The sequence below is a fragment of the Actinomadura rugatobispora genome (genome assembly GCF_055379765.1).
This window is the reverse complement of record NZ_AP029191.1, coordinates 2,915,759-3,030,604: the sequence shown is the minus strand read 5'-3', so window position 1 is coordinate 3,030,604 and position 114,846 is coordinate 2,915,759. Positions and strand designations below refer to the sequence as shown.

104 protein-coding genes (2 of these 104 only partly in view) are annotated in these 114,846 nt (G+C 72.7%); 59 read left to right on the top strand and 45 right to left on the bottom strand.

Annotated elements, in window-relative coordinates:
- Window positions 1-56, top strand: partial view of a hypothetical protein gene (locus ACZ466_RS12520; protein ID WP_378289783.1) — the 3' portion only. Its footprint begins 364 nt before the window's first position; 56 of the gene's 420 nt are visible here — the last part of the coding sequence; its start codon lies beyond the left edge, outside the window; it ends in the stop codon at window positions 54-56.
- 69 nt (window positions 57-125) lie between these two features.
- Window positions 126-254, top strand: a complete 129-nt coding sequence (locus ACZ466_RS12515) for a hypothetical protein (protein WP_378289781.1) — start codon at window positions 126-128, stop codon at window positions 252-254.
- A gap of 95 nt (window positions 255-349) precedes the next feature.
- On the opposite strand, the gene ACZ466_RS12510 is transcribed toward ACZ466_RS12515, so the two are convergent.
- Window positions 350-1,351, bottom strand: a complete 1,002-nt coding sequence (locus ACZ466_RS12510; RefSeq protein WP_378289779.1) for an alpha/beta hydrolase — start codon at window positions 1,349-1,351, stop codon at window positions 350-352.
- Window positions 1,352-1,483: 132 nt separating this feature from the next.
- On the opposite strand from ACZ466_RS12510, the gene ACZ466_RS12505 reads away from it, so the two are divergent.
- The 4 genes from ACZ466_RS12505 (at window position 1,484) to ACZ466_RS12490 (ending at window position 6,557) form a co-directional block, all read left to right on the top strand.
- Window positions 1,484-3,367, top strand: coding sequence for a helix-turn-helix domain-containing protein (locus ACZ466_RS12505; RefSeq protein WP_378289777.1), 1,884 nt, complete (start codon window positions 1,484-1,486; stop codon window positions 3,365-3,367).
- A 105-nt stretch (window positions 3,368-3,472) separates the two neighbouring features.
- Window positions 3,473-4,750, top strand: coding sequence for a hydroxymethylglutaryl-CoA reductase, degradative (locus ACZ466_RS12500; protein WP_378289775.1), 1,278 nt, complete (start codon window positions 3,473-3,475; stop codon window positions 4,748-4,750).
- Complete coding sequence (locus ACZ466_RS12495) at window positions 4,747-5,193, top strand: hypothetical protein (protein ID WP_378289773.1); 447 nt, start codon at window positions 4,747-4,749, stop codon at window positions 5,191-5,193. The genes ACZ466_RS12500 and ACZ466_RS12495 overlap by 4 nt, the downstream gene beginning before the upstream one ends.
- The gene (locus tag ACZ466_RS12490) at window positions 5,190-6,557 is read left to right on the top strand and encodes a tripartite tricarboxylate transporter permease (protein WP_378289771.1); all 1,368 of its coding nucleotides are present in this window, start codon (window positions 5,190-5,192) and stop codon (window positions 6,555-6,557) included. Before ACZ466_RS12495 ends, ACZ466_RS12490 begins: the two co-directional genes overlap by 4 nt.
- Before the next feature lie 8 nt (window positions 6,558-6,565).
- Here ACZ466_RS12490 and ACZ466_RS12485 read toward each other — a convergent pair whose 3' ends face one another.
- The 6 genes from ACZ466_RS12485 to ACZ466_RS12460 are packed head-to-tail and all read right to left on the bottom strand — an operon-like array spanning window position 6,566 to window position 11,977.
- Window positions 6,566-9,481, bottom strand: coding sequence for a hypothetical protein (locus ACZ466_RS12485; RefSeq protein WP_378289769.1), 2,916 nt, complete (start codon window positions 9,479-9,481; stop codon window positions 6,566-6,568).
- A 59-nt stretch (window positions 9,482-9,540) separates the two neighbouring features.
- Window positions 9,541-9,897 carry a VOC family protein gene (locus ACZ466_RS12480; protein ID WP_378289767.1) on the bottom strand — a complete coding sequence of 119 codons (357 nt, stop codon included), beginning with the start codon at window positions 9,895-9,897 and terminating at the stop codon, window positions 9,541-9,543.
- Window positions 9,898-9,940: 43 nt separating this feature from the next.
- A complete protein-coding gene (locus tag ACZ466_RS12475; RefSeq protein ID WP_378289765.1) occupies window positions 9,941-10,756 on the bottom strand; it encodes a MerR family transcriptional regulator in 816 nt (271 codons plus the stop codon).
- Between the two features lie 53 nt (window positions 10,757-10,809).
- Window positions 10,810-11,175, bottom strand: coding sequence for a fluoride efflux transporter FluC (locus ACZ466_RS12470; RefSeq protein WP_378289762.1), 366 nt, complete (start codon window positions 11,173-11,175; stop codon window positions 10,810-10,812).
- A complete protein-coding gene (locus ACZ466_RS12465) occupies window positions 11,172-11,540 on the bottom strand; it encodes a DUF190 domain-containing protein (protein WP_378289760.1) in 369 nt (122 codons plus the stop codon). Before ACZ466_RS12465 ends, ACZ466_RS12470 begins: the two co-directional genes overlap by 4 nt.
- Window positions 11,537-11,977, bottom strand: coding sequence for a fluoride efflux transporter FluC (locus ACZ466_RS12460; protein WP_378289758.1), 441 nt, complete (start codon window positions 11,975-11,977; stop codon window positions 11,537-11,539). The genes ACZ466_RS12465 and ACZ466_RS12460 overlap by 4 nt, the downstream gene beginning before the upstream one ends.
- Before the next feature lie 128 nt (window positions 11,978-12,105).
- Here ACZ466_RS12460 and ACZ466_RS12455 point away from each other — a divergent pair, with 128 nt between their 5' ends.
- Complete coding sequence (locus ACZ466_RS12455) at window positions 12,106-13,386, top strand: erythromycin esterase family protein (RefSeq protein WP_378289756.1); 1,281 nt, start codon at window positions 12,106-12,108, stop codon at window positions 13,384-13,386.
- Between the two features lie 4 nt (window positions 13,387-13,390).
- Here the strand turns inward: ACZ466_RS12455 and ACZ466_RS12450 are convergent, their stop codons facing one another.
- Together ACZ466_RS12450 and ACZ466_RS12445 are read right to left on the bottom strand one after the other, a co-directional pair.
- A complete protein-coding gene (locus ACZ466_RS12450; protein ID WP_378289754.1) occupies window positions 13,391-13,849 on the bottom strand; it encodes a protein-tyrosine phosphatase family protein in 459 nt (152 codons plus the stop codon).
- 46 nt (window positions 13,850-13,895) lie between these two features.
- On the bottom strand, window positions 13,896-14,744 hold the full coding sequence (locus ACZ466_RS12445) for an NAD(P)H-binding protein (protein ID WP_378289752.1): 849 nt from the start codon (window positions 14,742-14,744) through the stop codon (window positions 13,896-13,898).
- A gap of 81 nt (window positions 14,745-14,825) precedes the next feature.
- Between ACZ466_RS12445 and ACZ466_RS12440 the strand changes: the two genes are divergently transcribed.
- The gene (locus ACZ466_RS12440; RefSeq protein WP_378289750.1) at window positions 14,826-15,797 is read left to right on the top strand and encodes an AraC family transcriptional regulator; all 972 of its coding nucleotides are present in this window, start codon (window positions 14,826-14,828) and stop codon (window positions 15,795-15,797) included.
- 12 nt (window positions 15,798-15,809) lie between these two features.
- On the opposite strand, the gene ACZ466_RS12435 is transcribed toward ACZ466_RS12440, so the two are convergent.
- Window positions 15,810-19,307, bottom strand: coding sequence for a phosphodiester glycosidase family protein (locus ACZ466_RS12435; RefSeq protein WP_378289748.1), 3,498 nt, complete (start codon window positions 19,305-19,307; stop codon window positions 15,810-15,812).
- A 257-nt stretch (window positions 19,308-19,564) separates the two neighbouring features.
- Between ACZ466_RS12435 and ACZ466_RS12430 the strand changes: the two genes are divergently transcribed.
- From ACZ466_RS12430 to ACZ466_RS12365, 14 genes are all read left to right on the top strand, one after another.
- Entirely contained in the window at window positions 19,565-20,353 is a 789-nt protein-coding gene (locus ACZ466_RS12430) for a DeoR/GlpR family DNA-binding transcription regulator (protein WP_378289746.1), read from the top strand.
- A gap of 168 nt (window positions 20,354-20,521) precedes the next feature.
- On the top strand, window positions 20,522-23,227 hold the full coding sequence (locus ACZ466_RS12425; RefSeq protein WP_378289744.1) for an alpha-L-rhamnosidase: 2,706 nt from the start codon (window positions 20,522-20,524) through the stop codon (window positions 23,225-23,227).
- A 61-nt stretch (window positions 23,228-23,288) separates the two neighbouring features.
- Window positions 23,289-24,572, top strand: a complete 1,284-nt coding sequence (locus ACZ466_RS12420) for an ABC transporter substrate-binding protein (protein ID WP_378289742.1) — start codon at window positions 23,289-23,291, stop codon at window positions 24,570-24,572.
- 3 nt (window positions 24,573-24,575) lie between these two features.
- The gene (locus ACZ466_RS12415) at window positions 24,576-25,514 is read left to right on the top strand and encodes a carbohydrate ABC transporter permease (protein ID WP_378289740.1); all 939 of its coding nucleotides are present in this window, start codon (window positions 24,576-24,578) and stop codon (window positions 25,512-25,514) included.
- Window positions 25,511-26,338 (top strand): carbohydrate ABC transporter permease, encoded by an 828-nt coding sequence (locus tag ACZ466_RS12410; protein ID WP_378289738.1) that lies wholly within the window; start codon window positions 25,511-25,513, stop codon window positions 26,336-26,338. The genes ACZ466_RS12415 and ACZ466_RS12410 overlap by 4 nt, the downstream gene beginning before the upstream one ends.
- Window positions 26,339-26,342: 4 nt before the next feature.
- The gene (locus ACZ466_RS12405; protein WP_378289736.1) at window positions 26,343-29,996 is read left to right on the top strand and encodes a glycosyl hydrolase; all 3,654 of its coding nucleotides are present in this window, start codon (window positions 26,343-26,345) and stop codon (window positions 29,994-29,996) included.
- A gap of 37 nt (window positions 29,997-30,033) precedes the next feature.
- On the top strand, window positions 30,034-31,626 hold the full coding sequence (locus ACZ466_RS12400) for an alkaline phosphatase D family protein (protein WP_378289734.1): 1,593 nt from the start codon (window positions 30,034-30,036) through the stop codon (window positions 31,624-31,626).
- 46 nt (window positions 31,627-31,672) lie between these two features.
- The gene (locus ACZ466_RS12395; protein WP_464043489.1) at window positions 31,673-33,283 is read left to right on the top strand and encodes an alkaline phosphatase D family protein; all 1,611 of its coding nucleotides are present in this window, start codon (window positions 31,673-31,675) and stop codon (window positions 33,281-33,283) included.
- A 232-nt stretch (window positions 33,284-33,515) separates the two neighbouring features.
- Window positions 33,516-34,352, top strand: coding sequence for a hypothetical protein (locus ACZ466_RS12390; protein ID WP_464043487.1), 837 nt, complete (start codon window positions 33,516-33,518; stop codon window positions 34,350-34,352).
- On the top strand, window positions 34,349-35,374 hold the full coding sequence (locus ACZ466_RS12385; protein ID WP_378279946.1) for a hypothetical protein: 1,026 nt from the start codon (window positions 34,349-34,351) through the stop codon (window positions 35,372-35,374). The genes ACZ466_RS12390 and ACZ466_RS12385 overlap by 4 nt, the downstream gene beginning before the upstream one ends.
- A gap of 86 nt (window positions 35,375-35,460) precedes the next feature.
- Entirely contained in the window at window positions 35,461-39,087 is a 3,627-nt protein-coding gene (locus tag ACZ466_RS12380; protein WP_378279944.1) for a CHAT domain-containing protein, read from the top strand.
- Between the two features lie 7 nt (window positions 39,088-39,094).
- Entirely contained in the window at window positions 39,095-39,787 is a 693-nt protein-coding gene (locus ACZ466_RS12375) for a hypothetical protein (protein WP_378279943.1), read from the top strand.
- Window positions 39,787-40,434 (top strand): RES family NAD+ phosphorylase, encoded by a 648-nt coding sequence (locus tag ACZ466_RS12370; RefSeq protein ID WP_378279941.1) that lies wholly within the window; start codon window positions 39,787-39,789, stop codon window positions 40,432-40,434. The genes ACZ466_RS12375 and ACZ466_RS12370 overlap by 1 nt, the downstream gene beginning before the upstream one ends.
- A 337-nt stretch (window positions 40,435-40,771) precedes the next feature.
- Window positions 40,772-41,494, top strand: coding sequence for an NPCBM/NEW2 domain-containing protein (locus tag ACZ466_RS12365; protein ID WP_378279939.1), 723 nt, complete (start codon window positions 40,772-40,774; stop codon window positions 41,492-41,494).
- Window positions 41,495-41,500: 6 nt separating this feature from the next.
- Here the strand turns inward: ACZ466_RS12365 and ACZ466_RS12360 are convergent, their stop codons facing one another.
- From ACZ466_RS12360 to ACZ466_RS12330, 7 genes are all read right to left on the bottom strand, one after another.
- Window positions 41,501-42,256: a hypothetical protein gene (locus ACZ466_RS12360; protein WP_378279938.1), complete on the bottom strand. Its 756-nt coding sequence runs from the start codon at window positions 42,254-42,256 to the stop codon at window positions 41,501-41,503.
- A 360-nt stretch (window positions 42,257-42,616) separates the two neighbouring features.
- Entirely contained in the window at window positions 42,617-43,447 is an 831-nt protein-coding gene (locus tag ACZ466_RS12355) for a hypothetical protein (RefSeq protein WP_378279936.1), read from the bottom strand.
- 144 nt (window positions 43,448-43,591) lie between these two features.
- Window positions 43,592-44,080, bottom strand: a complete 489-nt coding sequence (locus tag ACZ466_RS12350) for a hypothetical protein (RefSeq protein WP_378279934.1) — start codon at window positions 44,078-44,080, stop codon at window positions 43,592-43,594.
- Between the two features lie 90 nt (window positions 44,081-44,170).
- Complete coding sequence (locus ACZ466_RS12345; RefSeq protein ID WP_378279932.1) at window positions 44,171-45,154, bottom strand: ABC transporter ATP-binding protein; 984 nt, start codon at window positions 45,152-45,154, stop codon at window positions 44,171-44,173.
- A complete protein-coding gene (locus ACZ466_RS12340; RefSeq protein ID WP_378279931.1) occupies window positions 45,144-47,066 on the bottom strand; it encodes a dipeptide/oligopeptide/nickel ABC transporter permease/ATP-binding protein in 1,923 nt (640 codons plus the stop codon). The genes ACZ466_RS12345 and ACZ466_RS12340 overlap by 11 nt, the downstream gene beginning before the upstream one ends.
- Window positions 47,056-48,003 carry an ABC transporter permease gene (locus ACZ466_RS12335; RefSeq protein ID WP_378279929.1) on the bottom strand — a complete coding sequence of 316 codons (948 nt, stop codon included), beginning with the start codon at window positions 48,001-48,003 and terminating at the stop codon, window positions 47,056-47,058. The genes ACZ466_RS12340 and ACZ466_RS12335 overlap by 11 nt, the downstream gene beginning before the upstream one ends.
- Before the next feature lie 6 nt (window positions 48,004-48,009).
- A complete protein-coding gene (locus ACZ466_RS12330) occupies window positions 48,010-49,647 on the bottom strand; it encodes an ABC transporter substrate-binding protein (RefSeq protein ID WP_378279927.1) in 1,638 nt (545 codons plus the stop codon).
- A gap of 162 nt (window positions 49,648-49,809) precedes the next feature.
- Between ACZ466_RS12330 and ACZ466_RS12325 the strand changes: the two genes are divergently transcribed.
- Together ACZ466_RS12325 and ACZ466_RS12320 are read left to right on the top strand one after the other, a co-directional pair.
- Complete coding sequence (locus tag ACZ466_RS12325) at window positions 49,810-50,454, top strand: TetR/AcrR family transcriptional regulator (protein WP_378279925.1); 645 nt, start codon at window positions 49,810-49,812, stop codon at window positions 50,452-50,454.
- Between the two features lie 73 nt (window positions 50,455-50,527).
- A complete protein-coding gene (locus ACZ466_RS12320; RefSeq protein ID WP_378279924.1) occupies window positions 50,528-51,406 on the top strand; it encodes a septum formation family protein in 879 nt (292 codons plus the stop codon).
- Window positions 51,407-51,430: 24 nt separating this feature from the next.
- On the opposite strand, the gene ACZ466_RS12315 is transcribed toward ACZ466_RS12320, so the two are convergent.
- From ACZ466_RS12315 to ACZ466_RS12300, 4 genes are read right to left on the bottom strand one after another with little or no spacing between them, the layout of a single operon-like run.
- Entirely contained in the window at window positions 51,431-51,979 is a 549-nt protein-coding gene (locus tag ACZ466_RS12315; protein ID WP_378279922.1) for a hypothetical protein, read from the bottom strand.
- A complete protein-coding gene (locus ACZ466_RS12310) occupies window positions 51,976-53,244 on the bottom strand; it encodes a hypothetical protein (protein WP_378279920.1) in 1,269 nt (422 codons plus the stop codon). The genes ACZ466_RS12315 and ACZ466_RS12310 overlap by 4 nt, the downstream gene beginning before the upstream one ends.
- Window positions 53,241-54,722, bottom strand: coding sequence for a PrsW family intramembrane metalloprotease (locus ACZ466_RS12305; protein ID WP_378279918.1), 1,482 nt, complete (start codon window positions 54,720-54,722; stop codon window positions 53,241-53,243). The genes ACZ466_RS12310 and ACZ466_RS12305 overlap by 4 nt, the downstream gene beginning before the upstream one ends.
- Complete coding sequence (locus ACZ466_RS12300; protein WP_378279916.1) at window positions 54,719-55,219, bottom strand: hypothetical protein; 501 nt, start codon at window positions 55,217-55,219, stop codon at window positions 54,719-54,721. The genes ACZ466_RS12305 and ACZ466_RS12300 overlap by 4 nt, the downstream gene beginning before the upstream one ends.
- Before the next feature lie 203 nt (window positions 55,220-55,422).
- Here ACZ466_RS12300 and ACZ466_RS12295 point away from each other — a divergent pair, with 203 nt between their 5' ends.
- The 5 genes from ACZ466_RS12295 (at window position 55,423) to ACZ466_RS12275 (ending at window position 62,133) form a co-directional block, all read left to right on the top strand.
- Window positions 55,423-58,515, top strand: coding sequence for an NACHT domain-containing protein (locus tag ACZ466_RS12295; RefSeq protein ID WP_378279914.1), 3,093 nt, complete (start codon window positions 55,423-55,425; stop codon window positions 58,513-58,515).
- Between the two features lie 286 nt (window positions 58,516-58,801).
- Window positions 58,802-59,248, top strand: coding sequence for a hypothetical protein (locus ACZ466_RS12290; RefSeq protein WP_378279912.1), 447 nt, complete (start codon window positions 58,802-58,804; stop codon window positions 59,246-59,248).
- 113 nt (window positions 59,249-59,361) lie between these two features.
- Window positions 59,362-60,006, top strand: coding sequence for a CatB-related O-acetyltransferase (locus tag ACZ466_RS12285; RefSeq protein ID WP_378279910.1), 645 nt, complete (start codon window positions 59,362-59,364; stop codon window positions 60,004-60,006).
- A gap of 32 nt (window positions 60,007-60,038) precedes the next feature.
- On the top strand, window positions 60,039-60,164 hold the full coding sequence (locus ACZ466_RS12280; protein ID WP_378279908.1) for a hypothetical protein: 126 nt from the start codon (window positions 60,039-60,041) through the stop codon (window positions 60,162-60,164).
- Between the two features lie 73 nt (window positions 60,165-60,237).
- Complete coding sequence (locus ACZ466_RS12275) at window positions 60,238-62,133, top strand: glycosyltransferase family 2 protein (protein ID WP_378279907.1); 1,896 nt, start codon at window positions 60,238-60,240, stop codon at window positions 62,131-62,133.
- On the opposite strand, the gene ACZ466_RS12270 is transcribed toward ACZ466_RS12275, so the two are convergent.
- The 7 genes from ACZ466_RS12270 to ACZ466_RS12240 form a co-directional block, all read right to left on the bottom strand.
- Window positions 62,120-62,659, bottom strand: a complete 540-nt coding sequence (locus ACZ466_RS12270; protein ID WP_378279905.1) for a DinB family protein — start codon at window positions 62,657-62,659, stop codon at window positions 62,120-62,122. The two genes, ACZ466_RS12275 and ACZ466_RS12270, sit on opposite strands and share 14 nt — an antisense overlap.
- A gap of 538 nt (window positions 62,660-63,197) precedes the next feature.
- Entirely contained in the window at window positions 63,198-63,992 is a 795-nt protein-coding gene (locus tag ACZ466_RS12265) for an ABC transporter permease (protein WP_378279903.1), read from the bottom strand.
- The gene (locus ACZ466_RS12260; RefSeq protein WP_378279902.1) at window positions 63,989-64,927 is read right to left on the bottom strand and encodes an ATP-binding cassette domain-containing protein; all 939 of its coding nucleotides are present in this window, start codon (window positions 64,925-64,927) and stop codon (window positions 63,989-63,991) included. Before ACZ466_RS12260 ends, ACZ466_RS12265 begins: the two co-directional genes overlap by 4 nt.
- A gap of 423 nt (window positions 64,928-65,350) precedes the next feature.
- Window positions 65,351-65,677 (bottom strand): DUF1048 domain-containing protein, encoded by a 327-nt coding sequence (locus ACZ466_RS12255; protein ID WP_378279900.1) that lies wholly within the window; start codon window positions 65,675-65,677, stop codon window positions 65,351-65,353.
- A gap of 1 nt (window position 65,678) precedes the next feature.
- A complete protein-coding gene (locus ACZ466_RS12250; protein WP_378279898.1) occupies window positions 65,679-66,035 on the bottom strand; it encodes a DUF1048 domain-containing protein in 357 nt (118 codons plus the stop codon).
- Window positions 66,032-66,358: a PadR family transcriptional regulator gene (locus ACZ466_RS12245; protein WP_160826263.1), complete on the bottom strand. Its 327-nt coding sequence runs from the start codon at window positions 66,356-66,358 to the stop codon at window positions 66,032-66,034. The genes ACZ466_RS12250 and ACZ466_RS12245 overlap by 4 nt, the downstream gene beginning before the upstream one ends.
- Window positions 66,359-67,380: 1,022 nt before the next feature.
- Window positions 67,381-67,566 carry a hypothetical protein gene (locus ACZ466_RS12240; protein WP_378279896.1) on the bottom strand — a complete coding sequence of 62 codons (186 nt, stop codon included), beginning with the start codon at window positions 67,564-67,566 and terminating at the stop codon, window positions 67,381-67,383.
- Window positions 67,567-68,567: 1,001 nt separating this feature from the next.
- Between ACZ466_RS12240 and ACZ466_RS12235 the strand changes: the two genes are divergently transcribed.
- Complete coding sequence (locus ACZ466_RS12235) at window positions 68,568-69,230, top strand: SEL1-like repeat protein (RefSeq protein ID WP_378279894.1); 663 nt, start codon at window positions 68,568-68,570, stop codon at window positions 69,228-69,230.
- Between the two features lie 543 nt (window positions 69,231-69,773).
- A complete protein-coding gene (locus ACZ466_RS12230) occupies window positions 69,774-69,911 on the top strand; it encodes a hypothetical protein (RefSeq protein ID WP_464043476.1) in 138 nt (45 codons plus the stop codon).
- A gap of 417 nt (window positions 69,912-70,328) precedes the next feature.
- Here ACZ466_RS12230 and ACZ466_RS12225 read toward each other — a convergent pair whose 3' ends face one another.
- On the bottom strand, window positions 70,329-71,132 hold the full coding sequence (locus ACZ466_RS12225; RefSeq protein WP_378279891.1) for an SDR family oxidoreductase: 804 nt from the start codon (window positions 71,130-71,132) through the stop codon (window positions 70,329-70,331).
- A gap of 95 nt (window positions 71,133-71,227) precedes the next feature.
- Here ACZ466_RS12225 and ACZ466_RS12220 point away from each other — a divergent pair, with 95 nt between their 5' ends.
- Complete coding sequence (locus ACZ466_RS12220) at window positions 71,228-72,025, top strand: helix-turn-helix transcriptional regulator (RefSeq protein WP_378279890.1); 798 nt, start codon at window positions 71,228-71,230, stop codon at window positions 72,023-72,025.
- A 205-nt stretch (window positions 72,026-72,230) separates the two neighbouring features.
- On the opposite strand, the gene ACZ466_RS12215 is transcribed toward ACZ466_RS12220, so the two are convergent.
- Window positions 72,231-73,112 (bottom strand): PP2C family protein-serine/threonine phosphatase, encoded by an 882-nt coding sequence (locus tag ACZ466_RS12215; protein WP_464043473.1) that lies wholly within the window; start codon window positions 73,110-73,112, stop codon window positions 72,231-72,233.
- A 51-nt stretch (window positions 73,113-73,163) separates the two neighbouring features.
- Between ACZ466_RS12215 and ACZ466_RS12210 the strand changes: the two genes are divergently transcribed.
- A complete protein-coding gene (locus ACZ466_RS12210; RefSeq protein ID WP_464043471.1) occupies window positions 73,164-73,301 on the top strand; it encodes a hypothetical protein in 138 nt (45 codons plus the stop codon).
- Window positions 73,302-73,905: 604 nt separating this feature from the next.
- Here the strand turns inward: ACZ466_RS12210 and ACZ466_RS12205 are convergent.
- Window positions 73,906-74,706: a MerR family transcriptional regulator gene (locus ACZ466_RS12205; protein WP_378279887.1), complete on the bottom strand. Its 801-nt coding sequence runs from the start codon at window positions 74,704-74,706 to the stop codon at window positions 73,906-73,908.
- Window positions 74,707-74,785: 79 nt separating this feature from the next.
- Here ACZ466_RS12205 and ACZ466_RS12200 point away from each other — a divergent pair, with 79 nt between their 5' ends.
- A complete protein-coding gene (locus tag ACZ466_RS12200) occupies window positions 74,786-75,544 on the top strand; it encodes an SDR family oxidoreductase (RefSeq protein ID WP_378279885.1) in 759 nt (252 codons plus the stop codon).
- 27 nt (window positions 75,545-75,571) lie between these two features.
- Entirely contained in the window at window positions 75,572-75,904 is a 333-nt protein-coding gene (locus tag ACZ466_RS12195) for a nuclear transport factor 2 family protein (protein ID WP_378279883.1), read from the top strand.
- A 69-nt stretch (window positions 75,905-75,973) separates the two neighbouring features.
- Here the strand turns inward: ACZ466_RS12195 and ACZ466_RS12190 are convergent, their stop codons facing one another.
- Together ACZ466_RS12190 and ACZ466_RS12185 are read right to left on the bottom strand one after the other, a co-directional pair.
- The gene (locus ACZ466_RS12190; protein WP_378279881.1) at window positions 75,974-76,189 is read right to left on the bottom strand and encodes a DUF397 domain-containing protein; all 216 of its coding nucleotides are present in this window, start codon (window positions 76,187-76,189) and stop codon (window positions 75,974-75,976) included.
- A gap of 122 nt (window positions 76,190-76,311) precedes the next feature.
- Window positions 76,312-77,169, bottom strand: a complete 858-nt coding sequence (locus ACZ466_RS12185; RefSeq protein WP_378279879.1) for a helix-turn-helix domain-containing protein — start codon at window positions 77,167-77,169, stop codon at window positions 76,312-76,314.
- Between the two features lie 153 nt (window positions 77,170-77,322).
- On the opposite strand from ACZ466_RS12185, the gene ACZ466_RS12180 reads away from it, so the two are divergent.
- The 5 genes from ACZ466_RS12180 (at window position 77,323) to ACZ466_RS12160 (ending at window position 81,909) form a co-directional block, all read left to right on the top strand.
- Window positions 77,323-77,646, top strand: coding sequence for a hypothetical protein (locus ACZ466_RS12180; protein ID WP_378279877.1), 324 nt, complete (start codon window positions 77,323-77,325; stop codon window positions 77,644-77,646).
- A complete protein-coding gene (locus ACZ466_RS12175; protein ID WP_378279875.1) occupies window positions 77,643-78,035 on the top strand; it encodes an ATP-binding protein in 393 nt (130 codons plus the stop codon). Before ACZ466_RS12180 ends, ACZ466_RS12175 begins: the two co-directional genes overlap by 4 nt.
- A gap of 52 nt (window positions 78,036-78,087) precedes the next feature.
- A complete protein-coding gene (locus tag ACZ466_RS12170; protein ID WP_378279874.1) occupies window positions 78,088-78,621 on the top strand; it encodes a DUF1707 SHOCT-like domain-containing protein in 534 nt (177 codons plus the stop codon).
- Between the two features lie 609 nt (window positions 78,622-79,230).
- Window positions 79,231-80,868 (top strand): restriction endonuclease, encoded by a 1,638-nt coding sequence (locus tag ACZ466_RS12165; RefSeq protein ID WP_378279872.1) that lies wholly within the window; start codon window positions 79,231-79,233, stop codon window positions 80,866-80,868.
- 225 nt (window positions 80,869-81,093) lie between these two features.
- Window positions 81,094-81,909 (top strand): phosphotransferase family protein, encoded by an 816-nt coding sequence (locus tag ACZ466_RS12160; protein ID WP_378279870.1) that lies wholly within the window; start codon window positions 81,094-81,096, stop codon window positions 81,907-81,909.
- Between the two features lie 23 nt (window positions 81,910-81,932).
- Here ACZ466_RS12160 and ACZ466_RS12155 read toward each other — a convergent pair whose 3' ends face one another.
- Window positions 81,933-82,700 (bottom strand): hypothetical protein, encoded by a 768-nt coding sequence (locus ACZ466_RS12155; RefSeq protein WP_378279868.1) that lies wholly within the window; start codon window positions 82,698-82,700, stop codon window positions 81,933-81,935.
- Window positions 82,701-82,890: 190 nt separating this feature from the next.
- On the opposite strand from ACZ466_RS12155, the gene ACZ466_RS12150 reads away from it, so the two are divergent.
- The 8 genes from ACZ466_RS12150 (at window position 82,891) to ACZ466_RS12115 (ending at window position 88,789) form a co-directional block, all read left to right on the top strand.
- The gene (locus ACZ466_RS12150; protein WP_378279867.1) at window positions 82,891-83,136 is read left to right on the top strand and encodes a hypothetical protein; all 246 of its coding nucleotides are present in this window, start codon (window positions 82,891-82,893) and stop codon (window positions 83,134-83,136) included.
- Window positions 83,137-83,302: 166 nt separating this feature from the next.
- Entirely contained in the window at window positions 83,303-83,833 is a 531-nt protein-coding gene (locus ACZ466_RS12145) for an RNA polymerase sigma factor (RefSeq protein WP_378279866.1), read from the top strand.
- Between the two features lie 4 nt (window positions 83,834-83,837).
- Window positions 83,838-84,752 (top strand): hypothetical protein, encoded by a 915-nt coding sequence (locus ACZ466_RS12140; RefSeq protein WP_378279864.1) that lies wholly within the window; start codon window positions 83,838-83,840, stop codon window positions 84,750-84,752.
- Between the two features lie 16 nt (window positions 84,753-84,768).
- Window positions 84,769-84,975, top strand: coding sequence for a DUF397 domain-containing protein (locus ACZ466_RS12135; protein WP_378279862.1), 207 nt, complete (start codon window positions 84,769-84,771; stop codon window positions 84,973-84,975).
- 188 nt (window positions 84,976-85,163) lie between these two features.
- Window positions 85,164-87,413 carry a sensor histidine kinase gene (locus ACZ466_RS12130; protein WP_378279860.1) on the top strand — a complete coding sequence of 750 codons (2,250 nt, stop codon included), beginning with the start codon at window positions 85,164-85,166 and terminating at the stop codon, window positions 87,411-87,413.
- Window positions 87,410-87,847 (top strand): roadblock/LC7 domain-containing protein, encoded by a 438-nt coding sequence (locus tag ACZ466_RS12125; protein ID WP_378279859.1) that lies wholly within the window; start codon window positions 87,410-87,412, stop codon window positions 87,845-87,847. The genes ACZ466_RS12130 and ACZ466_RS12125 overlap by 4 nt, the downstream gene beginning before the upstream one ends.
- Entirely contained in the window at window positions 87,844-88,224 is a 381-nt protein-coding gene (locus ACZ466_RS12120; RefSeq protein ID WP_378279857.1) for a DUF742 domain-containing protein, read from the top strand. Before ACZ466_RS12125 ends, ACZ466_RS12120 begins: the two co-directional genes overlap by 4 nt.
- A 16-nt stretch (window positions 88,225-88,240) precedes the next feature.
- Window positions 88,241-88,789 carry a GTP-binding protein gene (locus tag ACZ466_RS12115; RefSeq protein WP_378279952.1) on the top strand — a complete coding sequence of 183 codons (549 nt, stop codon included), beginning with the start codon at window positions 88,241-88,243 and terminating at the stop codon, window positions 88,787-88,789.
- On the opposite strand, the gene ACZ466_RS12110 is transcribed toward ACZ466_RS12115, so the two are convergent.
- Window positions 88,786-90,270 (bottom strand): alpha/beta hydrolase, encoded by a 1,485-nt coding sequence (locus ACZ466_RS12110; RefSeq protein ID WP_378279855.1) that lies wholly within the window; start codon window positions 90,268-90,270, stop codon window positions 88,786-88,788. The two genes, ACZ466_RS12115 and ACZ466_RS12110, sit on opposite strands and share 4 nt — an antisense overlap.
- A 148-nt stretch (window positions 90,271-90,418) precedes the next feature.
- On the opposite strand from ACZ466_RS12110, the gene ACZ466_RS12105 reads away from it, so the two are divergent.
- Complete coding sequence (locus tag ACZ466_RS12105; protein WP_378279853.1) at window positions 90,419-90,919, top strand: response regulator transcription factor; 501 nt, start codon at window positions 90,419-90,421, stop codon at window positions 90,917-90,919.
- Here ACZ466_RS12105 and ACZ466_RS12100 read toward each other — a convergent pair.
- Together ACZ466_RS12100 and ACZ466_RS12095 are read right to left on the bottom strand one after the other, a co-directional pair.
- A complete protein-coding gene (locus ACZ466_RS12100; protein ID WP_378279851.1) occupies window positions 90,906-91,793 on the bottom strand; it encodes an exonuclease/endonuclease/phosphatase family protein in 888 nt (295 codons plus the stop codon). The two genes, ACZ466_RS12105 and ACZ466_RS12100, sit on opposite strands and share 14 nt — an antisense overlap.
- A gap of 50 nt (window positions 91,794-91,843) precedes the next feature.
- Window positions 91,844-93,058 (bottom strand): MFS transporter, encoded by a 1,215-nt coding sequence (locus ACZ466_RS12095; RefSeq protein WP_378279849.1) that lies wholly within the window; start codon window positions 93,056-93,058, stop codon window positions 91,844-91,846.
- 97 nt (window positions 93,059-93,155) lie between these two features.
- On the opposite strand from ACZ466_RS12095, the gene ACZ466_RS12090 reads away from it, so the two are divergent.
- Both ACZ466_RS12090 and ACZ466_RS12085 read left to right on the top strand, forming a co-directional pair.
- Window positions 93,156-94,241 carry a LacI family DNA-binding transcriptional regulator gene (locus ACZ466_RS12090; protein ID WP_378279847.1) on the top strand — a complete coding sequence of 362 codons (1,086 nt, stop codon included), beginning with the start codon at window positions 93,156-93,158 and terminating at the stop codon, window positions 94,239-94,241.
- Between the two features lie 38 nt (window positions 94,242-94,279).
- Entirely contained in the window at window positions 94,280-97,531 is a 3,252-nt protein-coding gene (locus ACZ466_RS12085; RefSeq protein ID WP_378279846.1) for a DUF4132 domain-containing protein, read from the top strand.
- On the opposite strand, the gene ACZ466_RS12080 is transcribed toward ACZ466_RS12085, so the two are convergent.
- From ACZ466_RS12080 to ACZ466_RS12065, 4 genes are all read right to left on the bottom strand, one after another.
- A complete protein-coding gene (locus tag ACZ466_RS12080; RefSeq protein ID WP_378279844.1) occupies window positions 97,521-99,371 on the bottom strand; it encodes a choline/carnitine O-acyltransferase in 1,851 nt (616 codons plus the stop codon). The genes ACZ466_RS12085 and ACZ466_RS12080 overlap by 11 nt on opposite strands.
- A gap of 48 nt (window positions 99,372-99,419) precedes the next feature.
- Window positions 99,420-100,319 carry a class I SAM-dependent methyltransferase gene (locus ACZ466_RS12075; protein WP_464043460.1) on the bottom strand — a complete coding sequence of 300 codons (900 nt, stop codon included), beginning with the start codon at window positions 100,317-100,319 and terminating at the stop codon, window positions 99,420-99,422.
- Window positions 100,288-101,157, bottom strand: coding sequence for a HalD/BesD family halogenase (locus ACZ466_RS12070; RefSeq protein ID WP_378279840.1), 870 nt, complete (start codon window positions 101,155-101,157; stop codon window positions 100,288-100,290). Before ACZ466_RS12070 ends, ACZ466_RS12075 begins: the two co-directional genes overlap by 32 nt.
- Before the next feature lie 284 nt (window positions 101,158-101,441).
- Window positions 101,442-101,831, bottom strand: coding sequence for a hypothetical protein (locus ACZ466_RS12065; RefSeq protein ID WP_378279838.1), 390 nt, complete (start codon window positions 101,829-101,831; stop codon window positions 101,442-101,444).
- A gap of 170 nt (window positions 101,832-102,001) precedes the next feature.
- Here ACZ466_RS12065 and ACZ466_RS12060 point away from each other — a divergent pair, with 170 nt between their 5' ends.
- The 5 genes from ACZ466_RS12060 (at window position 102,002) to ACZ466_RS12040 (ending at window position 107,815) form a co-directional block, all read left to right on the top strand.
- Window positions 102,002-104,212 (top strand): protein kinase domain-containing protein, encoded by a 2,211-nt coding sequence (locus tag ACZ466_RS12060; RefSeq protein WP_378279836.1) that lies wholly within the window; start codon window positions 102,002-102,004, stop codon window positions 104,210-104,212.
- Window positions 104,199-105,575 (top strand): serine/threonine-protein kinase, encoded by a 1,377-nt coding sequence (locus tag ACZ466_RS12055; protein WP_378279835.1) that lies wholly within the window; start codon window positions 104,199-104,201, stop codon window positions 105,573-105,575. Before ACZ466_RS12060 ends, ACZ466_RS12055 begins: the two co-directional genes overlap by 14 nt.
- Window positions 105,576-105,661: 86 nt before the next feature.
- Complete coding sequence (locus ACZ466_RS12050; RefSeq protein WP_378279833.1) at window positions 105,662-106,474, top strand: FHA domain-containing protein; 813 nt, start codon at window positions 105,662-105,664, stop codon at window positions 106,472-106,474.
- Between the two features lie 142 nt (window positions 106,475-106,616).
- A complete protein-coding gene (locus ACZ466_RS12045) occupies window positions 106,617-106,847 on the top strand; it encodes a hypothetical protein (protein WP_378279831.1) in 231 nt (76 codons plus the stop codon).
- 26 nt (window positions 106,848-106,873) lie between these two features.
- Window positions 106,874-107,815 carry an SDR family NAD(P)-dependent oxidoreductase gene (locus tag ACZ466_RS12040; RefSeq protein ID WP_378279829.1) on the top strand — a complete coding sequence of 314 codons (942 nt, stop codon included), beginning with the start codon at window positions 106,874-106,876 and terminating at the stop codon, window positions 107,813-107,815.
- A 14-nt stretch (window positions 107,816-107,829) separates the two neighbouring features.
- On the opposite strand, the gene ACZ466_RS12035 is transcribed toward ACZ466_RS12040, so the two are convergent.
- Window positions 107,830-108,723: a LysR family transcriptional regulator gene (locus ACZ466_RS12035; protein WP_378279827.1), complete on the bottom strand. Its 894-nt coding sequence runs from the start codon at window positions 108,721-108,723 to the stop codon at window positions 107,830-107,832.
- Between the two features lie 128 nt (window positions 108,724-108,851).
- Between ACZ466_RS12035 and ACZ466_RS12030 the strand changes: the two genes are divergently transcribed.
- Window positions 108,852-109,964: an alpha/beta hydrolase gene (locus ACZ466_RS12030; RefSeq protein ID WP_378279825.1), complete on the top strand. Its 1,113-nt coding sequence runs from the start codon at window positions 108,852-108,854 to the stop codon at window positions 109,962-109,964.
- Between the two features lie 20 nt (window positions 109,965-109,984).
- On the opposite strand, the gene ACZ466_RS12025 is transcribed toward ACZ466_RS12030, so the two are convergent.
- The gene (locus ACZ466_RS12025) at window positions 109,985-111,187 is read right to left on the bottom strand and encodes an alpha/beta hydrolase (RefSeq protein WP_378279823.1); all 1,203 of its coding nucleotides are present in this window, start codon (window positions 111,185-111,187) and stop codon (window positions 109,985-109,987) included.
- 182 nt (window positions 111,188-111,369) lie between these two features.
- Window positions 111,370-111,540 (bottom strand): hypothetical protein, encoded by a 171-nt coding sequence (locus ACZ466_RS12020; RefSeq protein ID WP_378279822.1) that lies wholly within the window; start codon window positions 111,538-111,540, stop codon window positions 111,370-111,372.
- Window positions 111,541-111,818: 278 nt separating this feature from the next.
- Between ACZ466_RS12020 and ACZ466_RS12015 the strand changes: the two genes are divergently transcribed.
- Window positions 111,819-112,931 (top strand): sensor histidine kinase, encoded by a 1,113-nt coding sequence (locus tag ACZ466_RS12015; protein ID WP_464043454.1) that lies wholly within the window; start codon window positions 111,819-111,821, stop codon window positions 112,929-112,931.
- Window positions 112,919-113,581 (top strand): response regulator, encoded by a 663-nt coding sequence (locus ACZ466_RS12010; RefSeq protein ID WP_378279818.1) that lies wholly within the window; start codon window positions 112,919-112,921, stop codon window positions 113,579-113,581. Before ACZ466_RS12015 ends, ACZ466_RS12010 begins: the two co-directional genes overlap by 13 nt.
- A gap of 33 nt (window positions 113,582-113,614) precedes the next feature.
- On the opposite strand, the gene ACZ466_RS12005 is transcribed toward ACZ466_RS12010, so the two are convergent.
- Window positions 113,615-114,846: the 3' portion of an amidohydrolase gene (locus tag ACZ466_RS12005; RefSeq protein ID WP_378279816.1), read on the bottom strand. Its footprint extends 22 nt past the window's final position; only the last 1,232 of its 1,254 coding nucleotides appear in the window; the start codon falls outside the window, past its right edge; it ends in the stop codon at window positions 113,615-113,617.

Here is a 114,846-nt window from a genome sequence, read left to right as displayed (position 1 = left end):
TCGAAATCTGGTCGTCCCCGAAATTCCAGGAGAAGGATGCACCGGCCAAGGTGTAGGTCGATGTGCGCAGTGAATGACGCACGTCAGTTCACGCCAAGACCCTCGTGGTCAGGAAGGAGAGTTGCATGTCCAGTCGTCGTCGTTCCTGCCGGAGTGAGCCGTCCACTGAGCGGCCCTGGCTGCTGGAGATCGTCATGAAGTCCGTGGTGTGGCTGGCGCTCACGGTGGCCGACCACTGGTGGGGAAACAAGTAGCCGGGACGAGAATCGTGCATATGAGCCAGTCCGTGCGCGCTGGGGCGGGGCGCGCACGGTAAGGCTCGTCTGGCTAGGGCGTGCCTCGCGGGGCGTTATCGCTGGCCGAGGGCGCGAAGGAGCATGGGGAGGGAGGTGTGTAGCTCTCGCTTCCAGTAGGCGGGGCCGTGGGTGCCGCGGAAGAAGTGGGTGGTGACCGGGACGCCGGCCTCGATGTAGCGGTGGGCCACGGTGCGGGACTCGTCGCCCATGACGGCCTCGGTCAGGGACACGACCTCCTTGGGGAAGAGGACGGCGAGGTCCTGGAGGCCCGGGATGATCGGGTCGGGTTCGAGGGGCTTGTCGAGTTCGCCTGGGGTTCCGTCGCCGGAGGCGATGTAGACGGGAGTGTCGCGCAGGCGGTCGGCCATGTGGTACGGGTCGTTGGCCTCCCAGATGTGCCGCTGGCGTACGGGGTCGCCCCAGATCCTCCGCCAGTCGATCTTCAGGTACTCGGCGCCGCCGCTGATGGCCTTGACGTACTGGATCGGGTGGACGAAGCCGCTGTAACTGGCCGCGGCGCGGAACATTCCGGGGTGCTTGCCGGCGTATTTCAGCGCCCCGTATCCGCCCTGGGACTCCCCGGCGACGGCGCGGCGGGTTCCGGCGCCGTAATCGCGTTCGAGGATCGTGCGGACTTCTTTCAGGTGGAAGTCCTCGACGGCGGGGGCGCCGCCCTTTCCGTTGTTCCACCAGTTGCTGTAGAAGCCGAACATCGGCATGTTCGGAGAGACGACCAGGACGTCGCGGAGTTCGGGGATGTTCTCGATGTCGTACTGCTCGGTGAAGGCCGTGTAGTCGCCGTCCCCGCCCGGGAGCAGGTAGAGGACGGGCCAGCGTTTCGAGCGGTCGTTCTCGTTCCAGCCCTCGGGGGTCATCAGCCGGACCTTGCCGTTCCCGCCGAGGGCGGGGGATTTCACGGTCAGGTCGACGACGCGGTCGCGTATCTGGGTGCGCTCGATCACCTCGGCCTTTTCTTCCGCGGGGCTCGCGGCGGCGCTGGCGGGAAGTGAGACGAGGAGGGCGGTCAGTGCGGCGAAGGTTGTCCTTTTGCGCATGGAGATCGACGGTAGGGGGCACCGTTTGTCATCCGCGTCACTCGTGGTGGGGAATCACGGCCGTCATACGTGGGGGGTACGGGTGCAACGGCCTGGTCCGGGGTGTCTGGAGCGCGGATAACCTGCGGGTTCATGGAGGAGACCGGGCCGTTGATCCCGCTGGACGATGTGGTCGCGCTGTTCGACATGGCGGTGGACGGCAGCCTGGACGGCGGCCGGGCCGCCGAGCTGCTCGGTGATGAGCGGGCGGCGGGGCGGCTGCGGCGGCTGGCGGTGGAGCTGCGGCGCTGGCGGCGGCGTGAGCGGGAGCTGGCGGCGCTGTTCTCCAGCGCCCGCGAGCTGGCCGAGCTGCGCGACCCCGACGAGCTCCTCGACCGGCTGGTGCGGCGCGCGCACGAGCTCATGAACACCGACGTCACCTATTTGTCGGAGTTCCAGGAGGCGTCCGGTGAGCTGCTGGTGCGGTCCACCACCGGGACGGTGACGCCGGCGATCCGGCGGCTGCGGGTTCCGGCGGGCATGGGCCTGGCCAGCGAGGTGGTGCGGACGCGGGTGCCGCAGTGGACGGCCTCCTACGAGGACGCCGTGGAGCTGTCCCACGAGAGCGGCATCGACCAGGCCGTGCGGGCGGAGGGGCTGGTGTCGCTGCTGGGGGTGCCGATGCTGGCGGACGAGGAGGTCCTCGGCGTGCTGTTCGCCGCGAACCGCAGCGCGCACGCCTTCACCCCGGACGAGGTGGCGCTGCTGTCGGCGTTCGCCGATCACGCGTCGGTGGTGCTGCAGACGGCCCGGCTGCTGCGCCGGGCGCGGCGGTCGACGGAGGCGGCCGAAGGCGCGTACGCCGAGCTCAGCAGGCATGCCGCGGCGGTGGAGCGGGCGGGGGCCGTGCACCAGGACCTGACCGCGGCGGTGCTCGCGGGCGGCGGCGCCGAGGAGGTCGCGGCGACGCTGGCGCGGGCGCTGGGCCGGGCCGTGACGATCTTGGACCGCGATCTGGAGGTGGTGGCGGGCGGGGAGGCGCCGACCGGGCTGTCGGAGGCGGTGGGCGCGGCGGTGGACGCCAGCCGGAGGTCCGGGCACTGCGTGCTGCTGCCGGAGGGTGAGGTGGCGGCGGTGGCGGCGGCCGTGGCGGGCGGGACGCTGCTGGGCTGCCTGCTGGTCGGGCCGGGCGGGCTGCCGATCGGGGAGGTGGAGCAGCGCACGATCGAGCGGGCCGCGCAGATCACCGCGCTGCTGACGTTGAGCCAGGACGCGGTGGCCGATGCCGAGGAGCGGGTCCGCGGCGAGTTGCTGTCGGACGTGCTGGCCGACAGCCCGGCGCGGCGGCGGGACGCGGCGCGCCGGGCGCGGGCGCGGCATGTGCGGCTGGACGATCTGCGCATCGGGGTGGTCGCGGTCGTGGCGGCCGAGCAGCGGCGACCGGCGCTGCGGGCGGCGCAGGGGGCGGCCCTCCCGCACGGCCTGGCCGGGGAGCACGAGGGGGTGCTGACCGTGCTGCTGCCCGGGGACGATCCCGAGGCGGCGGCGCGGCACGTCCACCGGCGGCTGGGCGCGGCCGTGAAGGGCGGTGTGCTGGCGGTGGCGGCGCCGGTGGCGGAGGATCCGGGGCTGCTGGCGGAGCGGTGCGAGCTGGCGCGGGCGTGCGCGCGGCTGCTGCCCGCGCTGGGCACCGTGGACGGGGCCGTGACCACCGACGCGTACCTGCCGTACACGGTGCTGTTCGGGCCGGACCGGCGGGCGCTGGAGCGGTTCATCGGGCGGACGCTGGGGCCGGTGCTGCGCTGGGACCGGGAGCGGAACGCCGATCTTCTCGCGACGCTGCGCGCCTACGTGGAGGCCAACGGCAGTCCCACCCGGGCGGCCCGTGACCTGGGCGTGCACACCAACACGATGCTCCAGCGGCTGGAGCGGATCACCGCGCTCCTGGGGTCCGGGTGGCGGGATCCGGAGCCGTTCTTCCGCCTGTCCGTCGCCGTGCGGCTGCACGCGCTCGGGGATGCCGCCCGGCATGGGTGAACGTCACATCATCTGGTCCCGGATACGGACGATCGACCCATGGTCGTAGGCGGCCGTCCTGACCTAGCGTCGGCCCGCACCCACCCCGTACGCAGGAGGAACTTCATGGTCAACAGCCGTCTTTCCGGTTTCCGGAACCTGTCGGTGCCGGAGCGGCTCGCCCGGCTCGCGGACGGCACCGCCCTGACCGCCGCCGATCTGTCGGCGCTGGCCCCCGAGGGCGGGCTCGGCCTGGACCAGGCCGACCGGATGGCGGAGAACGTCGTCGGGGTCTTCGGCGTCCCCCTGGGGGTGGCGGCCAACTTCACCGTGAACGGCGCGGACGTGCTGGTCCCGATGGCGACGGAGGAGCCGTCGGTGGTGGCCGCGGCCAGCAACGCCGCCCGGATCGCCCGGGTGCGCGGTGGTTTCGTGACGTCGTCGTCCACGCCGGTGATGCAGGCGCAGGTGCAGGTGCTGGACGTGGCCGATCCGGAGGCGGCGCGGCTGCGGCTGCTGGCGGCGCGGGCGGAGCTGGCCGGGCTGGCCGACGCCCAGGACCCGCGGCTGGCGGAGCTGGGCGGCGGCGTCCGGGACGTGTCGGTGCGCGTGGTGGACGCCCGGGAGCAGCGCTACGTGGTGCTGCACCTGGCCGTGGACGTGCGGGACGCGATGGGCGCCAACGCGGTCAACACGATGGCGGAGGCGGTGGCGCCGCGGGTCGCGGAGATCGCCGGGGGACGGCCGCTGCTGCGGATCCTCACCAACAAGGCCGATCTGCGGCTGGCGCGGGCGCACGCGGTGTTCGACGCGGAGGCGCTGGGCGGGCCCGAGGTGGTCCGGGACATCGTGCACGCGGCGGCGCTGGCCGAGGCCGACCCGTACCGGGCCGCCACCCACAACAAGGGGATCATGAACGGGGTCACCGCCGTGGTGCTGGCCACCGGGAACGACACCCGCGCGGTCGAGGCGGGCGCCCACTCGCACGCGGTGGGGCCGGACGGCCGCTACACCTCGCTGTCCCACTTCGCCCGGGACGCGGACGGGAACCTGACCGGGACGCTGGAGCTGCCCATGCCGGTCGGGCTGGTCGGCGGGGCGACCCGGGTGCACCCGGTTGCGGCCGCCGCGGTGCGGCTGCTGGGCGTGTCGACGGCGGCGGAGCTGGCGGAGATCATCGCGGCGGCGGGCCTGGCGCAGAACCTGGCGGCCCTGCGGGCGCTGGCGACCGAGGGCATCCAGCGCGGCCACATGGCCCTGCACGCCCGCAACGTCGCGGTCGCCGCGGGCGCCGGGCCGGAGGAGCTGCCCCGGGTGGTCGCCCGGATGGTCGCGGACGGCGCGGTGCGCGGCGACCACGCCGAGCGCGTGCTGGCCGAGCTGCGGGCGGAGGCGGCGCGATGAACGACGACGCGAAGACCGGCGACGGCCCGTACACCGAGGTCTGGAACGACGCGGTCGACCTGCGGCACCTGTTCGCGTCGCTGCTGATCGGCGTGGCCGGGGGGCTGCCGCTGTTCCTGATCGCGCGGGCGCTGCTGCGCGGCACGCTGGACACCCCGGCCCTCGCCGACGGGTACGCGCTGCTGGCCGGGCTGGCCGGATGCCTGATCGCCGGGACGATCTGCGCCCGGCTGTTCCCGCCCAAGCGGACCTTCGCCGACGACGACGGGGACGCGGCGGGCTCGGCTGCGCTGCGCCGCGCCGCCCTGGCCGAGCTGGTGCAGGACGGCGACGACCCCTCGCCGGACCGGCTGCCCCCGGCCGTCCGCGAGGAGCTGCGCGAGCTGGGCCTCCTGGACGAGACCGCCGCGCCCACGACGCGGGAGGAGGCGGGGACCCGATGATCACCGAGCTGCTGTGGGCGCTGTCGATGGGCCTGGCCGGGGCCCTGGTCTTCGCCGCGATCGGGCTGGTCTCGGGCACCGACGAGACCTCCACGCTGGGACCCCTGACCCTGCTGGTGGTGCTGCTGGGCGTCCCGCCCGAAGGAGTGATCACCTTCTTCCTGGCCGGTGCCGCGGCCAAGCACATGACGCACGCGATCCCGACCACGCTGCTGGGCATCCCGGGCGACACCACGGCCGTGCCGCTGCTGGACGACGCGCGGGCGATGCGCAGGATCGGCGCCCCGCACATCGCGCTGCGCAAGGCGCTGGCGGGCGGGCTGCTGTCGGCCGCGATCGCGGTGCCGGTGGCGGTCGCGGTGGCCGCGCTGCTCGCCCCGCTGGCCGACCCGGTCAAGGAGATCGTCCCGTACGTGTTCGTGGCGGTGGCGGCGCTGGTGGCCTACTTCTCGCCGGGACGCTGGGCGGCGGTCGCCGGGCTGGTCCCGTTCGTGCTGGCGCTGGCCGCGCTGAGCGGGTTCGCCAAGGACGTGCTGGACAAGCCGCTGAGCATCAGCTTCTTCCTCGGCATCGCGATCGGGCCGCTGGTGATCGACGTGCTGATGGCCGGGTCCCGCACCGGGCGGGGGCTGCTGCCGCGCGGCGGCGGCAAGGTGTTCTCGCTGGCGCCGGAGGGCGCGGCGCCGGGCGGCTGGTTCCCCAACCCGTTCCGGGTGCTGACCAGGGGCCAGACGGCCGCGACCGCCGCCACGGCGGCGGTCAGCTCGACCACGTTCATGCTCAGCCCGGTCGCGACCGCGGTCATGGCGGGCGAGGCGGTGGGCAGCCGGATCAAGCACCCCTACCAGCGGCTGAGCACGCTGATGTCGGTGAAGAACGGGACGACGGAGTCCACCTACATCGCCGAGACGCTGATCCCGCTGATCGCGTTCGGGCTGCCGCTGAGCCCGGTCGCGGCGGGCCCCGCCGCAGCGCTGTTCAACGCGCCCCCGGTCTACACGGTGGAGGCCCCGGGCGGCGGCGTGCACAACCTGCACACGCTGCTGTCCACCTGGCAGTTCCTGGTGTTCGGGCTGCTGGCGGTCGCCATCGCCGCGGTGGTGGTGTACCCGCTGGCCGTCCGGCACGCCCGCACCGCCAGCGCGTGGGTGTCGCGGCGGATCAGCCACGAGGCGCTGATCGGCGCGTTCGCCGGGCTGATCTGCGTGGTGGCCTGGTACGAGGGCGGCCCGCTCGCGCTGCTGGTCACGCTCACCGTCGGCGCGCTGGCCGGGGCCTGCCACCGGCTGCTGGGCATGACGTCCGGCGCCCAGTACATGGGGTACTACGTGGCGACGCTGTTCGTCCCGCTGCTGATCGGCTGATGGGCTGATCAGCGGCGGCCGGCCCGCGACCAGAGCGCGGGCCAGCCGCCGCCCCCGGCCACCCACGCCGCCGGGACGCGCAGCCCGTGCCGGGAGACCCGGTTCCAGAACTCGCCGGTGTCGGCGCCCAGCTCGCGGGCACCCGGGAACGCGGCGTGCCAGGGGCCGTCCTCGTCGTCGAGCGCGGACGCCGGGAAGCCCGGGACGGTGACGGCGCCCGGCGGCGCCACCGGGGCCAGCTCGATCGCGGGCGCCTCGCAGGTGACGTGCACGGTGAGCGCGCACAGCGGCGGCACGGCCGGGCGCCGGGTCAGCGAGCGCGTGACGGCCGGGTCGCCGTCCAGGACGAGCCGCCCGATCGCCGCCCGCAGACGCAGCCCGACGAGGCCCAGCGAGTACGCGGGAGCCACCCGCGGATCGCGGGCGAGCCTTCGCAGCGACCCGGGCAGGGGCGCCGCCCCGGTGAGGAGGCCGAGCTGCCCGAACCGTTCGCGCAGCGCCGGGTCGAGGCCGCCCAGGGCCGCCTCCAGCGGGCGAATCCCGCTGAGCGTCCACAGGTCGGCGAGATCGAGGTCGCGGCGGTCCAGGACGTTGCGGCAGGCGGCGGCCAGGGACGCGGGGCCCAGCCGTCGCAGCCTCGTCAGCTGCGCGAACGCCTCTTCGGAGGCCGGGTCCTCGGCGGACGCCAGGACGGCCAGGGCGTGTGAGGGCTCGGCCGTCATCCGGTCGTCCCACGCCTTCACGGCCAGCTCGCCCAGCGCGGGCCCGGCGTCCTGAAGCAGGCGCGGACGCGGGGCCCGCCGCCCGGACCCGGACCTGCCGGGCGGCGTGAGCGGCGTGGGCGGCGTCTCCTCGCCGGTGGCGGCGCCGTTCGCGGCCCGGTCGACGCCGGGGATCGTGCCGACCCATTCCCGCACCCGGCGGGCCAGATCCTCATCGGGATCGTCGTTGAACCGCGCCGCCATCTCCGAGACGTGCCAGCCGCGCAGCTCGGGCCGGAGCGGGACCAGTTCGAGGTTGACCCGAACGTGGCCGTCCTCCCCGTACAGGGCGGCCAGGCCGCACCGGCCCGCCGTGGCCTTCTCCACGTAGTCGGGACCGGCGATGCAGTTGCCCATGTAGTTCGCCCACTCGGCCAGCGTGCGGGCACTGCGGGCCAGCCGGAACCGGGCGCCGCCGGTGCCGGGCACGACCGTCCCGTCCAGGGCCGCCAGCGGCGCCGGCACCGCGAACTCCCCGCGCAGCGCCTCATCGATCTCCGCCTCGGCGAGCAGGCCCGCGACGAGCGCCTCCCACGTGCGCACCCCCTTGCCGGGCGGGCGCCCGCCGCCGAACGCCACCAGCTGCGCGGCTCCCGAGACGGCCCGCGCGACCGAGTCGTACGCCGGGGCGAGCGGGGCCGGGTCCTCGGGCCCGGGGTCCGGATCCAGCCACGGCGGCCCGTCCTGCCGCCGCATCGTGGCGGCGTCGTGGCCGTGCAGGTTCGCCAGCGCGTCCATGAGGTCGGCGCACCACACCAGGTCGCCGACCTCCTCCTGCGCGTCGTCGCCGCCCCGCTCCAGCCGCTCGGCGAGCGGCTCCCTCGTCCCGAGCAGGTACTCCGCGAAGCGCGGCGCCTCGGTCCAGTCGGCGGGCCCGCGCACGGCGGAGTACCCGACGTTCTCCCGCCACTCGCGCAGGGAGCGCGACGCCCAGTGCCGCAGGTAGTCCTCCGGCACCCTGTGGTCGTCGTCCAGCAGGCTCTCGACCATCTTGGCGGCGAGCTGCCCGTAGTTCAGCGCCCGCGCGAGCCGCTGCCGGTAGTAAGGCGCCGGGCCGTCCACCTCGGGCTTCGGCCCGTCCATCTTGCCGACGATCTCCCGCACGTACGCGCCCGGCCGCGCGGGCAGCCCCGCCGCACGCTTCTTCCGCTCCCGGCTCAGCGGGAACCGGTACTCCTCCCGGTCGAGCGCCCGGACGGTCGCGCGCAGCAGCGGCGCGCGCCGCGCCAGCCCCTCCGGGACGCCGTGATCGGACACGGCCACGGCGGTGCGCAGCAGCGCGGTCGCCGCGCGGGCGTCGTTCAGGAGCCGCGCCAGCATGCCCATCCAGTAGTGCATCTCCGGCTGCCACCGCGCCGCCTCGGCCAGGGTCGGCTCGCGCGCCCCCAGCTGGGCGCGCAGGTACGACAGGAGGATGTCGTCCTCGTACCGCCCGCGGCGGTCGCGCAGATCGTCCAGGCGGTCCCGGCGGCCCTGCGAGGCCAGCAGCCGCTCGCGGCGGGCCAGCCAGGCGTGGTGCTCCGACACCCGTTCCCACAGGTCGAGCAGCAGTTCCAGCCGCCGAGGCCCCGGAACGGGCTCCAGCACCCGCCGCAGGTCGGCGGCCAGCACCGACGGGCGCCCGCCCGCGATCAGGTCGGCGCCGCCCGGCGCCTCCAGCGCCAGCACGCGTTCAAGCTGCTCGGGACCCAGGACGTCGCTGGCCGCGGCGGCCAGATGCAGCGCCGCCCAGCGTCCCTCGCCGATCGCCCGCGCCGCCGCCGCGCCCACCCGCCGGGTGACGGCGGGCCCGAACAGGCCCGTCAGGAACCCGGTCCGCTCGCCCAGCCGCCCGGCGCCGTCCACGCCCAGCGTCCGCAGCGCCGCCACGACGGCGTCGCGCTGGTCGCCGCGCGCCCCGGCCAGCCGCGCCGACCGGAACCCGCCGCCGAGGTCGACGCCCGCGCCCGCCGCCGCGATCCCGCCGTCCCGGACCAGGACGCCCAGCTCGGCCACCGCCGCGCCGGCCTCCGCGCCGCCCGCCCCCGCCGGGCCCAGCGCCACCGCCGCACCGGGCGGCGCGTCGCCCTCACCGGCCAGCCGGACCGGCTCCGTCCTGGGCCGGGGAAGCCACGCGGCCGTCCCCGGCTCGGCCACCACCCCGTACGCGAGCCGCAATCTCATCCGCCCCATCATCGCGGACGGGGCGGACGAGACAAACGGAATATCCGGCCGGGGAGCGGTCAGGAGATGCAGAACTCGTTGCCCTCGGGGTCGTTCATGACCGTCCAGGAATGGCCGAATTCGTCGTGGTCGGCGCCGCGCTTCGCGCCCAGCCCCACCAGCCTCGCGATCTCGGTCTCGCGGTCGCCGCCCGAGTCGAGGTCCAGGTGCGTCCGGTTCTTCACGGTCTTCTTCTCCGGGACGAGTATGAAGAAGACGCTCGGCGTGCCGTCGCGGTCCTTCTCGGTCAGGCCGATCGAGGCGAAGAACTCGGTGGGGTCGGGGTCCAGCGGGCGGCCGAACGCCGCGGACCAGAAGCGGGCGGTGGCGAGGGTGTTCTCGCAGTCGAAGGTCACATTGGCGATGCGCACGGGCATGGCGGAATTTCCTTTCTCGGATTTCTTGGGAACGTGGCCGGGGTCAGGCGACCGGCCACTGGATCTCGGTGCGGAAGCCCTCCGGGTCGGGCGTCTCGTCCGCGCTCACGAGGTACACCTCGCGGACGGGCCCGGCCCCGGGGACGGCGTTGGCGGCCACCCACGCGCCCAGCCGGCGGTAGGCGCCGTCGATGGTGTCGTACGGTCCGGCGTGCACGGCGATGGCGACCCGCGCGGCCGGGACCTCGCCCAGCAGCACCCGGCCGCGGTCGCGGGGCAGCGCCGCCGGCGCGGCCAGCGGCAGGTACGCCTCGACGTCGACCGGGTCGTCCTCGATCTGGGACGGGTAGAGCGCCCCGGCCGGGCCCGCCGGCACCAGGCCCAGCCGGGCGGCGAGCCCGCCCATCTCGGCGTAGGCGGGGCCGAGGAAGGCGGCGAAGTCGTCGTCCGTCACCACGCCCCGCACGGCGAGGGTGTGCGCCGCCGGGACGTCCCGCACGTGCACGGGCGTGTGCTCGGCCGGACGCTCCACGCCCGCCTGGAGCTCGGCGACGATCCGGGCCGTCTCCTCCAGGCGCGCGCGCATCACGCGGGCGTGCTCGGCGAGCACCTCCCGGGTCACCTCCGGGTCGCGGGCCGCGACCACCTCCCGCACCCGGTCCAGCGGCAGGTCGAGCGAGCGCAGCCGGCGGATCACCGCGGCGTCGGCGAGCTGGGCCGGGTGGTAGGCCCGGTACCCGGTCCGCGGATCGACGCTGGCCGGCACCAGGATGCCGGCCTCGTGGTAGGCCCGCAGCATCTTGATCGACAGCATGCTCGCGCGCGAGAAGGCGCCGATCGCCAGAAATGGATCGCTCACGTCAAGGACCCTCCCCTCTCCCCCCGGGGGAGAGTCAAACCGCGACCCCCGTTCTAGGAGGTGAGCGCCGCCGCCAGGGCCAGCCCGCAGTACGCGGCGCCCAGGCCGGCGGCGATCGAGGCGGCGGCGTTGAGGAGCGCGAACATGCGCGCGCCCTCCTCGGCCAGCCGCAGTGTCTCGTACCCGAACGTGGAATAGGTGGTCAGCGCCCCGCAGAAGCCCGTCCCGGCCAGCGCCGTCAACCCGTGGCCGGACGGCAGCGCCGCCGCCAGGAACCCCAGCAGCCCGGACCCGGCGGCGTTGACGATGAACGTGCCCCACGGGAAGACCGTGTCGTGCCGGGCCTGCACGGCGCGGTCGACCAGGTAGCGCAGCGGGGCGCCCAGCGCGGCCCCGACCGCGACCAGCAGCACCGTCACCGCTCGTCCCGCTGGTCCTGCCGGTCGCGGTCGTCCCGGCCCGTGTAGCGGACGATCTCGACCGGGTCCAGCACGACCAGGCCCTCCCCGACCAGCTCGTCCAGCTCGGGAAGGAAGGCGCGGATCCGGTCCTCGGCGTCCACGATCACGATCGCGATCGGCAGGTCCTCCGACAGCGACAGGATCCGGGCGGTGTGGACGCGACTGGACGCGCCGAACCCCTCGATGCCGCGCAGCACGCTGGCGCCCGCCAGCCCGGCGGCGCGGGCGCGGGCCACGATCTCGTGGTAGAGCGGGCGGTGCCGCCACCGGTCGCCCTCCCCGACGAAGACCGTCAGGCGGAGCGCCGGGCCCGCCGACCTCATGATCGCGGCCTTCGCTTCAGCGGGCGGGCCGCCAGCCGGGTCGCCCGCGTCCCGGCGAAGACGGCGGCCAGCGCGCACACGGGCGTCACGGCCAGGTAGAGCAGTGCCGTCCGCGCCTGGCCCACATCGAGCGCCCGCTGCGCGTCCACCACGTAGGCGGAGAAGGTGGTGTATCCGCCGAGCACGCCGATGCCCAGGAACGGGCGGGTCAGCGGATGGGCCTCCCACACCTCGGTGATCGCCGCCATCAGCACGCCGATGAGCAGGCAGCCCGACACGTTGATCAGGAACGTCGCCCAGGCGAACTCCGCGGGGCCGTGCCCGAACGCCTCGGAGATCCCGTACCGGGCCAGGGACCCCAGGATCCCGCCCGCCGAGATCACCCCCAGGAGCGCCCACGGCACGCGCCGCCGTCCCTCCACCTCGCCGGAGACCACGCCGTCCTCCTACCCCGATGGACCGATTCGGTCCAACCCAATCCAGGCAAAGGATCGCACGCAGGCGAATCGACGACAGCAGGCGGGGAAGGCGGCTCTTAGAGGAGCCCGAAAGGCAGGGGAGAACGGTGAGTGAAGCCGACGACGTGCGGGAATCCGCGCTCCCGCTCGAGTACGAAGACGATCTCGACCCCCTCATGGACCGCATCGGCGACGCCCGCTGCGTCCTGCTCGGCGAGGCCAGCCACGGCACGCACGAGTACTACGCCTGGCGGTCCGCCCTGACCCGGAGGCTGATCACCGAACGGGGCTTCTCCTTCGTCGCGGTCGAGGGCGACTGGCCCGACTGCTGGGAGGTCAACAACGCCGTCACGCGAGCGCCGGGCGCCCCCGAGGACCCCAGGACGGTCCTGGGCGGCTACCGCCGCTGGCCCACCTGGATGTGGGCCAACCAGGAGACGGTGAACCTCACCCGCTGGCTGCGCGACCACAACGACCCCGCGCGGCTCGGCGGCTCCGCCCCGGCGGCCTTCTACGGCCTGGACGTCTACAGCCTCTGGGAGTCGCTGCGCGCCGTCATGACCCACCTGGCCGACCACCGGCCCGAGTACGTCGAGCAGGCCGCGGAGGCGTACCGCTGCTTCGAGCCGTACGGGGAGGACCCGCGGGCCTACGCGCTCAAGCTCACCCCCGACGACTGCGAGGACGAGGTGCTGGCGCTGCTCACCCGGCTCCGCCGCCCCGTGGCCGCCGACCCGGCGGGCGACCTGAACGCGCGCCAGAACGCCGAGGTCGCGGCGGGCGCCGAGGAGTACTACCGGGCCATGATCGGCGGCGGCCCGCGGTCGTGGAACGTCCGCGACGCCCACATGGCCGACACCCTCGACCGGCTGCTGGACCACCACGGGCCCGGCGCACGCGCCGTGGTGTGGGCCCACAACTCCCACATCGGGGACGCCCGCGCCACCCCGATGGCGGCCGCCGGCATGGTCAACCTCGGACAGCTCGCCCGGGAACGCCACGGCCGCGACCAGGTCGTCGCCGTCGGATTCGCGGGCGGCTGCGGCGAGGTCGTGGCGGCCGGCCGCTGGGGCGACCCGTGGGAGACCATGAACGTCCCCCGGCCGCACCGGGGCAGCGGCGAGGAGCTGCTGAACGAGTCGGGCGTCGAGCACGGCCTGTTCGTCTTCGCCGACTGGCCGGAGGCGTCCTGGCTGAACGCCACCCGCGGCCACCGCGCGATCGGCGTCGTGTACGACCCGGCCCGCGATGACCGCAACTACGTCCCCACCAGGCTCGCCGACCGCTACGACGCGCTGTGCTGGTTCCGCCGGACCTCGCCCCTGGAGCCGCTGTACCAGGAGGAGGCCGGCCAAGCCGAGCTGGAGACCATGCCCTCGGGCGTCTGAGCCCTCAGTGCCCGCGCGGTGCGGGGAAGCGGGCCACCCACTTGCGCTGCCAGGGGGTTTCCACGGCCCGGTGGTGGTAGTTGGCCCTCGTCCAGGAGACGGCCTCCTCGGGCGGGAGACCGGCGAGGATGGCCATGCAGGCGATCGTCGTCCCGGTACGGCCCACGCCCCCGCCGCAGGCGACCTCCACCCGGTGGCCCCGGCGCGCGTGCTCGTGGAGGTCGCGGATCTGGCCGATCGCCCGCTCGCCGTCGCGCGGGAGCAGGAAGTCGGGCCAGTCGATCCACTCGTGCGGCCAGGGCAGGTCCAGCCGGGCGGCGTGCCGGCGGCGGAACCGCCGGCCGCCCAGGTAGAGGCCGTGGTCGGGCGTCTTGCCGGAGGGAAGGGGCCGCCGCAGGCCGCGCCCGCGGACCCGGGAACCGTCGGGAAGCCGGATCGAGCCGGTCAGATGTGCGTCGCTCATACGGCTCCCATTGTGGCGGGGCGGCCCTTCCCCCGGCGCACCCGGGTCAGCCGTTCCAGGCGCCCGCGGCGGCCGCCGCCTTGGCGAACTCGGTGAAGTCGCGGGGCTCGCGGCCGAGGGCCCGCCGGACGCCGTCGGAGAGGTGGGCGTCCAGGCCGTTCCTGATGGCGGCGACCGCGGTGGCCATCCCCCGCGCGTCGGCCTCCGGCCAGCCCTCCCCGACCAGCTCGGCGACGAACTCCTCCGGGGCGAGCGGGACGTAGCGGACCGCCCGCCCGGTCGCCGCCGAAATCTCCGCGACGGCCTCGGCGATGGTCAGGGCGCGCGGGCCGGACAGCTCGTAGATCCGCCCCGCGTGGCCGTCGCCGGTGAGCGCGGCGACCGCCACGGCCGCGATGTCCTCGGCGTCGACGAACGACGCGGCGCCGTCCCCCGCCGGGAGCCTGAGCTCGCCCGCGAGCACCGCCTCGCGGAGGAACCCTTCGCTGAAGTTCTGCGCGAACCAGCCCGGCCGCACGATCGTCCAGGCGGTGCCGGTGAGGGCGCGGACCGCGCGCTCGCCGTCGATGTGGGGTTCGACGAGCTCGGCCTCCTCGCCGACGTAGGAGGGGTCGTCCAGGCCGCGTCCCGACAGCAGGACGACGCGTTCCACGCCGTGGCGCACGGCCCGCTCGACGAACGGGCGGGTGAGGGCCTCCCCGTCGAAGGGCACGATGAAGACCGCCCGCGCGCCCTCCAGGGCCTTGTCCCAGGTGCCGCGGTCGGTCCAGTCGAAGGGGTGCTCGGCGGTGCGCGACGCCGCGCGCACCGGCGTTCCCTGGGCGCGCAGGAGCGACGCCACGCGGCGGCCCGTCTTGCCCGTGCCGCCCAGGACCAGAATCGGTTGCTCGATCATGAGCTCCAGTGAAGCCGTCAGGGGTGAGACGCTCCATGGCCGTGCGGCTCAATCCGATGTCCGCCCGTCTAACCTGGCGGGGTGGACGTGCTCACCGACCTCCTCGACGGCGTGCGGGCCCGCGGGGCGCTGTTCCGGCAGGCGGTCATGAGCCCGCCGTGGGGCCTGCGGTTCGCGCACGGGGCGCCGCTGACCCTGGTCACGATGCTGCGCGGCGAGGCGTGGATCGTCCCGGCGGGCTCCGAGGCCGGGGAGCCGGTGCTCCTGCGCCCCGGGGACGTCGCGGTCGCGCGCGGGCCCGCGCCGTTCACCGTCGCCGACCGGCCCGGTACCCGTCCCGGCTACGCCGTGACCGACGCCGACTACTGCTCCCGCGCCGACGGGACCGAGGCGGGCGAGGAGATCGTCCGGGGCGTGCGGAGCTGTCAGGTCCCAGGGACTTGCGGAGTCCGCGACCCTGGGGCCCCGGCGTTGCTGCTGGCCGGGGCGTACGAGGGCGGGGCCGGACGGGAGACGGGCGAGCGGTTGCTGCGGGCGCTGCCCGGCCTGCTGGTCGTCCCGGACGACCCCGGCGCCCTCCGGCCGCTGCTCGACCTGATCGCCGCCGAGGTGGTCCGGGATCGTCCAGGGCAGCGGGTCGTCCTCGACCGGTTCCTGGACGTGCTGCTGGTGTCGGTGCTGCGCGCTTGGTTCGACCGGGCCGGAGCGGACGCCCCCGCCTGGTACGGGGCCATGCGCGACCCGGTGGCGGGCGAGGCCCTGCGGCTGCTGCACGACGAACCGTCCCACCCCTGGACGGTCGCGGGCCTGGCGGCCAAGGTCGGCGTCTCCCGCGCCACCCTCGCCCGCCGCTTCGCCGACCGGGTCGGGGAGGCCCCGATGACCTACCTCACCGGCTGGCGCCTCGCCCTGGCCGCCGACCTGCTCCGCGAGACCGACGCGACCGTGGGCTCGATCGCCCGCCGGGTCGGGTACGCCAACGCGTTCGCGCTGAGCGTCGCGTTCAAGCGCCTGTACGGCACGACGCCCAGCGCCCACCGCGCCTCCCGCTGACCAGGACAGGGGTCAGCCGGTGACGGTGATGCCCACCTCCCTGGCGACGCCGTTGACCTTGACCGTGAGCGTCACCGCGCCGGGACGGAGCGCCGTCAGCTTGCCCGTCGCGGGGTCGAACGCGGCGGCGTGCTGCCGGCGGGCGGTCCGCGGGGAGCCGATGTGGAGGTTCGGCGAGCCGCTCCAGTCGGCGCTCATCGGATAGGCCAGCGGCATGTCCCGGCCGTGCTGCCGCAGCGTGGCGGTGACGTCCGCGGTGGTGCCGGAGGCGACCTGCCCCGGTGCCGCGAGGGTGAGCTCGTCCACGTGCGGGCGGACCTCGGCCCGCAGCCACTCGGGAAGTGCCCGGCCCTGTCCTGGCGTGGCGTTCACGCCGAACATCGTCCAGCCGGTGAAGCCGCCCTCGGACGGCGGCGCGGCCGGGCTCTTGCCGGAGTTGCCGTTGATGAACGTCGGCACGCCGTCCACCCGGGAGGCGTTGAAGACCCCGACGTGGGCGTTCACCACGGCGGCGCCCTTGCCGGTCCCGGAGCGGAACTCCGCCAGCCACCGCTCCAGCAGCGCGGCCTCCTTGCGGTCGGCGAGCTGGCTGTTCTTCGCCGGGAGCGGGTCGCGGGCCGGGTGGTGGCCGAACACCACGACCGACCCGACCGACCGGTCGCGGCGGGCGCCGTCCAGCGCCGTCCGCAGCGTGCGGAGCTGGTCGAACGAGCTGGTCCGGTAGGTGCCGGTCGAGGAGTCCAGCAGCACGAACCGGGTCCCCTTGTGGTCGAACGTCCGCGACGGCTCGCCGAAGGCCCGGCGGAAGTTGTCGATGGTGCCGGGCCCGTAGATCTCGTGGTTGCCCGGGACGTAGTGGTAGGGCAGGCGCCCGCCCAGCTCCTCGTCCAGGATCCTCCTGGCCAGGGCGAAGTCCGCCTCGCCGCCGGTGTCGACGAAGTCGCCGTTGACGACCAGGAAGTCGGGCCTGGCGGCGAGCACCTCGCGGAGCGTGCGGCGGGCCCGCTGCGCGTAGACGCTGCCGGGGTCGGCGGCGACGAACTGCGCGTCGGAGATCACCGCGAACCGCCACGCCGTGCCGTCGGCGGCGGTGCCGTCGCGGATCACGATCGGGTCGGCGGGCGCCGGCGGCGCGGGCGGGGCGTCCACCGACGGCGGCACCTTGGCCACCAGGTCGTCGATCAGGACCTCGCCCGTGTACTGCCGGTTCGCGGCGGTCTCGATGGTGTAGAAGCGGTTCACCTCGATCGGGTAGGCGACCGAGGCGGGCACGGCCATCTCGACGTACCGCCAGCCGGTCCAGCGGATGTACGGGCCGTACAGGGAGTAGGTCTGGCCGTTGGCGTCGGTGATGGTGAACGCCGTCCACTCGCCCTTGTCGTGCCCGTACACCCAGGCGCCGAGCGCCTGCGGCTGCCCGTCGACCTTGATGGGCTGGGGCGGGTAGGCGTAGGCGGTGCGGGTCGCGGTGGACTGGGTGAAGTCGTACGACAGCCGAAGCCCGGCGCCGGTGCGGCCCTCGGCGACCGGCTCGACCTCCCCGGAGCCGCGCGCCGACCCGAACCGCCACTGGGCGCCGTCGTCGAGGCCGGCGATGGTCCGCTGCTCCAGGCCGACGCTGATCGGCAGGGCGGTCCTGTGCCCCTTGACCTCGATCGTGACGAGCGTGGAGCCGGACGCCTTGCGGGGCGTGGCGGTGAACGTGCCGCCGTCGCCGGGCTTGATCTCCAGCAGTGAGGTGTCGTAGGTGAGCTTGGTGTCGGACGGCTCGATCGGCGCGGTGAAGCCGTCCCGGTCGAAGCCGACGACGCCGAACGTGCCGGTGCCGTCCTGCCCGGGGATCGTCACCCGGTCGGCGGTCGCGCCGACGCGGGCCAGCCCGCCGAGCACGGTCAGCGTCACCTGGCCGCGGGCCCTGCCGTCGGCCGCCGAGACCGTGACGGCCCCCGCCCTGCGGCCCCGGAAGACGCCGTCGCCGTTCACCGTGCCCTGCGGCCCGGCGGCGCTCCAGCGCGGGTCGCCCGCGGCGGGGCCGTGCGCCTCGTCGTGGCCGCGCGCGACCAGCGTGCGGGTCAGGCCGGGGAACACGCGGTCGGGGCGTCCGCCGCGGGTCGGGCCGACGCCGGGCGCCCGCGCCGGGTCGGCGACGGGCTCGACCCAGAACCCCTTGAGCCTGCCGCTGCCCTTGGCGAACAGGCCGATGCCGTTGGGGGTGGGGCGTTCGGCGCCGTCCGACGGCTGGTTCTCGATCTGCCCGCGCGCCTGCCCGGGCTCGCGCGCCAGCAGCGTGGACGACCCGCCGCCGTCCAGGTTGATCGCGTTGTGCGCGCCGGCCTCCTTCATCAGCCCGGCCAGCTCGGCGAGCGTGACGCCGCGGCTGTCGAGCTGGCGGCCGTCCACCGTCATCAGGAGCATGCGGCGGCCGTCGGCGGTGAAGCCGACGGCGGTGCGGGGATGGGCGGCGGGGTCGGTGCTCGGCTGCACCTGCCCGTCCCTGACCAGGACGTGGTTGCCGCCGACGGCGAAGGCCGGGTCCTTGGCCGACGAGCGCGCCTTGTACGCCATCGTCACCGCGTCGCCGGGCTGCAGCGTGCGCAGCAGGTCGCCGCCGGCCTCGCGGCCGAGCAGGACGAAGCCGTCCGCCGGGATCGCGCCCGAGCCGGGGGCGCCGCCGACCGAGACGACCCTGCCGTTCACGACGAGGGCCTCCGCGACCCGCTGGGCGCCGTCGGCGAGGGAGCGGCCGCGCGTGGCGGTGCCCCACAGGGAGGTGAACGCGCCGATGCCGTCCTTCTGGACGGTGTGGGCGTTGAGCTGGTCGAGCGGGGCCTTCCGGCCGCCCGGCAGGGTGAGCTCGCCGTCCAGCAGGATGTCCGCGATCTGGCCGAGGCCGTCGGCGCCCACCCCGGCCGTTCCCACGGGCCAGCCGGGCCGGGCGGACTTGACCAGCTTCCCGCCGTCCACGGCGGGGCCGTTGGCCGCGCCGGTGTTGTTGATGTCGAAGAAGTCGCCGTTCACGCCCGCGATGGCCCCGGCCCGTCCGGCCTGCCCGGACAGCGGCTCGACCGAGGAGACCGCGCCGGGCGACAGGTAGCCCGCGCGTGTCATTGTGGGGGGACGACCCCCCACGCCCCCCGGGCTGACCTGGACGGGCGCCCCCAGATCCACGTTGAGCTGGTCGGCGCGCAGCCAGCCCTTGGCGTCCAGCCGGTCGAACGAGGTCAGCGCGGTGCCGGGTGCGACCGGGCGGCTCGTGCGCTCGGTCTCCAGCGCGGTCCCGGCGGTCGCGGCGGTGCGCTGCGTTCCCAGCAGGAGCCGGTCGGCCTCGCGGGCGGCGGGGGAGGCGGGGTCGGGAGGTACGGCGGGCGGCGGGGGCGGTGCGGGGGGCGCGGCGTGCGCGGGAACGGCGGTGCTGGCGACCAGCGCCGCCGCCAGTCCGAGCGCGGCGACCGGGCGGCCGAAGCGCGAGCCCCGGCGCGGGCGGGTATGCGGTTGTGGGCGTGGGGACACTGGCCCTCCTCGAGGCCCGGCGCGGGCACCTCCCGTCACCTGGCGGCCCAAGTCGAACCGGGCCGCGCGGCGCCCGGTCGTGGCGTGGGTGGCCGGACGGCCAACTGATCACTAAGGATCGCCGAGGCGGGCGGCCGCGTCCTGGGGCGCGCACGCTATGCTGCACGAGATTTCCCAGTCGCGGGTGTGAATTTATACCTCCATGGCGTTATCTCGCTCATGGGTGTCTCGGGGCGCGGCCACGGAAGGACCGGAGCATGGGCACGGACGGCAGCGGGCGCGGCGCGCCCGAACGGCGCCGCGAGCAGATCACCGCGCATGTCCTGGCCGCCGGGTCGGTGACGGCCGCCGAGCTGGCCGAGAAGTTCGGGGTCAGCCTGATGACCGTCCACCGCGACCTGGACGAGCTGGAGCGGCGCGGCATCGTGCGCAAGTACCGCGGCGGCGTCACCGCGCAGCCGTCCCGGGTGTTCGAGAGCAACGTCGCCTACCGGATGACGTCGATGCGGGGCGCCAAGGAGGCCATCGCGGCGCGGGCGCTGGAGCTGGTCGAGCCGGGCATGGCGGTCATGCTGGACGACTCCACCAGCGCGCTGGAGCTGGCCCGGCTGCTGCCCGGGATCGCCCCGCTCACCGTGGTCACCAACTTCCTGGAGATCATCAACCTGCTGGCGGCCGAGCCGGAGCTGCGGCTGGTGGCGCTGGGCGGCGACCACGACCCGCTGCACAACTCCTTCCTCGGCGCCTCCTGCGCGGACGCGATCGAGGCGCTCAGCGTGGACCTGTGCTTCGTGTCGACCTCGGCCGTCTCGGGCGGGTTCGCCTACCACCAGGAGCAGCACATCGTGTCGGTCAAGCGGGCCATGCTGCGCTCGGCCGCCCGCGGCGTGCTGCTGGTCGACCGCACCAAGCTGGGCCGGGTGGCGCTGCACCGGGTGGCGCCGCTGGCGGCGTTCGACCGGCTGATCGTGGACGACGGCGCCGGCGCCGAGGCGCTGCGCGATCTGGACGAGCACAAGGTCCGGTACGAGGTCGCGGCGACGTAACGTCGCCCTTTGTGGGGATATCACACCTGCTCTGCGCTGGGACAAGACCGGCAGTCAGCTGATCATGGCCCTCCCTTGACACCGTAACCGGGCACTTCTACGCTCTTTTTCGCACTTGATCACGTTATCTTCACATATGCCCGCGTGGTCCTGGAGATCGGAGACGGCGTGGAACCGGGTCTGGAGCCGTACGGACTTCGCTGCGAACACCGCCCCGAGCCCCTGGGAGTGGACGAGACCGCGCCGCTGCTGTCCTGGCGATCCGCGTCCCCGCACCGGGGCGACGCGCCCGCCGCGTACCGGGTCCGCGTCCGGTCCGCTGCAGGAGCCGCCCTTTGGGACACCGGAGAGGTGGCCGACCCCGGGGCCGTCTCCGTCCGCTACGCCGGACCCGCCCTGCGCCCCCGCACCCGCTACACCTGGACGGTCGCCCTCACCGGCCGGGACGGCACCGCCCGCGAGGCCGGATCCTGGTTCGAGACCGGCATGCTCGCCGACGCCGCCGGGGCCTCCGAGTGGACCGCCGCCTGGATCACCCACGACCGCTCCGACCTCGACGTCGTGGACGCCCCCGAGGAGGGCGAGCTGGCCCTCGCCGACCACGGCCTCGAACCCGCCGTCCGGCTGCGCCGCGCGTTCACCGCCCCGGGCCCGCCCGTCCGCGCCCGCCTCTACGTGACCGCCCGCGGGATCTACGAGGCGCGGCTGAACGGAGCCCGCGTCGGCGACCACGAGCTCGCCCCCGGCTGGACCGACTACCGCGACCGTGTCGACTACCAGGTCCACGACGTGACCGCGCTGCTCCGCACCGGCGAGAACGTCCTGGCCGCCACGGTCGCCGACGGCTGGTGGAGCGGCTTCGCGGGCTTCGACCCGCGCCGGCCCGGCGCCCACTACGGCGCCTTCCCGCAGTTCCTCGCCGAACTGCACGTCGAGTACGCCGACGGCTCCACCGCGGCCGTCGTCACCGACGAGCGGTGGAGCACGGCCCGCGGCCCCGTCCGCTACGCCGACCTGCTCAAGGGGGAGTGCCACGACCTGCGCCGCGAGACGCCCGGCTGGGACCTCCCCGGCTTCACCGGCGGCGGCGACTGGCGGGCCGCCGAGGTCACCGGACGCGACCACGGCCTCCTCACCGCCTCGGTCGCGCCGCCCGTGCGCGCCGTCCGCGAACTGCCGGCGCGCCGCGTGATCCGCGTCGGCGAGCGCGCCCACCTGGTCGACTTCGGGCAGAACTTCGCGGGACGGGTCCGGCTCACCGCGCGCGGCCTGACCCCCGGCGCCCGCGTCACCATCCGCCACGGCGAGGCCCTGGACGGCGGCGGCCGCCTCTACACCGCCAACCTGCGCACCGCCGACGCCACCGACGTCCTGATCGCCGGGGACGGCGCGGAGGCCGTCTTCGAGCCCCGCCTCACCTGCCACGGCTTCCGCTACGCCGAGGTCACCGGTCTGGACGACCTCGCCGAGGCCGACATCACCGCCGTCGTCCTGCACAGCGACACCCCCTGGGCGGGCGAGTTCGCCTGCTCCGACCCCGACGTCGAGCGGCTCCACCACGCGATCGCCTGGGGGCAGCGGTCCAACTTCGTCAGCGTCCCGACCGACTGCCCGCAGCGTGACGAGCGCCTCGGCTGGCTCGCCGACGCCCAGGTGTTCCTCCCCACCGCCTGCCTCAACGCGGACGTGGCCGCGTTCTTCGACGGCTGGCTGCGCGAGGTCCGCGGCGCCCAATCGTCCGAGGGCGGCTTCACCAACGTCGCGCCGCGGCTGCCCGGCGTCTCCGACGAGGGCGCCCCCGGTTGGGGCGACGCGGGGGTCCTCGTCCCCTGGCACCTCTACCTCGTGTACGGGGACGAGCGCGTCCTCGAACGCAACATCGACGCCATGACCGCCTGGGTCGACTTCGTCCACCGGCACAACCCCGACCTGGTCTGGACGCGCCGCGTCGGCCCGCACTTCGCCGACTGGCTCGCCCCCGCGCCCACGCCCCGCCCGGTCGTCGCCACCGCCTACTTCGCCCGCAGCGCCGACCTCACCGCACGCGCCGCCGCCGTCGTCGGCCGCGCCGAGCAGGCCGAGCACTACGGCGCGCTCGCCCGCCACATCCGCAAGACCTTCACCGAACGGTTCGCGACGCGCGACGGCCGGATCGAGGGCGACACCCAGACCGCCTACCTCCTGGCCCTCGCCTTCGACCTGCTCCCCGCCGAACTCGTGCCGCGCGCCGCCGAACGCCTCGCCGCCCTCGTCGAGGAGGCCAGGCCCGGCGTCACCACCGGCTTCCTCGGCGTCGGGCTGATCGCCCCGGTCCTGGACGCGCACGGCCGCGCCGACCTCGCCCACGCCCTGCTGCGCCGCACCGATCCGCCGTCCTGGCTGTACCCGCTGCGGCACGGCGCCACGACCGTCTGGGAACGCTGGGACGGCTACACCCCCGAGCGGGGCTTCCAGGCCGCGGCGATGAACTCGTTCAACCACTACGCGCTCGGCTCGGTCGGCGAATGGCTGTACCGGGGCGTCGCCGGGCTCGACCAGGCCCCGGACTCGGTCGGCTACCGCGACCTGCTCGTCCGGCCCCGCCCCGGCTCCCTCACCGCGGCCCGCGCGGCCTACGAGTCGGTGCGCGGCCGGGCCGCCGCCGGATGGAGCGTGCGCGACGGCCTGCTCCAGCTGGCGGTGACCGTCCCGCCGGGCGCCGCCGCCACCGTGCACATCCCCACCGCCGACCCGGGCGGTGTGCGCGAGGGCGGCGTCCCGGCGGACGAGGCGGAGGGCGTGCGCGTCACCGGCATGGAGCCCGGAACGCTCCACTGCCGGATCACATCGGGAGAGTTCCACTTCACCGCGGCGGCGCCGCGGCAGGAGCACTGACCCGTCCCACGACCGGGACGGACGGCGCGGCCCGGACGGGCCGCGACCCTGAGGAGGACACATGACATCGTCATCGCGCGGGACGCCCCTCGGCCGCCGCGGCTTTCTCCGGCTCGCCGGAGGCGCCGCCGCCGTGACCGCGCTGCCCGGCGCCCTGGCGGCCTGCGGCGGCTCGTCCGGTTCGGGCGGGACGCTGCGCCTGGTGGGCGTCGCCGACCAGCAGAAGCCGCTCGACCTGCTCGTCAAGGGCTACACGCAGGCCAAGTTCAACGCCTCGTACGCGCCCACCGACCAGGTGCAGACCTCGGTCCGCACCCAGCTCGGCGCGGGCGCGGCCCCCGACGTGCACGTGGTCTTCCCGGGCAACGGCAGCGCGATGAGCATGGCGCAGATCGCGCAGGCCGGGCTGCTCGCCGACCTGTCCGACCAGGCGTGGACGAAGAACATCCCGGCCAACTTCAAGCCCGCCTTCCAGCAGGGCGGCAAGACCTTCATCTACTCCGCCGGGTCCAGCGTCATCGGCGCCATCTACAACAAGAAGGTGTTCCAGGAGGCCGGGATCGAGGCGCCGCCCACGACCTGGACCGGGTTCCTGGACGCCTGCGACAAGATCAAGAAGAAGGGGAAGGTGCCGATCGCGCTGGGCGCCCAGACCCCCTGGGTCACCCAGCTGATCACCTACGCGCTGGTGCCGTCCACGGTCTACGCCAAGAACCCCCAGTTCGACGCCCAGATGCAGGCGGGCTCGGCGACGTTCGCGAACTCGGGCTGGACGGACGCCTTCACCATGTACCTCGACCTCCAGAAGCGCGGCTTCTTCAACGACAACCCCAACGGCACCACCTTCGAGCAGCAGACCTCGATGGTCGCCACCGGCAAGGCCGGGATGGCGATCCAGGTGTCGGCGGTGCTGCCCGACTTCCGCAAGGCCGCCGCCACCCCCGACGACCTGGCGATGTTCCCCGTCCCGGGCGCCGACGACGCCAACGGCGTCTGGATCCCGGCGGGCGTGGTCGTCGGCCTCGGCGTCAGCGCCCGGAGCAAGAACCGGGACGCGGCCAAGGCGTTCGTCGACTACCTCGGCCAGCAGAAGAACATCAACGCCTGGGCCGAGGCGGTCGCCTGCGTCCCCCTCGTCCGCGACGCCGGCTCCAAGATCGACCCCGTGCTGAAGGACTTCCTGCCCTTCATCGACGGGAACAAGGCCGTCCCGTTCATGGACCAGGCCTGGCCGAACGCCGAGGTCCAGCCCGCCCACTTCGCGGTCGTCCAGGAACTCCTCGGCGGTAAGACCACCGTCCCCCAGGCCCTCGCCAAGCTCGACGAGACGTACAGGAAGAAGTAGCAGGTGGCCGAGGTGCTCAGTGCGCGGGGCAGCCGGGCGCGCCGCCGTTCTCCGGGACGGCGGCGGCGCGGCGGGTTCCTGTCGCCGCCGTGGTGGTTCGCCGCGCCCGCCCTCGCCGTGTACGCGCTGGTGGTGCTGTACCCGAGCGTGAGCGGCGTGGCCGTGGCGTTCACCGACTGGAACGGCATCGGCGACCGTTCGTTCAACGGCCTGGCCAACTTCCAGAAGCTGCTCCAGGACGACGCCGCCCGCGGGTCGCTGGTCAACACGCTGCTGCTCACCGTCGCGATCGTGCTCGTGCAGAACGGGATCGGGCTGCTGCTCGCGCTCGGCGTGCACACCCGCATCAAATCGCGGGCCGTGCTGCGGGTGGTCTTCTTCGCGCCCGCCGTGGTCAGCCCGGTGATGGTGGCGTTCCTGTGGAAGTACGTCTACAACCCCGCGCCGGACGCCGGCCTCAACGGGATCCTCGGCGCGGTCGGGCTCGGCGGGCTGCGGCAGGACTGGCTCGGGAACCCCTCACTGGCCCTGTGGTCGGTGGCCGGGATGGTCGTCTGGCAGTTCGCCGGATACTCGATGGTCATCTTCCTGGCCGGGCTGGAGGGCGTCCCGGAGGAACTGCACGAGGCCGCGATGATCGACGGCGCCGGGCGGTGGCAGCGGTTCCGGACCGTGACCTGGCCGCTGCTGGCGCCCGCCGTGACGATCAACGTGATGCTGTCGACGATCGGCGGGCTCAAGCTGTTCGACCAGGTGTACGCGGCCACCAACGGCGGTCCCGGGCACGCCAGCGAGACGCTGTCCACGGTGCTCTACAAGCAGGCGTTCGTGTTCGGCAACTACGGCTACAGCACGGCGATCGCACTGGTCCTGGCGCTGTTCGTGGCGGCGGTGTCGATGGTGCAGATCTTCTACCTGCGCGGCAGGGAGGTCACCTCGTGAGTTTCCGGTACGGGTTCCGGACGTTCCTGCTGGAGATCGTGATGATCGGCGCGGCGGTGGCGTTCCTGTTCCCCGTGTACGCGCTGATCACGCTGTCCCTCAAGGACAAGCAGCAGATCGCGGAGGCCCCGCTGGCCCCGCCCACCTCGCCGCATCCGGGCAACTTCGCCGACGCGTGGCAGCGGGCCTCGCTCGGGTCGGCGCTGCTCAACAGCACGGTCATCACGGTCGCCAGCCTGGTCGCGCTGATCGCGATCGGGTCGTTCGCCGCCTACTTCCTGGCCCGGCGGGCGACGCGGCTCGGGTTCGGGCTGTACGTGCTGTTCCTGCTGGGCATCGTGCTGCCGTTCCAGCTCGGCATGATCCCGCTGTTCAAGCTGGTCGACTCGGCGGGGCTGCTCGGCACCTACCAGGGGATGATCGTCTTCTACACCGGCATCCAACTGCCGTTCACGATCTTCCTCTACACCGGGTTCATCCGGGCGCTGCCGGGCGACTACGCCAACGCCGCGCTCATCGACGGCGCCGGGCACCTGCAGGCGTTCACCCGGGTGGTGTTCCCGCTGCTGCGCCCGATCACCGGCACGGTGCTGATCCTGAACGCCGTGTTCATCTGGAACGACTTCTTCACGCCGCTGCTCTACCTGGGCGGATCGGCGCGGGAGACCGTCCCGGTGCGGATCTTCGCGTTCGTGGGCCAGTACGTCTCGGACTACGGCCTGGTGTTCGCCGGGCTGGTGCTGGCCGCGCTGCCGATCATCGTGGTGTTCCTGGTGCTGCAGCGGTACGTCATCAAGGGCTTCGCCAGCGGACTCAAGGGATGAGGCGATGATACCGCCGCGGCTGAGGGCCGTGCTGGAGGCGCCGCCGCGCGCGTTCTCCCCGGCGCCGATCTGGTGGTGGAGCGGCGAGCGGCTGGACCGCCGGAGGCTGCGCGACCAGCTGGAGCGGTTCGCCGACGGCGGCGTCCACAACCTGGTGATCCTGAACCTGGCGCCGTCGGGGCCGATGTTCGGCGCCGACGCCGACGACCCGGCGTTCTTCGGCGACGCCTGGTGGGAGCTGCTGGACGGGGTGTGCGATGACGCCGCCGCGCTCGGGACGTCGCTGTGGTTCTACGACCAGCTCGGCTTCTCCGGCGCCGACCTCCAGGCGCGGCTGGTGCGGGAGCGGCCGGAGTTCGCGGGCCTGTGGCTGGAGCCCGATGGACGGTCGGCGCACCGGGGGTTCGACTACCTGTCGGCGGAGGCGTGCGAGGCGCTGCTGGACCGGGTGCACGGCGAGTTCGAGCGCAGGCTCGGGCACCGTCTCGGCTCGGTCATCGTGGGGTCGTTCCAGGACGAGCTGCCGTCGCTGCCCACGTGGTCGGCCCGTTTCGCCGAGGAGTTCGAGCGGCGGCGCGGCTACGACCCCGTCCCGCACCTGGACGCCCTTTGGGGACGAGGGGAGGGCGGGGGCGCCTTCCGCCGCGACTACCACCTCACGCGGGCGGAGCTGGCGGAGGAGGCGTTCTTCCGTCCGCTGGCCGAATGGCACGGCGAGCACGGCCTGGTGCACGGCTGCGACCAGCAGGATCCGGCGCGGGCCGGGCTGCCGGTGGACGGGGTGCGCCTGTACGCCGACTACGCCCGCACGCACCGCTGGTTCGGGGCGCCGGGCTCCGACCACCACGGCGACGCCCGCGTCCACTCCTCGCTGGCGCACCTGTACGGCCGCGACCGCGTGTGGATCGAGGCGTTCCACTCCAGCGGGTGGGGCGGCACGCTGGAGGAGACCTTCGACTGGCTGCTGCCCTGGGTTCGCGCCGGCGCGACCCTCTACAACCCGCACGCGGTGTACTACACGACCAAGGCCGGCTGGTGGGAGTGGGCGCCGCCCTCTACGGACTGGCGGCAGCCGTACTGGGCGCACCACCGCGTGTTCGCCGACGCCGTCACGCGCCTGTGCGCGGCGCTTTCGCTGGGACGGCACGCGTGCGATGTGGCCGTGCTCTTCCCGACGGCGACCGCGCAGGCCGGGAGCAGGCTCGACGGGGTCGATCCGGACGCGGAGCGGGCGCAGGAGGTCTATCGGTCGCTGGTCGGGGACATGGCGTGGTTCCGGATGGTGCCGGGTGCGCTGGACCGGCTCCGTGTCGACGCCGACGTGATCGACGACGACTCGGTGACGCGCGCCCGGGTCGTGGACGGGCGGCTGACGGTCGCGGACGAGGCGTACCGCACCATCCTGCTCCCTGCCTGCACCGTCCTGGAAGGGGAGACGGCGCGGCGCCTCGCGGAACTGGCCGAGGCCGGGGGCCGGGTCATCGCGGTCGGCCCGCCGCCCCGCGCGGGCGTCGGCGACCCCGAGGCCGGGACGGCCGTGGCCCGGCTGGCCGCGCTGCTGGAGACCGTCCCGGACGCAGCCGACCTGGACGGCCTGCTGGACGGCGACCGCCGGGTGGACGCGCCCGTGCCCGCGCTCGTCCGGGAGGTGGACGGCGCGACGCTGGTGTTCCTGACCGCCTCGCCCTCCATGGCGAGCCGCGTGTCGGTGGGGCGCCCGGACGAGCGCGGCGCCGACCTCGGCTGGATCGACGTGACCTACGACTTCGACCCCGACCGCTACCTGCGCGACATGCCCGTGCGCGTGCGGGGCGTGGCGGGGGCCGCGTACGCGGTCGGCGTCTTCGACGGCGTGCCGCGCAGGCTCCCGGCCACGGCGGTGGACGGCGGCGTGGAGCTGGTCGTCCCGTTCGACGACGGTCCCGCGGCCCTGCTGGTCTTCCCCGGCGCGCACGCGGACGAGGAGCCCGAGCCGTCGCCGCCCGCGTACCGCGAGGTCGACCTGGGTCCGACCTGGGAGATGGAGCTCGTCCCGACCCTCGACAACACCTGGGGCGACTTCGCCCGGCCCTCCGGCGAACCGGTCGCGCTCGAACGCTGGGAGCTGCTCCACCGCGCCGACGACGACCCCGAGTGGACGCGGGCGCACGCCACCTTCGGCCCGCACGGCGTCTGGTCCTCCGACGGGACGCACTGGCACGAGGCGATCTACTCGGAGACCAGGGGAATCCGCAAGGACGCTGTTCACCGGGCGTTTCTCGGTCCGAAGGGGCACGTGCCGGAGGAGTTCCTCGACTTCGGCCAGGTTGGTGCGGGACGGCGGGCGGTGTTCCGCACCCGCCTCACGGTGCCCGCGCCGGGAGGGTTCCCGGCGGCCGGCGCCGCCGCCGTCAAGACGCTGCTGGTGGACGGGGCGCCGACGCCCCTGGACGACCACGGTCACCTGGCCGTGGCGAGGGCGCCGCTCGCGCCGGGGGAGTACGACCTGGAGTTGAGGCTCGAATCCGCCGAGGACGTGCGGTTGCGCGCGCACCTCGCCGTCGTGGCCGACCCGGAGCGCTACCGGCGACCGGAGTGGATCACGATCCCGGAGGCGTCGCGCGGCGGCTCCCGGGTCACGTTCACGACCCGGCTCCCCGCCGACGCGCACGGAACGCTCCAGGTGGCCTCGCCCGCGCCCTGCCGGATCCTGGTGGACGGCGAGGAGCTGGGCCGCCAGGGCGGCTTCGACCCGTACGCCGAGCAGGAGGCGCCGCGCGTCGGCCGCTACGACGTGACCGGGCACGGTGGCGCGGAACTGGCGCTGGTCCTCGCCGCGACCGGCGCGGCGCCCGCCGTGCTGGTGGACGGCCCGGTCGTGTCCGGTCCGGGGGCGGAGTGGCGCGCGGACCGGGACGGGGCGTCCGTGCCGGTCGTGCCGGGCCGCACGCAGCACGGCGACCCGGCGGCCCTGCACCTGCGCCGCCGCCCGCATCCGCTGCCCGGCGCCGCCTGGCTCGAAGGCCCCGCGGACGGGACGGTCCTGCCCACGACGCTCGCCGTGCCCGGAAAGGGCGGTCGCCTGGAACGCTTCAAGTTCGCGGTGCCGCCGGGCGCGACCCGCATGACGGTGGACGTCCACGGCGAGGTGGTCGGCGCCTTCCTCGACGGCGACCCGATCGAAGCGCCGTGGCCGGACTGCGCGCTGCCCGGGGGAGCCGCGCGAACCGCCGAGCTGCACGTCCTGACCGTCCCCGGCCGCACGGGCGGGGCTGCGCTGGCCGGGCCCGTCCGCTTCACCCCCGGTCCCGGCACGCTCGGGCTCGGCGACTGGGAGGAGCAGGGCCTCGCCGGATACAGCGGCGGCGTCCGCTACCGCTGCCGCGTCGACATGCCCGCCGACGCGCGCGATGTCGTGCTCGACCTGGGCCAGGTGCGCGGGACCGCCGAGGTCGCCGTCAACGGCACGGCCTGCGGCGTCCGCGTCTGCGCCCCGTACCGCTTCCCCCTGGACGCGGCGGCGCTGCGCCCAGACGGCACGAACGAGATCGAGATCGTCGTGTACGGAACCCTCGCGCCGCACCTCGACGAGACCAGCCCGACCCACTTCGTGTTCGAGGGCCAGCGCGTCTCCGGCCTGTTCGGGCCCGTCGTCCTGCGCGTCCCCGACACCCCCTGACCAAGCCCCGGTCCCCCCGCCCCCCCCAGGAGAGCGAATGACAGGTACCGCACGGCCCCATGCCCGCGCGCTCGGCAGACGCGAGCTGCTCCTAGCGGGGGGCGCGCTCGGGCTCGGCGCCGCCGCGGCCGGGTTCTCCCCGAGCAAGGCGTGGGCAGAGCCGCGCTTCGCGTCCGATCCGTTCGCGCTCGGTGTGGCCTCGGGCGATCCCTGGCCGGACGGCTTCGTGCTGTGGACGAAGCTCTCCCCCGAGCCCCTTTCCGTGGACGGCTCGGGCGGCATGCCGCCGCGCAAGGTGGAGGTCGGCTGGGAGGTGGCGGCCGACGACCGGTTCCGCCGAGTGGTGCGCCGGGGCCGCACGTTCGCCGTCCCGGAGCTGGGCCACTCCGTGCACGTGGAGGTGCGCGGCCTGGAACCGGCGCGCGAGTACTTCTACCGGTTCCGCGTGCACGGCGAGCTGAGTCCCGTGGGACGCACCCGCACCGCGCCCCCGCCCTGGGCGGACCTGCGGAGCCTGAGCTTCGCGGCCGTGTCGTGCCAGGCGTGGTTCGAGGGCTTCTACACCGCCTACCGGCACCTGTCGGAGGAGGACCTCGCGGTCGTCTTCCACCTGGGCGACTACATCTACGAGAACCCGATCGACGCCAACGGCGGCGTCCGCAACACCCCGGTCGCCCCGGAACTGCGGCCCGAGCCGTACGACCTCGTCCAGTACCGGCTGCGGCACGCGCTGCACCGCTTCGACGCCGACCTCCTCGCCGCGCACGCCGCCCACCCGTTCGTCGTGGTCTGGGACGACCACGAGATCGACGACAACTGGGTCGGCGACATCCCCAAGGCCAACGAGGACCCGGCCGGGTTCCGGCAGCGCAAGACCGCCGCGGCGCAGGCGTTCTACGAGTACCTCCCGCTGCGCCTCTCCAGCAAGCCCACGGGAACCGACGCGCGCCTGTACCGCCGCCTCGGCTACGGGCGGCTCGCGCAGTTCCACGTGCTCGACACCCGCCAGTTCCGTGCCGACCAGGCGTGCGGCGACCGGACGAGCGACTGCGCCGACCGGCTGCTGCCCGGCCGCACCGTCCTCGGCGACGAGCAGGAGACCTGGCTGTACGAGGGACTCGGCCGCAGCCGGGCGCGGTGGAACATCATCCCGCAGCAGATCCCCGTCACCCAGGTCGACACCGTCCCCGGCGACGGCCGCGCCTTCGTCATGGACTTCTGGGACGGCTACAAGCCCGCCCGCGACCGCCTCTTCGACGAACTCGTGAAGCGGAAGGTGAGCAACCCCGTCGTCCTCACCGGCGACATGCACCGGCACATGGCCGCCGACCTCAAGCTCGACTTCGACGACCCGGGCTCGCGCACGGTCGGCGTCGAGTTCGTCGGCACCTCCATCTCCACCAAGATGGACGGCGAGGACCTCGACCAGGGCGGCCGGAACCTGCTCGACGCCAACGAGCACATCGCGTTCACCAGCTACCAGCGCGGCTACCTGCGGTGCACGCTCACCCGGGACGCCTGCCGCGCCGACTTCCGCGTCCTGCCGTACGTGACCCGTCCCGGAGCCCCGGTGAGCACCCGCAGGAGCTTCGTCACCGAGAACGGCGACCCCGGCCTCAAGGACGCCTGACAAGACCCGCTCAACCCTGAGATCCCCCCACTCAGCAGGAGGTCTGATGTCCTCGCATGTCGACCCGGTGTCGCGGCGCCGGTTCCTCGGATGGGGCGGGGCCGGCACGGCCGCCGTCCTGCTCGGCACCGGAGCGCTCGGCGGCACCGCCGCGCACGCGTACACGCTCCGCAAGTCCGGGCTGTTCACGCTGGGCGTCGCGTCCGGCGACCCGTCCCCCGACGGGTTCGTGCTGTGGACGCGGCTGGCGCCCGAGCCGTTCGCGGCCGACGGCAAGGCCGGGATGCCCGACCGCCGGATCCGCGTCGAGTACGAGGTGGCCCGCGACGAGCGGTTCCGGCAGGTCGTCCGGCGCGGCTCGGCCGTCGCCACGCCCGAGCTGGGCCACTCCGTGCACCCCGAGATCGCCGGGCTGGCGCCGGACCGGGAGTACTTCTACCGGTTCCGCGCGGCCGGGGAGGTCTCGCCGGCCGGCCGCACCCGCACCATGCCCGCCGCGAGTTCCCTGCCGCGCGACCTGACGTTCGCGGTCGCGTCCTGCCAGGCCTGGCAGGACGGCTACTACACCGCCTACGACCACATGGCCGCCGAGGACCTCGACCTCATCGTCCACCTCGGCGACTACCTCTACGAGTACGAGATCACCGGCAACAACCGGCGGGGGGTGACCGTGCCGCCGCAGTTCGGCACCGAGACCTTCGACCTGGCCCGGTACCGCCTCCAGTACTCCCTCTACAAGGCCGAGGCGCCGCTGCAGAAGGCGCACGCCCAGTTCCCGTGGATCCACACCCTGGACGACCACGAGGTGGTGAACGACTGGGCGGACGACACCGTCATCATGGGCCGCGACCCCAACCCCGACCCGGCGGAGTTCGCCCGCCGCAAGGCCGCCGGGTTCCAGGCGTTCTACGAGAACCTGCCGCTGCGCCGCGCCCAGCTGCCCTCCGGCCCGGACATCCGGCTGCACCGCCGGATCGGCTACGGCCGCCTCGCCGAGTTCACGATGATCGACACGCGCGGGCACCGCGACATCCAGGCGTGCTCGTACGGCAACGGCACGGGCCGCACCCGCGACTGCGACGAGCGGTTCGACGCGTCCCGCACCATCCTGGGCGACGAGCAGCGGCGCTGGCTGCTGGACGGCTTCGGCCGGTCCAGGGCCCGCTGGCAGATCCTTGGCAACCAGGTCCCGATGACCGAGACCGACTGGGACCCGGGGCCCGGCAAGGACGTGTGGGTCGACCCGTGGGACGGGTACGCCGGCGAGCGCAACAAGGTGCTGGCCGCCGCCCACGACCGCGGCGTCCGCAACCTGGTCGTCATCAGCGGCGACCGCCACCAGAACTACGCGGCCGACCTCAAGAAGGACTTCGACGACCCGGGCTCCCCCACCGTCGCGTCGGAGTTCGTCGGCACGTCCGTCACCAGCGGCGGGGACGGCGCCGACATCGACGACCTCGGCCGGACGTTCCTGTCGGCCAACCCGCACATGAAGTTCTTCAACGCCCAGCGCGGCTATCTGCGTGTCAACGTGGACCGCGAGCGTTGGCAGGGCGACTTCCGGGTGCTCCCGTACGTGACCCGCCCGGGCGCCCCCGTCTCCACCCGAGCCACCTTCGTAGTGGAAGACCGCCACCCCGGCGTCCAACAAGCCTGACCCCGCCCTCCGCCGCCGGCGCGCTCCGGAACCCGCGGGTTCCGGAGCGCGCCGGCGGTGCCATGACGGCAAGGGAGCCTTTCTGGGGGGTAAGGGTGGGGAGGGCTTGCGGGTGACATTCGGGGGATCCGGGTGACGCTTATGTGGGGGGATGTGAGCATGGGTCCGCCGGAAAATCGTCAGGGGGACGATCGGCGAGCGATCGATGGGAACGCACCCGATGCTCGATCTGTTGACAGAATTGCGGCGGACGCCCACGTCATTGTGGACGGAGTCGGCGTTCGGGACGCGGTCCCTCAACGCCCCGCCGGACGGTGAACGGCCCAAGCCGCGTCCGCAGTTCTGCCGGGCGGTCGTCCGGCACCTGGCCGAGATGGACGGCGGCACCGACTTCGCCGCGGTCCGGATCGGGCGCGACGAGCTGAAGCGCCGGACCGGCCACCAGGGCGAGGGCACGCTGTACGCCACCTTCGGCCCGAACGCCCAGCAGTCGCTGGCGTCGCTGCTGGCCGCCGAGATGGGCTCGACGTTCGCCGTGCGCGACGCCGTCCGCCACGTGCTCGCCGAGACGAAGGTGTGGAGCCACCGGCCGCACCGCGACGGCTGGCTGGCCGCGCTGGAGGACGGGGCGGCGCCGTCCCGGAGGTTCGCCGCCGAGACGCTGGTGCGCGTCCTGGCCGACTGGACGGCGCGCAACCCGCGGCTGGCGCGGTCGGCCGGGCACCTGCCGCCGCCGACGGCGGTGCAGGACCTGTGCGTCATCTCCGGCGGGCGCGCCTCGTCCGCCGACGCCAGGGTCTTCCTGGCGGAGGTCGTGCGGGTGGCGGCGGGCTTCGAGGGCGCCTCGGCGCAGGCGGTGCTGAACGCCGTGCACGACGACCTGATGCGGCTCCTGGCGATCGGGCACTCGGACTACGCCGACGAGCTGGTGCGCAACGCCAGGGAGTCGCTGGGCGAGATCGAGTACATGTGGCCGCACCTCGGCCCGGACGAGCGCGAGCGCGTGGCCACGAGGCTGGGCCCGATCGTGGGCGACCTGTACCGGCGCATGGACAAGGACGAATCATGACCGGACCGACGGCGCTGGCCGACGCCGAGGCGGACCTGGCGGCACGGTACGAGGTCGCGATGCACAGGGCGGAGACGTCCGGGGACCTCAGGGATCTGGAGCGGCTGCTGGCCCGGGCCGCAGAGCTCCTTGGCGCGTCCAACCGGATCGCGCTGCTCGTGGAGTGCGGGCTGGAGGAGATGAAGAGCCGCGCGCGCCCGCTCACCGAGTCGGTGGAGGTGTGGGAGGCCCTGTGGTGGCGCGCGTCCGCGGCGCTGCCGTCCGACGATCCCACGCTGATGTCCGCCCGTGCCTTCCGGGCGCGCTACCGCAGGCGGCGCGGGCGGAGCGAGGACCTGGAGGCGGGGGTCGAGTCCTACCGCCGCCAGTGGGAGCAGCGCCGCGAGGCCCTGGGCGTGGACCACTACCGGACCCGGGTGATGCACGCGAACCTGGCCCTGGCCGTCCGCGACCGGGACGCGGACGGTGACCTGGACGAGGCGCTGCGCATGCTCAGGGACGAGGTCGCGCACCGCATCGCCAATTACGGCGAGCAGCACCCGTTCACCTGGATCGTCCGGTCGGTCCTGGCGCAGACGCTGGTACGGGCGGCCGAGCGCGCCCCCGGCCCCGCCCGCCGGGCCGAGCTCGCGGGGGAGGCGGCGGAGATCGCCGGGTCCCTGGCCGACGGGCGGCGGATCAGGTTCGGCGTCGCCGACATCTCGACGCTGCGGGCGCAGCTGGTGCACGCCCACGCGCTGGTGCTGCTCGGGCGGGCGGCCGAGGCGGTGCCGGAGATCCGGCACGTGCACTCCAAGGCGCGGTGGGCGCGGGTGCCGCTGGAGCCGGGCTGGGCGGAGTCGCTGCTGGCCCGTGCCGAGGCCGGGGCGGGCGAGCCGTCCGAGGCGCTGCGCTGGGCGGAGGAGTCCCACCGGCTCAAGGCCGGCTATTTCCCGCCGGGCAGCCGCCAGGTGGTGGAGGCCGAGCGCCTGCTGTCCCGGCTCCGGGAGGACGCACCATTCGATTCCACTCATCGATCTTGATTTATGGAATCTCGTATTCCATCGGGGACATGTCTTTATTGGAATTCTTGATGGTGCGTATCTGGTTTGTCTAAAGTCGTCCGGGCATGCTGGCGATCCGGGCCGGCGGCCTTTCCCTGGCCGCGGGAGCGCGGGCGGGAATGACGGGGGACGCGATGGGGGAGTCCGATGGCGCCGCCGAAGTCGGCGGGCCGGCCTGGCGGGAGGCCCGGGCGGCCTTGATCCGCTATCTGGATCGCGGGGGTGGTCCGGCGGATCTCGACACGGCGGTCGAGCGGCTCCGCGCCGTCGTGGGTCCCGGCCCGGACGCCCGCATCGAGCGGGACGCGCTGGTGCGGCTGCTCCTGGGGGTGCTGCTCGTCGTCCGCGTCCTGCCGGAGGGCCTGCTGCGCTCCGGGACGCCCACCTTCGAGCTGGCGATGCGCCTGTTCACCAGCTGGAGCCCGCCCGGCGCAGACTCGGCCTCGGATCTCGACGAGGGCATCTGCCACCTGACGAACGCGTCCGAGGACGCCCTCCTCTCGGAGGAGATGCACACCCTCGCCAGGGGGCTGCTCGGGACGGCCCTCATCTTCAGGGGGATGTCGAACGGCGGCGGCACCGACATGGAGCGCGCCCTCGGCCTCATGTCGGAGGCGATGACGGCCGGGCTGCCCACCGGGAAGGCGTTCACGACCGGCGAAGGGCTGAAACTGCCCGACCTCATGCGGGCGCTTGTCGGCCTGACCGCCGCAGGGAACGCGCCCGGCGCGGCCGACCCGGCGCGGTTGGAGACGGCGCTCGACGCGCTCGGCCAGGCCCGCGAGGGGCTCGCCGGACACCCCCTCGGCGACTACCTGACGGGTGCCTTCGGCGAGACGCTGGCACGGCGCGCCTACCTGACCGGCCGGTTCGCCGACTTCGGGACGGCGTGGGAGCACATCTCCGGCGCCCTGGAGAAACTGGAGCACGACGACCACCTGCTGCACGACCACCTCGTCTACGACGAACTCCTGCGCACCCTGGCCGGGGTGACGGTGTCCCACACCGCGCACACCTTCGACCACGGCCGGATCGACGAGCTGGTCCGGCTGAGCGGACGGGTTCTGGAGCGTCCAGGCGACGACCCCCGGGACGAGGGCAGGGACCGGTTCCTCGCCGGCATGGCGATGGCCCTGCGCGCCCTGCGCGACCGCAGCCGCGACGACGAGGCCGCCGCGATCGGGCACCTGCGGCGGGCCGCGGAGCGGATCCCGCCCGACGACCCCCTCATGGCGAGCGTCGTCGGCCTGCTCGGGGGCCTGCTCTTCGACCGGCACGGCCGCGAGGGCGGGCTGCAGGACTCGGCGGCGGCGGGCGTCTACTTCGACATCATCACGCGCGCCCTCAAGGAGTCGCGGGCGAACGGCGAGGTGCTCGACCCCACGACCGAGGCCGCCGTGCTCGGCATGGGGACCTACGCCCGCGCGGTGCACGGCTGGCGGACCGGCGACGCCGGAGAACTGGACGCGGCGCGCGGGGAACTGCGTTCGCTCGCCGAGCTGATCCCCGCCGACCATCCGTGGCACCCCCGTGTGCGCACGTCGCTGGGCGTCACCCTCATCGTCCACGCCCGGCTGAACGGCGGCACGCCGGAGGAGATCGGCGAGGGGCTCGGCATCCTGGCCGAGGAGGCGGAGACCGCCGCGGCCCCGCTCGCCGGAGCCGAGGTCGTCGACACGCCCGCCGCCGACCTGTCCGGGCTGCTGGCCAGGGGCGGGTGCGCGCTGGCGGCACTGGCCGTTCTCTCCGGCGACGGCCCCGACGCGGACGCGCGGCTCGACCGGGGCGTCCAACTCCTCGAACTGTCGCTGGACGACCGGCTCACGCGCCGCAGCGAGCTCCCGGGCGCCCGCCTCCAGTGGGCGCTGGGCACCGTGCTCCTGCTGCGGTACGACCGGAGGCGCGTCCAGGGCGACGAGCGCGCCGCCCAGGATCTCGGCGCGGGCATCGCGCGCCTGGAACGCTCACGGGAGTTGTCGGCGGACCGTCCCGGCGATCCGTCCAGGACCGCGTGCCTGCAACGACTGGCCCTGCTCTACCGCGACATGGCCGACACGGACCGGGCGATCGAGGCCGGCATGGAGGCGCTGCGCGCCCACGCCGACGACGTCCTGCTCCAGACCACCTCTGAAGGGGCCCTGACCGTGGCCCGGGGCGCGGCGGAGCTCTCGCAGGCCATGGCCGGCTGGTGCCTGGGCGAGGGGCGGCACGAGGACGCGGTGGCCGCGCTCGAACTCGGCCGCGGGCTCGTCCTGCACGCCGCGACCGAGAGCCGGGACCTGCCCGAGGTCCTCGACGGCCTGGGCGAGACCGATCTCGCCGCGCGGTGGCGGGCCGAGCAGTCGAAGTCTCCGGCGGCGCCCTGGGACGGCGGGGTCACGGGCCTCCGGGCGGCGGACGGCCCGTCCACGCAGCTGTTCGGCGAGATCCTGGGCATGGAGCCGCCGGACGATCTGCGCGCCCGGACTCTGGAGACGTTGCCGGGACGGCTGCGCACGGCCCCGTCGGCGGTCGCCATCGCCCAGGCGGTGCGGGCTCTGGGGTCCGACGCCCTCGCCTACCTGCTCCGCGACTCCGGCGGCACGGCCGGGCGGGCGCTCGTGGTGCGCGCGAACGGAACGGTGTCGTCGGTCGAGCTGCCCCGCCTGGACGCCTCGGGCGACGGCCCGCTCGCGGAGTTCGTCGAGGCGGAAGCGGCCCTTGACCCGGACGACCCCAACGACGGCCCGGCGAACGCCAGACGCGACGCCGCGCTGGAGAGCCTGTGCGACTGGGCCGGGGAGGCGGTCCGGCCGCTGGTCGAGCACGCCCTCTCCTGGAGCCTGGCGCAGCGGGAGCCGCGGCTCACGCTGGTGCCCTGCGGGGTCCTGGGCCTGGTGCCCTGGCACGCCGCCGCGCTCGCCCCGGACGGCTCCCGGCGCGTCCTGCACGACCTGGTCGTCACCTACGGCGCCTCCGGCCGCCAGCTGATCGACGTGGCCGGCCGCGAGGCCGTGGACCCGTATCGGAACCCGGTCTTCGTCGCGAACCCGTCGGGCGAGTTCTTCTGGAACGCGAGCGTGGTCAAGGACCTCCGGCGCCACTACTACCCCGGGTCGCTCCGGTACGGACGCCCCCGCGGTTCGGCCGAGGGCGCGGGTACGGCGGAGGAGGTTCTGCGGTGGCTGCCCGGCGCCGCCGCCGAGCGCCCGGAGCGGGCGCCCGCGTCCCTGATCCAGTTCGGTTGCCACGCCCTGGCGATGCGTCCCGCCGCCCGCTCCTACCTCGAACTGGCCGGCGGCGAGCGGCTCGAAGTCTCCGACGTCCTGCGCCAGGCGCGGCGGAGCGGGACCGGGGCGGGCGGCGGCATGGTCATCCTCTGCGCCTGCTCCTCCGACCACACCGAGGTCGACCACGACGAGGCGCTGACCCCCGCCACCGCGTTCGTGGCCGGCGGCGCGGTGACCGTGCTCGGCGCCCGCTGGGCCGTGCGCGACAGCCGCGCCGCGCTGCTGGCGTTCATGTATCACCACCACCTGCGCGAGGGCCGCGCGCCGGCCGACGCGCTGCGGCTCGCGCAGCTGTGGATGCTCGACCCCCGGCGGCGGCCGCCGTCCCCGATGTCGGCGCTGCTCACCGACCGGGTCTCGGACGAAGGACTCGCCGACATCGCCTCCTGGGGCTCGTTCGCCCTGCAGGGGCGGGGAAGGTAGGAGGACGGTGCCGTCACCGACACCCTTCGGAGAGGCGCTGCGCGCGCTCCGCGACCACTGGCCGGACGTCGCAGGCAGGCTGGACGGCGCGGCGCGGGCCCGCGTGCTGGAGCTGATCGGCCGGTACCGCGACGCCGACCCCGACGACCGGCTCGACGTGGTCCTCGAACTCATGATGCTCCTCGGCGAGGTGCTGCCTGCGGGCCATCCGGTGCGGCGGGCGCTCGCCCAGGGCGACCCCATGATGCGGGCCACCGCCCTGGCCGGGGACGAAGAACTGTGGGCGGACCTCGACGTCCTCTTCGCCGAACTGGCCGAGTCCACGTCCGGCACCGGGCGCTTCGACGTGGAGGCCGTGCTGCGCGAGGTGAAGGCCCGGCTCCTGCGGAACCCCACGCTGACGGAACGGGAGGTGCGCGAGCGCGGCCAGGACCCCGCCGCCGCGGACCTGATCAAGCTGCCGGACCCGGCGGGCGTCCCGCTCCTGCCCGCCTTCCAGTTCGGGGACGACGGGGCGCCGCGTCCCGTGGTGCTGCGGGTCAACGCGATGCTCGGAGCGGGCGGCGACCCGTGGGGCGTGGCGAGCTGGTGGCTCGACCTCAACGCCCGCCTCGACGAGGCGCCGTTCCGGCTCCTGGGGCAGGTCCCGGACGAGTACATCCTGGCCGCCGCGGCCGCCGTCATCGAGGACGCCGGCTGATGGTCGCCCAGGAGCCGCCCGCCGACTACGACGGGACGCCCAACGTCCACGTGCTGAGGGCGGGCACACGCCTCTACCGCTGCCACAGCGTGCGCCGCACCGCCACCGGCTTCAACACGCGCCGGGTCCACTCCCACTTCGGAGGCGGGCGCTTCGACGCGACCGAAGAGCACCCGTACCCCTACTACTACGCGGGCACCAGCAAGACGACCGCGCTGGCCGAGACCCTCCTGCGGGACGTCCACCGCGATCAGCGCGGCTTCCACATCCTCCCGCGGGCCGCGGTGCAGGACCTCATGCTGTCCGAGGTCGAGACCCTCGCCGACCTCCGGCTCATCTCGCTGCTCAGCGCCGTCGACCTCGCCGCGGTCGCGCAGGACCGCTGGCTCATCCACTCCTCCGAGTATCCGCAGACCCGGTACTGGGGGCACTGGCTGCGGGAGCAGCGCGTCGACGCCCAGGGGATCATCTGGGAGTCGAGCCGGGACTTCCCGCACCGCACTCTGATCTTCTTCGGCGACCGCTGCGGGGACGGCGCCGCGCCGCTGAGACCCGTGGGCGCACCGGAGCCGCTCGGCAAGCCCGCGGGGATCGACCTCCTGAACACCCTCCTGAGCCCCTACCGGGTGATCGTCGCGCCCGACTGACGCCGCTCCATGAATTCCATGGCATTCATGGAATATGTGGAGAATTCCGTTTTTCGGGTCGGATCTTGGAATTGTTCGAATGGGTCGAAAATGTAGTGCCCGCTATCCTTCTTGTGTCATAATTTCGGGTATCGGAGGATGCGTGGTCAGGGCCTCCGAGACAGATCTCTGACGTGGATCGGGGCGGGACGGATCACGGATCCGTTGATCCGTACATTTCGCGGGTGAGCCGTGCTCACCAGCCTCTTCAGCATGCCGGGCGGCCGGAATCCCTTGACCGCGGCCCGCCATGCCCTCTCGCGCCCGGACGGTCGCAGCGAAAGAACGAGGTAAGTCGATGGTCTCCTTTGACAAGGACGAGCAGGGGAGCGCGAGCCGGCGCGACAGGCGCCGCCGCCGGAGGATCGATCTGATGCTGGTGCTGACGGCCTTGGCGGTGCTGGTGACCCTGGGCGCATGGCTGTTCCCCAGGGACAAGGGGCCCGTCTGGCTGCTCGGCCGGGACCCGGCCACCCCGGCCACGCCGGCTCCGGCCACCCCGGCGACCCCGGCGACCCCGCCCTCCGTGCCGCCGCCCACGGCCACCGCCACGCCCTCGCCCACCCCCGTCGCGGACTGGCTCGTCGACATGGAGCCGGTCGACGACAGCAGCGACGTCGACCCCGAGCCGGTCACCATGGGCGGCGTCGACTACCCGCGCAGCCTGCGGCACGAGTGCAGCCTGTTCTGCAACGACGACGGCAAGGGCGTCGAGGTCTACTACCTCGGCGGCAGGTACAAGAAGTTCGAGGCCATGATCGGGGTCAACGACCGGGCCGAGGAGGAGCAGGTCGGGCTGTTCCAGGTCACGCTGGACGGGCGCCACCAGCCCGGCACGAAGGTGTCGACCGGCCACCCGAAGAAGATCTCGATCGATGTCACCGGGGTGCTGCGGCTGCGGCTGGAGGCGTTCCGTCCCGGCACGACCGACGACCCGGCGATGGCCGGGGCCCGCGCGGCGGGCGGCCGGTCGAACCTGCTGCCCGACCTGGCCTGGGGCGACCCGCGCGTGTCGCAGTGACCGCGGTCAGGGGTCGCGCGAGGTGCGCCAGATGTGCTCGAACTGGCCGAGCCAGTACCCGTACCAGCGGCCGCCGTCGCGCGGTCCGAGGGTGATGTGCATGCGGCCGTGGCTGGACTCGTTGCGGGCGCCGTGGAACTCCACGATCACCTTCCCGTCGGGCGAGGACGGGTCCAGCGCGATGAGGCTGAACCCGGGGTTGTAGGGGAGCAGCCGGTAGGCGAACCGGCCGGGGCAGCTCCAGCGGCCCATCGTCCTCAGCCGTTCCAGGCTGGCGGCCAGGGAGCGGGGGAAGCGCTGCCCGGGGAAGTCCACCGAGTCGGTGAGCTGGCACGTGGCCAGCGCGATCGCCTCGGTGTGCTCGGGGTCCAGGACGACGACCCGCACGATCCCGTCGGCCCTGCCGAGCACGTGCCGCCTGAGGGTGTCGCAGCGCGCCGCGGTCAGCACGTGCGCACCCGAGGGGGCGAACAGCCACAGCTCCTTGGTGCGGCGGAGCAGCGCTTCGAGGGAGTCCTGCTCGAAGGCGGTGCGGTCGTCGAACGGCTGCCCGGGGACGGCCGCGCGGTCGTCCGGGATGGTGATCCGGTAGACCAGCAGCCCGATCCCGGTGATCGACACCGTCCAGCGCAGATCGTCGCCGATCAGGTCCGTCAGCGGGGACACGGCGGCGATGACGAGCGCGGTGAACGCCACCACGTAGGCCTCGACATGGCGCCGGTCGCGCAGATCGCGGCCGATCCTGCGAAGTAGGTCGGTCATGCCCTTCATGGTGAGCGCGTTCCTGCCCGCCGCCGAGGGCACGCCCACGATCCGCCCAGGCGGCGACCGGGGGCCGCCCCGCCCCGGAAAGGGGCGCGGCGGGGGCGCCCCAGTGACCCCCGCCGCGCCCCAGGCCATCAGCCGTTGTCGCGTGGCTCTTCGCTCTCCCCGTCGGGCGGGCCGAGTCGCATGGCGTCCTCCTCGTGCATCGGCGTGCATCGGATCTCGATGCGTCCGACGATGCTCCGCCGCGCCCCGCCGGGTAAGGCGAGAACAAGGACAGCAACTGGACAGGCCCCTCGTCGGACGGCGCGTTCCGGTGGCCGTGGACGAGGTACGCGATCCCCGGCTCGTGCAGGATCAGGACCGAGCGCTCGCCGACGGCGTCTCCCGCGCCTCCTCCAGGACTTCGATCGCCTCGCCGGCGCCGGCGCGCATGTCGTCCGCCATGCGCCTGAGCATCGGGGGAGCGTCCCGCCCGCCGGACAGCTCGTCGAAGAAGGACCGGGCGGTCTTCATCAAGGTCGCGATCTGGAAGAGGTTGATGCGGCCGGCGCGGCCCTCCGACAATGCCCGGCAGTACATGAGCAGCAGCTTCAGCAGGAGGGGCAGGGGCTTGATGTTCTCCGGGAGCCGTTCCTCCTCGACGCGGCCGAGAAGCTCGACCGCCTCCTGGAAGTCCTGGGGCCCGGTGGCCACCACGTGCATGGCGATCTTCAGCAGGTCGGCGGGGCCGGCGGCCCGGAACGGGAGGAGGATGCCCTGGACGAGCACGATGCCGAGCAGCAGGCGTGCGGTCTCGGCGCGGTCGGCCGGGAGGGCCTCGCCGGAGACGACCTCGCGCAGCAGGGCGAGGATCGTGTTCTGCTCGGTGGGATCGCCGTCCGCCATGTTGCGCAGGGTCAGCAGGGCGGCGAGACGGAAGGTGACCTCCGCGCTCCACGCGGCGCCGGGGGCCGGGTCCGTGGTCGCCTGCACCTGGCGGGCGGTCGCCAGCGCCTCGATGGCCTCGTCGAGGTAGGGGCGGCGGGCCTGGAGGTCGTCGTCGGGGGAGCTCCTCCACAGGGCCCCCGCCAGGTCGGCCAGGGCCCGGACGCGCTCGTCGTCCCGGCCCGAGGCGGCTGCGTCGGCGGCTCTGCGGCGGAGGGCCTCCAGGTCGTCCGGGGGGTCGTCGTCGGTGGTGCGGCTCATCGGACAAGCCTTTCTGTGCTCTGGTGATCTCAGTTTCCTGTTCTGATCGACCCGCCACCGAATATTCCAGGCATCTTTCTCGGGTCATGGAATGGTCCGAGGAGAATGGTGAAAATTAAAGGAAAGGCGTGCGGGTGGAATGCCTCAGTGGCGCCGGGGCGGCCGGTGGGCGGCGCCGCTCAGGCAGCGGGGCCGCGCACCCGTCCGGGGGGCGCCGTGCGGGGGCGGCGCGGTCGCGGGGCCGTGCTCGATGGTCTCGGCGAGCAGGTCGAGGGACTCGTCCAGCCGCCGCCGGACCGTCCTGGCGTCCCTGGCCATCCGCCCGGCGAGCCAGTCCAGCCGGTCGCGCAGGAAGCGCTGCCGCGTCCCCTCGTGCAGCCCGAGCGCCACCCGGGCGACCAGGGCCAGATCCTGGGGCAGGGCCTCGATCTGCGGGGTCAGCATCGCGATGAGCCGGGCCCGCGATCCGTGGTCGCCGCGGGCATTTCCCAGATGCTCTTTCAGCAATGGCCCCAGGCGTGCCGTGAGATCGGAGGCGTACACGCCCCTTCCCCGGCAGAGCATTCTGAGTTCCCGGCGCAATGACGAGGCCCGCGCTGCGCGCAGGGCGGGTTCGGAATGGTGATCGCTCATGGCCGCCTTCTTCCGCCGATCACCTTTCACGCTAAGGCGGCACGGTGCGGAACCACCGCGGGCGACCGCATGACGCCCCGCTTCCGACCGTTAGGCGACCGGCGGGACGGCGGGGTGGTGGCAGGCGATCCAGTGGCCCGGGGCCAGCGGGCGCATGGCGGGTTCCTCAGCGGCGCAGCGGGCGTCGGCGCGGGGGCAGCGGGTGCGGAAGCGGCAGCCGCTCGGCGGGTCGACGGGCGAGGGCGGCTCCCCGCCCGCCCGCTCCTCCTCCTCGGCGGTGAGCCGGAGCGGGCCGCGCGGGACGGAGGAGAGCAGCGCCCGCGTGTACGGGTGCGCGGGCCGTTCGACGAGGGTCTCGCCGGGGGCCAGCTCGCACGTCTTGCCCAGGTACATGACCAGGACGCGGTCGCTGACGTTCTTGATGACGGCCAGGTCGTGGGCGATGAAGACGAGCGTGAGGCCGAAGCGGGCCTTGAGGTCCTCCAGCAGGTTGAGGATCTGCGCCTGGACGGACACGTCCAGCGCCGACACCGGCTCGTCGCAGATGAGGACCTCGGGTTCCAGGGCCAGGGCGCGGGCGATGCTGATGCGCTGGCACTGGCCGCCGGAGAACTCGTGGGGACGGCGCCCGGCGGCGGTGGCGGGGTCGAGGCCGACCGCTTCGAGGACCTCGTCGACGCCGTCCCGCGAGCCCCAGACGCGGGGGCCCTCGGCGACGATGTCGCGGACGCTGCGGCGCGGGTTCAGCGAGGAGATCGGATCCTGGAAGATCATCTGGAGCCGGCGGCGGGTGCGGCGCAACGCCTCACCGCGCAGGCCGGTCAGCTCCAGGCCGTTCAGCCGCACCGACCCCGCGACGGGGCGAGGCATCTGCATGACGGCGCGGGCCGCCGAGGACTTCCCGCAGCCGGACTCGCCGACGATCCCCAGCGTCTCCCCGCGCGCCACGTCGAAGCTGATGCCTGAGACCGCGTGCACGGTGCGGCGCCGTCCCGCCGGGAACCGCACCGTCAGATCCTCCACGCGCAGGACCTCGTCGCCGTCGCGCAGATGCGCGGTGCCGCTACCCGCCATGCGGGACGCTCCCTTCCATCTGGGCTGTGCGCGGTTCGTCCGCCGGGTACCAGCAGGCGTAGGCGCGGCCGGTCGTGCCGTCCGAGGCCAGGGGCGGCTCCTCGGCCGCGCAGCGGTCCCGGGCGAACGGGCAGCGCGGATGGAACCGGCACCCGGACGGCGGCGCGGCCAGATCGGGCGGCCGTCCGTCGATGACCTCCAGCCGGGTGTGAGCGGGCGCGGCCAGGTCGGGTGCGGCGCGCAGCAGCGCCTCGGTGTAGCGCATCCGGGGCGCGCCGAGGACGGCGGCGGCCGGGCCGCGCTCGACCACCCGGCCCGCGTACATGACGATCACGTCGTCGGCGCGGTCGGCGACCACGGCCAGGTCATGGCTGACCAGGACCATCGCCATGTCCCGCTCGTCGCGCTGCCGGTGCAGCAGCGCCATGATCTGCTTCTGCACGGTGACGTCCAGCGCGGTGGTGGGCTCGTCGGCGAACAGCACCTCCGGGTCGCACGACAGCGCCATCGCGATGGTGATCCGCTGCCGCATCCCGCCCGACAGCTGGTGCGGGTGGCCGCGCAGGACACGGCGCGGCTCCGGGATGCCGACCGAGGCGAGCAGTTCCTCGGCCCTGGCCCGCGCCTCCCCGCGTCCCATCCCGAGGTGGACGCGGAGCGGCTCGGTGACCTGGGCGCCGATGGAGCGCACGGGGTTGAGCGCGGTCATCGGGTCCTGGAACACGGTCGCCATGCGGGTGCCGAGGACGGTCCGCATCTCCTCGGGGTCGGCGCCGTCCAGGTCCCGGCCCGCCAGGCGGACGCGTCCGGAGCGCTCGACGCCCGCGTCCGGGAGCAGCCCCAGGACGGAGCGGATGAGCATCGACTTGCCACTGCCGGACTCGCCGACGATCGCGAGCGTCCGGCCGCGTTCGAGGGTGAACGACACCCCGTCGACCGCCCGCACCAGGCCGCGCGGCGTGGGGAAGGCGGTGCGCACGTCCACCGCCTCCAGGAGCGGCGGCGGCCCGTCCCGCACGGGATCGTCCTGCACCGGCGCGTCCCGCAGCGCGGACCGCGCGGGCCGGCGCCCGGCCCGGACCGGCTCCAGGCCGCTCCGCCGATGGCCGGTGACCTCCTGGAGCCGGTCGCCGACCAGGTTGAACGCCAGCACGGTCAGGAACATCACCACGGACGGCACCAGCACGACGTGCGCGCTCGTGTCCAGCGTGCTCCGCCCCTCGTTGATCATCCCGCCCCACGTGGGCGTCGGCGGCCGCACCGACAGGCCCAGGAACGCCAGGCTGCCCTCGGCCACCACGACCACGGCCATGATGACGAACGCGTACGAGGCGGCGGGCGGCGCCACGTTCGGGGCGATCTCGCGCCGCATCACCGTCCCGCCGCGGGCGCCGAGCGCGCGTGCCGCGGTCACGAACTCGCGCTGGGCGAAGGTGAGGGTGGCGCCGCGGATCAGCCGCACCCAGGCGGGCGCCCCGAGCAGCCCCAGGACGATCAGCACGTTCCGCACCCCGGCCCCGGCGAACGCCACCACCGCCAGCGCGAACACCAGCGCGGGGAAGGCCAGCAGGATGTCGTTGGCGGTCATGATGACCCGGTCGGCCAGCCCGCGCCGGTACCCGGCGAGCAGCCCCAGCGGGCCGCCGATGAGCAGCCCGAGCGCGACCGCGCCCAGTCCGACGCCCAGCGAGACGCGGGCGCCGTGCACGACACGGCTGAGCATGTCGCGGCCGAGCGCGTCGGTGCCGAACGGGTGGGACGGGCTCGGCCCCGCGTTCGGCTCCCCGGCGAGCGTGGCGTCGTAGTGCGGCAGGGGCAGCAGGTCGGCGGCCAGGGCCGCGCCCGCCACGAGCACCAGCCACAGCGCCGCCAGCCGGAACCCCCAGCCGAACCTCCCCCGGTCAGGACGCATGGCGGATCCTCGGGTCCAGGACGCCGTACACCACGTCGATGGCGAAGTTGACCAGCACGTAGCCGACGGCGACCACCAGCACCCCGCCCTGCACGACCAGGTAGTCGCGGGACAGGATGCCCTCCACGATGAGCCGCCCCACGCCCGGCAGCCCGAACAGCGTCTCGATGATGACCGCGCCTCCGATCAGCGCCCCCAGGTTCAGCCCGACCACGGTGACCAGCGAGATCGCCGAGGGGCGCAGCGCGTGCCGCCACAGGATCCGGCGCGGTGACAGGCCCCGGGCGCGGGCCAGCGTGATGTAGTCCTCCCGCAGCGTCGCGACCAGGTCCGAGCGCAGCACCCGCGCGTACACCGCCAGCTGCCCGGCGGCGAGCGTCACCGCGGGCAGCAGCATCGACCGCAGGTTCCCGCCCGGCGACACCCCGAACGGGGTGTGCCCGGTCGCGGGCAGCAGCGGCCACCGCACCGCGAACAGCATGATCAGCACCACCCCGGACACGAACACCGGCGTGGACAGCAGCCCGAAGGCCGCCGTGCTCAGCAGCCGGTCCAGCGGCCCGCCCGGACGGCGCGCGGCGGCCAGCCCGGCGGGCACCGCCAGCCCCAGCGAGATGACCTGGGAGAGCAGCAGCAGCTCCAGCGTCACCGGCATCCGTTGCGCCAGCGACTCGCCCACCGGGACGCTGGTGATGTACGAGGTGCCCAGGTCGCCGGTCACCGCGCCCGCCAGCCAGGCGGCGTACCGGCTCCAGAACGGGTCGTCCAGGCCCAGCTCGCGGCGCACCCGCTCCAGCGCCGCCTCGTCCCCGCCGTACCCCAGGATCTGCATCGCGGGGTCGCCGGGCAGCAGCGTGATCATCCAGAACGCGAGCACGGTCACCGCGAGCAGCACGAACACCAGTTGCGCGCCCCGCCGCAGCACCACCCAGGCCATCCGCGCCTACCCGCCGATCCAGATCTGGTCGAACTTGTGCGTGGCCGAGCCGGTGAGCGCCTTCCCGACCGAGCCGTCCGGCAACGTGGAACGCCCGAGGCCCTTCACGTTCGCCTTGGTGATGACGGCGCTGGTGGTGAGGTGGTCGACCCAGATGAACGGGAGCTGCTCGCGCAGCCGCCGCTGCACGGTGGCGTACGCCTGCTTGCGCGCGGCCTCGTCGGAGCTGCGCCGACCGGAGTCCAGCGCCGCGCTCAGCTGCGCGTCCCTGATCCGGCTCATGTTGATCGACAGCCCGCCGGACGGCTGGACGAAGCGGGAGTGCAGCCAGGAGTACTCGCGGTCGGGATCGGCGCCGGTGAACTGCGTCCAGACGACCGCGCCGTAGTTGCCGGTGAGGGCCCGCTGGATGAGGTCGGCCTGCTCGGCCTGCCGGATCGTGACCTCCACACCCGCCTTGCCCCACATGTCCTGGACGAGTTCGGCGTTCTGCATCGACGACTGGTCGGGCACGCTCAGCAGCTCGAACCGGACCGGGCCCTTCTCCTTCTCGTACTCGGCCACCAGCGCCTTCGCCCGGTTCAGATCGAACGCGGGGTAGCCGCCGGGGACGTACCACCTGGAATCGGGCGACCAGGGGCCGTCGGCGGGCTTGGTCAGCCCGGACCGCAGCGTCTTGACGAACGCCTGCCGGTCGGTGGCGTGCGCCAGCGCCCTGCGGACGCGCAGATCGTCCAGCGGGGCGGCGGCGGTGTTGAGCATGAACGCCAGCTCGGGCACCGACATCCCGGTCGCCTGGTACATCCGGTACCGGCCCTGCTGGGCGAGCTTCCCGAACTTGACGATGTCGTTGTCGCGCTGCGTCGCCATCGCCGTCAGCCCGCCCGACTCCAGCGTCTGCGCCCGGGTCTGGAAGTCGGGCAGGATCCGGAACTCGATCTGGTCGAGATAGGGCAGGCCCTTGCGCCAGTACTTGGGGTTCTTCCGCACGACGAAGCGGTTGTCGGGCGTGTGGCTCTGGAACACGAACGGCCCCGTGCCGACCGGCCGCCGGCTGGCCTCCGCCGGGTTCGCCAGCGCCGTCCTCGGAATGATCATCCCGACCTGGTCGACGAGGACGTAGGGGAAGCTGCCCCACGGCTGGCTGAGATGCACCTGCACGGTGCCGCCGTCCAGGACCTCGATGCCGCGCACCGGGGCCAGGACGGCGGCGGTCAGCGGGGACGCCTTCTGCGCGTCCAGGTTGGCCTTGACGACCTCGGCGGTCAGCGGCTCGCCGGTGGAGAACGCGATCCCCTCGCGGATCTTGATCGTCCACTGGGCGCCGTTCTCCGCGGGCGTGATCGACTCGGCCAGGTGCGGCCGCCAGGCGCCGGAGGCGTCGACGGTGGCCAGCGACTCGATGATCGTCCCGCCCATGGCGTAGGTCTGGGCGGCGAAGGAGTCCTTGGTCGGGTTGAAGCCGTTGGCGTCGGCGCCCAGCCCGTAGACCAGCCGCCCGCCCGGGACCGGACTGCCCTCGGGACCGGGGCCCGAGGCCGGGGCCGTCCCCCCGCCCGAGCACGCCGCCGCGGCCAGCGCCGCACCCGCCACCAGTGCCAGGACGGGACGCCGGCGTCCTCGCCCGTCCATCGTGTGTGCCACGTGCGGACCCTCCTCAGCACCGGACAGTGATCCAGGTCACGAGATTCACCGATAGTACTATCGGTCAAATGAAAAGCAACGCTTGACGAAAGATCATCGATATGCTGCACACGATGGAACGCTTCACCGCCAGACCTATCGGCGAAGGCTCCGGGAGGCCCGATGCCTGATGTGTCGCTGAGCCGGCGCGAGGCCAAGGACCTCACCCGGCGCCGGCTGCTCGCCTCCGCGCTGCGCATCCTCGACACCGAGGGCGAGGCGGGCCTGTCGACCGGCAGCGTCTGCCGCAACGCCGGCATCGCCCAGTCCACCTTCTACGTGCACTTCCGCAACATGCACGACCTGCTGGAGGCGCTCGCCGAGGAGGCCGGCCGCCGGGTCGGCCCGGTCGTCCGGGAGGCCCGCCGACGCTCCACCGCGGAACCGCACAGCGCCGAACGGCTCCGCGAGGCGTTCCGGGTCCCGCTGGAGGCGATGTGCGGCCACCCGGAGTTCTTCCGCCTCAGCGTCCGGACCCGCCTCGACCGCAACTCCCCGCTGGGCGAGGCCGCCCGTGCCCGCGCCGCCGAAACCCGCGCCCGCCTCGTCGAAGACCTGGTCGCCGCCGGCCTCCCCGCCGCCACCGACCGCCAGCGCCGCAGCCTGGAAATGGTCGCCGACGGCGTCACCGCCCTCACCGAGTCCATGGCCCTGGGCCACCTGGACGGCCGCTACCCCGACCTGGAGGAGTGCGTGGACATCCTCGTGGCCTTCTTCGCCGGCACCCGCGCCCAACTCCTCACCGACCGCGAACCCGACGACGCGTAGGTGAAGAAGGAGACCGCCCCGATGTCGTCCGTCCGGGGACCCGTCCCGGACGGACGATGACAGAGTCCGGCGCATGACGATTCGGCAGGCGCGCCAGGCATTCGGGCGCCGGGCGCCCGGCAGGCCCGCGGCGGTTCACCACGTCACGGCGACGGCTCTGGTCATGGCGTTGGCCGGGGGCTGCTCGTCCGGAGGCGCCGACGGCCCGACGGCGAGCGGCGCGTCCGCGAAACCGGCCACGACTCCGGCGACCGCCATGTCATCCGCCGCGCCTGGGGCGCCGTTCCAGGCCGGCGAATGCTTCGATCCGCAGGCGGGCGCGAAGGGGTGGGGCGACTGTTCCCGTCCGCACGACTACGAGGTGATGCTCGCGCAGCGCCTCCCGGACAGGGTCGTCGGCGACTATGTCCGGACGGAGATGCGCCGCGCCTGCCACGCCGCCCTGCCGACCTATCTGAAAAGCCCGGACGCGAACGCCAGCCGACTGCAGGCCGCGACGGCCGGACCCTCGCGCGGCAAGGACGGCGCCCGCTGGTTCGCCTGCCTGGTGTCCGAGGAGGGGCCGGACGGCCGTCCGCGCCGCCGGACGGGCAGTCTCGCCGGGGCGCTCGCGGGTGGTCTCGGGTCCTTCCAGAAATGCCTGGTCGGCGAGCCTCTGGACGACGGCCCGCCGCGTATCGTCCCGTGCGACCGGCCGCATCGGAGCGAGGCCGTCCCGGGCGTGCTCGTGCTCGGGCGCCCCACCGACCAGCCGCCGGACCTCGAGGAAATGACCTCGCGCGCCCTCGACCACTGCAAGAAGGCGGTCGACGCCCACGTGGGCCGCGGCAGGTCAGGCGTGCGCCCGAGCGGGCTGTCTCCCCTGCCCGAGGAATGGGCGGAAGGAGAGACGACGGCGACGTGCTATGCCGTCACCAAGAAACCGGTGACCGGCTCACTGCGCGGACGCTGACCGGGACGTTCCCGTCCGGTTCCGTCACGGCGGCGGCCAGATCACGTACCACCGGCCGCCGGTCCGCTGGAGCCCGAGGAGAATGTCGTGCGCCACGGGGCCTTTTCCGTTCGCGCCCCCGATCGGCGGCAGCTTCGGGTGGACGTCCTCCACGCCCACCGTCACGAATCCGTCGCCGTCGTTCCGCACGCGGCGAACCATGGCGCCTCTCGCGTTCCGCAGGTCGGTGCGCGACCAATGCGCGCTGCCGAGCCAGATCAGGTTCCCCATGCACGTCGTGTAGTCCGGCGAGGGTCTTTCGAGCGGACGATCCGGATGGTCGAAGTCGACGGCCATCGTGCAGGCGTCCTGATACTGCCGGTGCCCGACGTGGCGGAGAAAGCGTTCGGCGCTCGTCACCGGGTCGGGTGACGCCCCCGCGGCGGGCTTCTCGAACATCACGACCGCCGCCGCCGTGAGCAGCGCGATCGTCAACGCGACCGCGCACGCGAGCAGCGCCTTCCGGGGCCACCCCCATTCGGGCGGGAGAGGCGAGTCCGGGAACAGGACGCGCACGGCCTCGAACCTGGTCACCGATCCTTGCCCTTCTTCCGGGGCCCGCCGTCATCGTCATCGTCCTTCGGGTCGTCGCCGCCGTTTCCGGGGCGCTCGTCCTTTCTCCACTGCTCCCGGATCTCCCTGATCCGCGAGCGCCTGAGGAACCACTCGGTGACGACCGAGACGAGCACGAGAAAGCCGAGGTCCTGGTTTCCGTAGACCGTGTGCCGCGCGACGTCGATGCGGCCCTTGGCGCGGGCGTCGCGCAGTGCCGCGTCACCGAGCCGGCTGAACGCGTTCGCCACGAAATCGTTCAGCTTGCTCTGCGCCTGCTTCGCCGCCGCGGCCAGTTTCTTCCCCGCTGCCGCGATCTCGCGCGGGTCGCTCGACTGCTCGGTCGCGTCCTTGACCCTGTTGTGCTCGATCACCAGAGCGTTCACGGCCGTCATCGCACGGGTCGCCTTGTCGATGAGCCCGGCCTTGCCCACCTCGTCCAGGGCGATCTCGCCGTTGGCGAGGACCTTGCGGATCAGCCTCTCCACCACGGCGGGGAGGTCCTGGACGGCGCCCGCCGCCAGGTCGGCGAGCCTCCGCGCGACGGCGACACGATCGGGTCCGGGATCCTCCGGGAGGGTCGCGAGGAAGTCCGCGACGATGTCCGCGCGGGGCTTGACGTTCCCGGCGTACAGGGACAGCTGGGCGAGCAGGTCGCGTGCGGCGTTCTGCTCCGGGGTCAGAGCGGCGGGGTCGAGGAACGGCTCGTCGTCCGGCTCGAAGCCTTCGTCGAACCGTTCGGGCACGTCGTTGCCCTGCGTCTCGTCCACCACGTTCGGCCCGTGCTCCGCGGGCGCGTCGGCGGGCGCGTCGGCGGGGGCATCGGCGGGGGCGTCCACCCCCGGCCGGGAACCGGGGGTCGCCGGGACGCCGGGCGGCGGGACCCCGTCGGGCGCGATCTGGGGCTCGGTGGGCACGCCGGGTTGCGGCGCGTCCGACGGCGGAAGCTCCCCGGGCGCCGGGACGTCCGACGGCGCGCTCTGCGGCGGCCCGGCGGCAGTCTCCGGGACGGCGGTCGCCGGCCCGAGCCCGAGCGCGACCCGCTCGAACCACGAACCCAGGAAGGGAATGACCGAGGTGGTGAGCATCACGACCGGGAGCAGCACGAACGTCACCAGCACCCCCGCGCCCAGCAGCGCGATGCCCACGAGCGGCACCGTGCCCGTGCACGCGGCGATGTCGTTGATGTCGCTGCCGCAGTCGCGTTCCGGCGCGGCGAGGACGATGAGGATCGGCGTCGTCGTCATGACAGGTGCCCCTCGCCGACGGCGGATCCCGAGGGCGTCGCCTCGGCCTCGGGTTCCGGCCCGGACGACGGCTCGGGCCGCCACGCGTCCTGTCCCGGATCGAGGCGGGCCAGGGGTTCGTTCCGCCTGATTCGGTGGACGCGGTGACGCAGCCGGTCTTCGAGGTCACGGTCCACGCCGAAGTCGCCGCGTGCGCGGTGCCAGCGCGCGAAGGCCAGGTCGATCTGTGCCGCGTGGAGCCTTCGGACGTGGCGGTAGCGGGCGTAGTCGCGCCGCCGGTACAGGCGCCACCTCGTGCGGAAGCGCGCGCTGGCGCGGGCGAGTACGTCCACCTCGTCCGGCAGGATCGCGCCCAGGCCGGTGCGGGCCTCGTTCCGCAGTTCGGCCATCAGCCCGCGCACCTCGAACCGCAGCGCGGCGATGCCCAGCACGGCGAGCAGCACGAAGTAGGGCCCGTGGTAGATCAGCGAGTTCAACGGCATCGCGACGTACACGAGCGTCGTCGCCCCTTCGGGTTGCCAGAAGAGGCCGGTCGATCCGGCGATGTTCCATATCGCGTGGGCCACGACCGCGGCGACGTAGCCGCTCAGTGCGCAGACCGCCGTGCGCCAGACCCCCCGCTGCTGGAACGCCAGGCCGAGCGCCGCGCCCGCGATACCGGTGTAAACGGTGTGCGAGGAGAGAAGCGCGACGTACTGCCGCACCCAGTACTGGTAGATCGTCACGTCGGTTTCATCCGCCAGCATGTAGGCGGCCGACTCGGTGAACTGGAACCCCGCTCCCACGACGGACCCGATCGCCAGCCCGCCGAGCGCGCCGTTGACGCGGTGCCGGAAGACGAACAGGACCGCCAGCACCCCGGCCGCCTTGACGGCCTCCTCGTTCAGCCCGGTGGCCAGGGCCTGGACGAACACGAAGGGACGGCCCGGCGTCACGAGGCCGGTCAGCGCGTCGCTCACCACCATCGTCGTCATCCGGGCGCATTCGATCGCGACGCACATCCCCCACACGAACGCGACCGCGACCAGGGCCCAGGGCAGCCGCCGGCTCCGCTCCACCCGGCGGCACATGACGACGCAGAACAGCGTGGTCGGGACGCAGATGAGCGCGGTGGCCCAGGTCTCGTCGCCGCGTCCCCAGTGCAGCACCGTGAACCACGCCGGCAGGAACACCGCGAGGACGGCCGCGACGAGCACCTGCCCGCGGCGCCGCCACCGGACGGGCCGGACGAGCGTCAGCGCCACCAGCGACACGACGCCGGCCGCGCCCACGCCGAGCAACGGAACCGACCAGGTCACATAGGTGTACGCCAGTTCGTCGTCGTAGACGACCGCCTGGTACCACGTGACGCTCAGCAGGTAGAGCACCGGGACGGCTGCGATGGCCAGCCCGCCGAGCAACCGGCGGTGCCCGACCGCGAGAACACCCGCGGACGGCACCCGGACGGGCGTTTCGATCGTCCCGTGCGCCCCCGTCATCGGACGTTCACCACCTGGATGTCGGTGCGCGCGTAGATCCGTGCGAAGCGCTTCCGGCCGGGGTCCCAGGTGCCGAACACGAACGTCATCTTTCCGGTCGGGACGATCAAGTCCGGGTCGATGGGGATCGGCCGCGTGAAGTCGGCCTTCCGCTTGCCGACCACGGAGCCCCATTCGCCGCCCAGCCCGTCGTACCAGGACGCTCGGAAGGTGCGGTCGCCGAATTCGACGTCCTTGACATCGAGAATCGCGGCGGGCCGGGCGTCCAGATACTCGAAGACCCTCTTCGGGGGCCCCTCCACCGTCGGAGCCCGCCAGAGCGGCGCCGGGAAATAGCTCCGCACCACGACCTTCACGGGCCGGTCGGCCGCCGGGGCGAACGGACCGGCCCGCACGAAGAACACCCCGGCGACACCGAGGGCCATCGCGCCGAGGACGCCGACGGCGAGCATCGGCCGCCACAGCGGATTCCGCTGCCGGCCATCGGAAGCGCTCAAGGCCTCGTCCATTCCGAACCTCAGAATTCCGCGGTACGCCCCGCTGCCCCGGTTTCGTCTGAGCGGAAACTAGCGGCGCGGCCCCGGGACGGGTCCCGACGACGGTCCTGACCGCACCGGGCCGAACGAGTAGAAAGACCCGGTACGCGGCCGCGAGGCTCCGTAGCATCGCGCGCGGGAATCCCCTCGCGATTGGAGCCTTGGTGCGCCGGACGTACAACTACCGCCAGGCGGTCATCCTGCTCGGCGGCGAGAGCGCGCTGTCCGGCCTGCTCGACAAGGTGTCCGCGGCAGCGCTGCTCGGCATGGGCGCCTTCGACCTCCTGGACGCCCGGCTGGAGGCGTCCAAACTCGCCGACTCCCTGATCAGGAGCCTGCGCGACAAGGCCAGGGGCCTGGGGAGATACGACCGCACCGACCGGCTGGCGGCAGCCCACGGCGTCATCGTCGTCACCGCCTACTTCGAGGCCCTCGGCGAACTGAACCTGCGCGTCGCGAACACGCTCACCCGCGAGGACCGCGAACTGATGGTCGGCCGCGACCCCGTAGGCCACTGGGTGGAACAGCTCATCGCCGCCGACCTCCCCCTCCCGTCCCCGCAGTCGCCGCACGAGACCCTGCTCGCCGAACTCGACGACCGCTACGCGCGTTTCTCCATCGACCTGATCATGCTTCTTCGCGGGCTTGCGATCTGGGATCGCTGGGACGACACCGAGCGCGAACACCTTCTTCTCGATCTGCGCGAGACGCTCCCCTTGCTCGCCCGCCGCCGCTACGAGGAGCACTTCCGGCAGCTCGTCGCCGACTTCCCCGAGGTCGGGGCCTGGATCGACCTCAGCGAGCACCAGGCCACCCGCGAGGCCGTCCATGACCTCCGCGAAGGGCTGTCCGGCCTGGAGGAACACCTCACCCGCATCGCGTCCGGGCGCACCCCTCGCGACCGCCTTGCCGCGCTCATCATGGACAACCGCGCCGCCCTCGACCGCACCATCATCTCCGCCGACGACGTGCCCGCGGACATGACCATCCCCCGCCTCGGCCTCGCCTACTTCAACCCCGGCTACCGGATCCTGCCGCCCGGCCGCGACCGGAGCCCCGCGGACGAGACCGACTGGAACGACCTGCCCCGCCGCGACGACCTCAACGAGTTCCTGTTCGGCCACCTCACGCTGCCGCAGGCCACCTGGGCGCCGCTGCTCGTCCTCGGCCAGCCCGGCGCGGGCAAGTCCGTCCTCACCAAGATGCTCGCCGCCCGGCTCCCGGCCGGCGACTTCCTGCCGCTGCGCGTCGAACTCCGCACCGTCCCCGCTGACAGCGACCTGCTCGCCCAGATCGAGCACGCCGTCCGGGACGCCCTCGACGAGCCGATGTCCTGGCCCGACCTGGTGCACGAGGCCCGCGGCGCGCTCCCCGTCGTCATCCTGGACGGCTTCGACGAACTGCTCCAGGCGACCGGCGTCAGCCAGACCGACTACCTGGAGAGGATCGTCGCGTTCCAGCGCCGCCAGGCCGAACGCGGCAGGCCCCTCGCGGTCATCGTCACCAGCCGCACCGCGGTCGCAGACCGGGCCCGGGTGCCGCCGGAGACACCCGTGCTGCGGCTGGAGCCATTCGACGACGAGCAGATCGACGGCTGGATCAGGGTCTGGAACACCGCCAACCAGCGCTACTTCGCGCGCCGCGACCTCCAGCCCCTCTCACCTGAGCACGTCCGTGCCGTCCCCGACCTGGCGGGCCAACCACTGCTGCTGTTGATGCTCGCCCTCTACGACGCCGACGCCAACGCCCTGGACCTCGCCGACCGCCTGAACGAGACCGAACTCTACGAACGGCTCCTCTTCACCTTCACCGAACGCGAGGTCCTCAAATCCCAGCCGGGCATCTCCAGCCCCGACCTCTCCCGCGCCGCCGAACGGGAACTCTTCAATCTGTCGGTGACCGCATTCGCCATGTTCAACCGCGGCCGCCAGTGGGTCATTGAGGAAGACCTGGACGATGATCTGGGAACGCTCGTTCCCGCATCATCGCGGCCATCCCGGGAGTCCGCGGGCTTCCGCCGCCCGCTGACCGCTGCCGAGGAGGTCATCGGCGGCTTCTTCTTCGTGCACCGCGCCCAGGCCCTCCGGGACGACGAACGCCTCAAGACCTACGAGTTCCTGCACGCCACCTTCGGCGAATACCTCGTCGCCCGTCTCATCAGCCGCGAACTGGCCGACTTCGCCGAAGAACTCGCCCTCGCCGAATCCCGCAACCGCCCGACCCGGCCCGACGACGCATTTCTGCACGCCCTGCTCTCCTTCGCCGCCCTCACGACCCGCACCAACGTGACGGCGTTCGTGGAACACGGCATCCGGCGCCGCATCCCCACCGACAAACGCGACGTACTCCTACGCCACCTCTGCGAGATGTTCGCGGGCTCCCTCGAGACTCGCACGAGCAGCGCCTACGACGCCTACCGGCCCGCCCACGCCGTCGCGCCCCGCCGCTACGCCGTCTACAGCGCCAACCTGCTGCTCCTCAGCGTCCTGGTCGCAGGCCGCCCCCTCCGGGGCGCCGACCTCTTCGCCACCGAAGACGCGAACTCCGCAATCAACAAATGGCACGGATTCGGCCGCTTCTGGTATTCGCAGTACGAGGTCCAGGAATGGAACTCGCTCACCGAAGTGCTGCGAGCGAGCTATCCTGCGCACAACGGCGTCAGGGAGCTGCAAGTAGACAGGGAGGAAGTCGACTATGTCCACCTCAGTGCCCTGTGGCCGGACTTCGACACTCTGTACGAGCGTGATCACGATGCGCTTATTGAATACTTCAGCAACAGTGGTGTGATCGCTAAAGTGGCATTCAAAGGTGATCTGGATTCGGTCGATCTGCTCGTCATGCTGGCGCCGTACATCAGACATGTCGATGGCGACGCCTTCACCACGATATCTCGGGGTGACCTGGCGGCGATTCCGGTCGCCGAGCTGCTGGACGTGCTTTTGGGTACTCCCGCTGACCCCGAAAGGATGGTCCGGGCCTACGAGCGCGCATTCATTTCTTCCTCCGTGCAGGGACGGCGCTACGGCGACATCCTCTTGGGGCGGTTCGGGAAGGATCTCGCCGTCCTGCCGGGCGCGGAGGTCCTGACACTCGTCGATGACTGGGCCCTTCCCAGTATCGAGGACCGACAGCAAAGGCTTGTCCTCCAGCGGCTTCTGGGGGAACTGAGCGGGCGGCCCGATGTGGACGCGGAGGGACTCAGCCGCACCCGAGGGCGGTTGGCCGCGCGGATCCGCGAGCAAGGGCCGGACCAGTAGTCCAGCCGCAGATCGTGATCTTCATGTCCGGGTCGGGGCTTGTCGCCGGTCATGGCTGGTGCGGGACCGGGCTTGATGGCGGCCACGAACTCCTGTGCCCGGCGTCGCGGTTCCCTTCGGCGGAAGCGCGGCGCGATGCGGCTCATGCGGACCCCGACCATGTCCTGCCGGCGGGCCGGAACGATGATGTGGTCTGCGGCCACCATCTGATCTTCTGTCCTCGCTCTCGCGTTTCAGGATCCGGCCAGGATGAGATGCTCGCTCAGTGATGGATTACGCCACGCGAGTGATCGCCATCGACTGGAGCCGATACGAATCGGCGGCGGGACCGGTGCTCGCTGCCTATGAGGTCCCGGGCCACCTGATTGAGCTGGCCCACACCAAGCCCGAGAGGGCGTCCCATGCGGCCCGCAGGCTGAACGAGAGCCTGTGTCACCAAGGTGTGTTCATCGACTCCGCCGCTCTTCCAGCCCTCCCGTTTCTGTTGGAGGCACTACGGTCGACGACCGATACGTCAGTGGCCTGGTCGCTTTTGCACCTTTTGGAAGGCTTCGCAGACTGCTCCCGATCGATTCCGGGACCGAATCGCGACTGGCCGAACCGCGAGTGGGTCATCACGCTGCGTCAAGAGCTTGTGCTGCACCGCTCCGCCATAGCGAGTTGGACCAGGCACGAGGACGAGAATGTTCGTACCGAAGCACAAGCCGTCCTGAGCAGCCTAGATATGGATTAGTTCAGCCCATACCTGTGATTCGCGAGTGAACTGGCTCCTGCGGGCTTGGCAGGGACGACGGGAGCGAGCGAGATCACGATTCACGGCTGGAGCACTAGCTAGCCTTGTCTGTCATGGAGTCGTTGCCTGCTGATCCGACCGTGCTGCATCCGTTTCCCGACCAGCCTCGGGTGGTGCTGCTCAAGCCGTTGGTGACGTCGCCGCTGATCGAGGTGGGGGAGTACTCGTACTACGACGACCCGGACGAGCCGACCGCGTTCGAGACGCGGAACGTCCTCTACCACTACGGGCCTGAGCGGCTCGTCATCGGGAAGTTCTGCGCGTTCGCGACCGGCGTGCGGTTCATCATGAACGGCGCCAACCACCGGATGGACGGCCCCTCGACGTTCCCGTTCCCCATCATGGGCGGGGCCTGGGCCGAGCACTTCGACCTCATCACCGGGCTGCCCGGACGCGGGGACACGGTGGTCGGGCATGACGTGTGGTTCGGCAACAACGTCACGGTGATGCCGGGGGTGCGGGTCGGACACGGCGCGATCGTCGCGTCCGGTTCGGTGGTCGTCGACGACGTTCCCGACTACGGCGTCGTGGGCGGGAACCCGGCCCGGCTCATCCGCACCCGGTACGACGAGAAGGACGTCGCGCGGCTGCTGGCGGTCGCGTGGTGGGACTGGCCGGTCGAGCATCTGACCCGGCATCTGCGGGTCGTGATGTCCGGCACTCTCGACGATCTCGAACGAGCCGCGCCGCCCCGCTGACCCGTCCGCCACCCTCGTAATGATCACGCTGGGTGAACGATGCGATCCGCGGCGACGCGGTGGGCCGGCCGGAATCGGTGCAAGGTGTGGCCGTTTCGGCGGCTATGGTGAAGGGAGTGACGGAAGGTGAGGTGATCACTTTCCGTGAGGGTTGGTGACCGTTCGCTCCGGTCGGCGGCCCGGTATCCCGGACCCTGACCGTGCGGAGGCGGTGACACCCTGAAAGTCAGCGTGATCGTGCCGGTGTACAACTGCCGGTCGAGCCTGGGGCGGGCCCTGCGGTCGGTGTACGACCAGTCGATCGGCCGCGACGCGATAGAGGTCATCGCCGTCGACGACGGGTCCACCGACGGCAGCGGCGAGGAGCTTGACCGCTGGGCGGAGCGGTGGCCGCAGCTGCGGGTCGTCCACCAGCCCAACTCGGGCGGGCCGGGCGGGCCGCGTAACGCTGGGCTCGAACTGGCGGCCGGCGAGTACGTCTTCTTCCTGGACGCCGACGACCACCTGGGGCCCGAGGCGCTGGAGCGCATGTGCGCCATGGCCGACGCGAACGGCACCGACGTGGTGGTCGGCCGGTACGTGGGCGTGGGACGCAAGGCGCCCCGCTTCGACCGCGACGTCCCGCGCACGACGGTGCTCGCCACCGGCCCCTCCGTGTACGACTCGCTGTCGGTGCTGAAGCTGTTCCGGCGGTCGCTGGTCGAGGGGCTCGGGCTGAGGTTCCCCGAGGGGCAGTTCTCGCACGAGGACGAGCTCTTCACCGCCAGGGCCTACTTCGCGGCCGACGGGATCTCGGTCGTCGGCGAGTACGACTGCTACTACTGGATCGACCGCGAGGACGGTACGAGCGTCCTGCAGCAGGGCGGCTCCGATGCCGCCGAGTACTTCACGGCCATCGGCGAGGTCATGGCCTTCGCCGGTGAGCAGGTGCCACCCGGGTCCGACCGCGACCGGCTCATGGCCCGGCACTTCCTGAACGAGGTCTTCTCCCGGTTCGGCCGCCGCTACCCGGCGCTGGACGCCGCCGAGCAGGCCGCGACCCGCGACGGCGCGCGGGCGCTGTTCGAGGCGTGGTGGACCGACGGCGTCGCCGAGCGGTTCGGCGCCCGCGGCCGGGTGATCGCGCACTGCGTCACCCACGGCCTGGACGGGCTGCTCGCCCGGGTCGTCCAGTCCGGCCTGGACGGGACGCCGCCGCCGGTGACCGTCGAGGGCGCGCGGGCGTTCCAGCTCTACCCCGGCTTCCGGGACGCGGCGCTGGCCGTCCCCGAGACGTGCTACGAGATCACGCACCGGGTGCGGCAGCGGCGGCGGCTGGAGGCGGTCGAGTGGAGCGACGGCCGTCTGCGGGTGCGCGGATACGCCTTCCTGACCGAGCTCGGCACCTGGGACCAGTCGGCGGAGCTCGTCCTGCGGCAGCGGGACGGCGCGGCCGAGTACGGGGTGCCGTTCGAGGTGGCGGCCTGGCACGGCGAGGTGCCGGAGATGACGGCCGTCATCGACCTGGCGACGCTGGCGGGCGGCGGACCGCTGCCCGCGGGGCGCTGGGACGTCGTCGCCGTCATGACGGCGGGCGACATCAGGCGCGAGGGTGTTCTCCTTCCGAAACCCGGCGCCACGGTGGAGTTGCCAGGGGCTCGCGTGGTGCCGGTCAAGGGCGGGCCGCCGTACGCGGCGCCGTACTTCACCAGCGGGTCGGGGGCCTTGGCCGTGCACTGCGGCGGGCTGGCCGGCGGGCCCGCCCCGATCGCGACGGCCGCCGCCGCCGTGAGCAGGGTTCCCGAGCTGGAACTGGAACTGGCGGTCAGGACGGCGGCCGACGTCGAGGTCACGGCCGTGCTGCGGCGCCGTGACGGCGCGGCGGAGTTCGAGACGCCGCTGACCGTCCGGCGCCGGACCGAGGCCGCCGGGCGGCTTCCCCTGCACGACCTCGGCCCCGGCAAATGGGACGTGTGGTGCCGTATCGCGGTCGGTGACTCGGTCGACGAGCGCCGCCTCCAGGCACCGGAGCGCCTTCACCCCACAACGGTGAAGGGCGTCGCGCCGTACGTCACCGAGAAGGGCAACCTCTCCCTCACGGTCGCTCCGCGCCGGGGTCTCGTACGGCGCGCCTTCAGGCGCTCTTGACGCCCAGGGCGCCGTGCAGGTTCCGCACGAGCCCGATCTCCGCGACGTTCTTGGTCAGTTCGACGGTGACCCAGCCCGCGATGTCCCCGAGCGTCATCCCCTCACCCCAGGGCAGGGTGGCGGTCCGCTCGGTGGAGTCGAGGTCGGCATCGGTGAGCCCGGCCAGCTGTTTCTGCCAGTCGGCCTTGAGATCGCGCAGCCAGTCGGCGGCTCCGGCGGCGGTGCCCGGCCAGGTGATCTCCTCGCGCTCCGGCGCGCCCGTCCCGAAGCAGTGCCCGAGCGTGGTCGTCCACCAGAACCCGATGTGCCAGGTCAGCCAGCCGATGGTGAGCGCGGGGACGGGGTCGGGCTCGGGAACCTGCCAGTCGGCGACCCAGCGGCCTCGCTCGTCCTGCCGGACCGTCCAGCAGTGCGGCGCCGGCTCCCAGAGACAGAGGTCGTCGTCGATCCCCTCCAGGTGATATTCGAACAGCGCCCAAGCGATGTCCACTTGCTTGAGCAGCAGGTCAACACGTGCGACAGCCATCCGCCGACCCTCCCACCACCAAGATCCATCCCACCACTCCTTTTTCATGCCCGGCGATGCGGCGCAGGTCGGGCACGTTGAGGAGCGTGATCTTCCTGGGGGGTGGGTCGTCTGCCGGGCCACCTTGATCAGCTGCCCGAGCTTCTCCTGGCCGAGCGGCGGATCGAGGACGATGCCGTGTGCCCCGCCCGGTCGACGATGCGGCGGGAAACGCCCGCGTGTTCTCCTACCTCGCGGCCGAGTCTCGATCGGCAGCGCGCGGGCCTGCCTGTAGGACAGGCGCGCCCCCGGTGGCGGGGCAGAGGTCACGCGATCCGAGCACCTTGCCCTGCCGGGTCGGCGGTGAGTGATGAACACTGGGCTCCGGGTGCGGCCGCGGCCGTCCCGGGGTCACGTCCCGGGTCGCCTCCAGCACCAGGTCCTCCCGCGCGTGCCCTGAAGAACCGTCACATGGCGACCCCGGGAACGCGTGGCTTGAGAGAAGTGTTCAGGGGCCGCCAGAACCAGCAGGTCTGACGGCCCCGTTCGGCCTGGTCGGTCAGCGGCTGGGGTCGCGGTTGAACAGCCTTACCGACCAGAAGAAGCCGACCAGGGTGATGCCCACGGACCAGGCGAGCGTCTGGTAGGCGCTGTCGCCGATGGCGTCGCCCATCAGCAGCCCGCGCAGGGTCTCGATGGCGGGAGTGAACGGCTGGTATTCGGCGAACCAGCGCAGGGCGGTCGGCATCGAGTCGGTGGGCACGAAGCCGCTGCCGAAGAAGGGCAGCAGCATCAGCAGCAGGGGCGCGTTGCTGGCGCCCTCGGGATTCTTGGCCGCCAGGCCGAGCGCGACCGCCAGCCAGGTGAGCGAGAAGACGAACAGCGTCAGCAGGCCCGCGGCGGCGATCCATTCGGCGGGGTGGGCGTCGGGCCGGAAGCCGATCGCCAGGGCGACGACGGTGACGACGACGACGCTGATCGCGATGGAGATCATGCTGCCGATGACGTGTCCGGTGAGGATCGACGATCGGGCGATGGCCATGGTCCGGAACCGGGCGACGATCCCCTCCGCCGCGTCCATGGCCACCGAGATGGCGGTGCTGGTGGCGGCGCCGACGGTGGTCATCAGGATGATGCCGGGGGTCACGTAGTTGAGATAGGCCTCGCGGCCCCCTCCGCCGGCGAGCCCGTTCCCGAGGGTGCCGCCGAAGACGTACACGAACAGCAGCAGGAAGACCACCGGCATGCCGATGAGCTGCACCGTCATCGCGGGGTAGCGGAGCATGTGCTTCAGGCGCCGGCGGATCATCGTCGCCGAGTCGGCCAGCGGGCGGGTGGCAACGGCGGTGCTCATCGAACCTCGTCCTTCGGGTTGCCGGTGAGGGTGAGGAAGACGTCGTCGAGGTCGGGGGTGTGCACCGACAGCTCCTCGACATCGATCGACTGGTCGTCCAGGCGGGCGAGCAACTGCCGCAGCGAGCCGACGCTGCCGTCGCTGGGGACCTGCAGGGTGAGAGCGTCGCCGTTCAGGAAGCCGGTGCCCAGCGCGCGGAGCGCGGAGTCGACGCCGTGCTCGTCGGCGAAGCGCAGGCTGACGTGCCCACCGGGGATGAGCCGCTTGAGTTCCTCGGGGGTGCCTTCGGCGATCAGCGTGCCGTGGTCGAGCATCGCGATGCGGTCGGCGAGATGGTCGGCTTCCTCCAGGTACTGGGTGGTGAGGAAGACCGTGACCCCGCGCTCTGCCAGGTCCCGGATGATCTGCCACATGGTGCGACGGCTGCGCGGGTCCAGGCCGGTGGTGGGCTCGTCCAGGAAGATGACCCGCGGGTTCCCGACCAGCGTCATCGCCAGATCCAGCCGGCGCCGCATGCCGCCGGAGTAGGTGGACGCGAGCTTGCCGGCGGCCTCGACCAGGTCGAACCGCTCCAGCAGCCGCGCGGTGAGCCGCCGGCCCTCGCGTCGCGGAAGGTGGTGCAGGTCGGCCATGAGGTCGAGGTTCTCCTCGCCGGTGAGGAGCTTGTCCACGGCCGAGTACTGACCGGTCACGCCGATGGACGCGCGGACCGCCTGGGGGTCTTCGGCCAGGTCGTGGCCCGCCACCCGGATGTCGCCGCCGTCGGCGCCGATCAGGGTGGACAGGATTTGGACGGCGGTGGTCTTGCCGGCACCGTTGGGGCCGAGCAGGGAAAAGATCGTTCCTTCGGGGACGGACAGGTCGATGCCGTCGAGTACCACCTTGTCGCGGTAGGACTTGCGCAGTCCGTGGGCCGCGATGGCCAGGTCGGCCATGATGCTGCTCCTCACAGGGGGATCAAAGGTCGCGGGAGGCGATGCCGCCCGGAGGCGGATGGTGCCGCCGTTGTTGAGGGGGTGCCGATGTGGCCGGCTTGGCTGCGCGGCAGGACCGCGCCGTACACGCCTTGGCGTCGCCGACTGGCAGCACCGGCGCGGGCTCGTCCCAGGTCGTGGCAGGTCGGGCTAGGCAGGCAGGGGCGGGACGCCAGTCCAGATGGTTGCGCGATGACGATCGCGCTCGGGATGTCACCGTCCGCCGGAAAAGCGGGCGGGCGTCCACCGGCCGAGCGCCGCGAGCGACCGCGACGGCGGCTTCGGCGGGAGGACCGGCGCGGCACAATAGCAAGCAGGCGGCCGACGGTCAGGGCCCGAGGTTCTCTTTCGGCTCACCCATCGAAGAATTCCGCCGGCACCGGGTTACTTCTCGGCCGTGCCGGGCTTCCCGCCGATGGACTCCTGATGGATGTCCGCGTAGGTGCGCGAGTTTTTGAGCAGGTCGTCGCAGAAGGCGGCGACATCGTTGCCGGTGAGTTCCAGAACTCCCCTGTCGGTCGCGACGCCCTCCTCGAAGAAATCAACGATCCCTGAGAGCAGGGACCCGTCCAGCAAGTCGACCGGTCCGACCTTGAAGATGTACCTCTGCATCTCCTTGTAGACGATCTGATAGTCCGGCGGAAGGGCCTTGACTCGCGCCATGTGCGCCCGCCACTGCTTCTTGCCCTCGATGATGTCCTGGATGCCCACGTCAGCCTCCTAGTCGACCCAACTTCTTCGCGACATTCCTGTTCAGCTGCTCGCGCCACCGGTCGCGGTAGCTCCGAGCCCTTTCTCCGCCGGCCAGCGCCGCGCAGAAGCCCTCGATGTCGTCACCCAGCACGTCGTGAACGCTCTGCCCGTCCGATGCGGTCTCTTCGAGCAGTCCCAGCGCGTTGTCGAGAATCGGCATCAGATTTCGACCTGTGAAGTCCGCGTAGGGAAAAATGTGGCCCTTGATCTCTTCCCACGCCGCCCGGTAGTCGGTCGGCAATACCTCGGCCCGGGCTTCGAACGCCTTCCATTCCCTGGTGAGATCGCTGCCTGTCATGGTCTCCCAGAACTTCATCTCCCACCCTCCTTGAGCTTGTCGATCCGGGACGTGACGTACTCCCATTTGGCCCAGAACGTCGCGAGTTCTTTGCGTCCCGCGTCGTTGAGCGCATAGAACTTGCGCGGCGGGCCCTGCCCGGACGGTCGTTTCGTCACCTGGACGAGCCCGTTCTTCTCCAGCCGCAGCAGGATGGTGTAAACGGTCCCCTCGACGACGTCGGCGAAGCCCAGTTCGTTCAGCCGACGCGTGATGGCATACCCGTAGGTCTCCTCGCTGCCGATGATTTCAAGCACGCAGCCCTCAAGCGTGCCCTTCAGCATCTCCGTCAGGTCGTCCAATCGCGGGCCCTCTTTGATCTCCGGGTACCTTGTAGTACCGAGTACCACTATAAAGTACCACATAGTAGCGAGCCGGCAAGGGGGCGTGCTCGATGGCGAACAGGGCGAGCGCCGCGCGGCACTTGCCTGCGAAGGCGGTCTCCGCGTTCCGCCACAGCGCGTGGAGCTCCGGCGTACGAACCAGTGCCGCCACCAACTCGGCGCCCTCGGCGATGGCGCAACTGGCGTAGGCGTCGGCTCCCGTAGCGCGCGGTCCCGGCGGCCGTAGAGTTCGGCCAGAAGGCCGCTGCGGGTCTCGAAGCGCCGCTGAGTGTGAGGGACTCGGTGCCCTCCTCCCGGATGAGCGTGCGCGCGACGTCGAGGAACTGCCGGTGGCGTGCACTCCACGGGAGGCGGATGACACCGGACGGCCACCTCGACTGACTGGTGAGCGTCCGTGGCACGAGGAAGGCCGAACCGACATCCCCACAAAGCGGAAGAACGCGGCTCTCGTCGGGCTGGACACTCCACCGCGGCGACACGCTGATGCACCTGGCCGTCAACTCCGCCGGGGTGCACGTTGTCGGCTTGAAGGCGAACCCCACACCAATGTCCGGCACCAAACCGTGCGGTATGCGGCCCCGTCCGAGCTGAGTAGCGCTGTCAAGCGCTGTCCGCCAACAGACAACACCCAGACAGCAGGGTCAACACCTTCCGCTCCGGGCTGGCCGATGGACAGGGACGCCGCGGCGGGCGATCCGCACAGCGATTCCGCGCAGGACCACCCGCGACCGGTGAGCACGCCTCCGCACTGCGCTTGATCCCGGACAGCCCATTTGGCTCGGGAAGGCGCCTACATGCAGGACAGACCTCCTATCGGCCCCTCTACCCGTTGCCCTCGTCGACGACTTCTTCGGCAACCCGTCGCTGCGGCTGACAGAACGCGCGCCGGTGTACCTCGGGGCAGTGGGCCGCCGTGTATGAGGAGGCGGGGGAGCGGGTGAGCGCCGCCAGGGTGAGGAACGCCGGCCCCGGCAGTGTGATCACCGGCTGTCCCTGGGCCGAACGGGCCGTTCCATGCGCTGGTCGGCCCAGAACTCCACAAGGGTGTCTGCGTCGAGTTCGTCGATGCGGACACCGGAGGGCAGGGTCCGGCCGGTGGTCAACGACTGGATCGCGATCAGGGTGAAGGCGATCAGGTCGTCGTCGGAGTGTCGCGGATTGAGCACCGTGCCTCCCGCGGGTGGGGACGGGGCGGACGGCGGCGCGGTGGGGGGCATGCGGGCCTTCCGGTGAGTCATAGGGCTGGGACGGCGCCCACGCTCGCACTGGCCGGCCGTCGGCGTCCCGACTGCCAAAGACCCCGAAACACCTCATATAGATCTTGGAGCATTCGGTGCGACCCTGAAACTTCCACAAGGATCTTGAACCCTTCGGAAGGATCTTGAATTCGCCTGAAAGATCTTGAAGGGGTCGGAGGGCTACGGGGTATCCGCAGATGACAACTCCGGTCTCGACAATGGTGTGAGATGTGGGTGGAGACATGCTCGCGCTAGGGGTTTGGGGACAGAGCGCAGTTCGTCACCAAAACTGCAAGCTGCTGTTCTATGTCGGAAGTATCTGATCAACTATGGACAGCAATCACTCTGTTCAATCCGGATGGGGCATGCCTCGAAACCCCCGGGCTCCACAGAGCCCGGCTCTGCGGAGCCTTATTGACGCCATGAACGACCTATTCGCCATGGCGAGTACCACATTGCCGGACCTGCGCAGATTGTCTGCCAAGAACGGCGGTGTGCTGCTGGTGGAGTCGACCACCCACGAGTGGCTGGCGGGAAAGCGTGCCAGACCGCCCCGCCTGCAGTGGCTGATGGCGTTCGTCAAGGCCTGCCGGGCGGCCGTTGCCGAGGGGGGCTTGGACCCCGACGAGCTCGGCATGGGCACTCCGACCGAGTGGGCGGCGCGATTGGCCGCCGCCAACCGCGCGATCACCAGGGAGAACGACGAACGACGGTCTCAGCCCCCCTCACCGCCACCCCTCGCCCCTCGGATTGAGGAGGTGTACACCCCCGTCCCATCTGCCCACACCCAGCCCCCAGCGCAGCCGCCTGGCGCGTCTGACAGAGCGGTGCCACCGCAGGAGGCGGGCCCACCGCCCCCTGCGGTAGGCCCGCAAAACGATGGGCAGGGCCGCCTGCCTCCCCAGGCCCGGGAGTCGACGCGCGCGCCAGTGCCCACGGCGGTCCTGGAGGCACTGGCCGCCGCGGAGGTGTTCACCGGTGGCGCCCGGATAGAGGAGGTCCCGCTGGCCGAGATACGGGAGATCGCGGTTCTGCTGGCCGCCGCCAGCAACGCCGCAGAGATGATCAATGGTGACCCGCCCGCGGAGCTGACCCCGCCGCTGAAGCGCATCTTGAACGACTACGGGCGCACCGGTGCCCGGCTGCTCAGACATGCCGAATCCGCAGCCCACCCTCCCGCCGAGGTCGCCGAGGCCGCCTTCCAGCTCGCCGTGCTGCTGCTGTGCGATGAACGCGAGGACGGCCATGCCTACCTGGACAAGGCCACCAGAGCCGGCCACGCCGGAGCCCAGCAACTCCACTACCACCCCGCGGCTCACCTGGCCATCCGCGGGACCGCCCACCAGATCGCCCGCTCCTACCAGCGCAACGGGAACTTCAGCTCGGCGCTGGTGTTCTTCCAGGCGGCCACCAAACACGGAGACGCCGAAGCCTGCTACCAGATCGGCCTGATCCACACCGACCAGGGCAAGGCATGGGAAGCGGCCACCTGGTTCTCCCGCGCCGCCCGCAGCGGCCACCTCAGCGCCTACGAGCACCTCAACGCGCTCAGCGACCAACTCGTCACCCACATCACCCAGGTCACCCAGTAGCACACCACCGGGTCGACCAGGAAGGCAGTTGCGCCGTCGCGGCCGGCACGTGGTTCAACGGGGCGCGCTTCCCGGCTCCTGTGTCTCCACACGTGGCAGGGTGCGCTGCGCGGCACCAGGGCCGCGGGCGATGTCCGAGGCGATCGTCATCGCGTGCGCAAGATCCTCAAGACGCGGGAGGCAGAGACGACTGCGATCCTGGCCAAGATCGAAAAAGCGGAGGCGGCCGGCTTCCGCATCATCACCGGCGGCCAGACTGGTCAGGACACCTAAGACATCATCAACCGGCGAACCAATGCCCTCATCGCCAAGGACGGCGGCTTGGACGGCCATCTCGAGACCTACGAGCAACTCGACCCCGAAGGAACCTGGCAACAGGAGCGTGCCGGAGCACGCGGGAGCATGACCGATCACGCGCGACCGCACTCACGATGATCGCCCCGCCACGCCCCCAGCGACGTTTGCGCCACCCCTCCCGGTGGCAACCCGCCCGAGGGCTTGGCTGCGAACCCGACGGTCGAGGACCTGCTGACGACTAACCAGGTGACCTTCAACAACGTGGCCACCACGACCGCGCCCACGATCCTCGGCGACAGCCAGGCCACCGCCATGCCCCAGGCGGGCGCCGCCCCCTGGCACCAAACCGCGTTCACCGCCTACGGCACCCTCGCGATCACGTGACTGAGCCGCACGTCAGGAGCTGCTTGCCCGTCTGGGGCTTGGACTCCGGCCTACCGACAGGCGGGGCACCATTTGATGATGCCCGCCTGGCCGGCGGCCGGCGGAACGTTCACTCGTGCGAAACGGGGCGGGCAGGATGTGTGGGCGACGCCTTGCCCACCCTGCCGATCACTTTGGGTGTGCGCACAACGCCGAACTCATACAGCGCACGAGGGCAGCCCCCGGCGCCGCATCGCCGCCGTCGTCCTCGCTCTCGGTCTCACCGCGGGTCGGGACGGCTGCAACACCCGGCATGAGGCACTCCTGGTCGAGGCGGCCCTGCACTCCCAGGTGCAGGGCCGCTGGCGCATGGTCGACGTCACGGTGACCGGAGCTCGGGGTCTGGACATCGACCCCATGGTCCCGCTGGCCGAGGCACTAGATGATCTGCTCGGTCGGGAGGATGGTGATCTCGGTCAGGTTGACGTGCTTGGGGACCGCGCTCATGAAGGCGACCGTTTCCGCGACGTCTTCGGACGAAAGGACGTCGATCTGGGCGATCAGGTCGGCCATGAGCTTGCTCGCCGCCGGGTCGGTGACGTGGTCCGGCAGCTCGGTGTCGACCATGCCCGGCTCGATCGTCGCCACGCGGATCTTCTTGCGGCCCAGCTCGGTGCGCAGCAGCTTGGAGAGCTGGGTGACGTAGGCCTTGGTCGCCGAGTAGACCTGGAAGCCCTCCAGGATCCGGACGGCGGCGATCGACGATGTGGTGATGAGGTCGGCGCTCCGGCCGGCGGCCGCGGCCGACTCCAGGGACGGCACGAAGGCCTGGATGGTGTTCATGACGCCCTTGATGTTGAGGTCGATCTGGGCGTCCCAGTCCGCCGTGGCCAGGTCGGTGATGCCCGAGATGAGCTGTACGCCGGCGTTGGCGAAGACGAGGTCGACCTGGCCGAGTTCGTCGGCGACCCGGTCGGCCATCGCGAGGACGGCGGCGCGGTCGGTGACGTCGGTCGGCAGGGCCAGGGCGGTTCCGCCGTCGGCGCGGACGCGGTCCTCGACCTGGTCGAGCCGGTCGCCGCGGCGGGCCACCAGCGCCACCTTCGCGCCGAGTTCCGCGAAGCGGGCGGCGGTCGCTTCGCCGATGCCGCTGGAGGCACCGGTCACCACGGCGACACGTCCGGCGAGCGGGGTGCCGGAGACGACCTGGGCGGAGGGCTGGATGCTCTGCGTTGTGTTCATGCCGAAAGCGTGCATCCGGTTCCGCCGAATCGGGGGGTAGTGATACGGCCCCCCACTGAGCAGGGGTGCATCGTGACCGCCGGTAGCCTCGAATCATGCCACGCGCCGAGTTGGGCGAGTTCCTCATGACCCGCCGTGCCAAGGTGACGCCCGAGGCCGTCGGAATGCCCGCGGCGGGCGAGCGTCGTGTCCCCGGCCTGCGCCGCGACGAGGTCGCCGCGCTGGCCGGAGTGAGCGTCGACTACTACCGCCGTCTGGAGCAGGGCAAGGAGACCCGCCCCTCGCAAGTGGTCCTCGCCGGCCTCTCCCAGGCGCTGCGGTTGACCGAGGCCGAGGAGCGGCACCTGTACGCACTGGCCGGTGCGGCGCACCGACTCGGCGAAGAGGCGACGGTCCGGCCGGTACCGACCGAGCTGCTGACACTGATGGACTCGTGGAGCGACTCCGGCGCGATCTTGCTGGATCCGGTACTCGACGTCCTGGCGATGAACGCCGAGGCGCAGAAGCTGTTCGCCGGCTTCGAGGAGACCGCGAACCTGCTGGAGATGGTCCTGCTGGACCCAGAGGGCCGCCGGTTCTTCGTCGATTGGGAGGCCTCCGCCGAGGCGACCGTGGCCAATCTGCGCGACAGCGCCGACTTCGCCGTCGCTCCCGCCCGGCTTCGGGAGCTGCTCGACCGGCTGGAGGCCGAGAGCCCGGAGTTCCCCGGCCTGTGGGCGCGCCACGACGTGCGGCCCAAGACCCACGAGACGAAGGTGTTGCGCCACCCCGCCCGGGGGCTGCTGAGCATCGACTTCCACGCCTTCAACGTCGCCAGCGTGCCTGGGTACCAGCTCCTGGTTTACCGGGAGAACCCCGCTGTTCCCGGCCAGGAGCCGGGCGGGTCCGGTTGAACGAAGAAGAACGGGTGGTCACTGCACCATCCGCCATGATCAGGGTCGCTTCCACGTCCGGCGAACGCCCACGTACACCAGGGCGTTCAACCCACCGGCCGAACCCGGACCATGAACAACAAGCTTCCCCTCCCGCGCGAGCCGCGCACCGCTGGGCGTGCATAGGCGCCACTGTGCCGTTCTCGAAAGCAGGTCCGCGCCCGCGTCAGGGGCCTGGTTTGGAGCCGGTGGGTGCCCGGAGCGCGATCAGGGCGATGTCGTCGGTGCCGGTGGTGGCGAGGAGACTGTTCAGGAGGCCGTCGCAAAAGCCGTCCAGGGGGCGGCGCGCGAGCGCCGAGGCTTGTTCGCGGAGCCGCTCCAGCCCCTGGTCCAGGTCCTCGCCCGGACGTTCGACCAGGCCGTCGGTGTACAGCAGTACGGTGGAGCGCGGTGGCAGGTGCTCAACGGCGCTGTCGTAGGGCTGATCGAAAACCACGCCCAGCAGGGGATTGGCGGCGTCTTCCAGCAGGCGGCAGTCGCCGTCGGGCGTGACCAGGAGCGGTGGCGGGTGTCCGGCTACGGCGTAGTTGAGCTGCCACTGGTCGGGTTGGGTTTGCTCGACGCGAGCCAGGGCACAGGTGGCGGTCGCGTCGGGGGCCAGTGATTCCATGACGATCTTGAGCCGCCGCAGGATCTCGCCGGGCCGGCCGAGGCGATCGACGCTCAGCGCCCGCAGCATGTTCCGCAGCTGGCTCATCTGGACGGCGGCGTCAAGGTTGTGGCCGGCCGCGTCACCGATGGCCAGCACGGTCGCGCCGTCGGGGAGAACGACGGAGTCGTACCGGTCGCCGCCGACCTCGGCGGCCGAGGGGCTCGGCAGGCAGCGGGCGACGATCCGCAGGTCGGCGTCGCCCGGGCTCACGGGCGGACGGTCCCCGCAGGTGGCGGCGGTCACCACCGCCGCCACGGTCCCGTCGACCATCACCGGCAACAGCACCACGCTGTTGGCGGCCGCTTCGGTCAGCCAGGCCGTCGACCCTTCGGGCAACAGGTCGGCCGGCGGCTCGCCCGGCGGGAACCGGCGGTACAGCGGGCGGCGCCGCTCCACCGCGCGGGTGAATCCGCTGTTGGCGGCGAACTGCTCTTCGCGGAGCGGCGGGTGCGGCGGCAGGGCAAGGCATGGGAAGCGGCCACCTGGTTCTCCCGAGCCGCCCGCAGCGGCCACCTCAGCGCCTACGAGCACCTCAACGCCCTCAGCGACCAACTCGTCAACCACATCACCCAGGTCACCCAGTAGCACCCCACCCGGCTCGGTCAGGAAGGAGTGGCGCCGCCGCGGCCGGCACGCGGTTCAACGGCCGCGCTCCTGGAGCCTGTGTCTCCACGCGTGGGCAGGAGGACGCTGCGCGGCACCAGGACCGCGGGCGATGTCCGAAGTGATCGTCATTGACGTGCGCAAGATCCTCAACCGGGAGGCAGAGACGACTGCGATCCTGGCCAAGATCGAGAGAGTGGAGGCGGCCGGGTGCCGCATCATCACCGGCGGCCAGACCGGTCAGGACACCGGGGACATCATCGACCGGCGAACCAATGCCCTCATCGCCAAGGGCGGGGGCGGCTTGGACGGAACCGAGCACGCCGAATCGGGATGGCGGTCACGAGATGCCGTGAGGCGGAGAGCGGGGACGGCTCTGGCTCGGGCACCTGCCGGTCGGCCACCCAGCGGTCCTGCTCGTTGTACTCGAACAGCGCTCAAGCGATGTCCACTTGCTTGTGCAGCAGGTCAACACGTGCAACGGCCATCCGCCGACCTTCCCACCACCAAGATCCATCCCACCACTTCTTCTCTCACACCCGGCGATGCGGCGGCGGGCAAGGGCCCGCATCGGTCTGCGGAGGGTTCAGTCCGCCGCGATCCGGAAGACCGGCCAGCCGATCTCGGTACGCCAGCGTGCCGGGTCGGGGGTGTCGCGCGGGCCCACCGGGTAGCTCTCCCGGACCGGGCCGGCCACGGAGAGGGCATGCTCGACAACCCAGCCGCCGAGTCGTCCATACGTGACCTCGATCGTGTCGTGGTCACCGTGGTGGGTCGTCAGGGCGAGTTCCACCGCGGGCAGCGTCACCGTACGCACTCCGCTCGCGGAAGGCGGCGGTTCGGTCACCGGCAGGTAGACCAGGGCTTCGCCCTGGCCGTGGGTGAACAGCGCGTTGTCGTACAGGCCACCGGGCGGCCCGGCCGGTTCCGGGACGGCGGCCTCCAGCAGAGCCATCGCGCCGGGATACCAGTCCAGCAGTTCGCCCTGCTCCAAGGTGGCCTTGACAGCGGCCACGAGTGTCGGCGGGACGTGCCGCAGTTCGACGTCGAGATTCTCCGGCTCGGGCTCCAGCAGGCGCCGCAACGAGGTGACGGCCGAACGGGTGCGCTCCAGCCGATCCTCCAGCCGGCGCAGGTGCTCGGCGACCAGGCTCGCCCGCTCCCGCAGGTCGGGGGTGCGCAGGATTCGCTGGACGTCGGCGAGCGGGACCTCCAGTTCGCGCAGCTTGTGGATCACCTGGGCGATGGGGATCTGCTCCGGCGTGTAGTACCGGTACCCGCTGGACCGGTCGACGCGCGCGGGTTTCAGGAGCCCGGCGTCGTGGTAGCGCCGCAGCGTGCGGATGCTCAGATGGGTGAGCCGCGAGAATTCGCCGATCGATAGCACGCTCAGATCCTGCCCCCTCCCCCTACGGGAGATTTTCGCATTTGACCCTCTCCCTGGGAGAGACTCCAAGGTCGGGAGCATGACCGAAACCATGATCGGCCGCCGCGCGCTGGTCACCGGCTCCAGCCGTGGGACCGGTGCCGCGATCGTGGCCCGCCTGCGCGCGGCCGGCGCGACCACCCTGGCGACCGCGCGCAGCAAACCGGACCGGCCTGGCCTGTTCGTGTCCGCGGACGCCACGACGACCGACGGTGTCTCGCGGATCGTCGACGCTGTACGGCAGGAGCTCGGCGGCCTGGACATCCTCGTCCACGCACTCGGCGGCTCGGAGGCCCCGGGCGGGGGGTTCGCGGCGCTGACCGACGAGCATTGGCAGGACGAGCTGAACCGCAACCTGCTCGCCGCCGTCCGGCTCGACCGGGCGCTGCTGCCGGCGATGACCGCCGGCGCCGTCGTCCACGTCTCCTCGATCCAACGCCGCCTGCCGCTGCCCGACGGCACACTCGGCTACGCGGCCGCCAAGGCGGCGCTCACCACCTACAGCAAGGGTCTTGCCAGGGAGCTCGCACCATGCGGCATCCGGGTCAACGTCGTCTCTCCCGGGGCGATCCAGACCGAGTCCGCCGACGCGCTCGTCGCCCGGATCGCGCAAGCCGAGGGCATTGACGAGCCCGCGGCCTGGGACCGGCTGCTGGCCGCGCTCGGCGGGATCCCCCTGGGCCGTCCCGCCCTGCCCGAGGAGGTCGCCGAACTGGTGGCCTTCCTGGTCTCCGACCGCGCCGCCGCCATCACCGGCGCGGAGCACACCATCGACGGCGGCACGGTGCCGACCATCTGACCTACCGATGCGAACAGGAGAAGACCGATGACGACCTCTGACACCGTTCCCCGGATCATCCAGCGTTACTTCGAACTCGCCTCCTCACAGGACAACGAGGCATATCTCGCTCTGTTCACCGCCGACGCCCTCGTCGAGGACGAGGGCAGGGAGTACGCGGGCATCAATGCCGTCCAAGGCTGGCGCAGCAGGGTCCCCGTTGTCGAGCACACGATCACCGATGTCGAGCCGGCCGACGAGGGACTGATCGTGACCTGCACGATCACGGGGGATTTCCCGGGCAGCCCTCTGGCCGGACTGAGGTTCCACTTCCAAGAGTTCGATGAGAACCACGTGAAGGTTCTGCGCATCCGGCCTTGAGCGCGCCGAGCCGCCGAGATCCTCGCGGCCCATGGCCACGAATGCCGTCCCGCGTGAGGCCGTGGCGGCTCAGCTCAGATCGAGCCGCCCGCCCTTCACCGCGCCGATGAACGTCCGCCAGGCGTCAGGGCCGAACCCGAGCACCGGCCCCTCAGGATCCTTGGAGTCCCGAGCCAACACCAACGCCTCATCAGCAGCCACCTCGACACACTCGCCGCCGTTGCCGGTGCTGTGGCTACTCTTGCGCCACATGCCGCCCTCGACGCACTCGCCACCGTTGCCCATGCTGTGGCTGCTCCTTCGCCAAGTTCCGATCTCGACGCAGTTGCCCTGCTGAGTGCTGTGACTGCTTCTGCGCCACCGGACGTGGGGGGAATGCATGATGACGCGCTCCTAGGTCGTTGTCTTTAAGACAGTTCTGCAGCCACCTGCTCCATCAAGATGCGGGACTCGTTGGGGCCGAGGGCCCGGGAGCGGAGGTGGTCGAAGAGGTCGACGTAAGCATTGACATCGGAGGGATCCTCCAGGTAGATGCTTCCTCGTCTGTATTGAAGGTACACGACGTCCGGATCAGCGGGCTCAGGGAACCTGAGGACGTTGCAGGGGCCTTCCATGGAAGGGTGGGCACCTGCGCTGTAGGGCAGTACGACGATGTTGATGTGGTTGAGGCGGGAGAGCCTGATCAGGTGGTCCAACTGCTCCTTCATGGTTTCAGGTGGGCCGACTGTTCTACGTAGCACGGCTTCGTTGAGTACTGCCCACAACTTCGGTGCGTCGTCGCTGGTCAGCCGTTCTTGACGCTTCTTTCGGAGAGAGACCTGACGGTCGATTTCTTCTTTCGTAGGTTGTTGTATGTCGGCGAGAAGCATTGAGTTGATGTATTCCTCAGCCTGCAGGAGGCCGGGGACAGCTTCGGACTCGTAGGTGAGGATCTCGGCTGCCTCTTCCTCCAAGCCGACGTAGACCTCGAACCACTCGGGGATGGATCCCGAGTACTGGTGCCACCAGCCGCGCTGGCGGCTCTGGCGGGCGAGGGTGACGAGGACCTCGGCGCGTTCGTCGTCCAGGCCGTAGAACCGGCAGAGGGCCATGATGTCGGCGACCTTCGGGGCGTGGGTCGCGGCCTCGATGCGGCTGACCGTGGCCGGGGCGATGTCGGCGAACCTGGCCGCCTCCTCCCGGGTCTTGCCCGCCTCCTTGCGGAGCCTCCGCATCTCTGACGCGAGTCGACGCCTGCGCACGGTGGGGCTCGTTCGACTTGCCATTCTTGCTCCCTTCTGGGGGGATTTGCCGCCCGCCGGACCATGATTTTTTGATCGGGCTCACTCTTATGGGTTTACAAAATCCGTGGGCTCAATCCACACTCTGAACCATAGCGACCATCACGCACGGTGCGGGTGTGATCACGGAAGATAGTCGTGATCGCGGCGGTGTGCCGTGCCCGGCGAAGGGGCGGCCTGGCGGTGACGGCGGATACACGACCGCATGCGGTGCGGTTCGGCCTTCTGGCCCATCTCTGTTTCAAGCTCAAGGAACGGCAGGGTTGCGGCTCGCTGCTCGTCCACCCCCGGCAGGGCGAGGCGGTGCTGTACGTGCCGTACACGGAGCGGCAAGGGCGGCTCGGGGTGGCGGCGGTTGATCATCGCGGGCGTTGGCTTTACGCCTTCGGCGACCAATGGAACGTCGCGGGCGATGTCGCCGGGACCGCTGCAGCGATCGCGTGGGCGGTGGGGCTGCGGTGACCCGGCGGCATCTTGGGACGTGTGTCGTCCCCTCGGCGGCGGCGCACGTGGCGATCGGGCGGCGCTGGCTGCGCGGCACGATCGAGTCGCTACCTGGTTTCGGTGACGGTGCTGGCGACGACGCCGTCCTGCTGCTGTCGGAGGCCCTGACCAACGCGATCGTGCACGGTGGCGGCGAGGTCGTCGAGGTCGACGCCTTCTTCGAGGACGGGGCGCTGCGGGTCGAGGTCGTCGACGGCGGTGGCGGCGGCGTCCCGCGGTTCAGTGAAGAGCCGTGCGGGGAGGGCGGACGAGGGCTGCCCATCATGGAGGCGGTCGCCCGGAAATGGGGCTACGAGGCCGCGGACGGTGGCCGCCTGCGGGTGTGGTTCGAGATCACCTTCCTCTGAACGCATGCAGTACTGGTTTGGTGGAGTCATTTACCTTGCTAGCGTGCTTGCCATGTCGGATGCCCTGCCCGATCCGCGGGCGTCGCACGGGGACCGGGACCGTGTCGTGGACGCGTTGCGAATCGCCGCCGGTGACGGTCGGCTCGATGCCGAGGAACTCGACGTCCGGGTGGGGCGTGCGCTGGCGGCCCGGACGCTCGGCGAGCTGGCCGAACTCACCGCTGACCTCGTGGTCGCGGCCGACGATGTACTCGTGGTCCAGCAAGGGGGCGGCAAGTATGCGAAGGAGGGGCGGTGGCGGGTACCCGCGCGCATCGAGCTTCGCACGCAACTGTGCCGGGTCACCCTCGACTTCACCCAGGCGGAGATCACAGCGAGCGTCCTGCGTATTGACGCGGAGATGGTGCACGGGAAGCTGGTCATCGTCGGTTCGCCGGGCATCGTGATCGACACTGACGGGCTCAACCGCACGTACTCCAAGGTCAAGCTTCATTCCAAGGACGTCGCCGCCGATCCCCTTCTCCGCATCGAGCTCGTCGGCACGCTCGTCCACGCGAAGGTCATCGAGCAGCGGCCGCGACGTTAGCCTGAGGCCAGGCGCGCCGTAACGCCGCCCGGGGCGGCCACCGGCCTTCGATGGCGTCGTAGGCCGCCCGGGTGGTGTCCAGAGGAGGAAGACTCGATCACGGGTGAGGACCCTGATCCGCGTAGTCCGGCCTCCGTACGGTTGCGGCGCCCTCGGGACGGGCGATACCGCAGCGAGGGCCTGACCGACTCGGCCCCCGATCGTGCGACGGGCCGGACAGTCGTCCCGAACTACATCATCCTGGACAACCTCGCCGTGGGGACCCGGCGGTATCTGGGGACGTGGGTCGTCCCCTCGGCGGCGGCGAACGTGGCGGCCGGGCGGCGCTGGCCGCGAGGCAGGATCGGGCCGCTGCTCTGTTCCGGGGATGGTGCGTGCGAGGACGCGTCCCGCTTCTGTCGAGGGCCCTGACCAACGCGATCGTGGACGGTGGCGGCGAGGTCACCCACGGCGGGGCGGTGTCCTGCGGTTCGAGATCTCCTTACCCTGAACGCCCTTCCTGCCGCGGGTTGTCAGTCCCACTTACTAGATTGACCGCATTGGTCACGTTGTGCGGTCGGGGATGGCATCGTGGGCAATGGGTGTGCAGGGTCGATTTCGGAGAGCGTGATGGCCAAACGCCAGGGCATGTGGGCGGATCTGCAACGGGAACGGGCGCGGCGGCAGCGGCTCGAACAGCAATTGCGGAGATCACGGGAGCAGGCGCTTGCCCGGGAGAACCGCGAGCGGGAGAAGGCCCGGCGGGAGGCCGAGCGGCAGGCCGCCGCCAACGAGCGGGAACGCAGGCGGCTCTACGTCGAGCAGCGTAAGGCGGAGGCCGAGGAGAAGGGCGTCGACCTCGATACGCGGGTGGCGAGGCTGGAGACGCTGTTGGCCGATGGGATCGGCGGGACGCGATCGTTCGGGTTCGCCGCGTTCAAGAAGGCGGTCGAGCCGCCGCCGTTCGACCCGCAGGGGCTGGACGTGCCGGTCGATGAACCGGCGTGGGCGGACGTGGCTCCCCGTCCGCCCGGCGCGGTGGTGGGGCGCCTTTTCGGTGGCAACGCCCGGTACGAGCGGGAGGTCGCCGCGGCGCGCGAGGAGCATGAGCGCCGCCGTGCCCAGTACACGGAGGCCGAGGAGCGGCGCCGTCGGCGGTTGGCCGAACTCCGTGCCGAGCACGCGCGGCGGGTGGAGCGGGCCGCGGACGAGACGCGGCGGCAGAACGCCGAGGTCGACGAGTTCGAGCGGGCCTTCCGCGCCGGGGAGCAGGAAGCGGTCGCGCAGTACTTCACACTCGTGCTCGACTCGGCCGAATATCCGGACGGGTTCCCGCACCGCTTCCGCGTCGTCTACCGGCCGGAGCCCAAGGAACTGGTGATCGACTACGAGTTGCCCGGCCAGGACGTCGTCCCCGCCGACCGTGGCTACAAGTACGTCCAGACACGCGATGCGATCGAGCCGCTCGTCCGGCCGCTCAAGGAGATCAAGACGCGGTACGCCTCCGTCATCGCCCAGGTCGCGCTGCGCACGCTGCATGAGGTCTTCGCCGTCGACGTCCCGGACATCGTCGCGGCGGTCACCTTTGGCGGGTACGTGCGGACCAAGGACAGGGCTACCGGCCGTCCGATCAGGCCCTACCTGCTCAGCGTGGCCGCGACGCGCGAGGTGTTCGCCGGACTCGTCCTGGCCGATCTGGATCCCGTCGCGTGCGTCAAGCAAAAGCTTGGCGCGCTCGTCTCGCCGCACCCCTACGACCTGGAGGCGGTCCGGCCCATGGTCGACTTCGAGGCGCTGCTCAAGCAGTTCGCGTTCGTGGAGGGCATGGACGCCGTCGCCGGGCTGGACAGCCGCCCTGATCTGCTGGATCTGACCCCCGCCGAGTTCGAGCACCTGGTGCGTCAGCTCTTCGAGGCGATGGGGATGAAGTCGTGGGTCACGCAGGCGTCCAAGGACGATGGCGTCGACGGCGTCGCCACCAACGAAGACCCGATCTTCGGCGGGCTGTGCATCATCCAGGCCAAACGGTACCGAGGTGCCGTCGGCGTCGACGCCGTACGCGAGCTGGCGGGGACGATGGAGGACAAGCACGCCACCAAGGGCATCATGGTGACGACGTCCTGGGTCACCAAGGGCGGGCACGAACACGCCCGACGCCATGGCCGGATGCAGGTCATCGAGAACGAGGAGTTGAAGTTCCTGCTCAAAGAACATCTGGGCCTGGACGTTCTCATCAGCCTTCCCAAGCGGCCGCCCAAGCGATCGTGAACTGCGAGGGGCGTGTGGTCCCTTTACGGCCGCCGGTGTGGCGGCCTCTCGATGGCGAGCGTGCTCGCGAGGGGACGAGGTGATGTGCGGCTTCGTCCACTCGCTGCAGCGGGATGCGTGGTCTGACCAGCGGCGTGAGCGCGGCCGCATCCGCGGAGAGAAGGGCATCCGCAGCACTCTGGTGTACATCACCTCCGCGCCATCGAAGGACCAGGAGGTCATCCCGTGAGCATCCGGCGAACACATCGCGCGCTGCTGAGTCAGCTGCTGCCCGTCGACGACCCGGACGATCTGGCTGTGCGCCGGGGACAGTTCCACACCGTCGTCATCGGCTCGGACCGGGTCGTGTGCCTGCCTCGTACCCGGGCGGCGGCCGAGCGGTTGCCGCAGCGCGTGGCCGCTCTCCGTGCACTTGCCGGGTTCGACCTCGGCTTCCGCACACCTGAGCTGCTGCTGCAGGGCGGAGACCCGCCGTTCCTGGTGCTGAGCCGCATCCCCGGCGAACCGCTGACGGCCGACGCGCTCGACGATGGCCGCGTGGCCGGCGCCGTGGCGGCGCAGTACGCCGCGCTGCTGGCCGCTCTGGCCCTGCCTCAGGCACCGGAAGACCGGTGGCGGTACTTCGCGGAATGCGTGCGCGCGGAGCTGTTCCAGCTCATGTCCGACCACGGGCGTCTGCGGGCCGATCGGGAACTCGCAGCGCTCGACGGCCTTCCCCACCTCACCCGAGCAGTGGTGCACGGTGACCTCGGCGCCGAAAACGTCCTGTGGGAGTGGACGCACGGACTGCCGCGCCTGGCCGGAGTACTCGACTGGGACGACGTCACACTCGGCGACCAGGCCGAGGACCTCGCGGCCATCGGCGCCGGCAACGGCCGCGACCTCCTGGAGCGGGTACTCGCCTTGGGCGGCTGGTCCAACGACGGACTCACCACCCGCATTGCCGCGATCCGCGGGACGTTCGCCCTGCAGCAAGCCCTCTACGCCCTCCGCGACGGCGACGAAGAAGAGCTGGCGGACGGCCTGACCGGCTACCGCTGACGCGAACGTTCCCGGACACAGGTTCACCAGCTGCCCTCGAAGAAGGCCAGGAGAGCCGGTGCAGGGTCCGCCGCGGTGGCCGTGTTCGCCACGGCGATGACGATCATGGCCAGTGACAGCAGCGCCGACAGGACGCCGAACGATCCCAGCACGCGCTTGGCGGACGGCTCCGTTCTCGCGAATCTGATCCACAGCATTGTGCTGACGGCGATGAGGAAGGCTGCCACGATCGCGGCTATCACGGCCATCGCCACGTGGTAGCGGGCGAAGTCGCTGATCATCACTTCGAGTGCGGGCGGGGTGTGGCCACCCGCGCCCGGGTAGCCGGCCAGTTGCTGCCGGACTTGATCGAGCGTGCCGGTGGGCTCTGCGCCGGCCGTCAGCATCGGCAGCAGCGAGGCGTAGGGCGCGGCCGCGCCCTGGATGTTGGCCATCGTCGCCAGCAGCGAGGACACTGCGAGCATCGTGACGAGGACGCCGGCCGAGGCGAGAGCGGCTCTCTTTCCTCGACCGTCGGCCTTCAGGAACGCCTTCCAGACGAGGGTGCCGAGCGCGACGAGCACGACCAGCAGGACCGCGGCGATCGCCGCCTTGGCCAGGTGGTAGCGGAACCAGTAATCGACGACCCTCTCCAGGTCCGGGGACAGATCCCGGTCGCCGGAACTCCAGTACCCGGTGAACGACTCGCGGAGGGCTTCGACGAGGTCGCGGCTACCGGCGAAGTCGCCCGCCAGCATGCGGGGAGCCGCGACGAAGGCGGCGGCCAGGGCCACGGCCAGGACCGCGAGCACGGAAAGAGCGCGACCAGGGATACCCGCGGATCGCGGCAGGGCTGCATGAGCAGACATGTTCCTCGCCTTTTGAGCAGGTAGGGACTCCGTGGAGCATGACGCTCTGGGGAAACCATCCGCATCAGGCCGTGGCGTGATTCGCGCATCGCTCCCCGGCATGACCAGGCCGACTCTCTGGTCTACTGGGCCGATGGACGAGCGCGGGCCGGACGCCGACGTGGTGGCCCGCTGGCGGTGGGTGTACGACTATCCCGACGATCCGCCGGGCGGCTTCGTCTTCGGCGAGATGGTCCTGTACGCGGACGGGACGCTGCTGCGCCGTTACGGCGATGGCGGGCTGCCGTGGGCCCCGGTTTTGTGGTGGCCGGGTGAACGCGACCCCGGCCGCGCCGCCGCCCTCCTGGCCTCTCGCGGCTACGGCCTCCATCCCGCCTGAGGTTTTTTTCTGGGGCGTCGCGGTTTCTTCGCGTGCAAATCGTGATTATGCGGGCACTTTTTCTGGTGATCAACTATTGGCCGCTAGATCGACTCTAACTGGGTGATGTGGTTCTCCGGCCGGGACATGGCGTCGCGGCATGCCTACTTGAAAGCGGGCAAACTGCATGATCAACCGCAATCCCTTCCGTAGGGATAAAGGTCGTGAAGAGTGGATATTCCAGGAGGTGGAGCGCGCGGTCCGCAGCGCGGCCCGCAAGTTCAGGCTCTCTCGAAGCGATGCCGACGATCTCGTCGGTGACGTCCTCGAGTCGCTGTACAGGAATCCTGAGCGGCTCGGTGACCTGGTGGACAGGGAGGTTCTGGCGGGCTACGCCTACACGGCCGCCGTTCGCAGGGTCGTCAAGAATCTGCGGCGGAGCGCGAAGTGGAACGAGATCCCTCTCGATTCGGTTCGCGTGGCCGGGCCCGAGGAGACGGGTGCGGTCGCGACCCGGATCGACGTCCGGAACGCCGTCATGGGGCTCTCCGGGACGCTCGCGGCGGTCGTGCTCGCGCGACACTTCCTGGGAATGACATTTTCCGAAATAGCGCAGAAGTTCGATGTGCCCGAGGCGACGGTCAAAAGCCGTTACCGCAAGGCGCTGACCGAACTGGCGAAGGTCATTCCGGACCCGAACGATGACGCTGGAAGGTGAGGACATGGCAGACCTCGACTGGGAGGCCGGGTTCGCGGCCCGGCTGGACGTTCTGGCGGCCGAGGACAAGAGGGAGTTCGTTCGGGAGTTCTGCGACGGCGCGGCCCCCGCGGGGCCCGTGCCGTCACCGCGCGGATCCGGCCGCCGCGCGCGCTGGGGGTTCAAGACGGGCGTGCTGGCGGGCGTCACGGCGACCGGGTTGGCGCTGGGTTCACTCGGTGTGGCCTATTACGTCCTCGGCCCGGCCGATCACAAGTCCGGGTCCATGCACCTGGCGGATCCGGGCCGTTCGGACGACCCTGGCGGGCCGAGGAGGAGCATCCGGATCTCGTGGCCCGACAAGGAGTTCGTGACCGACGGAACCACCGGCCGTCCGCGGGCGGGGGCGGGGGCGGAGGGCATCCGGATCGGCGGCCGGACCTACACCTCGGGGTGGGTGCTCAGCGGCGGCGCCGTCGCGGCCGAGCGCGTCATCGACTTCGAGACCTCCGTGGCGCGGGGCGACCTGACCGCGGTGGTCGCCGCGCTCGGAACCTCGGAGCCATGCCGCTGGACCGCGACGGCCGGTGGGGTCCGGAAGAGCGTGCGCGCTTCCGCCGGGGGCCACGAAGCCTTCTCCCTGCCGATCGACCGCTCCACCGACGGTGTCACGGTGCGGGTGGAGAGGGAGTCGCCGCAGGCCGGACGGCCGGAGGGCTCGTGCGTCATGGCGGGCATCAAGGTGCAGGGCCGTCCGGCCGTCCCGGACGAGCGTGTCAAGCCCTCGACCACCCCGAAGGACGACCGCCCGCCCGGGAAAGCGGTGGAACGGGTACCGGTCGAGACCTCCAGCGGCCCGGCGCAGCCGTCGCCGCCTGTGGAGTCGCCGTCGGCGGAGCCCGTCCAGCCGGATTCGCAGTCTCCCGCTCCCGCGAACTGAAAGGACCTGTATCCGGATGCTGAATTCCGATGGGACGGTCTGGCGCAAGAGCCGGCGCTGCGAGAAGGGGGAGGCGTGTGTGGAGGTCACGGCCCTGCCCGGCGGCATGGTCGGGGTCCGGGACGGTGCGCATCCTGAGGGCGGCTCCGTGCTGCGGTTCTCCGGTCCCGCGTGGAGAGCGTTCCGCGCGAGCGTCGGCACCACCGTCCAGGCGCGCCGGTGAAGATCTCGCTACTTGGTTCATACGGAGGCGCAATCTTCCGGAAATGCGGTGTACCTAGCGTCTGTCAGCGCGTTGCCGCGCTCGGCGAGGCCCGTGAAACGCAGCCTTGCTCGCTGGCGGCCGCTCGATGGTGAGCGCGCTCACGAGGGGATGGGGCCGATGAGGGCCGAGTCTGCTGGGGCCGGGGCATGAGTCCCCGCCATCGTGCGCCGGTTCAGGAGAAGGGCCGGGGTGCGGGCGGGCGGCGCAGGTTCGCGCCGGCCCGCACGATCCGGGCGCGGCTGGCGCTCATCCTGGCCGTGCCGACGGTGTCGCTGGTGGTGCTGGCCGGGGCCGGTGTCGCGGGGCAGGCGCGGGTCGCGGCCGACGCCGAGGCGACGGTACGGGACGTCACGCTGGTGCTGGCCGCCCAGGAGCTCATCCACTCGCTGCAACGGGAACGCGGTCTGACCAGTGGCCTGCTCGGCGGCGCGGGCGGGTACCGGGCGCAGGTGGACGCGCAGCGCCGCGAGTCCGACCGGTACCGCGCCGATCTCGGCGTCGCGGCGCGGGCACCGGACGGTACGGCGCGGGCGGTGCGGGGTGCGCTGGGGCGGCTGGGCACGCTGGGGTCGGTCCGGGGGCTGGTCGACTCGGGGCGGATGGGCCGTACCGAGACGCTCGACTTCTACACCGGGGCGATCACCGCGCTGGCCGGGGCCGCCGCGGCCGACTCGGCGGCCCGGCAGGACCGCGCGCTGCGGCTCGGGCTGGAGGCGCTGAACGTGCTCGGCGACGCCAAGGAGGCGACCGCGCTCGAACGCGGCCACCTGAACGGGGTGTTCGCCGCCGACCGGTTCACCCAGGACGACTACCGGCGGTTCTCGGAGGTGCGGGCCGCGAAGGTGAACGCGCTGGCCCGGTTCGGGCGGGTGGCGACGCCGGGGCAGGCGGCGGCGCTCCAGGCGGCGCGGGCGACCCCGGCGGCGGGCACGGCCGACGTCTACGAGCGGCGCGCGCTGGACGGGACGAACGGCGGGCGGCTGGGCGTCGACGCGGCGCGCTGGTGGGACGCGATGACGGTCCTGGTGGACGACCTGCGCGCCGTCCAGCACCGGATCGGCGCGGACGTGCGGGAGCGGGCGCTGGACGTGCGGGCCGGCGCGCGCCGGACGCTGGTGCTGTACTCGGCGGGCGCCGCCGCGGCCCTGCTCGTCGCGGTGCTGCTGTGGCTGTACACGTTCCGGTCGGTGGTGCGGCCGCTGCGGCTGCTGGCGGCGGAGGGCCGGGAGGCGTCGGAGCGGCGGCTGCCGTCGGCGGTGGCGCGGATCCGGGCGGCCGAGGATCCCGGGACGGTGGTGGTGGACGCGTCGCGGTCGGCGCTGACCCGGCGGGCGGACGAGTTCGCGGAGGTGGCCGAGGCGCTTGAGGACCTGCAGCGCACCGCCGTGCGGCTGGCCGTCGAGCAGGCGGTGATGCGGCACAACACCGCCGAGTCGCTGGCCAACCTGGGGCGCCGCAACCAGAACCTGGTGCGCCGCCAGCTCGGTTTCATCAGCGCGCTGGAGCGCAAGGAGGAGGACCCGGGCGCGCTGGCGGACCTGTTCGAGCTCGACCATCTGGCGACCCGGATGCGCCGGAACGCCGAGAGCCTGCTGGTGCTGGTGGGCGAGCACAGCCCGCGGCGCTGGTCCGGGACGGTCCCGGTCGGGGACGTGCTGCGGTCGGCGTTCGCGGAGGTGGAGGACTACCGGCGGGTGGTGCTGCGGCGCGCGGACGAGGCGGCGGTGCGGGGGTCGGCGGCGGCGGAGATCTCCCATCTGCTGGCCGAGCTGATCGAGAACGCGCTCTCGTTCTCGCCGCCGGACATGCAGGTGGAGGTGCAGGCGCGGGCCGACGCGACGGGCTACCACATCGCGATCGTCGACCAGGGGATCGGGATGGCGCCCGAGGCGATGGCCACGGCCAACGCGCGGCTGCGCGGCGAGCAGAACTTCCTGGTGAGCCCGGCCCGCGATCTGGGCCACTACGTGGTGGGACGGCTCGCGGCGCGGCTGGGCGTCCGGGTGTGGCTGCACGACTCGCCGCTGAACGGGGTGTCGGCGCGGGTCGTGCTGCCCCCGAGCCTGCTGGTGGAGCCCGAGCCGCCCGCGCCGGAGCCGGTGCCGGAGCCGGTGCCCGTGCTGGCGGTGGCGGGTGAGCGGGGGCGGGCGGTTGACGTCGTGGCGGTGATGCCGCCGCCCGGCGACGTGGCCACGACGCGGAACGGCCTGGTCAAGCGCCGTCCGCGCGAGCAGCCCCTGCGGCGTCCGGTGCGTCCTCGGGAGGCGCCGTCCAGACCCGCCGACGATCCGGCGCGCAGGCCGGACGAGGTGCGCTCGATGCTCAACGACTTCCGGGCGGGTGTGCACCGGGCCGCCGAGCGGCGCCCCGGCGAGGAGGAGGGTGAGGACCGATGACCCAGGTGGCGGCGGAGGCGCAGAGCTTCAACTGGCTGCTCGGCAATTTCGTGCGGAACACCGACGGCGTGACCGACTCGGTGGCGGTGTCGTCGGACGGGCTGCTGATGGCGATGTCGGACGGCCTGGACCGGGACGGCGCCGAGCAACTGGCCGCGATCGTGTCCGGCGTGACCAGCCTGGCCCGCAGCGCGTCCCGGCACTACGACTTCGACGGCCTGAAGCTGGTGATGATCGAGATGCGCCGCGGGTTCCTGCTGGTGTCGGCGATCTCGGACGGGAGCTGCCTGGGCGTGGTGGCGACGGCGGGCTGCGATCTCGGCCTGGTGGGGCACGAGATGGCGACGCTGTGCGACCGGTTCGGCGGGCTGCTGACGCCGCAGATGGTGACCGAGCTGAAGAACCAGGTGCTGCGGCGGGCGGCGCCGAGATGACCGCTCCGGACGACGGGTTCGACGGCGACGGGGGGTTCGTGCGGCCGTTCATCGTGACGGGCGGCCGGACCCGTCCGGTGGACGGGCGGCTGCGGGTGGAGACCGTGATCAGCGCGCCGCCGTCCGCGCTGTCGGCGCCGCTGGGGTTCGAGCGGCGGCGGATCGTGGAGACCTGCCAGCGTCCGGTGGCCGTCGCGGAGGTGGCGCACGCGCTGCGGGTGCCGGTGGGGGTGGCGCGGGTGCTGATCGCCGATCTCGTCGCGGAGGGCCTGGTGACGGTGCACGAGCACGTGACGGGCCTGGCGGGCGCCGCGGGCGGCGACGGTCCTTCCCTGTCGCTGCTGGAGAGGATCCGTGACGGTGTCCGTGCGCTCTGAGCCCGCGGCGGGCCGGATGGTCTCCGCGAAGATCGTCGTCTCCGGCGGGTTCGGGGTCGGGAAGACGACCTTCGTCGGCGCGATCTCCGAGATCCGCCCGCTGACCACGGAGGCGGCGATGACCGAGGCGGCGGCCGGGGTGGACGACGCCTCGGCCGTGACCGGGAAGACCACCACGACCGTGGCGTTCGACTTCGGGCGGATCACGCTGGACGGGAGCGTGGTGCTGTACCTGTTCGGCACGCCCGGTCAGGAGCGGTTCGCGTTCCTGTGGGACGACCTGGTCGAGGGCGCGCTCGGGGCGGTGGTGCTGGTCGACACCCGCCGGATCGACCAGGCGTTCCCGTCCGTGGACTTCTTCGAGGAGACGGGCGTCCCGTTCGCCGTCGGCGTCAACCACTTCGACGGTTCCCGCGTGTTCGACGTGGACGAGGTGCGCGAGGCGCTGGGCGTCGCGGAGCACGTGCCCGTGGTGCCCTGCGACGCCCGTGACCGCGAGTCGGTGAAGGGCGTGCTGGTGGCCCTGCTCGACGACGTCATCATGGGCACCGCCGCCGTCCGCTAGCCGGAGGAGGCCGGGCAGGAGGTGTCGCGTGCCGGGACCTTCAGGTCGGTGAGGTAGGCGTTGACGGTGTTCTCCATGCAGGGGCCGCTGGTGGCGCTGCCGTGGCCGTGCCCTTCGTAGGTGAGGAGCACGCCGCCGCGGCCGAGCTGCCGGGCGACGGATCGGGCTCCGGCGTGGCCGGTGGCGGGGTCGTGCCGCGCGTTCGACAGCAGGATCGGCGGGGCGCCGTCCACCTTGAGGCGGTGCTGCGGGTTGGTGGCGGGGGCGCCCAGGCACGCGGTCGTGATGCGGAGGGGGAGCAGGTACGGCATGTCGGGTGCGGCGGTGTTCAGCGTCCGTACGAGCGAGGCGTACTCGCGGTGGTCGCGGACGGGAAGCCGCCAGTCCGAGCAGAAGATCGGGGCCGTGGGCGGGAGGGGGGAGAGGGCGGTGGGCGCGGCGGGCAGCGGCGTGCTCGCCTCCATCGCGGCGATCGTCCTGGCGAGACCGGCGAAGTCGGCGGTGTAGAAGGCGCGGAAGGCGATCACGTTGACCAGGTCGATCGAGGAGATGCGGGTCCCGGGCTTCTTCGGGTGCTCCAGCTCGCCGCGTTCGGCGCGGGCGAGCAGCGTCTTCCAGGTCGCGCGCACGTCGCGGCCGTGCAGGGCGCAGCCTTCGTTGGCGCCGCACCATTTCACGAACTCGTCGAAGGAGTCCTGCGCCGCGATCCCCTGGTCGCGCAGCAGCGCGCGCGCTGTCGGGAGGCTGTGGTCGAGCACGCTCTCCAGGACCATGGCGCGGATCCGGTGCGGGTAGGTCTCGGCGTACTGGGCGCCCAAAACCGTCCCGTACGAGCTGCCGTGGAAGGTCAGCTTCGGTTCGCCGAGGGCGGCCCGCAACGCCTCCAGGTCCCGGACGGTGTGGGCGGTGTCCAGGTGGTCGAAGACCGGGCCGGTGCGCTCGCGGCAGTCGGCGCGCAGTTCGGCGTTGTAGGCGAGGGTGGCCGCGAAGTCGGCCTGGCCGTCCATCTTCGGTGAGGGGCGCCGGGCGAGCAGGTCGCCGGAGCAGGTGATCGGGTTGCTGTCGCCGACGCCGCGCGGGTCGAAGCTGACGATGTCGAAGCGGCGCCGGATCTCGGGGCTGAACCTGCCGATGCCGGTCACGACGCGGTCGACGCCGCTGTCGCCCGGGCCGCCGGGGCCGAACACCAGCGTTCCGACGCGTTCGCCGGGGCCGGTGGCCGTGCGGCGGGCGAGTGCGAGGCCGAGCTTGGGGCCGTCTGGACGCTCCCAGTCGACGGGCACGGAGAGCGTGGCGCACTCGGCGCCGGGGTTCTCCGGGTCGTCGCACGGGGACCACGCCAGGCGCGAGGCGGCGGCGGGCGCGGCGTTCGGCACGGCGTTCGTCACGGCGGGTGCCGCGTGCACGGTGAAGGCGGTGACGGCGGCGGCGCCCGCGGTGAGCCCGGCGGCCGCGCCGAGCCATCGTCCAAGGATCGTCATGCCGCCCGAACCTACTCTACAGAGACTTCTTTGCAAAGCTTTCTCTGCAATTCACGAGTTCTCATGCGACGTTAAGAATCGTCCGATGCCCCGTTGAGGTCCGCGTCGCACCGTTGCGTGAGAAGGCGGAACGAACGGGGAGGACGCCTTGACCACGACCTACGACGCCGAGCGCCGGATCCTGGTGGCCTGCGACGACCACGAGGCGCGCGCCGCGGTGGAACGCGCGCTGCGCTTCGGCGGCTACACGGTGGAGACCGCCCGCGACGGGCTGGAGACGATGGAGGCGATCGACCGCGCCCGTCCCGACGCCGCGGTCCTGGACGCGCGGCTGCCGTACCTGGACGGCCTGGACGCGTGCCGGATGCTGCGCCTGCGCGGTGACGACCTGCCCGTCCTGCTGCTCGGCTCCCGCCACGGCCTGCGCGACCGGATCGACGGCCTGGAGGCCGGGGCCGACGACCACCTCGCCAAACCGGTCCAGCCGGAGGAACTGCTGGCCCGGCTCCGCATCATGCTGCGCCGCGCCCGGCGCTACGACCGCGAGCCGGAACCCGGGGAGGTCCCGCGGTTCGCCGGCCTGCCGCTGAACGCCGGCCCCCGCGAGGGCCGCCGGCGCCGCGAACCCGAGGTGGTCACCGGCTGGTGAGCGTCCAGGTGAACGCGGCCGCGATCGGGTAGTGGTCGGACAGCATCTCGTCGTCGGCGGTCCGGAAGCGGGCGTCGTCGTTGGAGTAGCCGGTGAGGCGCAGGCCGACGGTGCCGCTCCCACGGAAGAGGATCTTGTCGACGACCTCGCACGCGTCGGTGACGGCGGCGTCGTCGCAGACCAGCGCCGGGTCTCCGGCCGGGGGCGGGTCGCCGCCGCGCTCGGCGGCGACCCACGCGTCGGTGAGGCCGCCCGCCGTCACCAGGTCGCGGATGTTATCGCCCGCGCGCGTGTAGCGGGTGTTGGTGTCGCCCGCCACGATGACCGCGTTGCCCGCCGAGTGCGCCGTGATGTACGAGGCGAGCTGGGTGATGTTGGCCCTGCGCGCGGCCAGGTCGGCGTTCGTGGACCCCGCGTTCGCGTGGACGTTGTAGAGGTCGATCACGGCGCCCTCGGCGAGCCGGAGCCGTTTGAGGGTGAAGCCCTTGGGCGTCAGGCAGTCGAAGCCGTTGCAGGAGGTCCACTTCACGCGGGTCAGGCCGGTGAAGGGGTGGTCCGACATCGTGTTGAGGCCGCTGCCGAACAGGACGCCGCCGCTGGTGGGCGTCCGGTGCGGATGCCGGTCGGTGCTGTAGAGGTCGGCGTGGTAGTTGAAGTCCTCCTGGACGTTCACCACGTCGTAGGCGTTCACGCGCTCGCCGATCGGCTTGGTGTTCTGCGCCGGGTTCCCGCCGGAGATCGGCTCGGGCAGGCCCGCCACGTTGTAGGCCAGGACCGTCAGGGTCCCGCCGGTGGCGGCCGCCGCCGGGGCGGGGACCATCGCCGCCGCCACGGCGAGGGCCGCCGCCAGCCGGGTCGTCGTTCTCGCGCGCATGTCGTCCCTCCGGGGGGCAGGGGCCGGGCACGGTTCAACCCGCGTACCGATCAATCTCGCCCGGCGGCGGGCTCCCGGGAAAGGGACGAAGGTGACAAATTTCGTTCGGTGGTCGTGCGGGCGGCCGGGTGCACGGCACGGGCCGACAGCGCCATGAGCCCCGCCAGCGCCGCCACCAGGCCCAGCGCCGGGCCGAGCCCGATCAGCTGGGCGACCGCGCCGATCAGCGGGGGACCGGCGATGAACCCCAGGTAGCCGCAGGTCGAGACGGTCGCGATCGCGGGTCCGGGCGCGTCGGTGACGTGCGCGGCGGCGGTGAACACCACCGGGACCACGCACGCCAGCCCCAGCCCCAGCGCGGCCAGCCCGGCCAGGGCGGCCGGGGCCGTGCCGACCGCCAGCGCGGCGCCCAGCGCGGCGGCGGCGACCCCGCCCAGGACGCCGACGACCCGGACCGGCCCGACGGCCGTGACCAACCGGTCACCGGCGAGCCGCCCGACGGTCATCGCCACCGCGAACGCCGCGTACCCGGCCCCGGCCGTGCCCGCCCCCGTGCCCAGCGTGTCGCGCAGGTAGACCGCGCTCCAGTCGGCCACCGCGCCCTCCGACAGCAGCGCGGCGAACGCGAGCGCGCTGAGCAGGAGCAGCCGCCCGGTCGGGCGGGCCAGCGCGGGGCCCCGCGCCTGCGCGTCGTGGTCGGCGGGCAGCAGCCCCCGGGTGGCCGCCAGCCCCGCCACCAGCGCGATCGCGCCGCCCCCGGCCAGATGGACGGTCACGGGCACCGACAGGTGCGCCGCCACCGATCCCGCCGCCGCGCCCGCCAGCGCGCCGCCGCTGAAGGCCGCGTGCAGCCCGGACATGATCGGGCGGCCGTAGAGGCGCTGGACGGTCATGCCCGCGCTGTTCATCGCCACGTCCAGGCACCCCATCGCCGCGCCCCACGCGGCCAGCGCGGCGAACAGCGCGGGCCCGGACGGCGCGGGCCCCACCAGGGCGGGCAGGGCGCAGAACGCGGCCAGCGAGACCCGCGTCACCGGGCGGCTGCCGAGCCGGACGACCAGCACCCCGGCCGCCATCATCGCGATCACCGCGCCCAGCGCCGGGCCCGCCAGCGCGGCGCCCAGTTCGGCGTCGCCGAGCCCGAGCGCGGCCTTGACCTCCGGAATGCGCGGCAGCCACGAGGCGAAGACCGCGCCGTTGAGCGCGAACACCGCCGCCACGGCCCGCCGGGCCCTGCGCGTTTCGGGCATCACCGTCCCCCGCATCGCTCCCACCTCCCCGTTTCCTCGGGTTGACCGGTAAACAAGACGAGCCTACGGGTAGTCTGGTTTACCGGTCAAACGGAGAACGAACGGGGACACCATGGCCACCTTGCGGGACGTGGCGCGCGCCGCGGGCGTGTCGCACACCACCGTCTCCAACGCCTACCACCGCCCCGGCAAGCTGTCGGCCGCCGTGCGCGAGCGGGTGTTCCAGGCCGCCCGCGAGCTCGGCTACCACGGCCCCGACCCGCTCGCCGCGGGCTTGGCCACCCGCCGCGTCGGCGCCCTGGGCGTCCTGTTCACCGAGGCCCTGGCCTACGCGTTCACCGACCCGGCCGCCGTGCTGTTCCTCCAGGGCGTCGCCGGGACGAGCGAGCTCGCCGACGTCGGCCTCACCCTCATCCCCGCCCCGCCCGAATCGCCCGCCTCCGGGGCCACCGCCACCGACGCCGTGAGCCGCGCCGTCGTGGACGGCTTCCTCGCCTACTCCCTCTCCGACGACCACCCCGGCCTCGTCGCCGCCCGCGCCCGCGGCCTGCCCCTGGTGGTGGTGGACGAGCCCGAGCTCCGGCCCGGCGACAGGGAGCCCTACATCGGCGTCGACGACCGCGACGGCGCCCGGCAGGCCGCCGCGCACCTCACCGGCCTCGGCCACGAGCGGATCGCGGTGCTGGCCGACCGGCTCGCCGCCGACGCCCGCTCCGGCCCCGCCGACCGGGCCCGGCTGGAGGCCATCGGCTTCGCCGTCGCCCGCCTCCGCATCGCCGGATACCGCGACGGGCTGCCCGCCGGGCGCGCCGTCCCGGTCGTCGAGTGCGGCGGCAACACCGCCGACCTGGGCCGCGCCGCCGCCCGCGCGCTCCTCGACCAGCCGTCCGGGCGGCGCCCCACCGCGATCCTGGCGATGACCGACCGGCTCGCCCTGGGCGTCCTGGACGCCGCCCGCGAGCTGGGCCTGGACGTCCCCGCCGACCTGTCGGTGGTCGGCTTCGACGACCTGCCGCTGTCGGTCGGCGCCAGCCCGCCGCTCACCACCGTCCGGCAGCCGCTGGTGGAGAAGGGCCGGCTCGCCGCCCGCACGCTCCTCGACCTGATCGCGGGCACGGCCCCGGCCGCGCAGAGCCTCCTGCTGCCCGCCGGGCTGGTCGTCCGCGACACCACCGCCCCGCCGCCCGCCGCCTCCTGAGGGGGAGATGTCGGAGGCCCTCGGTACGGTGCGGGGGCATGGAGGAAGACGTGATCGTCCTGCCCGGCATGTGGCGTGGCCTGGTGCATCCACGGCGCGGGACGCCGGTCGAGCACCCGGTGCGGATCGACCCGGAGGCCGCCGGGGCCGTGCGGGAGCTGACCCGGGCGGCCGAGCCCGTGATCGAGACGATGCTCCGGCAACCCGTCACCGACCCGGAGATGGCCGGGGCGGTACGGGCGTGGCTGCGGGGCGAGCCCGACCCGGTCGGCGCGGCGGCCGTCGCCTCCATCCTCGTCACGTGCACCGGCGTCGACGACGCGCGCCGCGCCGCGTTCGCGGACGCCTGGGCGAGCGAGCACGGCCTGCCCTTCGCGGCCTGCGCGTTCACCGAACTGGTCGGCGTCCAGGTCGGATTCCCCCGGCGGGAACCGCCCCCGTGGGTCGTCGGCAAGCGCGGCCTCGGCCGCGGTATCGTCGCCGTCCCCGGGCCCGAGCGGCACGGCGGGGTGATGCGCGCCGCCTCACCGAGGGATCTCTCCTGGTGGTGGGCCGATGGGGCGTTCATGCGGAGGCTCCGCGCGCTGCTCGCCACCGCGGGCGACGAGGAGTACCGGGAGGCAGTACGGCGGCTCGCCGCCCATCGCGGGGACGGGCTCCGGCGGCTCGCGGTCACCTACCTCGTGCCCACCGAACGGGAGTGGGCGGACGAATGCCTCACCGAGGACCGTCCTCACGTGTCGCGGGCCACGCACCTCCAGTACTTCTGCTCCCTCTCCACCGCCGAGCAGGCCGCCGACGTGTGGGCGCAGCCGCTGGTGTCCTGGGACGAGGGGCGGCCGGAGATCCTCGCCACCCTGCTGCACGGCGGCGGAACGGCCACCATTCCGGTGCTGGCCGCAGCCCTCGGCTACAACTTCCGCAGCTACCCCTCGGCCTGCCGCGAGGTCCTTGAGGCGCTCGCCCTGGTGCCGAGCGACGAGGCGTTGCGGGTGCTGGTGAGTCGGATCCGCGAGAAGGACGCCCTGCCGTGGGTGGCGGCCGCGGCCGAGCGGTTCCCCGCCCAGGCGATCCGGGTACTGGCCGAGGCCACCGGCACGAACACCACCGAGCGGCTCACCATCGAGGGGCTGCTGCGCTCCCGCGTCAACGCCGATCCCGACCTCGCCAAGGCCGTGCTGCCCACGCTGACACCCGAAGGCCGTAAGACCGTCGAGCCGCTGCTGCCCGTCGCCGCCGACGTCCTCGATTCCCCCGATCTGCCCCCGCTGCTGGCCGACCCGCCGTGGACGCGCCGCACCCGCAACCGGGCCAAGCCCGTCGTCCTGGACGGCCTCACGCCGCCCGCCGAAAGCTCCATGCGGTGGGAACCGGGCGAGCACGAGGTCTACGACGAGTTCATGCGGCACCTCCCCGATTGGGCGCGGAAGCCGGACGCCCACTGGGCCGCCGTCGAGACCTGGGCGTCCGAGCGGATGCCCCTCGCCAACCTGTGGCTGCCGGCCGTGATGGCGCGGTTCGGGGCCGACGCCCTGCCGCTGGGGCTGCGCGTCGCCACCGGCGCGCCCGTCCAGCACGGCGCGACGCTGATCCCCTGCCTCGACGCCGACGTGGCCCGCACGATGGCCGACTGGCTCGCCCGGCTCAAGAGCGCCGGGGAGTTCGCCCGCCGCTGGCTACGGCGGCACGGCGTCGCGGCGGTGCCGTACCTCGTCCCGGTCGCGTTCGGAAAGACCGGCCCTGAACGGCGCGGCGCCGAGAGCGCGCTGCGGCTGCTGGCCGAGGAGCACGGCGAGGACGCGGTCAGCGAGGCGGCGGGCGAGGCGGGTTCAGCCGTCCGGGACCTGCTCGCCCTCGACACGCTGGAGATCCTGCCCGGCCGCATCCCCAAGACCGACTGGGCCGACCCCGCCCTGCTGCCTCGGGTGCTGCTGCGCGGGCGGGAGAGCGCCCTGCCCGCCGCCGCGACGCGGCACGTGCTGACCATGCTCGCCATGTCCAAGGCGGACGAGCCCTACGCGGGCGTCGACGTCGTCCGCGAGTTGTGCGACCCGGTGTCGCTGGCCGAGTTCTCCTGGGCGGTGTTCCTCTGCTGGCAGGGGTGCGGCGCGCCCAGCAAAGGCAACTGGGCGCTGACCCAGCTCGGGCTGCTCGGCGACGACACCACCGTGCGGCGGCTCGCGCCCCTCATCCGCGCGTGGCCTGGGGAGAAGGGCACCCCCAGGGCCGTCACCGGGCTGGACGTCCTCGCCCGGATCGGCTCCGACGTCGCGCTCACCCACCTGCACGCCCTCGTCCGCAAGGGCAAGTACGCGGGAATCAAGGACCGGGCCCGCGCGAAGATCGACGAGATCGCCGCCGCCCGGGGGCTGACCTCCGACGAACTCGCCGACCGGGCCGTCCCCGACTTCGGCCTCGACGCCGAGGGCGGCATGACCTTCGACTACGGCCCGCGCCGGTTCGCGGTCGGCTTCGACGAGCAGCTCCGGCCGCACGTCGTCGAGCAGAACGGCAAGACGCGCAAGAGCCTGCCCAAGCCCGGCCCCGCCGACGATCCCGTCCTGGCCCCGGCCGCGCACACCCTCTTCGCCGGGCTCCGCAAGGACGTCAAGGCGGTCGCGGAGGACGAGATCCGGCGGCTGGAGACCGCGATGGTCCAGGGGCGCCGCTGGAGCCCGGACGACTTCCGGCGGTTCTTCGTCACGCACCCGCTGCTGTGGCACATCGTCCGGCGGCTGGTGTGGCTCGCCGAGGACGGCGAGGGCGGGGCGACGGCGTTCCGGATCGCCGAGGACCGCACGTTCGCGGACGTGGACGACGACGCCGTCGAGCCGCCCGAGGGCGCGCGCATCGGCCTCGCCCACCCGGTCCAGCTCGCCGGATCGGTGACCGCGTGGTCGGAACTGTTCGCCGACTACGAGATCCTCCAGCCGTTCCCGCAGCTCGGACGGCCCGTCCACCGCCTCACCGACCAGGAGCGCGCCGCCACCCGCCTGACCCGGCTCGAAGGACGCGTCGCGCCCTACGGCAAGGTGCGGGGCATGGCGCAGTCGAGGTTCCAGGACTGGGGCGGCCGGCTCGTCCGCGCCGACCAGAACGGCCGGTACGTCATCGTGCACATCAGCCCCGGCCTCGGGACCTACTACGCGGGCCAGGGCGACGACCAGACCGTCACCGCGGTCTGGGCGAGCCCCGACCCGCGCGTCACGTCCGAGGACCTCCCGCTCGGCGAGATCCACCCGGTCACGATGAGCGAGGTGATCGCCGACATCCTCCGGATCAGCGACTGACCCCGGCCTCCGTCTCGGTCTCGGAGGCGAGCAGGTCCTGGAGTTCCGCGACGGCCTCCCGCAGCTTCCCGGCGAAGAGGTGCATGGCGCCGGCCACCTTCGCGGGGGTGCTCAGGTAGACGTTGAACCGGTCGGGCAGCAGCACGTACGCCACGCCGATGCAGTCCTCGCTCGTCGACCCGAACCCGAAGTAGCGGATGTTGACCGACGGCGCCGAGCTCGTGCTCAGGTAGTCGTGCCGCATGACCTGCCAGCCCGGCGTCTCGAACAGCGGGAGCGGCCCGGCCACCCCGAGCTCCTCGCCGCGCCGCTGCTGGATCAGCTGCAGCTCCCACAGGTGCTGCTCGGGCGCGTCCCCGGCCTGGCAGTCCTTCGCCCGCCGCACATGCGCCTCCGCGGCGGCCCGGAACGCCGCCCGGCGGGCCTCCTCGCCGGCCGCCGGATCGTCCAGGACCTCGACGAAGCGCAGCGCCTCGGGCGTCACCACGCGCATCGCCTCGGTCCGGCCGTGCTTGAAGTGGCGGGTCGCGATCGACTCGTAGGTGGCGCCCGTGAAGCCCTTCGAGCGCTTGTGGGCGAGCTGGTAGGCCAGCTGCACGAACGCGTCCGGCGAGATCCGCAGCCGCTTGGCCCGGTCGCCGCCGAAGTCGTCGAACGACACCGTTTCCGTCGCGGTGGCCGCGCCGTACGCGGCGAACGCCTCGCCGGCGTCCCGCACGACCTTCCGCAGCTTCTCGTCCAGCGCGAACACGATCGGCCGCACGGCCGGGACGCCCTGCGCCTCGGCGCCCGAACGGGCCGACTGTGCCTCGGCGGGCTCGCCCAGCAGCGCGTCCACGAAGCTGAGGATCGTGGTGCCGTCCAGACCGCAGTGCTCCACGTTGATGCCGGCCGTGCCATCGGCGAAGACGATCAGGGAGACCGCCTTGTCGAACCAGCGGTTGCCACTGCCGCCGTACAGGAGCTCGTCGCAGGCGTCCAGGTCGTCGCGCGGGGCGAGGTCCTCCAGGCAGACGCAGAACAGCGCGGTCTCCACCTCGTCGAGCGAGGCCGCGTTGCCGGGGTCGTGGTCCAGGAGCGCCTCGCGGGCCTCCGCCCACTCCGCCCTGGCCATGGTGGTGAGGTGCCCGACGGGCGCCTCCGGCCGCCGCTCGGCCTCCAGGACCGTGCGGAGGGCGGCGGCGAGCTCGTCCAGGGTGTGCGGGCGGCCGCCCGGCCCCAGCACGTCCACCCGGAACATGTTCCCGCGGAAGAACACCACGATGTGGCGGGCGCGGGACGGGCCGGGCCACTCCTCCGAGTAAGGGACGCGCACGGTGTCCTGCACCACGCCGGGGATCCGGGTGGTGGAGAACAGGAACGTGTTCTGCACCATCGACAGGGGGCGGCCGCGCTGGGTCGCGGGCGGGATGCGCTCCTCGTCCAGCCGCAGCTTGTAGTCGAGCGCGGCGGCGATCAGCCCGGCGGCCCGCTCCACCTGCGGCGACGCGGATCCGCTCAGGGCGGGGTCGTCCTTGAAGAGGAAGAAGAAGTTGGCGTTGAGCGCGATGCGGTCGCGGCGGCCCAGGTAGCGGTACGGCCAGAACGTGTCGAGCCAGCTGTGCACGCCCTCGCTCGCGTCGTACCGCTCCAGCTCCGCCTGCAGCGCGCGGCCGGGGCCGCCGGGGCGCTGGAATTCCTCCAGCGCCGCCCGGGTCTCGGCGAGCTGCGCCTCGTCCAGGAGCGGCGCGCACCAGTCGAGCAGCCGCTCGCAGCTCGCCTCCAGGGAGGGCAGGGGAACGCGGGGCAGGCCATCCTCGTTGCCGAAGGTGCGGGGGGACGGCTCATGATTACTGTTCAATGCGTCGATCCTCGGTCCGGATGGTCTTATCGGCTGCCAGGTCCATGATTACGCGTCACTCGCGGCGCGGGGCCGGGAAATGTGGAGTCGGGCGTAAAGGCCGCCTTCGGATTCCACGCCGCCGGCGTCCACGCCCACACCGGCCAGGGTGTCCAGCACCTGCGACTCCTCGTCCGCGGTCGCGAATCGGCGTTGCCTGAACACCCCGTCGGCGCGGACGGTCTCGTAACCGGCCGCCGCCAGGGTCTCCTCGACCGCGTCGAACGGGAACATCCGCAGCACGAAGTGCGCCATCCACGGCCGGCGCCCGCCTTCCCGGGCGGCGGCGACGATCCGGCCGATCGTCTTTTCGGTGACATAACCGATGCAACCGGTGGAGATCACCAGGTCCGCGGCGGCGAGCCGTTCGCGCTGCGGGCCGGTGGGGTCGTTCTCCTCGAGATCGGCGTGCACGGCGTCGTCGAGGAACCCGGCCCGGACCGCGTACGACAGGGCGGGCTCCGAGGTGTCCAGGCCCACGAAACGAGTGGTCCTCGAACCGGTGCGGGAACGGACCAATTCCCGGTCGCGACGCACCATTTCCTCGGTTCCGGGTTCGGCGGAGCCGGGGCCGCTGTAACGCTCGTAAAGCTCGTCCATCGTCGCGTCGCAGCGCAGCAGTGCGGCGTTGATTCCGTACGAGCAGCCGAGGTCGAGCACCGTCGGATGCCGCACCCCCGTCGCGTCCTTGTATTCCTGGAGGAGCTTGGTGAAATACGGCTTGGCGAGCTGCGGAATGGCGTAGTCGAGTTCGCGGAGCGTGCTGAAGTAGGCGCGTGGATCGGGCTGCGTGTAGATGTGGTCGAGCGAGATCTTGCCGGTGCTGTCGGCGCGCACGGTGGCGTTCCTCTCGGGGAGCAGCTCGGGCGTTGCTGGGCTAGTCGAGGAGGGCGTCGACCCGTACGGCACGGCTCTCGGCGGCCAGATGCTCGGGCAGCACGCGGCCGAAGAGCTGCTTCGTCCGCGCCACGCTGCCGATGACGCCGGGCCGCTCGCTGTAGGCGAAGATCGCCGTGTGGCGCGGTGTCGCGCCCCGGACCGGGCTGACCCGGTGCAGCGAGTAGCGGCCCTTGAAGAGCTGGAGGTCGCCGGGACGGAGGTCGAGCCGCCGGACCAGCCGGCCGCCCCCGCCGTCCAGGACGGCGCGCACGTCTTCGAAATTCTCCGCCTCGGCCGTACGGATGTTCGGGCAGTATTCGAAGGTGCCGCCGTCCTCGGCCCGCTGGGTGAGCATGCTCACGGTGAACTCATTGGTGTCGAAATGCCACGGATGTTCCATACCCGGATCGACGACGTTCAGACACAGCCCTGAGAGCGGGTCGGCGAGCTCGTGCACGCGCTCCAATCCGAAGCAGTCGGCGACGAAACGCTGGAACGGCCGGCTGGAATAGATGCGCTGGACGATGTGCCCGGCGGGGATGAGGTCGCGCGCGACGAAGGCGTTGCCGCGCGCGAACGAAATACGTCCGGGATGGCCGGCGGGCAGCGGCGCGTCCACGGCGATGTTGTAGGCGTTGACGGTCTCGACCTCGAAATGCGCCCGCGGCGCGATGGCCGCGCATTCCTCCCGCAGCGCCCCGCGCGATGCGGGAGGCACGAAATCGGGTAGCACGCTGCAGCCCGATTCCCGCAGTTCGCGGCGGGTGCGGGCCACCACGGCCCGCCATCCTGCGCTTCCCGGGTCGGACAGCGGATAGCGCGCGGTGTTGATCACCTGTTCGACGTCCCGAGCCTCGGGCGTGCCCATGACGATCCTCTCCACCCGCGGGCGCCCGAACAGGAGCCGCCCGCCGTCAAGACCCTCGATCGCGAACAGGCGACGCTGCCTGCGTCAGGAGATCCCGCCCGCAACCGGACGGGAACCCCAGACGGGTTTTAGCACAATCAATGCCGGAAATAATGGCCGAATTTTCCGTGCGGGATTGTCACCGGAAGGCGGGCCGGGCGGGGTGACCTGTGCGTACGGACGCCTCCGCACACGGCCAGTCCGGGCCCCGCCCGGAGGGGATGTGGTCCATATCACCCCCGGGCTCACCCCTCGGTCCAGCGGGGCGTGCCGTCCTCCACGCGCACCGCCGCCCGCGGGACGGGCGCCTTCTCGTACGGCGTCTCCGTCGACCGCGCCTGGCGCGGCGGCACGTGGGAACCCCCGAGCCCCTCGTGGACGCGGCACGCGCAGGACGAGTCGAGCGGCGCCGGGCAGGAGGCCGCCGCCTCCAGCATCGCACCCATGTCGGCGGGGTCGATGCGCCACCACCAGTACATGTCCCAGGACGGGTGGTCGGCCGGATCCCAGCAGTCGTGCGAGTGGTGGACGACCACGCCCCCGGCGCAGGCGCCGCAGCGGCTCACCCGCGTGTAGTCGTGGCCGATGCTGTGCCCCGGGCCGCCGTGCGGGACCCCGCGCTCGGACAGGTTCATCAGCGGTGTGAGGGACGGGCTGTCACAGCATCGGGAGACCATGGTCGATTCTGGCAAGCGGCACCGACAGACCCACCCAAAGCACTACCCCGCGCCCGTCCGCACCTTCTAGTCTCCTGCCGGGGACCACGCAACGTGAACGGTGTGCTTCACCGGGTGGGGAGGAGGCGGTGGACCCGCTCCAGCCGGGCGATCCCGAACGGATCGGCTCCCACCGGCTGCTCGCGCGCCTGGGCGCCGGCGGCATGGGCGTCGTCTACCTGGGCCGGTCGCGCGGCGGCCGGCTGGTCGCCGTCAAGGTCATCCGCAGCCGCTTCACCGGCGACCCCGACTACCGCGCCCGGTTCCGGCGCGAGATCGGCGCCGCCCGCAGGGTGACCGGGACGTTCACCGCGCCGGTGCTGGACGCCGACCCCGACGCGCACGACCCGTGGCTGGTCACCGCGTACCTGCCGGGCCTCACGCTGCGGGACGCCGTCGGCTCCCACGGCCCGATGCCCGCGGACTCGGTGCGCGCGCTGGCGGGCGGGCTCGCCGAGGCGCTCGCGGCCGTCCACGGCGCGGGCGTCGTCCACCGCGACCTGAAGCCGGCGAACGTGATCCTGACCGCCGGAGGGCCCCGGGTCATCGACTTCGGGATCGCGCGGCCGGAGGACGGCACCGCCGTCACCCGGGCCGGGACGCCCATCGGCACCCCCGGATTCATGTCGCCCGAGCAGGTGTCCGGCGAAGAGGTCGGACCGGCCGGCGACGTCTTCATTCTGGGCGCGGTCCTGGCGTACGCGGCGTCCGGGACCGAGCCGTTCGGCAGCGGCTCCGCGCGCTCCCGCCAGTACCGCATCAAGACCGGCCAGGCCGACCTGGACGGCCTCACCGACCCGTGGCTGCGCGCACTGGTCACCGACTGCCTCCACCAGGACCCCGGAAGGCGCCCGACCGCAGCCGCCCTCCTGGAACGGCTCGGCAACGAGGGCGGGCCGCCGCTGCAGGGGACGAGGTGGCTGCCCGCCCCGCTCGCCGAGGAGATCGACCGCCGCACCAACGAGTCCCGCCGCCTCGACGCCACCCCGGTCCCGCCCGCCACCAACGCCGCGTCCGTCCAGGCGGCAGAGCGACCCGGCGCCTTCGCGGTGACGGCGGAGCCGCCCGACGGCATCGGAGGGGCCGCCGAGCCGCCCAGCGCCGATGCGGCGACCGCGGATCCCGCGGACGTACCAGGCTCACCGGCGAGGGCGATGAGCCGTCGCGGGCTCATCGCCGGGGCGGGTGCTCTGGCCGCGGGCGGGCTCGGAGCGGTGCTCTGGAGCCGCAGCCGGGACGACGGTCCGGCGCGGGCGGCCGGGAGCGGCGCGTCGCCGTCGTCCTCGCCGGAAGGGCCGCCGCCGCGCGCCGTCCAGCGCTGGAAGGTGAAGGTGAGCGACTACTACCCGAACCTGATGAGCGCCGGAGGGCTGGTCCTGGCGAAGGGCGACGAGGAGCGCGTGCAGGCCCTCGACCCCCGCACCGGGCGCGTCGTGTGGAAACGCGGTGCGCTCGGGCTGTCCGAGGCCGTGGGGGACGTCGCCTACCTCGTCGACCCGGACACCTGGGACCTCACCGCCGTACGGGCGGCCTCCGGCAGGATCCTCTGGAAACACGACCTGCCGTTCGGGACCATGCCGACCCCCGGGCCCGCGCTCACCGGGCCGGTGGCCTGTTTCGGGCACGGCGACGACAAGCGGGTCCGCGCGCTCGGCGCCCGCGACGGCCGGGTGCGGTGGACGGCCCGCGCCGGCGCCGAGGAGGGCATCGCCGCGGGCGACGGCATCGTCGTCGCCGTCGACACCAAGGTCGTCGGGCTCGACGCCCGCGACGGCCGTACCGCATGGACCCGCGCGATCGACACGGGCCGCTACCCGCACCACGCCGACGGGCTGTTCCTCGTCGCCGACAAGCACGCCACCCTGCACGCCCTGCGCGCCGCCGACGGCCGGGTCGCCTGGCGCAGGCCGGGCGCGGGGTACGGCTTCCGGCTCCAGTCCGGCGGCGGGATGGTCTACACCGACGCGGGCGGCGGGACGGTCCTGGCGCTCCGGACCGCCACCGGCGAGGTCGTCTGGTCGCGCCGCCTCGGCCGGGGCGAGGGCGGCGACTACGGGCGGGGCAACGCGCTCGGCCTGTCCGGCGGCACCCTCCACGTCGGCTGCACCGACCGGAACGTGTACGCGCTCGACCCGGCGACCGGCCGCGTCCGGTGGACCTACGCCGCGGACATGACGCTCAGGTCCGGGCCGGTGGGCATCGGCGGGCTGGCGTTCGTCGCCACCCGGGACGGCCACGTCCACGCCGTCGCCCCGCCCGGCGGCACCACGACCAACGGAGGCGCCCGTGCGGCCCCTTGAACCAGACGACCCGCGTTCCATCGGGACGGCGGAGCGGCGCTACCGCGTCCTGGCCCGGATCGGCTCCGGCGGCATGGGCACGGTCTACTTCGGCCGCTCGGCCGGGGGCCGCGCCGTCGCGGTCAAGCTGGTGCACCCCGAGCTGGCCGGGGACCCCGAGTTCCGCGACCGGTTCCGGCGCGAGGCCGCCGCGGCGCGGGCGGTCGGCGGCGGGTTCACCGCGCCGCTGATCGACGCCGACCCGGACGCGGACGTCCCCTGGCTGGTGACCGAGTTCCTGCCCGCGGTCCCGCTGGGCGAGGCGGTCCGGGACGGCGGCCCGCTGCCGCCCGCGGCGGTGTGGCCGCTGGCAGCCGGGATCGCCGAGGCGCTGGCGGCGATCCACCGGGCCGGGATCGTCCACCGCGATCTGAAGCCCGCCAACGTGCTGCTCACCGCCGACGGCCCGCGCGTGATCGACTTCGGGATCGCCCGCGCGGTGGACGCCGCCACGGTCACCCGGCCGGGGGCCCGGGCCGGTTCGCCCGGTTTCATGTCGCCCGAGCAGGTGGCGGGCGCGGAGGTGGGCCCGGCCGGGGACGTCTTCTCGTTCGGGGCGACGCTGGCGTTCGCGTGCACGGGCGAGGAGCCGTTCGGCGACGGGCCCTGGCACGCCGTGATGCGCCGCATCGAGTCGGAGGAGCCGCGGCTGGACGGCATCGCCGACGCGGGGCTGCGGGAACTGGCCGCGTCCTGCCTGGCCCGCGACCCCGGGCGCCGTCCCAGCGCGGAGGAACTCGCCGAACGGCTGTCGGCGCCGCCGCCCGGTGACGCGTCCTGGCTGCCGCCCCGGGTGGCGGCCGAGATCGGCAGGCGCGCGGGCGAGGCGGAGAACCCGCCCGGCGGCCCGCCCACCGCCGGTGCTCAGCCCGCGACCGGCGCGGCGTGGCGGCGCGGGCGCAGGCTGCCGGCCGTCGGCGCCGTCGCGCTGGCCCTGGTCGCGGGCGGCGTGATCGTGGCCTGGCCGGGGGACGGCGCGCGGCCCGCCGCGTCCGGCACCGTCACGCCGACGGCGTCACCGGTCGTGCGGCAGACGCAGCCGAGCCCCCGCACGCTGGAGTTCTACATCACCGGCGACGTCAGGCTCACCTCCGTGACCTACACCGTGAACGGCCGGGCGACCACACTGAGGAAGGTGAAGCTGCCCTGGCGGCAGGTCGTGCAGGTCCCGCCGCTGCCGCAGCGCAGCAAGTGGCGGCTCCAGTACCGGTTCCCGCCCGGAGAGGTCAGGTGGCGCGTGCTCGTCAACGGGTTCGAGACCTCCAGCGGCGTGGCCGCGGCGGCGGGGCAGTCGGGCCGCGGAGACTACGACGGCACCGGATGAGAAACGTTCCGGGACCCCTCCCGGGCCCGGTGGGTAGCGTGGAGCGGGGGCACGGCCCCCCGGGTGTGCACAAGGAGAGGTGAGCCATGGTCCTGGCGATGCCCAAGCGGTCGAACAAGGTCGACATCCTGCCGAAAGAGGCCGGCAGCCTGGCCCATGGGCTCCCCCCGGCCCAGCCGGGGACGCTGTTCGTCATGGGGCTGAACGGCGGCATGAGCGTCGCGCCGGGCGCGCGCTTCGACCTGCTGTTCGGACGCTGCGAGCCCGACGTCCACGTCTGCGTCGGCGGCAACGACCCGCACGTCAGCAGGCGGCACGGCTACATCACCGCCGAGGGCTCCCGCTGGATCCTGCACAACACCGGCAGGCTGGCGATCCGCTTCCCCGGCTCCCGGCTCGTCCTGGGCGGGCACCGCGCCGAACTGCCCGTCGCGTACACGCCGCTGTTCATCGTCGCCCCCCGGCAGGAGCACCTCCTGGAGGTGCGGATCGCCACGAAGGCGGCGACGCGGAACCGGGCCGAACGGCACGAGGCCGACACCTGCGACGCCGACCAGTGGGAGCTCAGCGACGCCGAGCATCTGGTGCTGGTGTGCCTGAGCCAGCGCTACCTGCGGCAGGAACCGCACCCGCAGCCGCTCACCTGGGCCCAGGTCGCCGACGAGTTGAGCCGCCTCCAGCCCGGGGGGCGGTGGACGAGCAAGCGCGCCGCGCACATCGTCACCGACGTGCGCAAGCGCCTCAGCCCCAAGGTGTACGGCCTGGTCGAGGAGGAGGTCCCGCCGCCGCTCGGCAACACCCTCAACCACAACCTCATCACCGAGCTCCTGGTCACGGCCACCATCGCCCAGTCCGACCTCGCCCTCCTCGACGGCGCCCCGCGCACGAGCGAATCGTGAAGTAAATCAGCCGCTCCATAAAACGCACCGAAAAGAGCACGTCCGCGACCTCATAACCAACGGTTATAGCGGTATGTCTTGGACGCCGTCCGAGAGCGTGCGGCAATGTTCGGGGCACATCCACCTTCTTTCTGGAGGAATTGTGCTCGACATTTCCCGTGCGGCCCTGCCGCGTGCGGCAGGCGCGTCGACCCTGGGTACCGCCGCGCTGGGCCCGGCCACTGCCGCTCCCGGCCGTCGCGAACACCCGCACGTACGGCTGATCCGCGGATATCACACCGCCTATGCGGCGGGCGACCTCGACGCCCTGCGCGACCGTTTCTCCGCCTCCGGCATCGAATGGACGACCATCGACCGGCCGGCCCGCCGGTGATCGCCCCCGCCGAAGGAGGAAACGCCGTGAACGAGCACACCGCCGAGCCCGCGTCGTCCGGGCAGGAGTCGTCCAGGTCGCGGCGGAGCCTGCTGGCCGCCGGGGCGATCGGCGCCGCCGGGCTGGCCGCCGTGCCGCTGACCGCCCGGACCGCCGCCGCCAACACCCAGAACCCGCCCGCCCCGGCCACCGGCCGCGCGAACCCCGATGGCCGCTTCGCCGGAAAGGTAGTCCTGATCACCGGCGCCACCTCCGGCATCGGCCAGGCCACCGCGTACGAGATAGCGCGGGAGGGCGCCCGGGTCGTGTTCTGCGGCCGCCGCGCCGAACTCGGCCGCCGCCACGAGCGCGAGATCCGCGGTTTCGGCGGCGACGCCCTGTACGTGCGGGCCGACGTCACCCGCGAGTCCGACGTGCGCGCCCTGGTCGAGGCGTGCGTCCGCCGGCACGGCCGCATCGACATCGCCTTCAACAACGCCGGGATCGAGAGCCCCCGCTCGGCGCCCCTGCACGAGCAGACGCTGGGCGACTTCGAGCAGGTCTGGCGCACCAACACCGCCGGGACGTTCCTGTCGATGAAGTACGAGATCCCGCACATGCTGCGCCGCGAGCGGGGTGTCATCATCAACACCGCGTCCATCTCGGCCGAGGTGGGCTTCGCGACGATCGCCCCGTACAACGCCAGCAAGCACGGCGTGGCCTCGCTCACCAAGGTCGCGGCGCTGGAGTACGCCGCCCGCAACATCCGCGTCAACGCCCTGGCGCCCGGCGCGGTCGACACCCCGATGCTGCGCCGCGCCGCCGAGGCGTTCGGCATGACCTACGAGCAGATCGCCCAGGACTACCCGATCAGGAGGATCGTCCAGCCGCAGGAGATGGCCCGCGTGGTGATGTTCCTCGCCTCGGACGACGCCACCGCCGTCCTGGGCACCGACATCGACGCCTCCGGCGGCTACCTCACCGGCTGATCGCGCGGGGCGGCTCAGGCCGGGACGAGCGCGCGGGCGGTGGCCAGGAGATTGGTCAGTGCGGGGGAGGGCGCGGCCGGGTGCCAGGCGAGGGAGAGTGCGGAGGTGACCGTGCGCGGGGTGACCGGGACGAACGCCACGTCCTCGCGACGCAGCCTGGCGACCGAGTCGGGCACCAGGGAGACGCCCAGCCCGGCCGCGACCATGCCCACGATCGTCTGCATCTGGACGGCCTCCTGGCCCAGGGCGGGGACGAAGCCGGCGCGCCTGCACAGCGCGGTGATCTGGTCGTGCAGGCCGGGCCCGGCGGGACGGGGGAACAGCACGAACGACTCGGCCGCCAGCTCGGAGATCGCGACGCGGCGGCGGCCGGCCAGGGCGTGGCCCGCGGGCAGGGCGGCGACCAGCGGTTCCGTGCCGAGGGCGAGGAGCTGCAGGTCGCGGGCGGCCTCCCCGGCCAGCGGCGGGCGCAGCAGCCCGGCGTCCAGCTCGCCGCTGAGGAGCCGGGCGGCCTGCTCGGCGGTCGTCATCTCGCGCAGCGTGAGGTCCACGCCGGGATGGCGGCCGCGGAACGCCCGCACCAGCCGGGGGAGCGCGGCGAACGCGGCCGACCCGACCAGGCCGATCACCAGGTGGCCGGTGTCGCCGCGTCCGGCGGCCTGGGCCGACAGGCGGGCGCGGTCGGCGGCGGCCAGCACCCCGCGCGCCTCGGCGACGAACGCCTCCCCGGCGGGTGTGAGGGTGACGCGGCGGGAGCTGCGGTGGAACAGCCGCACCCCCAGCTCTTCTTCGAGGGCCTTGATCTGCTGGCTCAGCGGGGGCTGGGCCATGTTCAGGGACCGGGCGGCGCGGCCGAAGTGCAGCGCGTCGGCCACCGCCACGGCGCAGCGCAGGTGCCGCAGTTCCACGGGCGGGCTCCCTTCCGGCGATATGAGATCAGTATCGTCGAGCATCGATCCATCTATTCGATTGGATCGTCGGGTGGGCCGTTCGGCAGGCTGCGAGGAGATCCGCCGACGACGAACGGGGCCGAGAGATGGCTGACGTACCGCCCACCCGCCGCCAGGTGGCCCGCTTCGGGGCCGCACTGGGCGCCCTCCCGCTCCTTTCCGGCCTGGCCGCACCGGCGGCCCGCGCCGAAGCCCGCTCGGGCGGCGGTGTGCGCCGGAGCCGGTGGCAGGCGCCGAGCGACCGCGGCGTCCGCGTCGCCGTCCGGGAGGTCTGGCACACCCGGGCCTTCGACCGCGACCTGCCGCAGGTCGTCCTGCTGCACGGCGCGCGGGTCCCCGGCGCCGCCAGCTTCGACCTGCCCGTGGACGGCGGGTCGCTGGCGCACGACCTGGCCGCGGCCGGGCACCGGGTCCACATCATGGACGCCCGCGGCTACGGGGACTCCACGCGCCCGCCCGCGATGGACCGTCCAGCCCGGGAGAATCCGCCGCTGGCCGTGGGGACGGAGGTCGTCCGCGACATCGCCGCGGTCGTGGACCAGGTGCGGCACCGCAGCGGGCGCCGGGTCTCGCTGGTCGGCTGGGCGACCGGCGGGCACTGGCTCGGCTGGTACGCCGCGCGGCACCCGGCGGCGGTCGGCCACCTCGTGATCTACAACAGCCTGTACGGGGAGGTCGACGGCCATCCCACGCTGGGCCGCGGGACCGACTACGAGGACCCCGAGCGGCCCGGAGAGTTCAACGCCGCCCTCTTCGGCGCGTACCGGTTCAGCACGGGGGCGTCGCTGCTGCCGAGCTGGGACAACAGCATTCCGGTGGACGACAAGAGCCGGTGGCGCGATCCGGAGGTCGTCGAGTCCTACGTGCGGGAGGCCCTGGCGAGCGACCCGACGTCCGGGGACCGCGAGCCGCCGAGCTTCCGCGCTCCCACGGGCGCCCTCTCCGACAGCTTCTACCTGGCCACCGGCCGCAAACTCTGGAACGCCCGCGGAATCAGGGCGAGGACGCTGGTGCTGCGCAGCGAGTTCGACTTCTGGAGCCGTGCCGAGGACGTGCCGACGCTGCGCGCCGACCTGGTGAACGCGGCGAGGGTGCGGACCGTGGAACTGGCCGGTGCCACCCACTACGCCCATCTGGACCGCGTGGACAAGGGCCGCGGCCAGTTCCTGGAGGAGGTGCTGGCCTGGCTCAGGCGCTGATCACGAGGAGGGCGGGGGCGTCAGAGCTTGCGGGCGCCGATGGCCCGCATGATCGTGGGCCAGTTCTCGTGCATCTCCCGCTTCCAGTAGCCCCAGGTGTGCGAGCCGCGGCCGTAGAAGTCGGAGGTGACCGGGACGCCGGCGGCCCTGGCCCGCGCGACGAAGTCCCGATTGGTGCGCTCGACCTGGGACTCGCTCAGGTAGCGGATGTCCCAGGGGGCGTGGCCGCCCTTGTCGAGGGGGCCCGCCGAGCCGTTGCCCGAGGACACGTACACGCCTGTGCCGCGCAGGTTCCCCGCGAGGGTGGCGGGGTCGTGCGCCGCCCAGTTGGCGCGGTCGCGCACCGGGTCGCCCCAGATGTCGTTGGCGTTCTGCCCGGCCCGCGTGTTGATGAACAGCAGCAGGGCCGGGATGCCGGGCGAGAGCATCGACAGGACCCCGCTGTAGGCGGCGGCGTACTTGTACATGCCCGGGTGGCGCGCCGCGTAGGTCATCGCGCCCTGCGCCCCGGAGGAGATCCCCATGGCCGCGCGGGCCGCGCCGGCGCGGAAGTTGCGTTCGAGGAGCTGGCGCACTTCCTGGGTGTGGAAGGTCTCCCACTTGGGGGTTCCGCCCCGGCCGCCGTTGTGCCAGTCGGCGTACGAGCCGTTGAGGCCCTCGGGCATGGCCACGAGCACGTCGTAGGCGGCGGCGACCTTGGCGATGTCGGTGCTGCGGGTCCAGGAGATGTAGGTGTCGTTGCCGCCGTGGAAGGCGTAGACGGTCGGCCAGGTGCGGGTGGACGAGGTGCTCCAGGTCCGGGGGACCAGCACCCTGACCTTCTGGGTGGAGCCGAGCGCGGGGGAGGAGATCGAGACGTCCGCCCGGGTCTTGCCGCTCCACTTCACGGCGGTGATGCGGGCGCCGTTGTCGGCCGGGACGTTGTAGCCGGACGGCTTGGCGGGGCTCGATGATCTACCGCCGCCTCCCTGCCCGGTCCTGGGAGTGTCGATGTCGGGGAGCGTCCCGGAGTTGCGTCCCGCCGGGACGGGCGGGACCGGGCCGTCGGTGGGCGTGGGGCTCGCGGGCCCCTCCACGCCTCCCGCGGCGGGGGACGCTCCGGGCTGTCCCGTGGTGCCGGCCGGTTCGTCCTTCGTCAAGGGCATCAGCACCAGGACCGTGGGCACCACCGCCACGGCGACGATGCTCCCGACCCCGATCCAGCGATCCAGCTGCTCGCGCACGGAACCCCACCTTTCAGTGGGGAAACTTTACTTGCGCACTGGTCCCATTGGCGAGCACTTTGCTCAGGAATGTCGAGCTTGTACCACTCGAAGCTGGATAAGGGGTTTATCGGAGTTCTTTCGGGGCACTCGCCTGCGGGTTCGCGGTCATCCCCGCGATCACCCTGCGCTCATCCCTCGGCTCATCCCTCCGCGCGGCGGGCTTCTGGGACGTGGGCACCGTGGTCGGCGGACCGGTCGGTGTGCGGGGCGTCGTCGGTCGCGGTGCGCGGCCGGGGCCAGGCGTCGATCCGGGTACGGCGGGGGTTGGCCAGCGAGGTGCGCATTCTGTCTACTTCCTCCGTCTTGGTCATGTTCAGTGCGTTGCACGGTGATTCCACTCAGTTGTAACGCGACAGGCCCGCGAACCTTGCCAGAAGGTTTTCCCTGTTTCCGTAAACACCTCTTTGCCCAGGCCGCAATCCGGTCAACGTCCCGCCAAAGCGCCGTCCACGCCCGCCCCCGGCGGCCCCGGCGCCCGGCGCGGATACCGACTTTGGTGGGTGCCGGGGCCGGGCCGGCCCTGGCTAGCGTGTGGCCGGTGAAACGGTGTTCGGGCAGAAGAGCCGAGGTCATCTTCCTCCTCGGCGTCATGGGAACCCTCGTCGGGCTCACGCTCCTGGCGCGCCACCAGGCCGGCGACCTGATCGTGCTGGACCTCGTCGCCGGGATCGCGGGCTGGCTGGCCGCTCCGATCGCGCTCTGGCGCCCCGTGACCGGAACCCTCGGGCTCACCGTCCTGGCGGTGCTCTCCCCGGCCGCCACCCCGCCGGCCACGTTCGGGGCGCTGCAGGTCGCCCAGCGGCGCGACGGGCGGATCGCGATCGCCGTGGCCGCCGCCGGGATCGCGGCGCACGCCGTCCAGGGCCTCTGGCGGCCCAACGGCGGGATCTCCTTCGGCTGGTGGCTGCTCCTGGTCACCCTCGCCTACGGCGCGCTGATCGCCTGGGGCGCCCGGACCCGGGCCCGCCGGGCGCTGCTGGAGTCGCTGCGCGAGCGGGCCCGCCGCGCCGAGGCCGAGCAGGGCCGCCGGGTCGCCGAGGCGCGGATGCTGGAACGCACCATGATCGCCCGCGAGATGCACGACGTCCTGGCGCACCGGCTGTCGCTGCTGGCCACCTACGCCGGCGCCCTGGAGTACCGCCCCGACGCCCCGCCCGAGAAGCTGGCGCACGCCGCCGGGGTGATCCGCGCCGGGGTGCACCAGGCCCTCGACGAGCTCCGCGACGTGATCATCGTGCTGCGCGAGGAGGACTCCGGCGGCGCGGGCGAGCGGCCGCAGCCCCTGCTGGCCGACGTCCCGCGGCTGGTCGGCGAGGCCCGCGAGGCCGGCGGCGAGATCCGGCTGCGGAACGGGGTGGACGGCTCCGGCGAGCCGCCCGCCGCCGTCGGCCGCACCGCCTACCGGGTCGTCCAGGAGGCGCTGACCAACGCCCGCAAGCACGCCGCGGGCCGCCCGGTGGCGGTCCGGCTGGACGGGCGGCCCGGCGACGGCCTGATCATCGACGTCCGCAACCCGCTCCCGCCGCCGGACGGCGACGGCCCGGACGGCCCGGACGGCAAGGCCGGCGCGCCGCTCGCGCCCGGCAGCGGCACCGGCCTGGTCGGGCTGACCGAGCGGGTGCGGCTGGCCGGAGGACGGCTCGACCACGGGACCGCGGGCGGCGAGTTCCGCCTGGAGGCGTGGCTACCATGGCCGGCGTGAACCCTCCCCTGCGCGTGCTCATCGTGGACGACGAGGACCTGGTCCGGGGCGGGCTGACCATGATGCTGGACGGCGTCCACGGCATCGCGGTGGTGGGCGAGGCCGCCGACGGCGACGAGGTGCCCGCCGCCGCCGACGCGCACGCCCCCGACGTGGTCCTCATGGACCTGCGGATGCCGCGGGTGGACGGCATCACCGCCACCCGCAGGCTGCGGCTCCGGCGCGACCCGCCCGAGGTGATCGTGCTGACCACGTTCGACGCCGACGAGGACATCCTGCGGGCGCTGCGCGCCGGGGCGAGCGGGTACCTGCTCAAGGACACCCCGCCGGCCCGGATCGTGCAGGCGGTGCACTCCGTCGCGGCCGGCGAGCCGATCCTGTCGCCCGGGATCACCCGCCGGCTGATGGACCGCGCGCTCACCCGGGCGGGCGCCTACGAGCGGGCCCGGGACGCCCTGGCCGCGCTGAGCCCGCGCGAGAACGACGTGGTGGTGGCCGTGGCGCAGGGGCGGTCCAACGCCGACATCGCCGCCGAGCTCCACATGAGCGTGGCCACGGTCAAGGCCCACGTGTCCAACGTGCTCGACAAGCTCCACCTCGACAACCGCACCCAGATCGCCCTGCTCGCCCACGACGCCGGCATGGCCTGATGGGAGCTGACCCCCGGAGCGCTCCCGGAAGGGCTACGCGGTGGAGGGCAGCCAGGTGCGCGCCGCCGACACCAGCGCGGCGACCCCGGTCTCCAGCGTCGGCTCGACCACCGGGGCGAACAGCGGGGAGTGGTTGGACGGCAGCCCCCGCACGATCCGCTCGATGTCGGCGATCGAGGCGGCCATCGCGAACGCCGCGGGGTCGGCGCCGCCCAGCAGCCAGTAGACGCACGGCGCCCCGGCGGCGGTGGCGAGATGGCCCACGTCCTCGCTGCCGGTGACCGGGCCGGGGTCGTGCACCAGCCCGGGGCCGAGGTCGGTGTCGAAGCCGCGCCTGGTGAACGCGCACGCCTCGGGGTCGTTCACCACCGCGGGGAAGGACTCGATCACCGTGACCTCGGGGGCCTGCGGGGCGCCGGAGGCGGCGGCCTCGGCCCGCACGATCCGCTCGATCGCGGCCAGGACCCGCTCGCGCACCGCGGTGTCGAAGGTCCGCACGCTCAGCAGCATCTCGGCGTCGTCGGGGATGACGTTCTCCCGGGCCCCGGCGCGCAGCGACCCGACCGTGACCACGGCGGTCTCGGACGCGGCCACCTCGCGCGCCGCGATGCCCTGCAGCCGCATCACCGTCGCCGCGGCCATCACCACCGGGTCGACCGCGGTCTCCGGCCGCGACCCGTGCCCGCCGCGCCCGTGCAGCACGACCCGCAGCGCGTCGGACGCGGCGAACGCCGGGCCGGGCCGCAGCGCCAGCACCCCGGCGGGCAGCGGCGCCACATGCTGGCCCAGCACCACCGCCGGGCGGTCGAACCGCTCGAACAGCCCGTCGTCGATCATGGCGCGGGCGCCGCGTCCGGCCTCCTCGGCGGGCTGGAACACCAGCAGCAGCGTGCCCTGCCAGCCGGAGCGGTCGCCGGCCAGGACCGCCGCCGCGCCCAGCAGGCAGGTCACGTGCACGTCGTGGCCGCAGGCGTGCATGACCGGCACCTCGCGGCCGTCGGCGTCGATGGTGCGGGCGGCGCTGGCGTAGGGGAGCCCGGTCCGCTCCTGGACGGGGAGGGCGTCCATGTCGGCGCGGAGCAGCGCCGCCGGGCCGGGCCCGTTGCGCAGGACGCCGACGACGCCGGTTCCGCCGACCCCGGCGGTGGTGTCGTAGCCGAGCTCGCGCAGGCGGGCGGCGACGATCCCGGCCGTGCGGGTCTCCTGGAAGGCGAGCTCGGGATGGGCGTGCAGGTCCTCGTAGAGGCCGGCCAGCCCGGCGAGAT

Coding starts and splice junctions, on each gene's coding strand:
- ACZ466_RS12515 (WP_378289781.1), top strand. CDS start 126: ATGTCCAGTCGTCGTCGTTCCTGCCGGAGTGAGCCGTCCACTGAGCGG.
- ACZ466_RS12510 (WP_378289779.1), bottom strand. CDS start 1,351: ATGCGCAAAAGGACAACCTTCGCCGCACTGACCGCCCTCCTCGTCTCA.
- ACZ466_RS12505 (WP_378289777.1), top strand. CDS start 1,484: ATGGAGGAGACCGGGCCGTTGATCCCGCTGGACGATGTGGTCGCGCTG.
- ACZ466_RS12500 (WP_378289775.1), top strand. CDS start 3,473: ATGGTCAACAGCCGTCTTTCCGGTTTCCGGAACCTGTCGGTGCCGGAG.
- ACZ466_RS12495 (WP_378289773.1), top strand. CDS start 4,747: ATGAACGACGACGCGAAGACCGGCGACGGCCCGTACACCGAGGTCTGG.
- ACZ466_RS12490 (WP_378289771.1), top strand. CDS start 5,190: ATGATCACCGAGCTGCTGTGGGCGCTGTCGATGGGCCTGGCCGGGGCC.
- ACZ466_RS12485 (WP_378289769.1), bottom strand. CDS start 9,481: ATGAGATTGCGGCTCGCGTACGGGGTGGTGGCCGAGCCGGGGACGGCC.
- ACZ466_RS12480 (WP_378289767.1), bottom strand. CDS start 9,897: ATGCCCGTGCGCATCGCCAATGTGACCTTCGACTGCGAGAACACCCTC.
- ACZ466_RS12465 (WP_378289760.1), bottom strand. CDS start 11,540: ATGAGGTCGGCGGGCCCGGCGCTCCGCCTGACGGTCTTCGTCGGGGAG.
- ACZ466_RS12450 (WP_378289754.1), bottom strand. CDS start 13,849: ATGAGCGACGCACATCTGACCGGCTCGATCCGGCTTCCCGACGGTTCC.
- ACZ466_RS12445 (WP_378289752.1), bottom strand. CDS start 14,744: ATGATCGAGCAACCGATTCTGGTCCTGGGCGGCACGGGCAAGACGGGC.
- ACZ466_RS12430 (WP_378289746.1), top strand. CDS start 19,565: ATGGGCACGGACGGCAGCGGGCGCGGCGCGCCCGAACGGCGCCGCGAG.
- ACZ466_RS12420 (WP_378289742.1), top strand. CDS start 23,289: ATGACATCGTCATCGCGCGGGACGCCCCTCGGCCGCCGCGGCTTTCTC.
- ACZ466_RS12405 (WP_378289736.1), top strand. CDS start 26,343: ATGATACCGCCGCGGCTGAGGGCCGTGCTGGAGGCGCCGCCGCGCGCG.
- ACZ466_RS12400 (WP_378289734.1), top strand. CDS start 30,034: ATGACAGGTACCGCACGGCCCCATGCCCGCGCGCTCGGCAGACGCGAG.
- ACZ466_RS12395 (WP_464043489.1), top strand. CDS start 31,673: ATGTCCTCGCATGTCGACCCGGTGTCGCGGCGCCGGTTCCTCGGATGG.
- ACZ466_RS12385 (WP_378279946.1), top strand. CDS start 34,349: ATGACCGGACCGACGGCGCTGGCCGACGCCGAGGCGGACCTGGCGGCA.
- ACZ466_RS12380 (WP_378279944.1), top strand. CDS start 35,461: ATGCTGGCGATCCGGGCCGGCGGCCTTTCCCTGGCCGCGGGAGCGCGG.
- ACZ466_RS12370 (WP_378279941.1), top strand. CDS start 39,787: ATGGTCGCCCAGGAGCCGCCCGCCGACTACGACGGGACGCCCAACGTC.
- ACZ466_RS12365 (WP_378279939.1), top strand. CDS start 40,772: ATGGTCTCCTTTGACAAGGACGAGCAGGGGAGCGCGAGCCGGCGCGAC.
- ACZ466_RS12360 (WP_378279938.1), bottom strand. CDS start 42,256: ATGACCGACCTACTTCGCAGGATCGGCCGCGATCTGCGCGACCGGCGC.
- ACZ466_RS12355 (WP_378279936.1), bottom strand. CDS start 43,447: ATGAGCCGCACCACCGACGACGACCCCCCGGACGACCTGGAGGCCCTC.
- ACZ466_RS12350 (WP_378279934.1), bottom strand. CDS start 44,080: ATGAGCGATCACCATTCCGAACCCGCCCTGCGCGCAGCGCGGGCCTCG.
- ACZ466_RS12345 (WP_378279932.1), bottom strand. CDS start 45,154: ATGGCGGGTAGCGGCACCGCGCATCTGCGCGACGGCGACGAGGTCCTG.
- ACZ466_RS12340 (WP_378279931.1), bottom strand. CDS start 47,066: ATGCGTCCTGACCGGGGGAGGTTCGGCTGGGGGTTCCGGCTGGCGGCG.
- ACZ466_RS12335 (WP_378279929.1), bottom strand. CDS start 48,003: ATGGCCTGGGTGGTGCTGCGGCGGGGCGCGCAACTGGTGTTCGTGCTG.
- ACZ466_RS12325 (WP_378279925.1), top strand. CDS start 49,810: ATGCCTGATGTGTCGCTGAGCCGGCGCGAGGCCAAGGACCTCACCCGG.
- ACZ466_RS12320 (WP_378279924.1), top strand. CDS start 50,528: ATGACGATTCGGCAGGCGCGCCAGGCATTCGGGCGCCGGGCGCCCGGC.
- ACZ466_RS12310 (WP_378279920.1), bottom strand. CDS start 53,244: ATGACGACGACGCCGATCCTCATCGTCCTCGCCGCGCCGGAACGCGAC.
- ACZ466_RS12305 (WP_378279918.1), bottom strand. CDS start 54,722: ATGACGGGGGCGCACGGGACGATCGAAACGCCCGTCCGGGTGCCGTCC.
- ACZ466_RS12285 (WP_378279910.1), top strand. CDS start 59,362: ATGGAGTCGTTGCCTGCTGATCCGACCGTGCTGCATCCGTTTCCCGAC.
- ACZ466_RS12270 (WP_378279905.1), bottom strand. CDS start 62,659: ATGGCTGTCGCACGTGTTGACCTGCTGCTCAAGCAAGTGGACATCGCT.
- ACZ466_RS12265 (WP_378279903.1), bottom strand. CDS start 63,992: ATGAGCACCGCCGTTGCCACCCGCCCGCTGGCCGACTCGGCGACGATG.
- ACZ466_RS12260 (WP_378279902.1), bottom strand. CDS start 64,927: ATGGCCGACCTGGCCATCGCGGCCCACGGACTGCGCAAGTCCTACCGC.
- ACZ466_RS12250 (WP_378279898.1), bottom strand. CDS start 66,035: ATGAAGTTCTGGGAGACCATGACAGGCAGCGATCTCACCAGGGAATGG.
- ACZ466_RS12225 (WP_378279891.1), bottom strand. CDS start 71,132: ATGAACACAACGCAGAGCATCCAGCCCTCCGCCCAGGTCGTCTCCGGC.
- ACZ466_RS12220 (WP_378279890.1), top strand. CDS start 71,228: ATGCCACGCGCCGAGTTGGGCGAGTTCCTCATGACCCGCCGTGCCAAG.
- ACZ466_RS12200 (WP_378279885.1), top strand. CDS start 74,786: ATGACCGAAACCATGATCGGCCGCCGCGCGCTGGTCACCGGCTCCAGC.
- ACZ466_RS12195 (WP_378279883.1), top strand. CDS start 75,572: ATGACGACCTCTGACACCGTTCCCCGGATCATCCAGCGTTACTTCGAA.
- ACZ466_RS12190 (WP_378279881.1), bottom strand. CDS start 76,189: ATGGGCAACGGTGGCGAGTGCGTCGAGGGCGGCATGTGGCGCAAGAGT.
- ACZ466_RS12185 (WP_378279879.1), bottom strand. CDS start 77,169: ATGGCAAGTCGAACGAGCCCCACCGTGCGCAGGCGTCGACTCGCGTCA.
- ACZ466_RS12170 (WP_378279874.1), top strand. CDS start 78,088: ATGTCGGATGCCCTGCCCGATCCGCGGGCGTCGCACGGGGACCGGGAC.
- ACZ466_RS12165 (WP_378279872.1), top strand. CDS start 79,231: ATGGCCAAACGCCAGGGCATGTGGGCGGATCTGCAACGGGAACGGGCG.
- ACZ466_RS12150 (WP_378279867.1), top strand. CDS start 82,891: ATGGACGAGCGCGGGCCGGACGCCGACGTGGTGGCCCGCTGGCGGTGG.
- ACZ466_RS12145 (WP_378279866.1), top strand. CDS start 83,303: ATGATCAACCGCAATCCCTTCCGTAGGGATAAAGGTCGTGAAGAGTGG.
- ACZ466_RS12140 (WP_378279864.1), top strand. CDS start 83,838: ATGGCAGACCTCGACTGGGAGGCCGGGTTCGCGGCCCGGCTGGACGTT.
- ACZ466_RS12135 (WP_378279862.1), top strand. CDS start 84,769: ATGCTGAATTCCGATGGGACGGTCTGGCGCAAGAGCCGGCGCTGCGAG.
- ACZ466_RS12130 (WP_378279860.1), top strand. CDS start 85,164: ATGAGTCCCCGCCATCGTGCGCCGGTTCAGGAGAAGGGCCGGGGTGCG.
- ACZ466_RS12125 (WP_378279859.1), top strand. CDS start 87,410: ATGACCCAGGTGGCGGCGGAGGCGCAGAGCTTCAACTGGCTGCTCGGC.
- ACZ466_RS12120 (WP_378279857.1), top strand. CDS start 87,844: ATGACCGCTCCGGACGACGGGTTCGACGGCGACGGGGGGTTCGTGCGG.
- ACZ466_RS12115 (WP_378279952.1), top strand. CDS start 88,241: ATGGTCTCCGCGAAGATCGTCGTCTCCGGCGGGTTCGGGGTCGGGAAG.
- ACZ466_RS12110 (WP_378279855.1), bottom strand. CDS start 90,270: ATGACGATCCTTGGACGATGGCTCGGCGCGGCCGCCGGGCTCACCGCG.
- ACZ466_RS12100 (WP_378279851.1), bottom strand. CDS start 91,793: ATGCGCGCGAGAACGACGACCCGGCTGGCGGCGGCCCTCGCCGTGGCG.
- ACZ466_RS12095 (WP_378279849.1), bottom strand. CDS start 93,058: ATGCGGGGGACGGTGATGCCCGAAACGCGCAGGGCCCGGCGGGCCGTG.
- ACZ466_RS12090 (WP_378279847.1), top strand. CDS start 93,156: ATGGCCACCTTGCGGGACGTGGCGCGCGCCGCGGGCGTGTCGCACACC.
- ACZ466_RS12085 (WP_378279846.1), top strand. CDS start 94,280: ATGGAGGAAGACGTGATCGTCCTGCCCGGCATGTGGCGTGGCCTGGTG.
- ACZ466_RS12070 (WP_378279840.1), bottom strand. CDS start 101,157: ATGGGCACGCCCGAGGCTCGGGACGTCGAACAGGTGATCAACACCGCG.
- ACZ466_RS12065 (WP_378279838.1), bottom strand. CDS start 101,831: ATGAACCTGTCCGAGCGCGGGGTCCCGCACGGCGGCCCGGGGCACAGC.
- ACZ466_RS12050 (WP_378279833.1), top strand. CDS start 105,662: ATGGTCCTGGCGATGCCCAAGCGGTCGAACAAGGTCGACATCCTGCCG.
- ACZ466_RS12030 (WP_378279825.1), top strand. CDS start 108,852: ATGGCTGACGTACCGCCCACCCGCCGCCAGGTGGCCCGCTTCGGGGCC.
- ACZ466_RS12020 (WP_378279822.1), bottom strand. CDS start 111,540: ATGACCAAGACGGAGGAAGTAGACAGAATGCGCACCTCGCTGGCCAAC.
- ACZ466_RS12015 (WP_464043454.1), top strand. CDS start 111,819: ATGGGAACCCTCGTCGGGCTCACGCTCCTGGCGCGCCACCAGGCCGGC.
- ACZ466_RS12010 (WP_378279818.1), top strand. CDS start 112,919: ATGGCCGGCGTGAACCCTCCCCTGCGCGTGCTCATCGTGGACGACGAG.